This is a genomic window from Candidatus Campylobacter infans (genome assembly GCF_013416015.1).
Taxonomy (GTDB): Bacteria; Campylobacterota; Campylobacteria; order Campylobacterales; family Campylobacteraceae; genus Campylobacter; species Campylobacter infans.
Window position 1 is genome coordinate 228,846 of record NZ_CP049075.1, and the last position, 113,253, is coordinate 342,098.

The window sequence follows — 113,253 nt, forward strand, 5'->3', positions numbered from 1 at the left end:
ACGCTAAAAATTACTTATATAGGCGATGAGAATTTATTAACAACTGCTGGTTGTACATCTATCATAAAAGACACCACCGCCAATAATCAAAAGATAAAAGCGGTGATAATTAGAGGGCGCACTTGTAGCACTACAAATGGCGCAGATTGCGATGAAGAAGTAGCCCATTCATTTAGCACCACGCAAATTCCATAATCTTGTGGCTTTGGCTATTAGCTAGAGCCATAAATTTTATCTCTTTTATAATCTCATTTTATTAAGCGCGTTTTGTGTAAATTTTAAAATTTATTGTTTATTTATAAAGAGCAAATAATTTTAAAAGATATCTTTAAAATATAAAAGAAAGTTTAAAATTTAAATGCGTAAATTTTTAATGCCAATTTTAAGATTTAAAATTTTAAGGGCGGTTAAGATATTTAATTTTCAATGCCATCAAAATTTCATAGGCATTTTAAAAGTTTAAAAGCGCAATAGTTTAAAATTTTAAAATCGCAAGCATTTAAAATTTCATAAGCATTTTGAAATTTCAAAACCACAATATTTTCTAAATTTTAAAATCACAAGATTTTTACAATTTCAAAAACGCAAGCTTTAAAATTTTAATCAGTAAAATTTATAAGAATGGAGAATTAAAATTTAAATGTAAGCAAAATTAGCGCGGATTTGCGCTAGGCTACAAATCCGCTTTTATATTATAAATCCACCTTAGGATCTATTGCTTTATGATCATAAGGTTTATTTGCCTTATCTAAATCAAGCAATTTTTGACTTGGGGCGTCATTTATGTTTGAATGCTCATAATAGCGATCGCCTGCTTTATGGTTTTTGCCTGTGGCTTGGCGCGCATCGTTGGTATTTACTTTGTATTTTATATCGCCAGGATTTAGCTTTTGAATATCTTTAAAGCCTAAATCGCTAGTTTTATAATCCTTAAATCCATATTTTAGCGCAACTCCCATTAGCTTGGCTTGCCCTGTTCTAATCATATCCATAGCTTGTAGCAATATACGGCTAGCTTCGCGCGGGCTGTGAAAGCCTGTGGAGTTTTCAGCACCTATAAAGTCGCCTCTCATTTGGCCTTTTCTGTGTAATTCTAAAATTTCAGCTAATTCAGCAGAGATTTTTTTATCATCAGCCTTGCCATTAGTTTGAAATTTAGGCAATTTAGCAAGTCTTTGACGCATATCTTGGATATCATTTATTAAGCTTACCGTGGCGTATTCTACTGAGCGTAAATCAAAGGCTATTGATTTTTGAATATCGCTTATTTGGGCTTTTAAATAACTTTCGCTTTGAGTGTGGCAACTTTTACAAGCAGCATTTATATCTTTTAGCGGTGATGTAATATTATGATTTGTCATTTTGCTTGAACCTTTTCTTATATAAGGCATATGGCAATCAGCACAACTTACGCCATTTGCAGCATGAACTGAGCTTGAATACATCTCGCTTTCAGGGTGCTGGATTTTAAGCATTGGTGCTTTTGTGAGTTTATGTGACCAATCTTGCGGGAAGATTGAGCGAGTTGCTTGCTCATCATAATATTCATCAAACATTTCTATTCTAAATGGTTTTTTTGGCTCCCATTGTTTCCAAGGGAAAACTAGCTCAATGCCAGCGGTTTGTATGGTGGTGGCTTGATTTCCATCGCGCCAGCTATCAAACTCATCATAGGTTTTTTGCGTGCCGTTTGCCCATTTTTTGCTAGGATCATTTGCTATGCTTTCGCCGATTGCTTGGATTTTTGAGCCGGTTGGGCGGAAATAATACTCCACATGGCATTGTTGGCACACTAAGGTTCGCATTTGCGCTCTTGTGGCTTTTACGCCTGTAATTTCATCTTTTTCATAACCGCGCCATTTTGTAAGAGCGTTTATTAAAGCTGTGCGCGTAACACGAAGCTCCATTGTATTTGGCACATGGCAATCAGCACAGGCTACGCCCATTCTTTTGCCACCGTGTGGCCCGCTGTGTTCTGGGCTGTTTTCTTTTATGCCATCAAGTGCTGGGACATTTTTAATCATAGTCCAGTATTTAGTGCTATTAAATGAAATCCATTTTTCTTGTGCGTTATCGCCTTTTGCGGCGTTATTTTCTAGCCATTTAGTCCAGCCACTATGGCAGTTCATACAAGCAGCTGGCTGACCGCCAAACCCAGCAAATCCATGAGCATTTAAAAACTCTTTATTATTTCTTGCTGTATCCATTTGATCTACTTGAATCCAAAAATGCCCGCGCTCTTCATTAGCATCTATTGAAAACGGATATCCAGCCCAAAGAACGCTAAGTTGTGGATAGCGGATAAGCTTAGAATATGCGTGATTGCCACCAAATTCTGTTTCAAATTCTGGCTGTGTTTCTACTGCTTTATACATATCTACATATTCTGGGAAATTTTTGCCCCATACATCAAAGCGGGGATCATCATCGCTCATCATTACGATATTTTTTGATATCGCGCCTGCCATGTCAGGTTGTGCTTTTTTGCTTGAAATATCTTTATTTAGCATAAAAAAGCCGATTAAAACTATAATAGCCAAAATAGCCATTAAATTTTTTTTCATTTTTTGTCCTTTCTTAAAATTTGTAAATCTAAAAACCGCGTGTGTGGCCTACGCTTGGATGGCATTTAACACAGCTTAGTTGGGAGTTTTTGTGATTTACATCAGTGGTTGGATTTACCACAGCAGCTACCATTTTCAAATGACAGCGAACGCAATTATTTTGCACATTTACCTTGCTAATGGAAGTAGCGCTAAAATGCTGTGGCAAATCATCTAGCTTGAAGGTAAAGGCATAAGCGTGTGTTAGGCCACTTCTGGCTTTGTCTATCCATTTGCTAATAAACTCATGCGGCAAGTGGCAGTCATTACAGCTAGCACGCGGTTTGCCATTGATTTCTAAGCTGTGGCTACTTTTTTGCCAGCTAGCATAAACATCATTCATTACATGGCAGTTATTACAGGCTGAGCTATCATCGCTAAGATACGACATTGCGCGAGCGTTATGGAGAGTGTATCCTATAACAGCGAGCAAAACACAAGCAATTACTAACACCCAAGCAAAGGTGGAATTATTTGTTTTACCTTGCACTTTATCCTCCTTTCTAAAAGTTAAGTTGCGAGCAGATTTTAAATAAATTATTAGCTAAAAGTCAATAAAAACAATATAAAAAGTATAAAATTTTTTAATATCTGCTTTGATATTTAAAAAGTATTTATTTTTAGTTTTAAAATTTATCTGTGATACAAGATAAAATATTATTAACTTAAAAAACTAATAAATTTTAAAACTTCGCTATAATTTCACAAAAACACAAAGAGTCATAATGATTAAAATCGCTAGCAATTTTTTAGAGCGCGCCATAAATGAACTTAAAAATACAAATTTTAAATCAAAAAATCCCCTAATAATCCAAGCAGAGCAAATTTCAATCCCAAAAGACGAAATAAACGAACTCTTAGCCCAAGCAAGAGAGTATTTTGTAAGCCCATTAAGCAAGACTCCATTTTGCATAAAAAGAGGCGATAAAGTGCTAATAGAGCGTAATTTACGCGTTTTGCGCGATGAAAGCACTTATTTTGTGCTTAAAGCCTTAAATAGTTTTGAAAGCAGCAAAGATGGCGGAATTTTAGCTTTTATATCAAATAACGGCTTTATTGATAACGCAACTGCTAGGGCGTTTAGATTTTGGCTAATGCAAAACTTAGATGAAATTTACATTTTAAACTTGCATGGCAACACGAGAAAACGCGAATACGATGCCAAAGGCGCAGTAGATGAAAATCCATTTTCTTTGATGAATGGCGCAAGCATTAGCGTGTTTGTGAAAAAATCACCACAAAAAAGTTTAGAAAAGCTAGCAGATGTTTATTGCTGCGATATCTTAGGCAGTAGAGCTAGAAAATTAGAGTTTTTACAAAAGGCTAGCCTAAAAAGTGAAAATTTTATAAAAATTAATCCGCACGAGCCATATTTTTTCTTTAATAACGACAGCAAACAAAACGAAAATTATTGTAAATTTTATGGCATAGCTGATATTTTTGATATCCACGGCAGCGGGATTCAAAGTGGCAATGATAGCCTTTTAGTGGCTATGGACGAGCTAGGTTTAAAAGCAAAAATCAGCGCGCATTATGGCTCATTTAATCCAAAAAGCGTTCAAAAGATTATGTATAGACCTTATGATTTACGCTATGTTTATTATGATAATAAAATACAGCGCCCAAGAACAACTTTAATGCGACATTTGCTAGGCCGTAATAATCTAGCCTTGCATGTAAGTCGCCAAGCAAAATTAAGCGGGGCGTGGGATTTTTGCTTTGTTAGTGAAATTTTAACTCAAAGGTGCTTGCTAGGTGGCGGAAATACCGGCGCTGGCATTATTTGGCCACTTTATGTGTATGATCAAAATGGCAATGCTAGCTCAAATATTGGCTTATTTTTTTTAGAAAAATTAAGCAAAATTTGTGGGCGCGAAATCAGCCCAAAAGATGCGTTTTGCTACATTTATGCTACGCTAAATCATAAAATTTATCGCACTAAATACGAAAACGAATTAAAGCTAGATTTTGCCAGAGTGCCTTTGCCAAAAGATGATAAATGCTTTGAAAAGCTTTGCGATTTAGGCTCTAAACTAATAGATACTCAACTTTTAAAAAATTTAAAGGCGGTAAATTTTGAATACAAAAGAGAAAAAAATGATGAAATTTCATCTAATCCGCTTTATGCAAAGGGCGGAATTTTTATAAATTCTAGCTTATTTTATCCTTGTAAAATTGATGTTTGGCAGTGGAGCATTGGCGGTGGTAGCGTGCTTGTTAGATATTTAAAAGCTAGAAAAGGCTTAAAATTGGATAAAGAATATTTTGGGATTTTAATAAGCCTAGCTAGTAGAAGTTTGGAGCTTACCGGGCAAATTAGTGCTGTGAGCTTTGCGGAATTTTAAAATTTATTATCAATAAACTTAAAAAATCCTTTATAGCCTTTATTTGTGCGTTATTTAGCGTAAAATATTCGCTTGCATCGCGCTCATAAATGGTATCAAAAACGGCAGTAAATGGAGCCAAATCGCTTTTTAGCACCAAAGAATTATTTACGCCTCTTTGCTCAGCACAAAAACAAGGCCCCATAAAGCAAATGCTTGGGACATTCATAGTGTCTGCGATGTAGTAATTACCAGTATCTGAGCTTATGTAAGCTTGCATTTTGCCTATGTAAAAGGCTAGTTCGTTTAGTGGGATTTTATTGATTAAACAAACTAGCTCCAAGCCTGATGTGTTGATGTTTTGTAGGTATTTTAGCTCATCACCTACACCAAAAATATAAATCTTTACCTCATTAAATTCTTTTAAAATTTTAAAAATTTGCTCCCAGCTTTGCTTGCTGATTGTTTTTATTTTATTGCCTGCACTTAAAGAAATGCCGATTTTAAAGGCTTTTTCATCAAGGTTTAGCAAATTTTGTGGGATTAAAACTGGCTTTTGTAAGCATTTTTTATAGGGCAAATTTACAGAGCTTATGAAAAAATCCTTGCTGTTTTTGGCTAAATTCTGAGCTTGATTTATGCATTGTTTAAAATTTGTAAGATCTGCGTTAAACATTTTTAAATAAGTAAGCAAGCTTAGATCGTTTTTAGTGTGATTTATAAGCTTAATGCCACGACTTAAAAGCACAAAAGCTGAGCTATTTTTATAATGGCTGATTGAAAAAACTTCGCTTGCAAAAGCGCATTTAGCCAAAAATAAATTATAATTATTTGGCATTAAAACATAGATTTTTTGATAATTGTTTTTATAAATTTTAAAAGCAAGCAAGAATTTTTTAAGACCTTTTTTATAGTCATTTATCAAAAATACGCGCTCTATTCGTTCATCATTTGCGCTAAAAGCTAGATTTATTTTATCAAGCACGATATCAAAGGGCGCGTTTTTACTAGCAAGATCAAAAACCACGCTAGAATTAGCATAATCGCCGATCTTAGCTGTTTGTATCAGCAAAATTTTATGTGATTTTTTGCGAAAAATAGATAAAATCGCAAGAACTAGATAAAGTAAATAATAATAAAAAACATACATCACAAGCCTTTTGGCATATTGTAGCAAATTAGGATAAAAATGAAACTTAGCATAATTTTACTTAGATTTTTAATGCGAAAAAAGCGTGTCATAAAAGGGCTTGCGCCACAAAATTTAAATCATATTTGCGTGTTTTCAAATACCGCAATAGGCGATACTTTATTTAACACGCCAGTATTTAGGGAGCTAAAAAAAGCCTACCCAAAAAGCAAAATCACAGCGATTTTAAACCCTAAAAACGCCAGCTTATTTGCCACAAATCCAAATATAGATGAAATTTTATTATACGATGGGCGTTGGCGCGGGTTTTTTAAAATTTTAAAAGAGCTAAAAAAAAGAAAATGCCAAGTGGCTTTACTTTTGCATTCAAATGAGCCACAAGCTACGCCACTGGCGGTATTTGCTGGGATTGAATACATCTATAAATTCCCAAATGATAAAAATGAGTTTAATTTTTGGCATTCAAACGCGCCTATGGGGCTTGAAAAGCTACAATATGTGGTGCTTAATAGATTAAGGGTGCTTGAATTTTTGGGGGTTTATACTAAAAACTCGCGCTTGGAGCTTTTTTTACAAAATAACGATAAAAAAGATGCTTTGCTTTGGTTACAATCCCTAAAAAACGAGCTTTGCTTTAAACATGGCGCTTTTTTTATAGGTTTTAATTTAGGCGCTAGTAATCTTTCTAGGCAGTGGTTTATTTTTAGATGGGTTGAGCTTGCTTTGATGCTTTTAAAGCACGAAAATATCGTTATTATCTTAACTGGCGCGCCAAATGAAAAAAAGCTTGCTTTAAATTTTAAACAAGAGCTTTTGGCAAAATTAGAGCAAAAAGAGCTTATAAAACGCGTTTGCGATGCTAGCGGGGAGTTTAGCTTAAATGGGGCTGCTAGGCTAATAGGCGGGCTTGATTTATTCATCAGCGCAGATACTGGCCCATTTCACATAGCAGTGGCATTAAAAACGCCAAGCATTACGCTGTTTGCGGTGGCTGAGCCATTAGCTTCTATGCCAAATTATGATGAAAATTTGCATTTTTTTATCAAAAAGCCACGCACTTGCGCGCCTTGTGTTGGCAAAAATTGCAAATACCAAAAATGTATGCTACAAATAAACGCGCAAGAAGTGTATGAGCTTTGTAAAAAATGGCTTTGAAATTTATTTTGGTTTAATTATATTTGCTAATGTCTTTGCTTTAACCTATTATATATTAAAGCGCAAAGGGCGCGCTAATATGAGGTTTAATTTAAAATTAAACTTAGAGCGCATATTTAATTATTGTATTTTGAAAAATCAAATTTAAGCAAATTTTAAAATCAAGTCAAAAAACTTGCTTTAAATTTCAAAATTTAGGTTTAAATTAATCTTTTAAAGCGCATTTAGCTTTAAGCCCTGCGCTAAAAATTAGTCCTTAGAATATGAAATAAGCGTTATTTGCCACCAAATCTAAGCAGGGCAGCACCCCATGTAAAGCCGCCGCCAAAAGCATCAAGCAAGCATAAATTGCCTTGTTTTAATCTGCCTTGTTCGTAGGCGTCATTCATTGCCATAGGGATACTAGCTGCGCTTGTGTTGCCGTATTTTTCTACTGTTGTAAAGCATTGCTCATCGCTTAACCCAAGGCGTTCTTGAACTGCTGTGATGATGCGTAAATTTGCTTGATGAGGTATGAATAAATCAATATCCTCAGCTTGTAGATTGTTTTTTTCTATTATATTAGAAGCTTCGTCCATTAGCGTATTTACCGCTATTTTAAAGACTTCATTACCCATCATTTTTACATAATTTTGTTTATTTTGTATATTTTCATCAGTGGCTGGGTAACGCCCAGCAAAACCAGGCGTAATCAATAAATCGCCCTTAAAGCCATCGCTGCCGACATTTACATCTATTATGGTGTTGTTATCCTCAGCTACGCTTACTACGCCAGCGCCAGCACCATCGCCAAAAAGCACGCAAGTAGAGCGATCGCTCCAATCAATTATGCTACTTAGTTTTTCGGCTCCAATGATTAAAACATTGCGTTTTGTGCCACTTTCTATCAGGGATTTTGCGATATTAAGCGCGTATAAAAAGCCAGAGCAAGCCGCTTGTATATCAAAGCTCATAATACCGGTTATTTCAAGGTTTTTGCTTATTATGTTTGCGGTTGATGGCATACAAAAATAATCAGGCGAAATAGTCGCACAAATAATAGCATCGATATCTTTTGTGCTTAGATTTGCGCGCTCTATGGCTAATTTCGCCGCCTTTGTTGCCATATCGCTTGTGTATTCGTTATCTTTGGCTATGTGGCGGGTTTTGATACCGGTGCGCTTTATTATCCAATCGTTATTTGTTTCTACCATTTTTTCTAAGTCAAAATTGCTTAGAATTTTTTCAGGGATATAAGATGCGATTGATTTTAGTGTTGCTTTTTTCATTGATTTTCTTGAAAATTTAATTTGGCGTATTCTTCAAGGCTGTTTTCTATGACAGCGTTTATATTGGAATTTGAAAATTTTATTGCTTGAAAAATCGCATTTTTAATAGCTTTTGGGCTAGATTTGCCGTGGCTTATTATGGTGCATTTTTTCACACCTAAAAGCGGAGCGCCGCCGTATTCATCGTAGTCAATATCAGCCTTTAAACGCTTAAATGCTCGCTTTAAAAATACAGCTGCGATAGTAGCAAGAGCGGATTCTTTGATATTTCTTTTAATTATCTTGCCTATGCTTGAAGCTAAGCCCTCACTGGTTTTTAATAAAATATTACCGACAAAACCATCACAAACTATCACATCTACGCTTGCATCAAAGATTTGATTGCCTTCTACATTGCCTATAAAATTTGGCGTGCTTTTTAGCATTGAAAATGTAGCTTTTACAGCTTCGTTGCCTTTACAATCTTCTTCGCCATTGCTTAGAAGTCCTATTCTTGGCTTGTTTATATGTAAAATTTCTTTTGCATAAGCCTCGCCCATAATCGCAAACTCAAATAAATGCTCAGCCTTACAATCTACATTTGCGCCCACATCTAAAACTAAGGTCAATTTACCCCGTTTAGTAGTAGGCATAAGCGTAGCAATAGGCGGACGAGATACACCATTAAGGCGTCCAATGCGTAAGGTAGCAAGACTCATTGTAGCTCCGCTATGTCCTGCTGATACTAGCGCATCGGCTTTATTTTCGCGCACTAATTCTGTGGCTATATATATTGAGCTTTGCTTGCGTTTTAGTGCCTCTGTGGCTTGCTCTGCCATATCAAAAACATCGCTTGCTGGCTCAAAGCTTATATTTTTTAACGCTTTTTTTGGTATTAGTGGGCGAATTTTATCTTCATCACCTACTAAAATAGCGTGAAATTCAGCTTGTTTTAAGGCTTGTAAAACGCCATTTACTATTGGTTCGGGGCCAAAATCCCCGCCCATAGCATCTATTGCTATGCGTGGCATTGTTATTTATATTGTCCAGTGGTTGGATTTATGCGGTGTGGCATTTTCCAAGTGCCGTCTTTATCTTTTACAGGCATTGGTAAAATTACCTTATAATGTGTTCTGCGCTTTGCAGCACGCGTGTGGCTAACTCTTCTTTTTGGAACTTCCATTTTATTCTCCTTTGTTGTTTTTGCAATTTTTACAATAAAAGTAATCGCTTTTAAAGCTTTGTATTTCGCTATTTGCTAGCTCGCTAAGATCTATGAAACCATCAAAAAACTCCACAGCATCGCTTAGCTCGCCTAGCTCATCTTTAAAAGCACCATCGCTTAAAATAAGCTCTAAATTTTCATTAACATTTATATTTATATCATCACCGCAAGAATCGCATTTATGGGCTAATATGCCATTTAAGTTTGCTTTAAAAAGCACAATATTATCGCTTTTGCGTTTTAAGTTGCCTTTTAGTATCAAGCCCTCATAAGCAAGCTCGCAATACTGCTCTTTTGTGGTGATTTTAGTAAATGCGATTTTCAGCAAAGCTCCCTTTTAGCAAAGAAAAAGGCTATTTCGATTTTAGCATTTTCTAGGCTATCGCTACCATGAACGGCATTTGCATCTATGCTATCAGCAAAATCAGCGCGGATTGTGCCTTTATCGGCCTTTTTAGGATCAGTAGCGCCCATTAGCTCTCTATTTTTAGCTACGGCATTAGCACCTTCAAGCACCATTACTACAACAGGGCCGCTAGTCATAAACTCTACTAAATCACCATAAAAAGGGCGATCTTTATGAACTTCATAAAATTTCTTAGCATCATCTGTGCTTAATTGTAATTTTTTAGCTGCTCTTACGCATAGGCCGTTATCTTCAAATCGGCTAATAATCTTGCCTATAACGCCTTTTTTCACGGCATCTGGCTTAATGATAGAAAGCGTTTGCTCCATTTTCTTGTCCTTAGAAAAATTTAAGGGGCGGATTATATCCAAGCAAAAGTTAAAGTTTTATAAAATTTAAAATTTTTAACTCGCTACTTAAATTATTAAAATTTTATATTTGTTTGTAACATTTGCCAAAGGGCAAATTTTAATTCATTTATATTTTCTTTTGTAGGGCTTGAAATGGCGATAATAAAGCGTGGAGCGTTATTTAAAGGCTCTGTAAAATCGCTTGTTAAAAATAAATTATTTTTTTGTGTTGTTAAAATTTGCTTGAAAGGCTTAGAAAAATCATTAAAGCTTGAAATTAGCGCGTTTTTTTCGCAAGTATCAGAGCGCGTTAGTGCTATGGCGTATTCTTTTGAGGCTAAAATAGGCGAGAATGCGTTTATTTCATCTCTTAAAGCATTAAATTGTTCTAATATATTTAAATCTTCGCGCGCTAAATCAAGCATAAAAAGTAAAATTTTAGTGCGTTCAATATGCTTTAAAAACTCGATCCCAAGGCCTTTTCCACTACTTGCGCCACGAATTATGCCCGGGATATCAGCCATTACAAAACCACTAAACTCATCTACGCTAACTTGGCCTAATTTTGGTGTAAGTGTTGTAAATTCATAATTTGCAATTTGTGGCCTAGCGTTTGAAATGCAAGAAATTAGCGTGCTTTTACCGACATTTGGAAAGCCCACTAAACCCACATCAGCTATTAATTTTAGCTCTAATCTAATTACTAAGCTTTGGCCTAGAAGGCCTGGCTGGGCGTAGCTTGGGGCTTGATTGATTGAGTTTTTAAAGTGAAAATTTCCAAGTCCGCCTTTACCGCCTTTTAGTAAAATTTTGCGCTCTTTATCTTTTGTTAAATCAAGTAAAACCTCGCCATTTTCATCATCGATTACAGCGGTGCCTGGCGGGACGATTAAGATTAAATCTTGGCCATTTTTGCCGTGTTTTTTGCGTCCGCTACCATCAAAACCATCTTGGGCTTTTAAAAGCCTTTTGCCTTTATAATTTTCTAGGGTGTGAGTATTGAGTGAGCATTCAAAATACACGCTCCCGCCATCTCCGCCATCTCCGCCATCAGGACCTCCAAGCTCTACAAATTTTTCTCTTCTAAAACTTTTTGAGCCAGCCCCGCCTTTGCCTGAGCGAATTTCAAATTTCACGCTATCTACAAACATTTTACACCTTTGATTTTTGCTGATTATAGCAAAGATAATTAAACAAGCTTAGAATTTTGCTTAATATAAATTTTAAATATTTAAAATAAAAACATTAAATAATCACGAATAAAAGCTTTTTATTTAGTTAATTTTAAATAAGCTCATAAAAAATATATTAAATTTTTCTTAATTAAGAAAAAATTTATAGAGATTTTATTATTATTCGCCACAAATTTTAAATAGGAGGTTGAAATGGATGTCGCAAATACTTTATTTATAATGCTTTGCGCACTTTTGGTTTTGCTAATGACTCCGTCTTTGGCGATGTTTTACTCTGGTTTAGTTCAAGCTAAAAATGCACTAAATACTATAATGAATTGTTTTATAGTTTTTGGTTTAGTTTCTTTTGCTTGGATATTTTTTGGCTTTTCTTTGGCTTATGGTGGCGATTATTTTGGCATTATAGGCGATTTTTCGGCTGTGTTTTTAAATGATGTAAAAGGCGTAAATGCTAACGGCGTGCCACAAATTTTATATGTGATTTATCAAATGATGTTTGCGTTGATTGCTAGTGCGATTATTACAGGTTCGTTAGTTGGGCGCATTAAACTTGGTGTTTTGGCACTATTTTTAGTGTTTTGGAGCATTTTTGTTTATGATAGTTTAGCTCATATGATTTGGGATGAGCGCGGATTTTTATTAATGCGTGGCGGGCTTGATTTTGCTGGTGGCGGAGTGGTGCATATTAGCGCAGGCACAGCTGGTTTGATCGGTGTTTTGATGGTTGGTGCTAGAAAAGAAATGCCAAGTAGTAACGAGCAAGCCCACTCTATACCTTATGCTTTTTTGGGCGGAATTTTGCTTTTTATTGGCTGGTTAGGTTTTAACGCAGGCAGTGCTGGCAAGGTAGATGAAATAGCAGTTAATGCCTTTGTAGTTACGATTATTGCGGCATCAAGCGGTTATATAGCTTGGATTTGTTTAGAAATTTTAAATAAGCAAAAACCTAGTATTTTAGGATCGCTTAGTGGTTTGGTGGCTGGTTTAGTTGGGATTACGCCAGGATGCGGGTATGTAAGCATAGGATCTAGCATTATAATCGGTGCTAGCACAGCTATAATTTGCTTTTGGGGTTTAATTATAATTAAATATAAACTTAAACTAGATGATTCTTTGGACGCTTTTTCATTACATGGCTTTGGAGGTATGTGGGGAGCGTTGTGCGTTGGACTTTTTGCTAGTAAAAGTGTCAATCCAAATATAGAGTTTGAGGGCTTATTTATAGACTATAATTTTCATTTATTGATCGAGCAAATACTTGGAGTGCTTGTTTGTTTTGGTATTTCAGCTATTATTAGTTATATAATTTTTAAGATAATTTCATTTTTTACGCCACTTCGCGTAGATAGCGAGCATGAAAGCATCGGGCTTGATGCAAGTTTGCATGGAGAAAGTGCTTATCAAAAATAAATTAAATTAAAATAAGCGTGCGCGTTAAATTTTATAAGTTATCGCGCTACGCAAACATTCAAATTTTCATTCTAAAATTTACAATAATTCAATATAATTTTGGCTTTTATAAGGATAATGAATGTTTAAAAAAATCAAATATGATAGTGGTAAAAGAGAAATTTATTTTGGTAAAAAGAAAATTTTTCAATACATAAACCAAAATAAATTTGTGGAATTTGTTGAGAAGTTATCAAATAATTTAATCCATACTTATTCATCGACCCTTGATGTCAATAAAATTAGTTATGATTTAAGAAATGGCGGCGCTGGGTTTTATGCTTTTGATTTTTTGCTAAAACGCGCTAATATCGCTTTTAAATACCATAAAATTTTTTATGATTTATATTTGCGTGGTCAAAATAACGAAAAGCTAATTTTCATTGATGGCGGTTGCCATAATGGCGTTTTTAGCGATATCGCCCTAGCGTGCGGGGCTGTTAGTTATGCTTTTGAGCCAAATATTTATTTATGTGCGTTTTTAAACAATCTTTATAAAGATAATCCTAATTTTATTTTAGCCCAGCAAGCCATTTCAAATAAAAATGAAAAAACGATTTTTTATAATTTAGCTGATGATATCGTTTCGCAAGGGGCTAGCATCGTTAAATCTAATGCGCGCGCGAATTTACAAAAGCAAGGCTATGAAGTAGATATGATTGATTTTTGTGAAGTTACAAAAGAATTATTACAACGCCATGGTAAGATAAATTTTATAAAACTTGATATTGAAGGGGCTGAATTTGATGTGCTTGATGCTTTTATAGAGCAAAATTTATGCGAAAAAATTGAATACATTATGGTTGAAACGCATGAGCGACTTTTTGATAATCCTAATGAAAAACTAAACGCCCTAAAAGCTAAAATTTCTAAAAATAACATTTCAAATATATATTTGGATTGGATTTAAGCCGAATTTAAAGTTAGAATTTTAATTTTTTTAATGATTATTTATAAATTTTAATACAAATAATTTTGAAGCACCCAGGGCTTTGAAGCCCTAGTGGTAAATTATTTTGCATAAACAGATACTTTTTTGCGCGTTTTGTCTTTGCGTTCAAATTTTACAAAACCATCAATCAACGCAAAAATCGTGTGATCTTTGCCTATGCCTACATTATTGCCAGCGTGAGTTGCGGTGCCTCTTTGGCGGATTATTATGTTGCCTGCGCGCACGAATTCGCCACCAAATTTTTTCACACCTAACCTGCGTCCTATCGAATCTCGGTTATTTTGGGTTGAACCTTGACCTTTTTTGTGTGCCATTTTCTACTCCTTATGCTTTTATGCTAGCGACTTTTACGCGAGTGTATTGACGGCGGAAGCCTCTTTTGCGTTTTGAGTCTTTGCGTCTGCGCTTTTTGAAAATCACTATTTTTCTATCTTTACCAGATGTGATAACTTCTAAAACTACCTTCGCACCCTCTACAAATGGCGCACCTACCTTCATTTGACCGTCATTTACGGCTAGAACTTCACTTAGTTCTATTTGGCTTTTTGGCTCAGCTTGGAAATAATCAAGGTTTAAATAATCGCCTTGGCTTACTTTGTATTGCTTTGAGCCGTGTTTGATGATAGCATACATCAAAAATCCTTTTATTTTGGTAGCTCAAAAAGCATTTTATCTTACGATATATTCGCAAAAATAAAAATTTAGGGGCTGTTTTGAGTTTTGAGCGGGTGATTATAGCTTTTTATGCTGAAAATTAGCTTATTTCGTATCCGTTGTTGTCTAGTTCGCATATAAGCACTTTATAGGCATTAAACTCATTTTCTAAGGCTTTGCTAATTCTTGGCGCATCTTCTTTAAAGCAAAGATTAAAAAATGTAGAGCCAGAACCTGAAAGTGTGCTTAAAAGTGCGCCGTTTTCATAGGCGATTTTACGAGCTATAAAAAGCTGTGGCAAGGCTTGCATGCGGCGTTCTTCGTGCATTGCATCGCGACTTGCAATGCGTAAATTTTTATAATCTTTGCTAAAAAAACAAGCACTTAGCACGCCAGTGTGGCTTAGATTATTCACACATTCAGCCACGCTGTAATTTATTGGCAGCAAAGAGCGTGATTTTTTCGTGCTTATGGCAGTATCGGGGATTAGCAAAACTGCTCGTAAGTTTTCATCTAAATGCGCTTTTTTGCTAAAAACTTTGCCATCTTCGATTATGCTAGCATTAAAGCCGCCAAATACGCATGGAGCGATATTATCAGGGTGCGATTCGTATTTTAGCGCGGTATCTAGCACCTTTTGTTTGCTTGGGGCAAAGCCAGCCATTTTGTATGCGCTAGCTATTGCGCCTACGATAACAGCTGAGCTTGAACCTAATCCGCGTGAAAGAGGTATGTTGTTTTCAAAATCAAAATGAAATTTTTTCTTATCATTGTTTAGGGTGCTGTAAATTTCATTAAAAATATTTACAAAGGTATTGTTTGTTTTAATCCAAGTATTTTGGGCGCCTTCGCCACGAACGCTAATTTGGGTAAATTTTTGAGTTTTTATTTTGGTTGTGTTGTGAAGTTTTATAGCAAGCCCCAAGCTATCAAAGCCAGGGCCTAGATTTGCGCTAGTTGCTGGTGCGAGTATTGTCATTTTTTATCCTAATTTTTGCTGAGATTATATCGCTAAAAATGTAAATTTTAAAATTTTAAAATTTTATAGTCTTATTTGCGCGAGCAACCTCCATCTTTGCAGGCTTTTTCATATAATTGATTAGCTTTTTTCTCGTCTTTTATCACGCCTTTTCCATTTTTATAGAGCGCGCCTAGATTGTAGCAACTGTGGGCATCGCCACTATCGCAAGCTTTTTGATATAATTGCTTAGCTTTTTTGTAATCTTGTTTTAGGCCTTGTGCGTTTTCGTATAAAACGCCTAAATTATAGCATCCGCTAGCTATATTGCTAGCACAAGATTTATTGAATAATTGGCTGGCTTTTGTGAAATTTCGTTTTACGCTCTTGCCGTTTTTATATAATACACCTAGATTATTACAAGCATAGGCATCGCCACTATCGCAAGCCTTGGTAAAAAGCTCGCTGGTTTTAGCGAAATTTTGTTTTACGCCTTGGCCGTTTTGATATAAAATCGCAAGATTATAGCAAGCATCACTTTTATTTTGATCGCAGGCTTGTTTGTAGAGCTGGCTTGCTTTTTTATAATCTTTTTTTACGCCTTGTGCGTTTTCGTATAAAACGCCTAGATTATAGCATCCATCGGCATTTTTGCCATCGCAGGCTTGTTTGTAGAGCTGGCTTGCTTTTTTATAATCTTTTTTTACGCCTTGTGCGTTTTCGTATAAAACGCCTAGATTATTGCAGCTTTTGCTATCGCCACTATTGCATTTTTTTTGCCATAATTTGCTAGCGTCTTGGTAATTGCCTTTATTGTAAGCATAATCGCCCTCGTTAAAAGAAGCAGCCCAAATCGCAGTGCTTAAAACTAATAAATTCAAAATAATTTTTTTCATTTTTGCCCTTTAAAATTAAAATTTTAAAATTTCATCAAAGCCCTAAACCGGCTCTATGCAATAAACCGGCTCAGCTTGTGCGCTTAGGCTTAAATCATTTAAGCTTTGTGGCAAAACAAAGCTTGTAGGCTCTGCTTTTTTAAGCGTGATTTTGCCGTTTTCTTGCACGAAACAAAAGTTTTTATTTGCTCGAATTGCTCCACCAGCATTTAGCGCAAACCCGCTAACGCCAAAAAGTTCGCAATCTTTTGCTATGGCGTAGCTTTTTAAGATCACAAAAGCCACTTTTAATCCCATAAATGAACCTGGTGTGTTTGCGTAAATAATTTTTTGGATATGATATTTTTGATTAAAATCACAAAGAGCTAAGATTAAAGCCTCGCTTGCTTGCTCATCAAAACTTTTGCTTTCTATAAGCGAGCCGTTTTCATACACGCCAACTAGTAAAGGCGCACCTAAGGCAATTACTAGCAAATCTATTTTTTTCATTTTTTTAAGCAAAGGCTTTTTCTAGCTCTTTTTCATTGCCAGCATTTACGCTTACTATTTCGTAATTTTGGCTACTTTTTAAAATTTCAAGTGTAAGTTTGTGATTTAGTTCGTGGCTGCCAGCGATGGCTTCGTAATTGCCTAAAACGCGCGCTCCAAAGACATTTAAATCACCTATGGCATCAAGAATTTTATGGCGCACAAATTCATCACTAAAACGCAAGCCATCAGGGTTTAGCACGCGGTTAGCGTCTATTACTATGGCATTATCTAAGCTTCCACCAAGTGCCAAGCCAGCAGCGTTTAGCTTTTTAACATCTTCTAAAAAGCCAAAAGTTCGCGCGCGCGCAATTTCTTCTAAATAATTTTGTTTGCTAAAAATAAAGCTATATTTTTGCTGTGCTATTACAGGATTTTTAAAATCTATAAAAAAATGAAATTTTGGCTCTAAGCTAGGGCGTAAAGCTACCATTTTAGCGCCATCTTCAACTACTATATCGCGCTTAATTATTAAAACTTTTTTGCTCTCATCAAGTAATTTTATGCCAGCATCTTTTAGCATCATACAAAAGCTTATTGCGCTACCATCCATGATTGGCACTTCATTTGCATCTACGCTAATTTTTATATTATCTATGCCAAGCCCGCTAATTGCGCTCATTAAATGCTCTATGGTTGATATATAAACCCCGCTAGCCAAATCGCCTAAAACCGTTGCCATTTGGGTGTTGCCAATGCTTGCAGGTTCGGCTTTAAAGCTAGCATTTATATCGCTTCTGTAAAAGTTAATGCCACTATTTGCTGGCGCTGGCTCTAAGGTTAGCTTGATTGGCTGGCCTTTATGCAATCCTATGCCGATATTTTCTACTTTTTTTGCTATTGTTGTTTGCTTCATAATTTAGCCTGTTTTATTTATGAAATTTTAAAAGTTTGCGATTTTAGCCATAAATAGTAACAAATCGGTAAATTTTAAAATTTAGCAATTTTACTTTTTGATGGTGTCGATTATTTTTTTAGCGTCATTTAAAACATCATAAACGCTTTCTTTCATCCATTTTTTATCCATCCATTCTTCTGGGCGCACTTGTATGCCTTGAACTATCATACTAAAATGCAAATGATCGCCAAGCGCAAGCCCGGTAGCGCCCGTAGTAGCGATAACATCGCCGGCTTTTACTTTGCTATTTACATCCACATTTAGCGTGCTACAATGCCCATAAAGTGAATAAAGCCCAAACCCGTGATAAATTATTAAATTTTGTCCGTAAATGCCGTTTTCTTCTGCAAAAACAACCACGCCATCATTGCTTGCGGTTATTTTAGCACCAGCTGTACTAGCTAAATCAAGCCCTAAATGCCAGCTCTGGCTTAGCTCGCTACCATCTAGCATAAAATATCTATGATCGCCAAAACTTGCCACAGCCGCAGCATTTTTGAGCGGATAAAATGGTTTTATTTTAAAATTTTCTAAGCTTTCTTCGCTGATATTTGAGCTAATTTGTTCGATTTTATCTTCATTGGCTCCACGCAAGATTTCATTTACAAATTTAAATTTTTCTATGGAGTCCATATTATCGGCGTTTTGTGCATACATTTGTGCTAGTTCGGTTATTTTTCCATTTATAAAATTATCTCTTAGAGCTATTTTGCTTTCTTTGTATTTTCTATCTTGTAAAAAGTAGCGTATGTTTGTTTTGGCGGTATTTCCAGCTAAATCTGTGGCTATTATTTTAGCGTTAAAATCTTGTTCTTTGCTTGGCCAAGCTAGCATTATGGCGTAATATCCATCTTTATAAAATTTAACCGGTTTAAAGCGTTTGCCATAATTCGTTTCTACAAAAAACTCTTTTAGCTGGCTATCGTCATGTAGCCTAAACACAGCAACTCCGGCTCCGCCTTTTATGATTTTATAGCTTTGATTGATTATAGAAATGCTTGGCATTTTTGTATCTATGATGATTTTTGCGCTAAGCTCGCTTGTGTTTGCGCTAAAAAAATTCGCATAGCTAATATCGGTGGCGTTTAATTTCAATGTAAATTCATCGCCATTTTTGTATTTTAAATTTTGTGGCATTTTTAATTCAAATTTTAATTCTTTTTGTCCTTGCTCGTAATTGATTTTTAAATTAGCTTGTGCGTTTTCATTAGCTATGCTACCGCTTACGCTTGCTAGCCCGCTATCATCGATTATTTGTATGTTTAATGGGTTTTTTGGATTCCAATATATTGTGTTATTTGAAGCATTTAGAATTGAAATTTTAGGCGGATTTTTTTCAAATGCGCTACTATTAGGGATTAAAATTGCCCCGCCAATACAAATAATAATAAATAAAATAATGCTAAAATGCTTTGCTGTCATAATTTATCCTAATAAAATTTTAAAAGGCGCGATTGTAGCAAATTATTTTAAATAAGCTATAAATTGTGTTTATTCATTTTGTTTGTTATGAAATATACGCTAAAAAGCACAACAAAACTAATACCTAGCATAATAGCTGAGTAAATATGCGCACTAGAATAATCCATAAGCTCGACATAATCATATATAGCAATGCTTGCGACCTTGGTTTGATTGCTAATTGATCCACCTATCATCAACACCACGCCAAACTCTCCCAAAGTATGCGCAAAGCTGATTATTACGGCATTTAAGATATTTGGCTTGATATTTGGCAAGGCGACTTTTAAAAGCGTGCAAATCCTGCCATGTCCTAGGCTATAACTCGCTTCAATAATGCTTTTTGGCAAGGCGCGAAAGCCAGCAATTAAAGGCTGAGCCATAAAAGGCAAAGAATAAATACAACTAGCAATAATTAGCCCAGTAAAATTAAAAACCAAACGCAAATCAAAATTTCTCTCAAAAAATTCGCCCAAAAAAGAATAAGGCGATAAAAACACCAGCAAATAAAATCCTAGCACGCTTGGCGGCAACACAAGCGGCAGCGCGATTATGGCCTCAAATATCGCCTTTGCGCGAAATTGCGCGCGCGCCATAAAATACGCTAAGTGGACGCAAAAAACAAATAAAATTATTGTAGAGATTAAAGCTAATTTTAAAGAAAGAAAAAAGGGCGTAAAACTCATATTTATCCTTAATTTTTTGTGGATTATTAAAATTTGCCAGTTAAAACTAGAAATTTTAAATAGCTTGATTAAAATTTAATCAAATTTTAAAATTTGTGCGATGATTTACGCGATGATAAATTTTAAAATTTACAGCTTTTTTATATTTGCTTTAAAGGCCTTGACGCTTATTATTACTTCATCTGAGGCTTTTAATCCTTTGGCTTCTTGTGGGCTTAGTGCGATTTGGCCGAGCCTATTAGCGATTTCAACCACGGCAATAATAACAGCGCCCTCATCTTTTAATTCTAAAATTTTGCCAATCACATTAAGCTTTTGTGAGCCTTTATTTGGCATAAAAATTTCACTTGGTGAGCCATTTTGTGTGATTTTGCCATTTGATACGATTAGCACGCGTTTTGCTAGCTTATAAACCTCGCTTAAATCATGGCTTACCATTATAATTGTAGGTTTTAAGTTTTGATGAATTTTAAGCAAATAATCTTGCAAGCGTGATTTTAGCCCATAATCAAGTGCGCTAAATGGCTCATCAAGCAATAACAATTCAGGTCGCCGCATAAGCGCGCGCACGAGAGCTACGCGCTGCTTTTGCCCGCCACTTAGTTCATTTGGCAAGGCGTTTTTATGCCCGTTTAAATCGCACAAATCCAGCAAAAACTCGGCATAATTTTTATCATTTTTAGCATAAAGTAAATTTTTTAGCACGCTCATATTTGAAAACAAAGCATAATCTTGAAATAAAAAGCCGATATTTCGTTTTTGCGGAGCTAAAAAAATTTCTTTTGTATTTAGTATGGGAGCTTTATCAAATGATGAAATATCCGCATTTTTAAGTTTTTTGTGATTAAAATAAATTACTTCGCCTTTTTTGCTAGCTCCAAAATCAGCCTTTTCAAAGCCAGCAAGCAAGCGCAAAATAGTGCTTTTGCCAGCTCCACTTGCGCCAAAAAGCGCTACAAACTCGCCCTTATCCACGCTAAAACTAGCATCCACGCAAAAATCATTAAATTTTTTATAAGCACAAAAACTTAGCATAAAATTTCATCAATAAAAAGTGAGGTATAGCCGATATATGCGTATAATTCATCGTTTGGAGCGATTTGTTGTGCGCTTTGGCTATCAAGCAAGGCTTGAAAACAAAAATTTTGGCACTCTAAGCTTTGTAAATTACACACGCTGATTATTTTGGCACATTCTTTACTAAGTAGGCGAACTTTTAATTTATTCGCGCTAAGTAGCGGCATTAAATCCTTACAAAGCATTACATCAGCGCTTTTAAAGCCTAAAATCACCTTGCTTTTGATTTTTAGCTCTTTTGGATTTTGTAAGTTTATACACGATAATGTTAAGCAATCACTAGCAAAGCTAATAAAATTCGTGCTTTTGTAAGTTTTAATATCCAAAACCTCAGCCTCAAAGCGCATAAAAATCCTTAAATTTTGATATTTAATTTTATAAAATTTTAGCAAAACCCATATGAATTACGCATTTAGCGTGGTTTATGAAAGTTTTGCATTGTGCTAGTAATTTGCTTTAAGACACAATTTTCTAGCACACACGCATAAAAAGATTAAAATTTTAAATTAAAATTTATTAAAATTCATAGCCGTATTTTGCAAAAATCGCCTTAGCATCTTGGCTTAAAATAAAATCATAAAATTCCTTGGCAAGTTTGGAATTTTCGCCTTTTTTAGTAATTACCATAGCTTGGGCGATCGGTTCATAAAGCGTGCTATCAATAAAAATATAATCCTTGCCTTCTTTAAATTTGCGCATTTTTTCATCATAAAGTGCGCTACCTGCTACAAAACCAATATCAGCCGCGCTTATTGTTTGGCTTAATGCTTCGCCTATTGAGCCGGCGTAGATAATTTTGGATTTTATTTCATCATAAATTTTAGCATTTTGCATGGCTTGCATACTTGCTGTGCCATAAGGTGCTGTTTTTGGGTTTGCAATTACTATTGTTTTGATTTTGGCATTTTTTAAGCTTTGTAAGCCCTTGCTTAAATCCACGCCACGCGCGCTAAATAAGGCTACCTTGCCTTTTGCATACACAGCCACTTCGCCCACGCCAAAGCCATCATTGCTTAAAGATTTAGCAAAATCCACATTTGCGGCCATAAACAATTCAAAAGGTGCGCCATTTTTGATTTGCGCTACTAATTTACCGCTTGATGCTAGCGTGATTTCTACGCTGTCATTTGGATGGGTTTTGGCAAATGCTTTTTTTAGTTCATTTGCGACTACTGCGACATTTGCAGCCGCTGCTACTTTAAGCTCTGCTCCAAAAGCACAAAGTGCTAAAAGCAAAATTGCAAATATTTTTTTCATTATTTATCCTTTTTAAGCACGATTATATCGTTAGGATTAACTAAAAATAAGACTTCATCGCCATTTTTAAGATCTAGGTTTTTTACTGAATCATTTGTGATGATAGCACAAAGCTCATAATCTCCAATTTTAGCGATTATTTCGCTATTTACAGCACCTATTTTTATCTCGCTAATTTTTACTTTTAGCTGATTTGGTACAGAAATTTTAAGCTGGGCGTATTTTGCCACTATTACATTAGGGGCTTTAAAAATGAATATAGCATCATCTCCAACTTCTAATTCAAAATTTTGTTGGCTTTTTAGCGTAATTTGCGCACACAGCGTGCTACCATCGCCTAAATTAGCGATTATTTCGCTATTTACAGCACCTTCTTTAATCTTAGCTATTTTTACTTCTAGCTGATTTCTAGCACTTATTTGCATAGTTTATCCTTTAAAAAAAAGTGTGCGATTTTAGCGATTTTATTTTATAAATGCAAAAAAATTATTAATTTATATTTATTTGCCTATTATAATATCATTGGCATTAATGATTACGCCTATTTCATCATTTACGCTTAATCTTAAATCCATTGTAGAATCATTTGGTATAATAGCCACTATTTGTTCTTGATTAGATAAAGAAGCGATTATTTCGCTATTTACTGCTCCAAGAGTGGCTGAGATTACTTTTGCTTTTAAAATATTTGGCATTAAAGAATTTTCTAATTTATCTTTGCTGATTATTACGCTAGGGGCTTTAAAGATGAAATATACGCTATCTCCAAGCTTTAAATCCATATTTTGCTGGCTTTTTAGCGTTATTGTAGCTTTTAATTCATCGCCATTTTCTAAACGCCCGATAACCTCGCAATTTACGGCACCTTGAATGATTTTTGTGATTGTAACTTGTAATTGATTTCTAGCACTTAATGTAAAACAAAATTTTGATATAAATTCTAAATTTATATTTATATTAGAAATTTTATCTAAAAAGCTTTGTTGTAAATTTTGTATGAGTTCGTAATTTTTTATTATTTTAAGAGCTTTTTGGCTTAATTTAGTGCCACTATTTTTTTTGCATATTACTAATTCTTGTTTAAAATTTAGTGCGTTTAGATAATCCCATGCGCTTTTATACGAGATATTTAAAATTTTTGCCGCTTCTTTTATGCTGCCTGTTTTTGCTATGGCTTTTAATAGGGCAATTTGTTTTTTATCTAGGTAAATTTCATTATCTAAATAAATTTTTAAATCAGCGCTTATTTTCATAATTTTACCTTTATATAAAATAATAATTTATTCTATCATAAAATTTTTCTTTTTTTATAAAATTTAAAGTTTAATTTTTATAAAATCTTTGCTTTTATCATTAAATAATATAGAGATTTTTAATAATGAAAATTTTATTTATTTTGTTGGTGCCTTTTATTTTTTTAAATGCTGTTAGCTTGCCAGAAATACCAGCTGTGGTAAATAGCGGGGTTTCGCTTGCAACTCAAAATATTTTAGATGACGAAATAGACGAGTTTGATGGTGAGTTTGCTCCCTTAGTGCCCGATCCTTTAAGCGGATATAATCGCTTTATGACAAATGTAAATGATGCGCTTTATAGATTGATTTTTAAGCATATTTTTGTAAGCTATGATGCTTTAATGCCCAATATTGCTCAAACTGGCATAGAAAATTTTTTTACAAATCTAAAATTTCCCGTGCGTTTTGTAAATAATATATTCCAAGCAAAATTTTCATACGCTAGCGATGAAATAAAGGCTTTTGTGCTTAATACCACCATTGGACTGGGCGGATTTATCGATATAGCCGGCAAAAAAGGCATTAAAATCCATAAAGAAGATTTTGGGCAAACCTTAGGACACTGGGGCGTGGGTTCTGGTTTTCATATAGTTTGGCCATTGGTTGGTCATAGTAATTTGCGCGATTCTATCGGGCTTGGCGTGGATTATTTTTTCACGCCTAGTGCTTATGGGGATAAAATTTGGGCTAAAAAACCTATGCACGATGGTTTTATTAGTTTTAGCTTAAATAGTTTGGCTGTTGTAAATAAAAGCGCAAAAGATCCATATTTATATGAAAATCTCACAAAAGGCGTGCTTGATTTGTATCCATTTTTGCGAGATGCTTATGAGCAAAGAAGAAGAGCGCAAATTAAAGAATAGCTTAAAATTTTAAATTAAGAGGGCAGGTTTTGGATAGTATTTTGTTTTTTCAGCAAATGATAAATGGTTTTTCGTTAGGTTCGATGTATGCGCTAATTGCGATTGGCTACACCATGGTTTATGGTGTGCTTAGGTTGATAAATTTTGCTCACGGCGATATAATGATGATAGGCGCGTATTCTGCACTTTTTGCGATGACTTCTATGAATTTGCCCTTTGTTTATGCTTTAATTTTTGCTGTGGTGGTTAGTTTAATCCTTGGTATTAGCATTGATAAGCTAGCATACAAGCCACTTCGCTTAGCTCCGCGCATTTCTTTGTTGATTACTGCTATTGGTGTGAGTTTTTTATTAGAAAATCTTTTTCAGGTATTTTTTGGCGGGACACCTAGACCTTTTTTAGTGCCACAATTTTTAGAGCAAGTAGTAAGTTTTGGCTCAGTTAGCGTAACGATGGGCGCGATTTTAGTGCCTATTATTACTTTGGTTTTGCTTTGTGTTGTGCTTTTTATACTTTATCGCACAAAATACGGCATAGCCATACGCGCGCTGGCTTTTGATATCTCTACCGTGCATTTAATGGGCATTGATGCAAATCTTATAATAGCCTTTGTTTTTGCTCTAGGTTCATCTCTTGCTGCTGTTGGTGGCGTGTTTTATGCGGTTAGTTATCCTAGTATAGATCCGCTAATGGGCGTGTTAATTGGGCTTAAAGCCTTTGGCGCGGCTGTGCTTGGCGGGATTGGCTCAGTAGCTGGGGCTGTGCTTGGTGGTTTTATTATAGGATTTAGCGAGGTTGTGGCAGTGGCGTTTTGGCCACAAATGGCAGGTTTTAAAGATGCCTTTGCCTTTATATTTTTGATCTTGGTTTTAATCTTTAAGCCTACTGGAATTTTAGGCTATAACTATGAAAAAAGTAGGTTTTAAAATGAATCATTTAGGATTACAAATACCAAAATTACGATATTTAATATTTTTTAGTATTGCTCTTATTTTTATGATAGTAAGTGCTACGATGTTTAATGAATATGGGCTAAGAATTGTAAATAATATTGCTATTTTTATTATTTTGGCTATTAGTTATAATTTAATAAATGGCGTTACTGGGCAATTTAGCTTAGAGCCAAATGGTTTTGTGGCCTTAGGCGCTTATGTTGCAGCGCTTTTATTGCTTGATAGTGATGCTAAGCTTTATCAATTTGAAGCCGAGGAACCAGCTGGTATAATTTTAACCTTACACACAAGTTCGTTTATTTTTACTATGCTAATTAGTGGTTTGTGCGCTAGTTTGTTGGCTTTAATTTTAGCTATGCCTGTGTTTCGTGTAAGGGGTGATTATTTAGCTATTGTTACGCTTGGTTTTGGTTTTATTATTCAATTGCTTGCGGTAAATTTTCCTGCTTTTACAAATGGCTCTCTTGGGTTAAATGATATAGTAATTTATAATGCTGATGAGAGTATATCGCGCTATACAAATATTTTTTATAGTGGTTCGGTGGCTATTATTTCGGTGATTGTGATTTTAAATGTGGTATATTCGCGTTTTGGACGAGCTATGAAGGCTATAAGAGATGATGAAGATGCTGCTTGGGCTATGGGGATAAATACCTTTTGGATTAAAACGCTAGCTTTTTGTATTTCGGCTTTTTTTGAGGGTATTGGTGGCGCGCTTTTAGTTGGCTTTTTAGGCACTATTAGCCCTGATCAATTTACATTTTTCTTTACCTTTCAATTACTTATTATAATAGTATTAGGTGGGCTTGGAAGCACGAGCGGGGCAATACTAGGGACGATTTTAGTAATTGGCGGTATGGAGTGGCTTAGATTTTTAGATGAGCCGATGAATATTTTTGGCTATGAAACCAAGGCCTTGCCTGGACTTAGAATGGTGGTATTTTCGCTTATTTTAATACTTTTAATGCTCTTTGCAAGGCGTGGCATTATGGGACAGCGCGAACTTACTGAAATTTTTAAGCTACGCAAAGGGGGCAAAAATGCTTCTTGAATTAAGTGAAATTTCTAAGCATTTTGGTGGCATACAAGCTATAAGCCCTACTACTTTTAGCGTGCAAAAGGGCGAAATTTTCGGTCTTATTGGCCCAAATGGCGCAGGTAAAACTACTATGTTTAATATCATTACCGGAGCTTATGCCCCAAGTGCTGGCAGGGTGCGTTTTGATGGCGGGGATATTACTAAAATTAATGGCAATAAGCGCATATATCTTGGCATTGCGCGCACTTTTCAAAATATTCGTCTTTTTAGCTCTATGAGTGTGTTAGAAAATGTCTTAATCGGTATGAATGGTAGCTTTAAATATAGCTTTTTAGAGGCTGCATTTCATATAGGGCGCTACCACAAGGCTGAGCGAGAAGCTAGGCAAAAAGCGCTTGAATTGCTAGATGAATTAGGACTTAGCGCCTACGCAAATGAAAGCGCTACTTCATTAAGCTATGGAGCACAGCGTAAGGTAGAGATTGCAAGAGCTCTTGCTAGCCAGCCAAAACTTTTAATGCTTGATGAGCCAGCAGCTGGTATGAATCCAGCAGAAAGCGATGAATTAGCCACGCTTATGTTAAGATTAAAGCAAGAGCGAGGTTTGACCATACTCTTAATAGAACATGATATGAAATTTGTAAATAGATTATGCGAGCGCGTGCTGGTGCTAGATTATGGCAAGGTGATATTTGAAGGCACGCCAAGCGATGCTATAACGCATGAGGATGTGGTGGCTGCGTATTTGGGGGATTTTGAATGTTAGAGGTGAAAAATTTACTGGTGTATTATGGATTAAATGAGGCCGTTCATGGCGTAAATTTTAATCTAAAAGCAGGGCAAATAATTAGTTTAATAGGCTCAAATGGCGCAGGTAAGACCAGCACGCTAAATGCGATAATTGGCATGGTAAAGAAAAAGGGTGAAGTTTTTTATAATGGCAAAAATATAATTAAAGCAAAAACTCATAATATCGTGCGCTCAGGGCTTGCGCTGGTGCCTGAGGGTAGGCGCGTTTTTATAAATTTAAGCGTAGAAGAAAATATTAAAATCGGCGCATTTAATAATATGAGCGCATTTGATGAATTATTAGAAAAAATGTATAAGCTTTTTCCGCGTTTAGAGCATAAGCGCAAGGCCTTAGCTGGCACGCTTAGTGGTGGTGAGGCACAAATGCTAGCAATAGCAAGAGCCTTAATGAGCCAACCAAAACTTTTAATGCTTGATGAACCTAGCTTAGGGCTTGCGCCAAAGGTAGTGGGCGAAGTATTTAGTGCATTAAAAGAGCTAAATGAAAGCGGGTTGAGTATTTTATTAGTAGAACAAAACGCATTTTTAGCCTTAAAAAGTAGCAATTATACTTATGTGCTTGAAAACGGGCATATAAGTTTAGAGGGCAAAAGTAGCGAGCTTATCGGCGATGATGAGATCAGGCGCAAATACTTAGGGGCTTAGCGTGAAAAAAATTGTAATAAAAGTCGGCTCGCATGTCCTTAGTGATGATGGTAAAATCAGCCTTGCGCGTGTAGATAGCTTGTGTGATTTGCTTTATTTGTTAATGCAAAAATACGAGGTGATTTTGGTTAGCTCAGGGGCTATTGCTTGCGGGCAAGCACAAATCAACTTAGAGCGCGATAGTGTGCTAAATAAGCAAATTTTAGCGGCCATAGGACAAGCACATTTGATGCAAGTTTATACATCATCACTTAGTAGATATGGCAAATTTTGCGCCCAGCTTTTATTAAATGCTAGCGATTTTGATAGTAGAAAACGCACAAATTATGCTAAAAATGTGGTCTTAGGCTTGCTTAAATTAGGCGTTTTGCCTATTATAAATGAAAATGACGCCACGGCAACTGCTGAGATTGTTTATGGCGATAATGACCGCCTTTCAGCTGCTGCGGCCTTGCATTTTGGGGCGGATATGCTTGTGATGCTAAGCGATATAGATGGCTATTATGACGCGGATCCGCGCACAAATAAAAATGCTAAAATCCGCAAAATCGTGAGCGCGTTAGATGATGATGAAATTAGCACTCACACAAACAAAAGTGGCTCAAAGCACGGCACCGGCGGCATTGCTACTAAGCTAATAGCAGCTAAAATGCTACTTGATGAAAATAAAAGCGCCTTTTTAGCAAGCGGTTTTGATTTAAGTGTGGTAAAAGATTTTTTATTAAATGATAAACAAAATGGCGGGACGCTGTTTAGAGCGTGATTTGGTATTAAAATTTTAATGTAGAAATTTTAAAATTTTAAGCCAAAACTTAAAATTTTAAAATTTATCTTTAAATTTTAAATAATGAAATTTTAAAAGCAGAAATTTTATGAAAACAATAATTTTTATGGGCACGCCAGATTATGCTAGCAAGGTCTTAGAGGCATTTTTAAAGGCTAGCGATTTTAAGGTTTTGGCAATTTTTACCCAACCAGATAAGCCCCAAGGTCGCAAAAATATAATCACGCCCCCAAGCGTTAAAAAAAGAGCATTAGAGCTTGATTTTGCTGGGGAAATTTTTCAGCCTTTAAGCCTAAAAGAGCAGGGCATTAGCGAGCAAATATCTGCTTTAAAGCCTGATTTTATCGTAGTTGCAGCTTATGGGCAGATTTTGCCAAAAAGCATTTTAGAACTTGCGCCTTGTATTAATTTGCATGCTTCAATCTTGCCAAAATATCGCGGTGCTAGCCCGATTTCGCAAATGATTTTAGAAGGACAAAAGCTAAATGGAATAAGTGCTATGAAAATGAGCCAAGGGCTTGATGATGGCGATATGCTCGGCTTTTACCTTATGGATATTACAAATAAAAGCGCGCAAGATCTTTTTGAACAATTTTCAAATATGGCAGCAAAGCTAGCACTTAAAATTTTAAGAGAATACGAAAATATCGCGCCTTTAAAGCAGTTTAACGCCTTAGCTAGTAAGTGTAAAAAAATCCGCAAAGATGATGGCTTAATTAGCCTAGATATGCCAGCACAGGCGATTTGGCGCAAATTTTTAGCTTATAAACCTTGGCCTGGTGTTTATTTGGCTAATGGCTTAAAGCTTTTAGATATTAGCATAAGTTTAAGCAAAAATAACGCTAAAATCGGCACCATTACTAATATCAGCGCAGATAGTTTTAGCGTGGCTTTAAGTGATGGCGAGTTAATTATTAAAAGCTTACAAGAAGCAAGCAAAAAGCCACTTGATGCAAAAGAATATATAAATGGAAAAAGGTTAAAATTTGGAGATAGTTTTTGTTGAAAGCATTAAATCTACGCAACTTGCGTTGATTGAAGGCATAAGAGAGGGCAAGATTAAAGCGCCTTTTGCGATTTTAGCTCAATTTCAAAGTGCTGGGGTTGGCAGCCGCGATAATGCTTGGCAAGGACAAAAAGATAATTTTTATTTAAGTTTTGCCCTAAACGCAAATGAGCTAGCAAGCGATTTGCCTATAAGTTCGGCAAGCATTTATTTTGCTTATTTAATGTGCGAGCATTTAAATTCTCTTGGCTCAAAAGCCTGGTTAAAATGGCCTAATGATTTATATTTAGGGCAAGAAAAATTAGGTGGCATAATCACTACAAAATTAAAAGGCACCTTTGTGTGTGGAATAGGAATAAATCTAATAAACGCACCGCAAAATTGCGCCGTTTTAGATATTCAAATAAGCGCAAAAACCCTAGCGCAAGGTTTTTTAAAAAGTTTAGAAAATTTGCGCTCATGGAAAGAGATTTTAAGCAAATACTCGCTACAATTTAGCCTTTGTAAAAATTTTAGCGTTCATATTGATGGCAAAGAGCTTTCTATGGCGCGCGCAGAACTACAAAATGATGGTTCAATTATAATAGACAATAAAAAGGTATTTTCAGCAAGATGAGTGAGATAATAACTATCGCAAACCAAAAAGGTGGTGTCGGCAAGACCACAACCGCTGTAAATTTGGCCGCTAGCTTGGCAGTGGCTCAAAAGCGCGTGCTTTTAGTCGATATCGATCCGCAAGCAAACGCTACAACAGGGCTTGGTTTTAGCAGGCGGGATTATGAGTTTAATATTTATCATGTATTAACCGGCGGTAAAAAATTAAGTGAAATTATCCTTAAAACTGCTATCTACACACTTGATTTAGCACCTTCAAATATCGGCCTTGTCGGTATTGAGCAAGAATTTAGCCAAAGAGAGCAAGACTACAAAACAATTTTAAGAGAAAAAATCAGTGAAATAATTGAAAATTATGATTATATTATCATCGATAGCCCGCCAACCCTTGGGAGCTTGACGGTAAATGCTCTAAGTGCTAGCGATTCTGTGATAATTCCTATTCAATGCGAGTTTTACGCACTCGAAGGCTTAGCACAAATTTTAAATACCATAAAAATAGTAAAAGAAACCATCAATAAAAAGCTAAAAATCAAAGGCTTTTTGCCAACTATGTATAATGCGCAAAATAACCTTTCAAAAGAAACGGTTTTGGATTTGAAAAAGCATTTTGAAAATAAATTATTTAGAAATGATGATGGATTTATCATAATCCCGCGAAATGTAAAGCTTGCTGAAAGCCCTAGTTTTGGTAAGCCGGTGATTTTGTATGATATAAAATCGACAGGCTCTATCGCCTATCAAAATTTAGCATATTCAATAATGAGTTAAAATGGCAAAAAAATCACAATTAGGCAAAGGTTTAGATGCACTTTTAGGCGATGCGGCGTTTGATTATGATAGAGAATATAGCAATGATAAAGTTACGCTAATACCAATATCAGCTATTGCGCCAAATCCTTGCCAACCGCGCAAAGATTTTGATGAAAATAGTTTAAATGAATTAGCTGGATCCTTACAAACTCACGGACTTATCCAGCCTATTATAGTGGTTGAGCGAGATGATGGTTATTTGCTAGTAGCTGGCGAGCGAAGATTAAGAGCTGCAAAACAACTGGGCTGGGAAGAAATAAAAGCAGTAGTAGCCAAAATCGATAAGAAAAATTTGCGCGAATTAGCACTAATAGAAAACATTCAGCGCGCAGATTTAAATCCAATAGAACTAGCAAATTCTTATAAAGAACTCATCAAAGAACACGGCATCACACAAGAAGAACTTGCAAATTTAGTTAAAAAAAGCAGAACACAAATCACAAACACAATGCGCTTATTAAACCTAGATGAACGCACAAAAGAGCTAATAAGTAGCGGTAAAATTTCGCAAGGTCATGCAAAAATTATAGCCGGACTTGATAAACAAGATGAAAAAACAATAGTCGCTAGCGTTTTAGGACAAAAATTAAGCGTGAGAGAAACAGAAAATTTAGCCAAGAAATTAAAAGATAAAAGCGGGATTTCAAATGAGCTTCAAACAGCGGTAAAAAGGCTAAAAGATAGGCTTTGTGATCTAGGTTTTGAGAGTAAAAATTCTGGTAAAAAATTAAGCATAAATTTTGAAAATGTAAGCGAAGTTAAAATTTTACTTGATAAATTAAGAAAAGTTTAGTTTTAAATATAGTAGAATGCGCCAATTTTTTTCTAAATTTTAATGGTTGTAAAATATAAATCAAATAGAAAGGCTCTAAATGCTTGAAGTTAATCCTTATTTATTATCGCTTACGGTAGTGATTTTCTTAGGACTTATTTTCGTGCTAAATAATATACTATATAAGCCTATTTTAGGTTTTGTAGATGAAAGAAACGCACATATAGCCAAAGAAGAAAGCGAGGTAGCAAAATATGGCGCAGACATCAAAAAATACGATGAAGAAGCCGCTAGTATTTTAGCAGATGCCAGAGCGCAAATGCTAGCAATCAAAAAAGAAGCCGCTACTAAGGCCAACGAAGCCGCTAAGGCTTGTATAGAAGCTAGAAAAAGCGAATTAGAAAATGATTATAAAGAATTTGAGCTTGCTTTAAGAAAAGAGCAAGAAGCACTAAAAAACGAGCTTAGTGCGAATTTGCCTTCAATTAGAGAAAGTTTAAAAAATACTCTTTCAAAACTATAAGGACAAAAAATGCAAAAATTATTTTTATTGATTTTACCTGCGTTTTTGCTAGCTGCCGGTGCTAAAAGTGAGCCTGATTATGATATTTTAGCAAGAACGATAAATTTTTTACTTTTTGCTGGAATTTTGTATTATTTGATAGCAAATCCTATTAAAAACGCCTATAAAGCGCGCATAGAAGGCATAGATAAAAATCTAAGTCAAGCCCGCAAAAAAATAGAAGAAGCCAGAGCAAAAGAAGAGTTTGCTAAATCAAAAGTAGCAAAAGCCAAAGAAGATGCCACTAGATTGATAGAAACAGCGCGCATAGAGGCTAGACAACTAACCACTAAAATAGAGCGAGATACCCAAGCTAGTTTGATTTCAATGTATGATAGTTATGAAGAACAAAAAGAATTTACGCGCCGTGCCAGCACTAGAAAAATAGTAAGCGATGTGCTTGAAGAAGCATTTAGTGATACTAGCATCAAAATTAGCGAGCAAGGCTTGGTTGATTTAATTAAGAAAAAGGTAAGCTGATGAATGAAGTAATAGCCAAAAAATATGTAAAAGCCTTGCTTGAAAGCTTAGAATTAAATGAGCTAAATGAGATAAATGAAGCTCTTGGCAAGATTGATTCGGCCTTTGGGATAGAAAAATTTATAGATATATTGATTTTGCCTAGCTTAAATGCTAAGGCTAAGGCTGATTTTGTTTTTTCATTAACCGATAGCACAAATGAAAAATTAAAAAATTTCTTATACACCTTAGCGACTGCTAAAAGATTAGAGATTTTGCCACATATTTATAGAGAATTTTCATATCAAAAATCCTTAAAAGATAATGCATTTAAGGGCGTAATTTATAGCTCTTTTGAACTTAGTCAAGCTAATAAAAAAGAATTAGAAGATAAATTTTCAAAAAAATTAAATGCAAATATAAATTTTGATAGCAAAAAAACCAATTACGATGGTATCAAAATAGAATTAAGTGATTTAGGCTTTGAAGCGAGCTTTTCTATGAGCTTGTTTAAAGCAAAATTGAGTGAATATATATTAAAAGCAATTCAATAAGGAGAGAGCGTGAGCGCAAAATTAAAAGCAGATGAGATTAGTAGCATAATCAAAGAACGCATACAAAGCTATGATCTAAGTATAAATGTAGAAGAAACCGGCAAGGTTATCTCAGTAGCAGATGGAGTCGCTAGAGTTTATGGTCTAAAAAATGTAATGGCTAGCGAGATGGTGGAGTTTGAAAACGGCGAAAAAGGCCTAGCACAAAACCTTGAAGAATCAAGCGTTGGCGTGGTTATTTTAGGCAAGGCCGATAAAATAGTAGAAGGCACTAGTGTAAAACGCCTGGGCAAGTTACTTCGTGTGCCTGTTGGCGATGCCTTGATTGGTCGCGTGGTAAATTCCCTTGGTGAGCCACTTGATGCAAAAGGGCCTATCGATGCTACCGAAAGCCGTTTTATTGAAGAAAAAGCAAAAGGCATTATGGCTAGAAAAAGCGTGCATGAACCGCTTCAAACTGGCATAAAAGCCATTGACGCACTTGTGCCAATTGGTAGAGGACAAAGGGAGTTAATCATCGGCGATCGCCAAACTGGCAAAACTACCGTAGCAGTTGATACCATCATAAACCAAAAAGGCCAAGATGTTATTTGTATATATGTGGCTATCGGCCAAAAGCAATCAACCGTAGCCCAAGTAGTTAAAAAATTAGAAGAATATGGCGCTATGGATTATACTATCGTAGTAGCAGCAAATGCTAGCGATCCAGCAGCGCTTCAATACCTAGCACCTTATGCTGGCGTTACAATGGGCGAGTATTTTAGAGATAATTCACGCCACGCTTTAATTATTTATGATGATTTAAGCAAACACGCTGTGGCTTACCGTGAAATGAGCTTGATTTTACGCCGTCCTCCAGGTCGTGAGGCTTATCCTGGTGATGTTTTCTATTTGCATTCAAGATTGCTTGAGAGAGCTAGTAAGCTAAATGATAAACTAGGCGCAGGTAGCTTAACGGCATTGCCTATTATAGAAACACAAGCAGGCGATGTTTCAGCGTATATCCCTACAAATGTTATTTCTATTACAGATGGACAAATTTTCTTAGAAACTGATTTATTCAATTCAGGTGTGCGCCCAGCGATCAATGTGGGACTTTCAGTTAGCCGTGTTGGAGGCTCAGCTCAAATAAAAGCCATAAAAAAAGTAGCAGGCACCTTACGCTTAGAATTAGCGCAATACCGCGAGCTTCAAGCGTTTTCACAATTTGCTAGCGACCTTGACGAAAGCAGCCGCAAGCAATTAGAGCGCGGTCAAAGAATGGTTGAGGTTTTAAAACAACCACCTTATAATCCATTGCCAGTAGAAAATCAAGTGGTCTTAATTTATGCTGGTTCAAATGGCTATTTAGATGATATACCAGCTAGTGCAGTGGCTAAATTTGAGGCTGAACTTTATCCATATTTAGAGGCTAAATACCCTGATGTGTTTGAACAAATTAGAAGTAAAAAATCTGTTGAAAAAGACACACAAGATAAGCTTGATAAAGCTCTTAGCGAGTTTAAGGCTACTTTTAGTGCTGAATAAGGCAAAAAAATGGCTAATCTAAAAGATATAAAAAGAAAGATTAAGAGCGTTCAAAATACGCAAAAAACTACAAGCGCAATGAAGCTTGTATCGGTTGCTAAGCTTAAAAAAGCCGAAGAAGCCGCTAAGCGTTCAAGGCTGTATGCTCAAAAAATCAAAGAAGTTTTAAGTGAAATTTCTTATAAAATAAATAAATATGGTTTTGCTATTAAAAACCCTAGATATTATGATATAAAAGCCCCTGTTAGCAAGGTTGATATTGTATTTGTTACTGCTGATAAGGGATTGTGCGGTGGTTTTAATATGGCCACTATCCGCGCCGTGCGCGATATGATCGAAGAATACAAAGCCCAAAAAATAAAAGTCCGCTTGCGTGCTGTCGGTAAAAAGGGTATAGAATATTTTAGCTTTCAAGGTGTTGATATTTTAGAAAGTTACAAGGGCGTAAGTTCAGCACCAACGCCACAAAAGGCTACTGAGGTTATAAGTGAGGCTATTAAAGATTTTGAAGCTGGCGTTACCGATAAAATAGTGCTAATCCACAATGGCTATAAAAATATGATTTCACAAGAAGTTAGAATAAATGATATTTTGCCAGTAGAGTTACCAAAATTTAGCGCACAAGAAGAGGATTTTGATTCTTTAATGGAGGTCGAACCAAATGACGAGCACGACACCATCATAGGCGCCTTGGTGAATAGATATTTAGAATACGGTATGTATTTTTCATTGATTGATAGCCTAGCAGCTGAGCATTGCGCTAGAATGCAAGCGATGGATAATGCAAGCAATAACGCAAAAGCTAGGGTCAAGCAGCTTGATTTAGCTTATAACAAAGCTCGCCAAAGCTCAATCACCACAGAGCTAATAGAAATTATTAGCGGTGTAGAAGCGATGAAGTAAAATTTTAAAATTTAAAGCAGAAATTTTAAAATTTGTATAAAAAAGATTAAGAAGTAAATTTTATAGGAGTTACGATGAAGGGATTTATTAGCCAAATCACTGGTCCGGTAGTTGATGTGGATTTTCAAGATTACCTGCCAAAGATTAACGAAGCTATCGAAGTTAATTTTAACTTTGAAGGGCAAGCGCGCAAGCTAGTTTTAGAAACAGCAGCGCATTTAGGGGATAATCGCGTGCGCACAATAGCCATGGATATGACAGATGGTTTGGTGCGTGGAAACGAAGCTACTGCTCTTGGCAGTCCTATTACTGTGCCAGTAGGTGAAGAGGTGCTTGGGCGCATTTTTAATGTTACGGGCGATGTGATAGACGAGGGCGAAGAAGGAAATTTTAAAAATCGTTGGAGCATACACCGCGAAGCACCTAGTTTTGATGAGCAAAGCACAAAAAGCGAAGTTTTTGAAACTGGCATTAAAGTAGTAGATTTGCTAGCCCCTTATGCAAAAGGCGGTAAGGTAGGATTATTTGGCGGTGCAGGCGTTGGCAAGACGGTTATTATTATGGAGCTAATTCATAATGTTGCGCACGCTCATAGCGGGTATTCTGTATTTGCTGGTGTTGGAGAGCGCACAAGAGAGGGTAATGACCTTTATAATGAAATGAAAGAATCTGGCGTTTTAGATAAAGTTGCCCTATGCTATGGCCAAATGAATGAACCACCAGGCGCAAGAAACCGCGTAGCTTTAAGCGGACTTACAATGGCTGAGTATTTTCGTGATGAAATGGGACTAGATGTTCTTATGTTTATTGATAACATTTTTAGATTTTCTCAATCAGGCTCTGAAATGTCAGCGCTTCTTGGTCGCATACCATCAGCTGTTGGTTACCAGCCTACGCTAGCTACTGAAATGGGCAAACTCCAAGAGCGCATAACATCTACTAAAAAAGGCTCTATTACTTCTGTTCAAGCTGTTTATGTACCAGCTGATGACTTGACAGACCCTGCGCCTGCTACTGTATTTGCCCACCTTGATGCTACTACTGTTTTAAGCCGTGCGATAGCTGAAAAAGGCATTTATCCTGCTGTTGATCCACTTGGTTCTACTTCGCGCGTGCTTGATCCACAAATTATAGGCGAAGAGCATTACAAAGTAGCTCGTGGCGTTCAATCCGTGCTACAAAAATACAAAGATTTACAAGATATAATCGCTATTTTAGGTATGGACGAATTAAGCGAAGAAGATAAACAAATCGTTGATCGCGCTAGAAAAATTGAGCGTTTCTTATCTCAGCCATTTTTCGTAGCTGAGGTATTTACAGGCAGCCCTGGTAAATATGTAAGCTTAGATGAAACAATAAACGGCTTTAAGGCAATCTTAGATGGTAAATACGATCATTTGCCAGAAAACGCCTTTTATATGGTAGGCAATATAGAAGAGGTTGTGGCAAAGGCCGAAAAATTAAAGGCATAAGCGATGAAAAGCATACACTTAGAAATAGTAACACCTGTGGGGATGATATTTTCAAATGATGTGCTAAGCGTTGTATTGCCTGGTAGCGAAGGCGAATTTGGCGTGCTACCAGGGCATGCTTCATTAGTTACGCTATTAGGTGCTGGTGTTATAGATATACAAAATCAAGATGATAGCCATGATATGGTGGCTGTGGATTCTGGTTATGTTGAAGTAAGCGAAAATAAAGTAGAGGTGTTAGCTGAGGGCGCTGAGCTAATAAGTGGTGCTGATGATAGTGCTATTGCTAAATCGCTTGAAAAGGCAAAAGCCTTAATAAGCAAAATGGGTTATGATGATAACTTATTAAAAGTTACCATGACTAAATTAGAATCAGGCGCGCATAAATAATGTTGCAAAACGCATTAACCTTTTTGGCTAATTCTAGCATTATCACCTGGATAGTGTTGGCGTGGCTATCGATTTATTTTGTGATGAGTTTTACTATCTTGCTATCGCGTTATGTAGGACTTAACGCTTGGCAAGTGCGTGAAAATTCAGCCTTAGAGCGCGTTTTGATGGGCGGCAAGATAGAAAACACAAGCTCGATTTTAAAAAAATGCACCGAAGCAGTAAATAAAGAAAAATTAGAAGTTTATATAGGCTTGGCTGAGTCAAAGGCTACTAGCGGTTTGACTTTGCTTGCTATTGTGGCTTCTACTTCGCCTTTTATAGGGCTTTTTGGTACGGTAGTTAGCATACTTGAAACTTTTGCTAGACTTGATGCCTCAGCTGGTGGCATAAATGCCATAGCCTTGTCTATTTCAGAGGCATTAGTAGCTACAGGTTGTGGTATTTTTGTAGCAATTCCTGCGTATAGCTTTAATTTAATGATAAAACGAAAAGCCTTTGAAATAGTAAGCATTATCAAGCGCGAAGCCAATGTGCTATTAAGCTATAACCATGATAAATTATGATGAAAAGCCTGAATTAAATATCACGCCTCTTGTTGATATTATGCTTGTGCTTTTAGCTATTTTGATGGTTGCTATGCCAGCATTGATTTATGAAGAAAAAATTTCAGTCCCACAAGGCACGCAAAGCAAAAACAAGCAAGACAGCCCAAAAGCCCTAACCATACGAGTAGATAAGCAAAAGCGAGTGTATATAAATAATGAAAATTTTGCTTTAAATGAAAATTTGCTAGCTGATAAATTAGTTCAATTAAATAGTATTTACGCAGTAGATTCGCCAGTTTTTATAAAGGCTGATGAAGCTTTAAATTATGGCGATGTGATGAGCGTGTTAAGAAGTGTGAAAAACGCAAACTATACAAATGTGGCATTAGAAACCAAATGATAAATGTATATTTTCCTACTTTTAACGCTTTTATTATTTCGCTTGCTTTATATATCGCTCTTGGGGGGTTTATTATTTATAAAGCTGCTGATGCGATGAGTGCTACTAAGCGTTATACTGATACAAAAGATGCTTTTATGGATGTTGTTTTAATTAGCCCTGAGCGCGCAGATACCATAATGTCGCCAAAATCAAAAATAACAAATAAAGATCAAAATGAAATAAAAGAAGCAAAAATAGCAAAAAAACAAGAGCAAATAACTACAAATAAAGCCACGCAAGCAAGCAACGAGCTTGCGATAACAAAACCAGAGCCTATATCTGCCAAATCGTTATTTGATGATATAAAAATAAAACAAAACCCAGAGCCTAAAAAGGCCGTCCAAAGCAATAAAAAAAGCTTTAAGCAAAACTCAGCTGCCGTACAAACTGCCATCGATAAAATAAATGCCTTGCAAGATTCTGATAAGATTCGCACCCCAAAACACGGGCTTAAAGGCGAGTTTGATGAGTTTAATGGCGCAGTTACTAGGCTTATAGAATCGCGCTGGCAACGATATAGGACAAATACAAACGATAGAGTAGTGGTAAGATTGAGCATTGATGAAAATGGGCGTTTATTAGCTTATAATTTTATTACACGCTCTTATGATTTAGAGTTTCAAAGCAAAGCGCGAGATTTGCTTGAAAATTTAAAATTTGTTAATTTTCCTATCCCGCCAAATAGGCAAAAGCTCACATTTACGGTGGGATTAAGCGATAAATTAAATGATGAAATTTCAATAAAATCGGAGTGAAAATGAAAAAAATTTTAATTTTATTAGCTTTTGTGGCTAGTTTATTTGGCGCAGATGCTACTATTGAGGTGGTAAATCGCGGTGCGAGTTTGCCTAAGATAATGATTCAAGATGCTACTTTAAATTTTGCTAGCGATGATATAAAAGAGCGTTTTTTACGAATGATTAAGGGAGATTTAAAAGTAGGTTCAGCTTTTGAGGTAATACAAGAGTATGAAAATACCACCATGGATAGCCCCTTAACCTCTGCGCAAATTACGGCAACTTCCCCACAATTCGTGCTTAGATATGCTTTAAGTGGCGGGATTGATTATTTAAATTTGCATGTAAAATTATTGAATGTAAGCGATGGAGCTGTGCGTTTTGAGGCAAATTATAGCCAAAAAGATGTGGTTAAATGGCCTTTTATCTCCCATCGCGCCGTAGCTGATATAGCTCGCTCTCTTAATCTTTCGCCGATTGAATGGATGGATAAGAGCATTTTGATATCTCAATACACAAGTCCTGGTACTAGTCGTATAATCATAGCTGATTACACTCTAACCTACCAAAATGTAATTTTAAGTGGCGGTTTAAATATTTTTCCAAAATGGGCTAATGCCGAGCAAAGCGCATTTTATTACACTTCTTATGTAAAGGGCAAACCTACGCTATTTCGTTATGATTTAGCAAGCGGTAAAAAAATGAGCATAATTAGCTCACAAGGTATGGTTGTAGCCAGCGATGTAAGCGCTGATGGACAAAAACTACTTCTAACAATGGCACCAGAAGATCAAAGCGATATATTTTTATATGATTTAAAAACTCGCTCAAGCACTAAAATTACAAATTATAGTGGAATTGATGTGAATGGAAATTTTATAGAAAATGACACGCGCGTGGTTTTTGTAAGCGATAGAATGGGTGCGCCAAATATTTTTGCTACTGATTTAAATGCTAAAGCAGTAGAGCAGCTAGTATATCACGGCAAAAACAATAACTCAATCTCAACTTGGCAAAATTATATTGTATATTCTAGCCGTGAAAGCAACAGCGAGTTCGCTCAAAAAACCTTTAATCTTTACTTAATCTCTACTAAAAGCGATTATATCCGCCAGCTAACAGCAACTGGCATAAATACCTCACCACGCTTTTCAAGTGATGGCGGGAGCATTGTTTATATCAAGCATTCAGGCGCGCAAAGCGCCCTAGGGATAATCCGCGTAAATGAAAATAAAAGTTTTGCTTTTGCGCTTAATATAGGCAAATTACAAGCAATTGATTGGTGATTTATTTAAAATTTATAGCTTTTTATAACTGCGGCGGCTTTTAAAGTTCGCCTTTTATAAATTTTATATTCTAAAAGCATAATAAAGCAATAAATAATAAAATTTATAAAATTTAGCAAAAATTAAGCTATAAATTTTGAACTTTTTAATTGATATTAGAAAATTTTGTGATATAATCCGCGCTTATAATTTCTTTTAAAGGGTCTTACATGAAAAAATTAGCATTTGTTTCAGCTTTAATTGCTGCTTTATTTATGGCTGGTTGTAGCTCAAAATCTCCAAGCACAAGCACAACCAACACAGATGATAACTCTAACATAGAGAGCATAGATGTAGCTAGCATACTTAGTGGCATTCAAAACCAATTACAAAATGTATATTTTGATTTTGATAAATTTAGCATTCGCGCCGATCAACAAAACGCAATCACCACAAATGCCGCACTTTTTAACCAAAACAATGCTAGTGCTTTTACTATCTTAATAGAAGGTAATTGCGATGAATGGGGTTCTGATGAGTATAATTACGCTCTTGGCGTAAAACGCGCAAAAGCTGCCAAAGAAGCCTTAGTAGCCCAAGGCGTAAATGAATCTCGCATCAGCATAGCTAGCAATGGCGAAAGCAAGCCAGTATGTACCGAACGCTCAAAATCTTGCGATGCGCAAAATCGCCGTGATGAGTTTAAGGTAATGCAATAAGCAAATGAGAAGCTTAGGATTTATACAAATTTTATTAGTAGCTACACTTGCAAGTCATCTTTTTAGCGATGAAACTTCTGTGTTTGATGGGCTTGCAAGCAGTGTCGGCACTACTCAAAATGTAGAGGCACTAAATGCTGAAATCAAAGCTAGCAAAGAAAGCATAGATGGCATTCGCTCGGTAGTTGATGGTCTTAGCGCAAATAATCAAAAACTAAATATCCGCTTAAATGATTTAGAAAGCTTGCTATCAAACGACATAAACACTCAAATTTTAGAGCTTAAAAAAGCACAGCTTGAACAAAATGAAAAACTAAATAAATTAACCCAAGCCGTAACCGCACTAGCTACTGCCCTACAAAGCAAAGAAAGCCAAAAGGCTAAAAAAGCTGAGCCAAAGCTTAACAAAACTAGCCAAAACAATGAAAATTTCGCTTCTATGCCAGCAAGTGCTGTATTTGAAAGCGCCCAAAAGAATTTTGATGCTAAAAAATACGATAATGCAAAAGCGGCTTTTGAGTATTTAATACAAAAAAATTACAGACCTGCGTATTCAAATTTTATGTTAGGTGAGATTGCTTATGCAAAAAAGCTTTATAAAGAAGCGATTCCTTATTACCGCACTAGCGTTAATTTATACGACAAAGGCTCTTATATGCCACGCTTGCTTTATCATACGGCTATCAGTTGTGATAAAATAGGCGATAAACAAAGTGCTAATAAATTTTACTCTACTTTAAAAGTTGCTTATCCAGATAGCGATGAAGCTAAAAAATCTCCAATCCGTAAATAGCTTTGCGCGCGAGCAAAGCTGATATTTTAGATGTTAGTTCATATTTGTTGTAGCGTTGATAGCGATTATTTCATAAAAAAACTTCGCCAAACTTACCCAAACGAACCTTTATTGGCTTATTTTTACGACCCAAACATTCATCCATATAGTGAGTATTTATTGCGTTTTAGCGATGTTAAGCGATCGTGTAAAAAACTTGGTGTGCCATTAATTTGTGGCGAATACGATTATGAATCTTGGCTTAGTGACACAAAAGGCTTAGAAAACGAGCCAGAAAAAGGCAAGCGGTGTGAGTATTGTTTTGATTTTAGAGTAAATCAAAGTGCTAAAAAAGCCATTGAGCTTGGAGAAAGCACCATCACAACAACCTTGCTAATGAGTCCTAAAAAAAATTTTAATCAGCTTGAAAATTCGCTAAAAAGTGTAAGCGAGCGTTACGGATTAAAATATTTAGCCATAGATTTTAGAAAAGGCGGCGGCACTAGCGAGCAGTTTAATAATGCCAAAAAAGAAAAATTATACCACCAAAATTATTGTGGCTGTTTATACGCATTAAATGCGCAAAGAAATCAAAATGAAGCTTGGGAGTTAATTAGCCCACTTGGCGCTCAAACCCAGCCAGCCAGCATAAAATCGCGCCTAAAACTTTATAAAAAAGTAAGAAAATGCGAAAAATTAAAGCAAGATTACGAGTTAAACCGCGTAAAAATTTTAAATTATCGTTTAAAAAACGCTAGGCTGAGTTTTGATGGTGTGGTGATGGATAGTTATTTTTTATTTTATAGCTATATAAATAAGGGTTTTACGCGCTTTAATGCCGTAGAAAATAAAAATATTTTTTACGGGAAAGATGAGGTTTGGCTTGTTAGTTTAAAGCATTTTAATCACCTAGCAAATTTTAATTACAAAAGCGTGCGCGAGCTGATATACTCACCACCCAAGCTAAAAGCTGAGCTACATATCCGCAAAAAACTATGTGGCAAAAATAGCCTAAATCCTATAATCATTTTAGATAAAATTTTAAGCGCAAAATGCGAAATACAAATCGATAGCGTGCTTTTTCATTCAAGCGTGGAAAAATTAAAAGTAAAAAATCATAAATTTTAATTTTTCAAAAATTTTGGATTTTATAAATTTATGTGAGTAATTTTGCGCGCTAAAATATATAATTAAAATTTTTACAAAAACCCTTGACATACAAAAAAATTTTAGTTAAAATCCCAATCTTTTTTTAAACAATCCGGATTAGCTCAGCGGTAGAGTAGTCGGCTGTTAACCGATTGGTCGCTGGTTCGAATCCAGCATCCGGAGCCATTTGCTTTTACTTCAAAATTTTTAATTTAAAATTTCAAAATATTTTTTTTCTTTAATTTTAAACAATGCTTTTGAAATATTTGCTATTTTAGCTTTTTTATAAGACTAAATTTTGGCTTTTAAGCATAATTATGCCATCGCAAAAGCAAAATAGCTAAGGCTAATGAATACAACGCGCAATAAATTAGAATAGATAAAAATAAACTGAAATGGTGGAGATGTGCAGGGTCGAACTGCAGTCCAAAAATAACCTCGTAAAGCCATCTACATGCTTAGTAGAAGTAAAGCTTCATTCACGCGACCTACTTCCCAAGGCTGATGCGAGAACTAAGACAAAATTTTCGTGGTTTAGTGCGTCAGGCTAAATCCTTAGTCGCTATAAATGACCCAAAATGCCAGCCTAGCGACAAGCCAGCAAAACAGGGCTCAACTGAACTTACGCAGCTTTAGCGTAAGCAGGAGCAAAATTAGCGTTGTTTGCGTTTAATTTAATTTAGGCTTTATAAGCTATGCCAAAAGCTGCATGCGGCTAGACTCAGCTACTCTTGTCGAAGCCAAATCATCCCCAAAAAAGTTGCGAATGTTATCCAAATAAACTTAAATAAAAATAAATTTTATTCATTATCCTTAGGGTTTTTGGCTAGTTTGCTTTTAAAAATTTTGTCATAAAAAAATAAATAAAAATACCCAACCACACCGCTAGCAAGGCTGGCTAACAAAATCCCTATCTTATCAGCATAAAAAAATTCTTTGCTTTCATGGTAGGCAAGAGAATTAACAAAGAGCGACATTGTAAAGCCAATGCCCGCAAGAATGCAAACTCCATATAATTTGCCCCAAGTCGCCCCGCTTGGAAGCTTGCCTAGCTTTAAAATTTTAATGAAAACAAAGGTGAAAATAAACACGCCAACTTGCTTGCCAACAAAAAGCCCAAAGAAAATGCCCATACCTACGCTATTTACAAGCTGTGAAAGCTCCACGCCACGCAAGCCAACCCCCGCATTTACAAAGGCAAAAACCGGCAAAATAAAAAAAGTCGTAATGCCGTGTAAATCTTCATGAAGCTCATCGAGCATTCTGTTGCCATCTTTATCCACAGTAGGTATGCAAAATGCTGCCAGTACGCCAGCAATAGTCGCATGCACGCCACTATTTAGCACACTTAACCACAGCAAAAATGTAAAAAGCATATAAACTGATTTTTTGCCAACGCGCAGTTTATTAAACACCCAAAGCACCCCAAGGCAAGCTGCTGCTAACATCATAGATGCTGTATAAAGATGCTCTGTGTAAAATAGCGCGATAATGATAATCGCGCATAAATCATCAACCACAGCCAAAGTAAGCAAAAAGATTTTTAATCCGCTTGGTATGCGTGAGCCTAGCAAGGCCATAATCCCCACAGCAAAGGCAATATCAGTAGCAGTAGGTATGGCCCAGCCACGAAGCGCGAATTCATTTGAGTGGTTAAACGCCCAAAAAATCAACGCCGGCGTGATAACTCCACCAAGCGCGCCAACGGCCGGCAAGGCGATTTGGCTAGGTCTGCTAAGCTCGCCCTCGCGCACTTCTTTTTTAAGCTCTAAGCCAACCACAAAGAAAAAAATCGCCATCAATCCATCATTTACCCAAGTAATCAGCGGTTTAGCCAAATCATGCCCGCGAAATCCTATAATAAATTGCGAATGTAAAATTTCATTATAAAAATGCGATAAAATGCCGTTTTGAAAAATCAGCGCAAGAGCCGTGGCAATTAATAATATCACGCCGCCAGCTGCTTCGTGGTGTAAAAGTTTGGTTAATGCTTGCATATTTTGCCTTTTTGAAGGTAAAAAATTTTGCGATTGTAGCAAAACAACTTACAAGATAAACTTAAAATTTAAAATTTCAAGCCCAGCTTATTAAAATTTCTAGCTCTTAATCGCCAAAATAAAATGAAATTTTAAAATCCAATACATCAAAAAATAAAATGAAATTTTAAAATTTACCGTGTTAATCGCCAAAATAAAACGAAATTTTAAAATCTAGCGCATTAAAAAATAAAATAAAACGAAATTTTAAAATTTACAAAAGCATACTTGCGGCGCGCTCTATGGCCTCAGCTAGTCTATCCTGGCTAAGTGGCTTAGTCAAAAACTCATACGCGCCCGCTTGCATTACTTGCTCGTGCATGCTAATATCATTTGAAATCATAATCACCGGGATCGAGAGCATTCCGCTGTCTGCTAAATTTCTAATAAGCTCAAAGCCATTCATAAGCGGCATATGCACGCAAGAGACGATCAAAGATATGCCATAATCTTCATATAAAATTTTCAAGCCCGCAATGCCATTTGGCATAGCAAGCACTTCTTTTACGCCTGGAATTTTACTAAGCATAATGGTTTCAAGCTTTTTAGCGGCAGCGTTTGGTTCTAAAAGCAAAATGCGAAGGTCTTTCATTAAAATCTTTTACCTATACTAAACTCAAATTTACTAGTATCATCGCCATCTTTACTATCAAGTGGCTTAGCAAAAATCACTTGCAATGGCCCTAAAATCGTAACCCATTCAATGCCTACGCCCATAGAAGTTCTGTGAATTTCGCTGATTTTATCCTGACCTATTGTGCCAAAATCCGCAAAAACTAGCCCACGCATTTTAATGCGGTTGATTATAGGAAAGCTAAGCTCCAAGGAATTGCTAAATGCCATTTTACCGCCTGTTTTGATGTCCTCACAGCCAAAAACGATCAAGCCGTGGCTATCGATAGGATTGCAAATGCGTTTTTTAGGGCTTAATGAATGCGCATCAAACCCACGAACCGAGCCTAATCCGCCCAAAAATAATTTTTCATTTATTGGTAGCTTGCTCGCATCGCTATTCCACAAATAGCTAAAAGTAGCCTTATAGCGTAAAATTAAATCCACTCCAAGATAATCCTCTAAGCCCTCATAAATGCTAAAATCATTCGTGCTTTTTACAAATTTTTCATCTCCGCCAAGCCCTGCGATTTCAAGTGCCGAGCTAGCAATAAAGCCTGATCTTGGCAGATAAAAATCATCTGTATTATTCCACGAAATGCTAGGCGTAATGGCGCTTTTCCAATGCTTGCCATTTAAATAGCCAGCATCTTTATAAAAGGCATCAAGGCCTGAAATTTTATTGCGTTGGACATGATAATTTATAAAAACATTTGTATAACGGCCTATTTGGCGCCCAGCCGATGCTGACAATCCATAAGCATTTTGGGTGTATTCATCCCATTTGTATTCATAGCCATAAACCGAGCCACCAAGGCTATAAGGCGAGTCATTCACGCGCGGATTAGTTAAGCTAATGCGCCCATTTAATTTATCATCGCTTTTATCCACGCTTACTGCGCCTTGATAGCCTGAGCCAAAAAGATTATTTTCGCTAACCCCAGCGCTTAATAACAGCCCATCACCCGTGCTATATCCTATGCCTCCGCTGATTGAGCCGGTATTTGTTTCTTTTACAATTACTTCTAAATCCACCTCATCATTGCTTACTTGCTTTTCTATGATATCAACATCTTCAAAATATCCCGTGCGTTTTAGCGCGTTTTTGCTATCTTTTAGATCGCTTCTACTATATAAATTGCCCTCTGTCAAATACAGCTCACGGCGAATTACGCGATCTAGCGTGTCGGTATTGCCCGAGATTATTACATTGCGGATATAAACCTTTTCATTTAATAAAATTTGATAATTTATATCCACTTTTTTGCTTAATTCATTTGGCGTGGTTTTTGGATATACTCTAACATAAGCATAGCCTTTATCAGCTATTAAATCACTTATTTTTTCTTGATCGCGCCTTAGCCAAAGAGTGTTGAAAGTATCGCCGGTTTGAAGTTTTAAGGTTTTTAGGATTTTTTGGGCGTTTATATCAAGCTCACTAGGCAAATCCAAGCTAATTTCGCCCACTTTATAACGCTCGCCCTCTTGGATATAATAGCTTAAATCCGCAGTATAGCTATCAAAATAAGTATTTAAATAAGCCCGCGATACATTCGCGTCTAAAAACCCGCGTTTTAGGTATTGTTCGCGGATTTTATCGCTATCTTGTGGCAAGGAAAAAATTTTAACCGCCCCATCATTAAAGCCCCACATCCAGCCTAAAAGCTCTTTTTGTTTATTATCCACAAAAGGCTCTATATCGCTATAATCTAAAACATTAGCCCCTATTAAATTTACTTTTTTTATAGTGATATTTTCGCCACGATTTACCTTAAAGCTAACTTGAACGCTATTTTCATCATTTAAGCTGATCACATCATCGCCCACGATAGTATCAAAAAAGCCCTTTGCTTCATAAAACTGCCTTACGCGCATCTTAGCTAGATTTATAGCGCGCTCATCATACATTTGCCCTTTTTTAATGCCGATTATATTTATTATGGCTTTTTCATCATTTGTTACCACGCCTTTTATATCAATGCGCGCAATTACGGGCTTTTCTTTAAGATGGACTATCACATCGCCGTTATTTTCCTCAATAAAAATATCTTTAAAATAACCTTGCGCAAATAAAGCTTTTATGGCCTTATTTGAGCTTTCATCAGTTAAAACGGCGCCTTTTTTAAGCCCGCTAATCTCACTAGCACTTAGCTCGCTAAGATGAACCATACCTTTATAAGTTACGCTATTTATCGTTACAGCTTGTAAGAATGAAAGCATTAAAAAGCTTATTATGCCCGCTAAAAAGCCTAATTTTTTCATCATTTAACTTTCAAAATAAAATAAAATCGCCGATTTTAGCACATTTTTTTTTAACTATGCTTTAAAATTTGCTATAATCTCCGCTTTTATTTTTTCTTAAAAGCTTGGAATTTAGGGCTTTTTGGCATAAGGGCATAAATATGGTAAAAGTCGGCATTATTGGTTTAGGGTTAATTGGTGGCTCTTTGGGGCTTGCTTTACAGGATTTAAAATTAGTAAAAAAAGTCTTAGGCTATGATTTAAGCTCTCAAAACGCAAAAGACGCGCTAAAACTTGGCTTAGTTGATGAAATAGCAGAGTTTGAAACCATTAAAAAAACCTGCGATATTATTTTTATAGCCATACCAGTTGAAGCGATTATATCGGTATTATCAAAACTTAGCGATATACCTAAAAGCACGACTATTATTGATTTTGGCTCAGCCAAAGAAAAAATCCTAAACTCTTGCCCTAAAATGATTTTAGATAATTTTATTCCAGCTCACCCTATGGCAGGCACTGAAAACTCAGGCCCAAAAGCCGCCTTTAAAACCTTGCTAAATGGCGCAATAGTCGTAATTTGCGATGATAAAAAAGCCGATGAAACCCATGTAAAGCGCGCTGTTGAGCTTTTATCACATCTTGGTATGAAAATCATCTTTATGAGCGCAAAAGACCACGATCACCATGTCGGCTTTATCTCGCATTTACCGCACGCCATTAGCTTTTCATTAGTTAATGCCACGCTAAAAGAAGAAGATAGGCGCAATATTTTATTGCTCTCAGGTGGCAGTTTTACTGGTATGGCGCGCATTTCAAAAAGCAACGAAGATATGTGGTGCGATATTTTTAGGCAAAATAAAAATAACCTACTCAGCGCGATGCAAGCATTTAAGCGCGAATTTTCTCATTGCGAAGAGCTAGTTAAAAACGAAAAATGGGACGAGCTAAAAGAATGGATCAAAAACGCAAGGCAAATAAGAGAAATTTTATAAAATTTACGCGCATTTAGCGGATAGATTTTGAAATTTTGCACCACGCCACGCCTTGCGCCCGCTTAAACTCTCTCGCGCTAGGCTTTTATTTGTTAATTTAAATTTTGCTATAATTTCGCGCAAATTTTAAAGGATAGAAAATGCAAAGAGCTTTAAACTATGAAAAATACTTTAATATGACAAAAGAGCAATTAAGAGCCTCTCTTGCGCGGGCTACGCAAAAAGAAAAAAGCAAAATGGCGGAGTTTTTTATCGATATTTTAGGCGTTGATAAAAGTTTGAATGATAAAAGTTTAAATGGCGAAATTTTAAATAATAAAAGCTTAAATAATAACAGCTTAAATGGTGAAATTTTAAATGATGATGATAAAATTTATACGCTTGATGAAGCACCCGCAATTAAAAGAGCGGACGCACTTTTTGCTAAATTGCCAAAAAAAGAGCAAGAGCGAATAAAAGCAGAAGTAAGAGCGCAAATGGGCTTGAAATAATGCAAATAGTTATTAAAAACTCAGCAGATAAATATTTAAGCAAATTAGAAAATATCGAGCCATCGGCATACTTTAAAATCCGCACATTTTTAAGAGAACTAAGCCAAGTCAAAAACCCTTTTACCCTGCCAAATGCCAAAAAATTAAACGCTTATAAAGACCGCTGGCGCTGGCGTATCGATAAATACCGCATAATCGGCATTAAAGGCAAAAATGAGCAAAACCAAGATGTTGTAATTATTATTATTGAGATAGACAAAAGAAGTAAAGATTATAAGAATTTAGAAAAATAATTAAAATTCACACGCAAAAATTCGCCCAAATTTTAAAATCGCGCAAAATTTTTTAATTTTATTTTAAATTCTGGGCGCGAAAGTTGCGCTAAAAATTCACCCGCACCAATTTTTCAATCCAAAATCAAGCCAAATATCCCCAAACAAGCGCAAAATTAAACTTCATTTTAATGTTGAATAAGTATAATTTTGCCTATGAAAAAACAAGAACGCTTAATCATCAAAAATTTTGGACCCATTGTTGAGGCAAAGATTGATATAAAGCCATTTATGGTATTTATCGGCGAAAGCGGCAGCGGCAAAAGCGTGATTTTAAAGCTATTGTCGCTTTTTCGGTGGATATATAAAAAAAATATTTTAAGAGATATAGCAAAAAACGCAAGCATTAAAAAAGAGCTGTATAGATTTCGCATAGATAAAATGCTTAGAGAATCAGGGCTGAGTGATTTTTGCCTTAAAGGTAGCCAAGCGCATTATTATATCGGCGATTTTTATATCTCCATCATCTATAACGACAAGCTAATTTTAAAAATTTCACCACAAAACACAAACAACAAAACCCTTGAAAAAATTTCTTTTATCACCGATGATCGATTTGCTATCCCAATGCTGGCAAATAACCAAATCCGCAGAGGGGCGATTCCTTATCATTTAGAAAAAACTTTTGATGATTTTTGGGAATCTTTTAACCATTTACAAACCAACAAAAAAGTAAAAGTAAGCATTTTTGACCTTGAATTATCGCTAGAAAAATACGGCATAGAAAATCGCCTTTATATAAATCTTAAAAATTCCAAAACACAACTACATAACGCCTCATCAGGCATAAAGTCCGCTTCTATAATAGAGCTTATATCCACCTATTTTGTCGCAAACAAAGAATACACGCAAAACAAATATGCCGATTTTATTGTAGATATTTTTTCAAAATCTCAAAATAGAAATCCAAATGAATTTTTAAAAAATTTTGAAAATATCACATTTGATAAAGAGCGATATAGTTTATTTATAGAAGAACCCGAACTTAGCTTGTTCCCTAATGCACAAAAAAAATTAGTAGAATATCTTGTAAATTTATGTTTTTATTTAAATACCAAAAAAACCATCCAAATAGCCTTTTCTACGCACAGCCCTTATATGCTTAGCTCGCTAAATTGCCTTTTGTTAGCGCACGAAATCGCTAGTAAAAATCCTAAACTAAAAGAGCAAATAACAAACATAATCCCAAACAAATTTTGGCTTGACATAAACAAATTCAACGCCTTTAAGGTAGAAAATGGCGAAGTTTTTAGCATTATAGACAAACAAACAAATTTAATTTTAGCTGAAAGTATAGATGAAGTTTCAGAAGAAATCGGCGAAACCTTTGACAAACTTTTGGAGCTAGAAAATACTAATGAATCCAAATAAAGAATTAGTTTGCCAAGAAAGCGGCAAAATTTTTAGGCTTTATACAAACGGCATAGAATTTTCTAAAATCAAGCTTGATAACGGGCAAAATAACGAGCGCAAAAAGTGCGATTATCTAATCATCAAAAGCACAAACGACATTCAAATTTTTATAGAGCTAAAAGGCAACAAAATCGCAACAGCCTATCGGCAAATACTTGCAAGCTATGATGATGTAAATCGCGCCAAAAATTTACAAGTCAAATCCTACGCAGCCATAGTTTGCCAAAGATTTCCACAAAAAGACACCACTATCCAAAACTTACACAAAAAAGCAAATAAAATTTTTGTAGAAATTTTTATCAAAAATAAAGAAATTCAAACACAATATAATTCAACCAACAACACCATAGAAAAAACAAACTAATAATTTCATCAGCACAGCAAGCTATGATTTAGCCACATTCTAAATAGCTCACAAATTTTTAAATTTGATTTTAAATTCTCGGCTTAAATCTGCTCCAAAAATTCGCCCGCCAAAATCTGCTAAAAAGCCAAATTTTAAACTTTTTAATAAAAATGTGATACAATTTTGTATTGATTGCGATTGTAAATTTACGCATAAATAGGCTTATTGACGATTTAAAGGATTTGTAATGTTACAAAATTTTGCCCTTATTGTTGTGGCGTTTGGCTTTTTTTTAATAGCTGCATTAGCAGTTAAAAATGTTATTGATAGCACGAAAATCGACAAACAAGTAAAAAGTGCTTAACTTGGCTTTTGTTTTTGATTAGCAGTTAAAAGCTTGTTTATTTCGTTTTCAAAAATACTTCCCAAATCCGTTTTTCTACCATAGCGCAAAATCTGCGCCAAATTTTAAAATTTTGCGCGCGCCACCCGCGCCCGCCAAGAATTCGCGCACCACGCCCCGCGCCACGCTCCGCGCGCCCCGCGTTCTGCGCGCAAGCCACGCCAAAATCCGCTAAGAGTTTAAAGCACCAAAACGCAAAAAACCAAATTTTAAAACGCGCCAAATTTTAAATTTTAATCCACACGCGCCAAATTCACGCAACCCACGCTTGCCACGCAAAAATCCGTCAAAAAGCCAAATTTTAAAATTTTGCGCCCAAGAATTCCGCGCGCAAAAATCCGTGCCAAATTTTAAAATTTCAAAACCCACACCAAATTTTAAAAACGCCCAAAATTTTAAACTTTTAGCCCTTATAAGCATCTTTTCTAGCCACTACTCTTAGCACCAAGATTATTAACTCATCATCTTTTTTTGTGTATATCGCCCTAAAAGAGCCAATTCTAAGCCTATAAAGTCCGGCGTAAGCGCCTTTTAAAGCCTTTATCTTTGTGGTTTTTAAAAGCTCTTGTTCGTATTTGTAGTTAAAATTCCTAGCAAACTCGCTTAAAATTTCCATTATTATGGTGCTATTTTTTTTGCCTATATTAGCAAAATCCTTTTTAACTCTGCTATCAAATGCTAATTTATAGCTCATTTATGAACTTTTTCATTTCGTCTTGTTTGATGATTTGTGGATTTTTTAGCCTGCTTTTTGCTATTTTCAAATCAAGCGTGTCAAAATAAAGCTCCAAAGCCCTTGCTATAATCTTGCTTTTTGGCATATTAAGATCTTTTGAAAGTGTGTCTAATTCGTTTTTTAAAGCGTTTTGTATGGTAAAGCTTATTTTTGCTGAATTTTGCATTTTTGTCCTTTGTAAAAACTGCGAAAGTATATAAAAATCAGCGTAAAAGTCAATACTTTATGCTGATTTATTTTAAATTCTCGGCTCAAATTTGCGCCAAAATCCGCCAAAAAGCTAAAAATAATTTTTAGATGTTTTTTGTTGTTTTGTTTGAAATTAAATCATTAAACCAAGCGATATTTTTTTGTAAATCTAACACTCCGTTTGTTATTTTGGCGATTATTTCGTAGTTTTGAGTGTTGTCATACACCAAAATTTCATTACACAATGGCACAACTTTTAAAAGATTTTGCATACTTTCATAATAACGCTTATCGATTAGATGTGGTTTTGTGTCGTGTCCGCCTTTGGCTACTCTTATTTTTACGCGCTCTTTTGCTGTTTGTGGGCTATCAAGTCCTACAAAGCGCAAATTTATTTTATAATTATTTACTTTTAGCTCATTAAATAGGTTTAATATTGATTTTCCACAAAGCGTGGTTTCTTGGTTGAAATCAAGCCTATCTCTTAAATGAACTCTACGCATTTTTATAGCAATTTTTGAAGCGCGAACTTGGGTTTTTGTATCTTTATGATCCCCGATACTTTGAGCGATTTCATCTACATTTATGCGATAACCTAAATTTATCCCTTGCTCTTGTGCTAAAAAATATAAGGTTGTTTTTCCTGCGCCATTTACGCCTGCAAAGATAGTAGCTGTTGGCTGATTTGCCATAATGTATTCCTTGTTTGTAGCTTTTAAATAATTATAACAAAATCTATAAAAAAAATGAAAAAATGAAAGATGAAAAATGAAAGGGGCTTGCTAGCTAAAAGCTAGCAAGCAGATTAAGCCATAAAGGCTAAAAGATTAGGCAAATGTTATTGCACCTGATGATACATTATCGTTGTTATCGATAGTATTATCTACTACAGCTAGAAGTTTAACTTCTGCGCCACTATTAGTAGCACCGCTACTAGCGTTCCAAGAAAGAGAACCTGAAGTTGTAGCACTTACTGAGAATAGATAAGCATTGCCATCGCCAGAGTTAAGTGCGAAAATAGCTTTACCGCTATTTGATATGCTAATGCTTGATATAGAAGAGTTAGCATCATTAATAGCCTTAATTAGTGCCTTGCCAAGGTCGCCCTCTGTGAAGTCGATATTATTAACTGTATTCTTAAGGAAATATGCTTTACTTGAACCGCTAATAGTTGTGGTACTACTAACTTCTGAGAATGAACCAGATATGCTACTACCAGATGTAAACGCTCCGCTGAAATTTAGTATATCACCAGAAGCTAAGCCGGTTATAGTAGTATGTGGATCGTTACCATTTCCTGCTGCGCTTTTTAGTTGAATAGTTTCAGTTAAACCACCAGTTTTGTTTAATTTCACAGTATCACCAGCATTTACATTATCTACTGTAAATCCTCCAAGTTTGTTTGTACCAGCCTTAAAGTTAGATAGATTAATGTCTGTGTTCTTACCTGTATCGATAGTTAAAGTGCCTGAACCACCACTGGTAGTGTCAATTGTAAGATTTAGGTTATCTTTTATGCTATCATAGCTGATTTTCGCACCTGAGCTAGCAGTAGTAGCACCTGAAAGTTGTAATACTTCAATGCCAGAGATTTTAGTAATTTTTGTAAAATCTATTGCGCTAGCACTTGCGTCTAAGGTTAAGGTATCTTTGCCGTCTCCACCATTGATTGTTACTGGAATATTTGCGCCTGATTTTAGTGTGATAGTATCATCACCAGCACCAAGGTTGATTGTAGTTACTGTTACATTGCTTTCAACTTCGATATTATCATTACCAGCACCTGCATCTATTGTAGCTACATTTGCGCCTGATTTTAGGACAATGTTGTCACCGCCATCGCCAGCGTCTATGGTGCCTACTGTGCCACTTATATCGATATTGTCTGCGCCCTCGCCTGTGCTTAGGGTAGCTACATTTGCGCCAGAGCTTATAATAACTCCATCTGCGCCTTTGCCTGTGCTAACATCTTTAATTTTACCTTTTGTTATAGTGATAGTATCGTTGCTATCAGTGCCAGTAACTGTAACGGTAGTAGCATCTACGGCTGATTCATCTTGGCTAGCATTGCCAAGTTTAGTATCATCTAGGGTTAGGCTACCGCTTTTGAAATTTGTAATGTTTAGTTTATGGCCTGCTGAGCCAGCAGCGATTTTTAGATTGCTTAGGTTAATAGTTTCGCTAGTAGCTGTGCCTTTGCCTTTTATTTCTAGCTCGGTAATGTCATATTCACCAGTGCCTTCATTCCAAGCGTTTAGCTTTTCGCTACCTAGGGTGATTTGTTTATTAGTAATATCGTTAGATTGGATTTTACCTCTACCTGTGATTGTGTTAATGTTATCTAGTTTTGTATTGCTTAGATCTACTACGCCATTTTCAAGTTTTAGGGTGTTAGTGCCACCGCCACCATTTAGGTTTTTGATAACTGCGCCAGCTGTGATAGCTATGATATCATCGCCATCGCCTGCATCTAGATCTTTTACTCTTGCGCCTGCTGCTACTGAGATAGTATCAGCACCTGCACCAGCATTTAGAGTATCTACTTCACCAGCTGTTACAGAAATTTTATCATCGCCTTCGCCAGCTTCTAGGGTTTTTACTTTACCGCTTACGCTGATGGTGTCGTTACCTGTGCCGGTTGTTAATCTAGTTACTTCGCCACTTACATTAACATTGTCATCGCCTGCGCCTGCTGTTAGGGCATTTACTTTACCAGCTACGGTAACTGTGTTTGCGCCGTTGTTTAGGTTTAGAGTATTTACGCTTGCAGCTGAGGCGATAGTAACTTTATCGTTACCTTCGTTAGAATCTAGGCTAGTTACTTTACCGCTCTCAAGAGTGATAACATCATTGCCAGCTGTGCCGGTGATGGTAACTTTTGTGGCGTCTGTGTTTGCAGCGTCATCAGAGTTGCCAAGAGAATCGTTGTTTAGTTTGATAGAAGAGTTTTTAACATTTGTAATGTTTAGCTCGTGGCCTGTTGATTCTTCTGCTACTGCAACTTTTGTAAGGTCGATAGCACCTGATGCTTTATCTGCTGCTACTTCTAGTTTAGCTGCATCGTATGTGCCTGTGCTTTCGCCAGCTGCGTCTAGTCTTTCTGTGCCAAGATTAAGAGCTATGCCGTTTAGTTGAGATGCTTTTAATTTGCCCTCGCCACTAATAGCGCTGATGTTAGTTAGAGTTGTTTTAGTTAGATCTACTTTGCCATCTGTTAGTTTTAGAGAGTTAGTGCCTGCGCCACCATCAATAGTAGCGTTTGCTACATTTGCTTTGCTGCTTACTGAAATAGTGTCATCGCCATTGCCAGCGTTTAGTTTGCTAACTTTTGCGCCATCGCCTAGGGTGATGATGTCGTTGCCATTACCAGCGTTTAGAGTACTGATTGTGCTTTTTGTAACGGTGATTTTGTCATCGCCATTGCCAGCGTCTAGGGTAGTTACTTTCGCATTTGATGCGATGATTGTGTCGTTACCGTTGCCAGCTTTTAGGGTATCTACATTGTTATTTACATTGATAGTATCATCGCCATCGCCTGTGTCTAGGGTAGTCATTGCGCTATCTACTGTGAAAGTATCGTTGCTTTTACCTTTTATAACTACCTCAGCAGCACCTGCAAGGTCTTTTGTGTTTAGGGTGCTTTCTTTGATTCTTGAATCTCTTAGGTTTAGGTTGATAGCGTATAGGTTAGAGATTGAGCCGATGTCAGAGCCTGTTAGGGTGCCATTTTCAGCTGTGCCTTTAACTGTAAGATTTAAAGTATCGTTGTAGGTTGTGCTACCTTCGATATTTACGCCACCTTCTTCTGCGCCTAGTTTGATTGTAGCGTTGTAAGTTTGAGCGTATTCATCGCTACCTTTTGTAGGCTCTTGTGCGCCTGGTTTTACGGTAGTTTTTTTGCCATTTACATATTGGCCTATGAAGCTATTTATATCTTCTTGGATATCATCGATAGATGTTTCAGCATCTACAACTGACATCATGCTTTTTAGTTTAGCTTCTGATGCTACGCCAGCTGTGAAAGTTTTGATTTTGGTTGAGATTTGCTCTGCAACTGCTAGTTTGTTTTGTAGAGTATACATATCTTCTGTGGTGCTAAGAGCAGCAGATGAGAATTGCATTACTAAATCGCCAAAGCTTGTGCCAGCTGTTAATGCATCGCTCCAAAATTTGATGCCCTCTTCATCACCTTCTCTGCCTAGTAGATTCATGTATAGATTTTCAACGAAAGTGGTATTGTTTTTGTTAAAATCTGTATTATTGCGTGTCGCGGCTATTAAATTTACTAAACTAGCAACATTAGGAGCTGCTACACTAGCCCATGCAACCGCATCTCCCTCTGCTGGGCGGCCGATAACAGCAAGGTAAGCTTGCTGAACTTGTTGATTTGTTAAAGCCATTTAAGACTCCTTTCATTAATGAAAAATGTCTCACAAAATCTAACGATACTTAAAGGGTGTGAGCTGCCTAAATTTAAAATTAAAGTTTAAAAAAAAGGCTGTGATAAGTAAAGCTAACTCTGTGAATGCGATTCTTACGAATACGGCGCAAATTATAAGGGGCAAGTGCTTAGAAAATACTTAAAGTAATAAAAATTTTTTTTAAATTGTTAATGGGGTTTAAAATTTGGAGGTTGTTTGGTGGTGATTTTAGCAAAATTTTAATCAAATGTGCGAAAAATTATAATGTTTGTGTGGTTTTGGTGTGGGGTGCGGGGTTTGGTTTGGTTGGTTATTAGCTGGCACACTAAGCGCGCTTAGCTTTTGAGCTTGCGGGGGCGGGGTTTGGTTTGGTTGGTTTGGTTTGGTTGGTTTGGTTTGGTTGGTTTGGTTGGTTGCGAAAATTTAAGCAAATTTTAAAATTTTGGCTATAATTTTGCGCAAATTTTAAAGGATACAAAATGCAAAGAGCTTTAAACTATGAAAAATACTTTAATATGACAAAAGAGCAATTAAGAGCCTCTCTTGCGCGGGCTACGCAAAAAGAAAAAAGCAAAATGGCGGAGTTTTTTATTGATATTTTGGGCGTTGATAAAAGTTTGAATGATGATGATAAAATTTATATGCTTGATGAAGCACCGATTATAAAAGAATTAGATATGGAATTTGCTAAGTTGCCAAAGCAAGAGCAAGAAAAGCTAAAAGCAGAAGTTAAAGCGCAAATGGGCTTGAAATAATGAAAATAGCCATCAAAAATTCGGTTTTAAAAACGCTAGAAAACATCAAACAATCGAATTTACACACAGCCATTAAAATACGCCTTTTTTTAGACGACCTAAGCCAAGTCAAAAACCCTTTCACCCTGCCAAATGCCAAAAAATTAAACGCTTATAAAGACCGCTGGCGATGGCGCATAGATAATTACCGCATAATCGGCATTAAAAGTAAAAATGAGCAACACCAAGATGTTGTAATTATTATTATTGAGATAGACAAAAGAAGTAGGGTGTATAAGAATTTAGAAAAATAAGCGCATAAAATTTTAAAATTTGAGCTTGGTAGTAGCTATTGGCGCAAAATCAGCGCGGGCGAATTTTAAAATGTGGGCTGGGTAGTATATCAGGGCAAATTAACGCTGGCAAAATAAATAAATTTTAGCTACATTTAAAGAATTTATCGGTTTTTTGTTTTGGCTCTTTTATGGTATCGCCACATTCTAGCATAACTTCTACTGCTCCACGAAATGCGCTTTTTACATCCGCAATGGCTTCGGCTTTGCTCTCACCATCGCCCATAATATAAGGAAAATCCTTATAACTTGCAAAATATCCGCCACCTTCATCAGCTGAGAGTTTGCGCACTATGATTTCGTAGGGTAAATTCATATAGTAATCTAAATCTTTCATTTTTCATCCTTTAATGCTTTTAGTGCTATTTTTACATAGATTTCTTTTATCGGTCTGTGTCGTGGGATTGTTATCAAATCTTTTTTGCTCTTTCTAAATTGATAATGTGATGAGCCTTTATTATGCGTTGTGTAACCTGCGCTTTCTAATAATTTTATTATTGTTTCTATTTTTACATTTTTGGGATTATTTTCTAAATCTTTAATAAGTTTTTCATATTTACTCATAATATTGCTTTTTTTATTTTTTGTGTTATGTTATAAGATAATTTTTAAAAAGTCAATAATATTTTGGATTTAAAATCAGGGCTGGGTAGTATATCAGGGCAAATTAACGCGGGCAAAATCAGCATAAACAAATTTTAGTTACATTTAAAGAATTTATCGGTTTTTTGTTTTGGCTCTTTTATAGTTTTACCCTCTGCCAAATCTACTTCAACAACAAACGCAAAGGCCTTTTTTACATCTGCGATTGCTTCGGCTTCGCTCTTGCCATCGCCCATAATATAAGGAAAATCCTTATAACTTGCAAAATATCCGCCACCTTCATCAGCTGAGAGTTTGCGCACTATGATTTCATAGGGTAAATTCATATAATAATCTAAATCTTTAATGAGTTTTTCATATTTACTCATAATATTGCTTTTTTTATTTTTTGTGTTATGTTATAAGATAATTTTTAAAAAGTCAATAATATTTTGGATTTAAAATCAGGGCTGGGTAGTAGCTATCAGGCAAAATTAACGCTGGCAAAATAAATAAATTTTAAATCAGCATAAAGCCATCAAATGCCAAATAAAGCCCATAAAATGCTATAAATACGCTTATGGCGATGCTGGCTGTGCTTTTAAACTTAGCATTTAATGCGCTAGCAAAAGAGCTAAAAAGCACGAGCGCAGGCAGGGTGCAAAGCCCAAAAATCAGCATAATTAGCAAGCTTTCAAAGGCTGAGCCACTAGAAAAACTCAGGGCTAAAAAATAATACACAATCCCACAAGGTATTAAGCCATTTAAAAAACCAAGTAAAGCAATATATAAAGGCTGAAATCGCGCATTAAGCGTGCGAAATTTAGCACCTATGCCTAAAATAAAGCGTGAAACTCGGGCATTTTCTATAAAGGCCAAAAGCTTACCACGCACAAGCAATCCAATGCCAAAAAGCACCATAAAAAGCCCTGCTACAAATAAAACAAAGCCTTTTGCGCTAGGGCTTAAAATAACAGCTTGGCCAAAAAGCCCAAAACAAAGCCCAAGCAAGCAGTAAGCAAAAATGCGCGCCGTGTGGTAAAGTGCGATAAAAAGGGCTTTGTGGCGGGTTTTGGCTAAATTGCTACTTAGCATAAGAGCAAAGCCTCCGCACATTCCAACGCAATGTGAAAAGCTTGAAATAATCGCTACAAAAATAACATTTAATAAAAGTGCCGTATCCATAAGGGCGCAATTTTAGCAAAAATATGCGAAATTTGGGGTGATTTTGCCACAAAATAAAATAAAGCTTAATTTGCTAAAATGCCGATTGTTTTTGAAATTTTTTGGAGAAAAAATTAAAATTTATATTTAAATTTTAAAGCATAAAAATTAAAATTTTGCCATTAATGCTTTTAAATTTTAAAGCGAAAAAATTAAAATTTTGGATTTAAGATGAAAAATTTATTTAATAACGACCTAAACCAAGCTGAGCTTTTTAAACAGCCAGCAAATAATGAAAATTTCGATGAAATAGAGCGCGCGCTAAACTCAAAACGCGAGCAAAAAGTGCTTACAATTTCTTTTGTTTTTTGTATAGTTTTGGCGATTTTGGGCTTGATTTTTGGTGTGCGGACGCATTCATCGGCTATTATTTTTGATGCTTTGGTGTCGCTTATAAACTCTGTGCTAACGCTGTTTTCAGCGGTAACGGCGCGCCTAGTGTATAAGCAAGGCAATGATAATTTTCAATTTGGCTTTGGCGGGCTTGAAAATATGATAAATATATTAAAGGCCTTGGTTTTGATAGGGATTTGCGTTTATGGCTTTTTTACCGGGCTTGGGGCTTTGGTAAATGGCGGGAGAGAAACCGAGCAAGGCGATGCGTTTTTGTTTAATGTGCTGTGCTTTATCGTGGCTCTTGGCTTGTTTTTTTATGAGCGATATTGGGCTAGGCGGCTTGGCTCTGGGCTGATTGGGGTCGATAGCTTGGAGTGGTTTAGCGATATTTTATTGTATTTGGGCGCTGGGGTGGCTTTTGGGCTTAGTGTGTGGTTTAATCCATCGTGGGCGCATTTGGTAGATCCTGCGCTACTTTGCGTGCTTTCAAGCTTGATAATCATTGCGCCTATTTGGGTGCTAATCAAAAACGCGGCTCAATTATTATTATACGCGCCACAAGAATTTTGCGATGATGTAGAAAATATAATGCAAGCAATATGCGATAAATACGGCTTTATAGATTATAGAAGGCGCGTTGGCTCGCAGGGGAGATTTTATTTTTTGGTGCTTGATTTGCTAATACCAGCGGCAAATGATTTGCGCGTAAGCGAGCTAGACACTCTGCGCGATGAAATAAAAATGGCGATTGAAAATAAAATAAAAGATGAAAAAGAGCTAAATATTATAATTAGCTTTACGCATGAGAGAAAATGGGCAAGGGTTGATTAGGCGGAGTTTGGCGGGCGCGGGTTTGGCGCGCGAATTTTGGCGGGCTAATTTTAAAATTTGGTTTTTAGTTTTTTTGGGCTTTTAAGCTCTTAGTGAATTTTGGCGCGCGAATTCTTGGCAAACGCGGAATTTTTGGCGCGTGGTTTAATTTTGTCGCGTGGCGCGAGAATTCGCGCCCAGAATTTAAAATAAAATTAAAAAATTTTGCGCGATTTTAAAATTTGGGCAAATTTTTGCGGGTAAATTTTAATTATTTTTCTAAATTTTAATTATTTTTCTAAATTTTAATTATTTTTCTAAATTCTTATAATCTTTACTTCTTTTGTCTATCTCAATAATAATAATTACAACATCTTGGTTTTGCTCATTTTTGCTTTTAATGCCGATTATGCGGTAATTATCTATGCGCCAGCGCCAGCGGTCTTTATAAGCGTTTAATTTTTTGGCATTTGGCAGAGTGAAAGGGTTTTTAATTTGGCTTAGTTCTCTTAAAAATGTGCGGATTTGAGCACATACTATTTTATTCTCTTTTTCAATTTTTTCTAGCGTTTTTATGGCGGAATTTCTAAGCTCTACTTGCATTATTTTAAACCCATTTGCGCTCTTACTTCTGCTTTTATTCGCTCTTGCTCTTTTTTTGGCAAGCTTGCAAAAAACGCGTCTGCTCTTTGTATTACAGGCACTTCATCAAGTGGGTAAGATTTTTCATCATCATCTAAAATTTCGCCATTTAAACTTTTATCATTTAAAATTTCATCATCGCTCAAAACTTCATTAAAAAACTCCGCCATTTTGCTTTTTTCTTTTTGTGTAGCCCGCGCAAGCGATGCTCTTAATTGCTCTTTTGTCATATTAAAGTATTTTTCATAGTTTAAAGCTCTTTGCATTTTCTATCCTTTATTTTTTAAAATTTTAGCCTAGATTGATTTGTGGCAATTTAGCGCGCTAATGATGGCGCGCAAAATGTTTTTAATTTGGCATTTCATAAACGATTTTGCCGCGCTTAATGGTAAGAACCGCCGCGCCTTTTAGCGTTTTATTAAAAAGCGGGGAGTTTTGGGATTTGCTTTTATTTAGGCGCGCATCGTAGGTGTAGGTGATGTGCGGGTCGATGATGGCTATATCTGCTAGCTTGCCGGCTTTGATCTGCCCGCGGTCGTTTAGGCCTAAGAGCTTGGCTGGGTTTAAGCAACATAGCCTTGCCATATCATTTAGGCTGATTACTCCATCATCTACTAGCCCCAAAGTAAGCGGAATAAGGGTTTGTAGCCCTAAAATCCCAAAAGGTGCTTTGTCAAATTCTTGGTTTTTTTCATCAAGGCTGTGTGGGGCGTGATCTGTGGCTATAACATCGATAATGCCGTTTTTTAGGCCATCGCGCATAGCTTGGACATCTTCTTTTGTGCGAAGTGGCGGACTCATTTTGTAGTTTGTATCATAGCCGTTTAGCTCGCTCTCATCAAAGCAAAAATGATGTGGCGTAACCTCGCAAGTGATGTTTATACCATCGTTTTTGGCGCGCTGGACTAATCTTAGGCTATAAGCTGAGCTAATGTGGGCTGTGTGGATATGCCCGCGCGTAAGCTTAGCTAAGAGTATATCGCGCGCGATCATTATTTCTTCTTGCTCGCGTGGCATTCCTTTTAGGCCTAGTTTCATACTTGTTTGGCCCTCATTCATCACGCCACCACAACACAGTGAGCAGTCTTGGCTGTGATTGATGATAAAAGAGCCAAAAAATGCGCTATATTCGAGCGCGGCGCGCATTACCTCAGAGTTAGAAACAGGCAAGCCATCATCGCTAAAAGCCACGCAACCAGCTTCAAGCATTTTGCCCATATCTACGAGCTTGTCCCCCTCGCTAGCTTTTGTGATGGCAGATATTGGTAGTAAGTCAATTAGAGCGCATTCTTTTGCTTTTTGGATTATGTATTTGGCAATTAGTGGATTGTCATTTACTGGCTTGGTGTTTGCCATACAAGCAGCGGTGGTAACTCCGCCAGCTACTGCCGCGGCTGAGCCTGTGAAAATATCGTCTTTATACTCTTGGCCGGGATCTCTAAAATGAACATGCATATCAATCAAGCCAGCAAAAATAAGCTTGTTTGTAGCGTCTATTACGCGGTCGGCTTGGCTTTGTGCTTGTTTTAGCCTTGTTTGGTCGCTTATAATTTCGCTTATAATATCGCCATCTAGCAAAAGTGCTGCGTTGATGGTGCTGTCGCTATTTATGATGGTGCCGTTTTGGATTAAAATTTTCATATTTGCCCTTTTGAGTTTTGCTTGCGTTTTTGTTTTAGTTTTGCTTGCTTAAAGGCGTGATGTTAGCATAAAATAGCTAAATTCCAGGCAAAATTTGGGACAAAACTTTAAGCCATAATCTATCTAGCTAGATAATCAATAGCTAAATTAGTTATTGTAAAATATTATGGTATAATAGCCGTATATTTTATACATAAATCAAAGGAATATAAATGACACTAACAGGCAAGCAAAAAGTTACCTTTTCGATTGACACTGAAATAATAGAAATATTAAAAGAGTTACAAGTAACATATTCTTTTAAATCAATGTCGGCAGTAATCGATGAAGCCGTAAAAAGCTACAAAAAGCAAAAGAAGCTTGAAAAATGGAAAAAAGGTTATGAAATAGCCCAAAATGACAACGCTATCTTATCACAAGAGCTAGAGTTAGCTGATAGTGGAGATTTAGGCTACTATGATAAATAAAATCTTACAAGGCGAAATTTGGCTTGTGGATTTTGAGCCAAAAATCGGTAGCGAGATAGCAAAGCTCCGTCCAGCAGTAGTTATAAATAGCGACTGTGGCAAAAATTACGATATAAAAATTTTACTTCCTATTACGACTTACCAGGATAAATTTAAAGACATTCCGTTTTTTTATAAGCTGGAAAATTACGAGGAATTAGGGCTTGATAGTGTTTCGGCGGTAAATTGTTTTCAAATTAAATCTTTTTCAAGCCAGAGGTTCAAACGCAAGCTTGGCAAGATAGACGAGCAAACGATATTTGAAATTCATCAGACATTTGCAGAGGTGTTAAATCCATTTTATGTATTAAAAATGCAATAAAATTGCGAAAGCGTGTCAGCAGATGTTGAAAATTTTAAAGAATAATTTAATAATTTTTTTAAATAATTATGATTAAAGTTGTTAAATATGTATAATGCCCCGCTTAAACTTTGGCGAGTGAGAACGGGGTTTTTTTGGGCGGGTTTGGTTATTAAAGCGGTGGGTTATTAAAATTTGGCGCTAAATTTTAAAATTTTAGTTTTGGTGAGTGGTTGGGTTGCTTGGATTTTGAAATTTTAAGTTGGCGTGGGGTTTTTGGTGTTTTTGGTGGCAAATTTTAAAATTTTAAGCTTTTGGCGGGCGGGTTTATAATCAAAAAGCTATCAGGCGCGCTAGTTAGTGTTTGCGGGCGGGTTTGGTTATTAAAGCGGTGGATTATTAAAAATTAGCACTAAATTTTAAAATTTGGGCTAAAAACTCCGTCTTTATGCTACAATTTTGGCTTGGGTAGATGTCCGAGCGGTTGAAGGAGCACGCCTGGAACGCGTGTAAGGTGCAAGCCTTCGTGGGTTCAAATCCCACTCTACCCGCCAGATCTTACAAATTTAGAGCCTTTTTCATTAGATTTGGTTTAACAAAACTCAATAAAACTTGCTTAATTCTAAAAATGCTTTACGCTAGAAAAATTGGCTTGATTTTGAAATTTTATGTTTGAAGTGGTGACCCCTACGAGATTCGAACTCGTGTTACCGCCGTGAAAGGGCGATGTCCTAACCGTTAGACGAAGGGGCCAGAGCAAAAAAGAGTGTGATTATACAGCTAAAAATCTTAAATAAAGCTAAATTAAGCCAAAAAATTTTATACTTTCGCCTTTAAAAAGCGTTTTAGCTTGATTTTAGCGTGCTAAAATATTTTAGCGCGTTTAATTTTCGCGTCTTGCTAAAATATTTTAAGCTAATCACGGCGTGCTAAATTTTAACGCTTAAACCAAAGTGCGCTAAATTTTAATGCTTAAATCACGGCGCGCCAAAAAATGGGTAAGTTAATGTTTTTAAAGATTATTTCGTGCTTGTGGCTTGTTGCGTGCGGTGTTTTGTTTGTGGGTTGTGCTACAAAAACCCCACAACATAACGCCCTAACAAGCTTACAAATTTTAATTAAATCTCCGCTTTTACGCATAAATGATGCAGGCTTTGCTAATATCGGTAAAAATGGCATTTCATTAGAAATTTACAACCTAGCTCAGCCAATTTTAAAGCTAAATCTTAAAGAAAAAATCTGCATAAATAATATATGTTATGAAAGGCTAAATTTTAATAAAAAATTTTTTGGCAGTGCGTATTATGAGCGGTTAATTGATGATATAATCAGCTTTGCGCCTATTTTTCAAGCCAAAAATAAAAGCCAAAATAATTGTGGTGGATTTAGCCAAAATTTTAAAAATATCCGCTATGAGGTTTGCGAAAATAAAAGCACATTTATTTTGGAAAATGTAAAAATCGTGCTAAAAAAAATATAATTTTATCTTGCATCAGCCAAAACTAGCCCAAAAAGCACGCGGACGCCGGCTTTTTTTAGGCAAGTGTGCGCATCTTGCATGCTTAGAGAGCTTGTGATGATATCATCGACTAAAATCACAGGCGCATTTATTTGCTTTAAGAGTTTGAAATTTCGCGGATTTTTGCGCCTAAACTCCAAGCTTTTTCCCGCATATTTTACTTTATTTTGCGCTTTTAGGGCGTTGAAAATTGGCTGGATTTGTTTGGTTTTTAAAGCGCGCGCAAGGATAGCTGTGTGCGAATAGCCGGTATTTACATTATCATCAAGGGCGATGGCGTTAATGATTGGCGTGGTGGCCTGGTTAAAATTTGCTAGTTCTGCGTTTAAAATTTCAAAGTTAGAGCACAAAAGCCTAGCAAATGGCGTAAAACTCAGCATTGCAAGGCGTTTATAAAGTGCGCTACCGTGCATTTTGTGTTTGGCTAGAATTAAGGGCTTGATTTCATCGTAATGATAAAAATAATAAACCTTTAAATCGCCTGCCATTCGGCTTTGTAGGCTAATTTCGCCTAAGATTTTAGAGCAGTTTTTGCATATTAGATTAAAGCTAAACGCCCCACACTGCAAACATCGCATTAGAGGTTATTTGCGATTTCTTTGGCACTTCTTGCTAGCATATCAAGTAATAATTCTTTGATGAAAGGTTCAAGAGAACTCATCGCAGGCATTAAGGCAAAATCGCTCATAGGTTGGGTGAGTTTTAAGGTGGTGGTGGAATTTTGCCCTTTTTTGATAATGATTTCTAGGGCGAAATTCCCGCGCATATTGTTTTGGCCGATGCTGTCGATATTTGCGTAAAATTCGCGTATTTTAATTTCTACATTCGCGCTTGCTTCATCTTTGCTTGCTTTGACGCTTATTTGATTTTGGCTTAATTTTCGCACTAAGGCTGCTCTTAGCCACGATGCTAGTGGCTCGCTTGGGCTAACCTTGGCATTTACGCTTAGATCGCTATTTTTTACTGAGCCTATGATATTTGGCTTGCTTCTTAGATCATAAACGCTTAAAGTGATGAAATGCTTGGCATCGCTAATTGGCACACTAAAAGAAATCCTAGGCATTTCAAGCACTCCACTGCCATTAAAACAAGCTCCAAAAAACAAGGCAAATATTAAAGCAAAAAGGCTAAATTTTTTCATTTGTATCCTTAAAATAAGCGAATGTATTTTTAAATAACCGCATCTGGGCGAAATTTTGAAATTTCGCCTTAATTTAATTAAAATTTTAAAATTTCATTGTGCCGTTTTTGGCTAGTGCTTCGTGAAAACTAAAAGCTTCGCTTAGAATGTGCGGGGTTTGCGCATTAGAGCAAGCCTTGCAAGCACGCTCAAAATAATCTTTTAACTGCGCTCTATAATCAGGGTGGGCAATTTGTATTATTTTAAGTGCGCGATCTTTTGGGCATAGTCCGCGGACATCGGCCACGCCGTATTCGGAGATGAAAATTTGTGTGTCGTGTTCTGTGTGGTCTATGTGGCTAGCAAATGGCACGATAGCTGAGATTGCGCCGTCTTTTGCCACGCTTTTTACAAAAAATACGGTTAAGCTAGCATTACGCGCAAAATCACCGCTGCCGCCTATGCCATTCATCATTTTTACGCCTGAGGCGTGAGTTGAATTGACATTGCCATAAATATCAACTTCAAGTGCTGTATTCATCGCGATTAGTCCTAATCTGCGCGCGATTTCTGGGTGATTTGAAATTTCTTGTGGGCGCAAGATAATTTTATCTTTGTATTTATCTATGCCATCGTAAAATCTTTTTAGGCCTGTTGGGCTAGGGCTTAGGCTTGAGCCTGAAACCACGCTTACCTTGCCAGCGTCTATTAAATCAAACATACCATCTTGGATAACCTCAGTATAAACGCTAAGATCGCTAAAATGAGAATTTACTAAGCCATTTATTAGGGCATTTGCCACATTGCCAACGCCAGATTGCAAAGGTAAAAGATTAGCTGGCAAGCGACCTAATTTCACCTCGTTTTTCAAAAATTCCACTAAATTTTTACCCATATTTATAGAGGCTTCATCAAGCGGGCTAAACTCGCGCGTAACATCAGGCAAATCGCAAGGCACGATGGCTACGATTTTAGCAGGATCAACTGGTATAAAAGGCGTGCCTAAGCGGTCGCTAGCTTTTGTAAGCGGTATTGGTTTGCGGTGTGGGGCATTTGGTAATTCAAAAATATCGGCCATACCAGCAAGTTCTAGTGGCTGAGAGATGTTTATTTCTACAATTACCTTTTTTGCTGTGCTCACAAAAACAGGTGAATTGCCGATGGCTGTGGTTGGATAAATGCCGTCTTTTGTGATTTTGCAAGCTTCGATTACTGCTACATCTGGGCCGTTTTTGCCAGCGTAAAATCCTGCGCGGACTTGCTGGGCTACATGGCTTAGGTGAATATCAGCAAATTTTACCGCGCCTTTATTGATGGCTGAGCGAATGGCATTGCCGGTTTGGTATGGAATTCTCATATTCATACCGCCTGCTTCTACGATTTCTTCATCGATTTGTGAGCCAGTGCTTGCTCCGCCCCAAACATCAATTTTAAATGGAGTTTTTAGCATTCTTTGGGCTAGTTCGTGCATTGTGATTTTTGGATAGCCACTTGGAGTAAAACCGCTAATGCCCACAGCATCACCATCTTTAAAAAATTCAGCCGCTTTTTTGGCATCGCAAACCTTGCTAAGAAGGCTTTTATCTTCAATTCTTGCTAAAAACTCAGCATTATTGATATCTACCATAATTGTTCTCCTTTGTGTTTAGATTATGCGAAATTTTATCATTTTTTTTGTATATGATTATTAAATAAAAAGAGCTTTTAAAAATTTTCAGCAAATTTTAAGTTAAATTTTAAAATTTAAACTAGCCAAAATTTAAATATTTTAGCTAAAATCCGCGCTCAAAAAAGGATAAAAATGAGCGATTATAAAAGCAAAGATAAGCCAAATCCAGCGCTTAATGAAAATAAAACCATCGAAGTAATACAAAATATTTTAAGCCAAAATGATACGCGAGCAAATGCGCTTAGGGCTAGTTTTAATGAGCGCGGAATTTTAGCGCTTAATTTAATGAGTAGCCCGGGCGCTGGCAAAACGACTTTATTAGAAAGCACGATAAAAGCGTGTAAAAATAAGAGTTTGAAAATCGGCGTGGTAGAAGGCGATTTAGAAACTAATCGCGATGCCGACAGAATAATAAAAGCTGGTGCTTGCGCTCATCAAATAACAACCGGGCAAAGCTGCCATTTAGATGCTTTTATGGTGGGGCTTGGCTTAGAGCATTTGCCTTTAAATGATTTGAATGTGGTTTTTATAGAAAATGTAGGAAATTTGGTGTGTCCGGCTAGCTATGATGTGGGCGCACATTTAAATATCGTGCTTTTGAGCGTGCCAGAAGGTAGCGATAAGGTAGCAAAATATCCTGTGATGTTTAGGCGCGCGGATTTGGTGCTAGTTACTAAATACTCGCTTTTAGAGCATTTTGATTTTAGCATTGATGAGGTAAAAGATCAGCTTGCTAGGCTTAATCCGCAGGCTAAAATTTTAGCACTTGATGCTAAAAATGGAGAAAATTTTAATGCTTGGATGGATTTTTTGTTTGAAAATTTTAAAAAAATAGCACAAAAAGGGCTTTAAATGTGTCTTAGCATACCTTCAAAAGTTTTAAGTATAGATGAAAATAATTTTGCCATAGTCGAAACCTTAGGCATTAAGCGCGGTGTTAGTTTGGATTTAATAAGCCAAAAGGTCGAAGTGGGCGATTATGTGCTAATTCATGTGGGCTTTGCGATGGAAAAAATCGACACACAAAGCGCCTTAGAGAGCTTAAAAATATACCAGCAAATAGTAGATGATATGAAAAGTGGCAAAATCCCTTGTGATGATGGCGATATGGGGCTAGAAGAGATGCAAAAAAATGAAATTTAGCAATATAGAGCTTTTTGCAGGTGGCGAAAATGCTAGAATTCAATCTTTCCTAGATGAATGGCAGTTTTGTGGCTCTATGGCAAAACAATACAAGCAAATCGGCAATGCTGTGCTTGTAAATCTCGCAATAGACAAAGAAATCATCGCCTTAGAGCTACAAAGACAAAGAGATATGATGAGTTAAAAGCGCTTGATAAAGATATTTCAAGTGCTTTATATAAATTAGCCTTTAACACATATGAGGGTTTTTAATGGATTTGATAAACGATTTTAGGGATAAGGATAAAATTTTAGCCCTTGCGAGTTTGATTAAAAATGAAAGCAAAAAGCTAGAAAAACCGCTAAATGTAATGGAGATTTGTGGCGGGCATACACATAGTATTATGAAATTTGGCCTGCCGCAGTTATGCTCTGAGATGATAAATTTTATCCACGGCCCTGGCTGTCCTGTGTGCGTGCTGCCACGAGAACGCATTGATGAGGCTATAAAGCTAGCAGATGATGAAAATACGATATTTTGCACGCTTGCTGATATGATGAGAGTTAGAGGCTCGTATCAAAGCCTAATGGATTTGCGCGCCAAAGGGCGCGATATTAGAGCGCTTTATTCTCCACTTGATGCTCTTAAAATCGCCTTAGAAAATCCCGCAAAACGCGTGATATTTTTTGCCATAGGTTTTGAAACTACAACGCCTATGAGCGCGGTGCTAATTAAAAAAAGCTTAGAAAAGGGCATTAAAAATTTATTTTTTCACATAAATCATGTGATGGTGCCACAAGTAATTAGAGTTATAATGAGCGATAAAAGCTGTAAAATCAAGGCGTTTTTAGCCCCTAGCCATGTAAGCGTGATAGTAGGCAGTGATGAATATAGCGCGCTTGCAAATGAGTTTAAGACGCCTTTTGCAATTTGTGGTTTTGAGCCGCTTGATGTGCTTGATAGCATTTTAAATTTAATCCATCAAAGCCTACACAATCGCCATGAGGTTTATAATGAATATAAAAGAGTGGTTAAGCAAAAAGGCAATGAACTAGCTAAAAGCATTGTAAGAGAGTATTTTGAGCCTTGCGATTTTACTTGGAGGGGGCTTGGGGTAATTGCTAAAAGTGGAATGGATTTAAAGAGCGAGTTTGATGAAATAAACGCTAAAAAACGCTTTGATTGTAGGGTGGAGAGTTTGGGTGAGAATAAAGCGTGTATTTGTGCGCAAATTTTAAAAGGCTTGGCAAAACCTTATGATTGTAAGGTTTTTGCTAAAACTTGCACTCCACAAAATCCGCTTGGCTCTTGTATGGTAAGTGGCGAAGGAGCTTGTGCGGCTTATTATAAATACGCGATTAAATAAAGGCAAAAAATGAATATTTTAATTACAGGCGGGGCTGGCTATATCGGCTCTTTTGTGTTAAGGGCATTTTTAGAGCAAAAAAAGCACGATATTTGCGTGGTGGATAATCTTTCTAGCGGTTCTTTAAAAACGCTTGAAATTTTAAAAAATTTAGGCGATTTTAGCTTTTTTAAGTGCGATTTAAGCGATGAAAATGAGTTAGAAAAAATTTTTAAATCAAAACAATTTGAGGCGATTTTGCATTTTGCTGCTTTTATCGAAGTAGCCCAAAGTATGATAGAGCCGTTAAAATACTACACAAATAACACGACAAACACCTTAAAGCTTATAAATCTAGCTAGCAAATATGGCGTAAAATATTTTATTTTTAGCTCCACGGCTGCTGTTTATGGAGAGCCTAAATCTGCTTTAATTAGCGAGGATAGCGAGCTTTGCCCGCTAAATCCTTATGGTCGCTCTAAGATGATGAGTGAGCAAATTTTAAAAGATTATGCTATGGTAAATGAAAATTTTAAATACGCGATTTTGCGCTATTTTAATGTGGCTGGTGCTAGCTTTGATGGTTTGATAGGGCAAAATTACCCAAATGCCACGCATTTGATAAAAGTTGTTTGCCAAAGTATCACTAAAAAGCGTGAAAATATGAGCATTTTTGGCGATGATTATGATACAAAAGATGGGACTTGTATTAGAGATTACATACACGCGCAGGATTTAGCAAGTGCGCATTTATCGGCCTTGGATTATCTTATAAAAGAGCAAAAAAGCCAAATTTTTAATGTAGGTTATGGTAAGGGATATAGCGTGCGCGAAGTAATTGAAGCTGCTAAGCGCGTAAGCAAAGAAAGCTTTAAAATTTTAAACGCGCCAAGGCGAGCTGGCGACCCTGCAAGCCTAATAGCAAATGCAAATAAATTAAAAGAATTAACAAACTGGCGCCCAAAATACGACAATCTTGATGAGATTATTAAAAGCGCGCTAGAATGGGAGAAAAAGCTATGAAAATTGCGATGATTGGTAGCGGGTATGTTGGTTTAGTAAGCGGTGCTTGCCTAGCTAAAATGGGTAATGATGTAATTTGCGTGGATATAGATGAAAACAAAATAAAAGCCCTAAATAACGCACAAATTCCAATCTACGAGCCAGGACTTAGCGAGATAATCCAGCAGTGCTTTAAAAACGGCACATTAAAATTTAGCACAAACTTAAAAAACGCACTAGATCTTAGCGATATTTGCTTTATAGCTGTTGGCACGCCTATGGGAGCTAATGGAGAAGCAGATTTAGGCTATGTGCTTGAAGTGGCTAAAAGCATAGGCCAGCTAATGACAAAAAGGCTAATTATAGTAGATAAAAGCACAGTGCCAGTTGGCACGGCTGATAAAGTAAGCCAGATTATAGCAGACAAGCTAGCTAAGCGTGGGTTGGATTTGGAGTTTGATGTGGTTAGTAATCCTGAGTTTTTAAAAGAAGGTGCTGCCATAGAGGATTTTTTAAAGCCTGATCGCGTGGTAATTGGCGCAAGTAGTGAGTATGCTTTTGGGATTATGGCTGAGCTTTATGCGCCCTTTATGAAAAGCCACGATAGGCTAATTAAAATGGATGTGCGCTCAGCTGAAATGACAAAATACGCCGCAAACTCAATGCTTGCTACTAAAATAAGCTTTATCAATGAAATGGCAAATATTTGCGAGCTTGTAGGCGCTGATATAAATGCTGTAAGAAAAGGCATAGGTAGCGATTCGCGCATAGGGTATAGTTTTATTTATCCAGGATGTGGCTATGGCGGGAGTTGCTTTCCAAAAGATGTGGAGGCTTTGATTTTTAGCGCGCAAAATCACGGCTTTGATCCGCTTATTTTAAAAGCAGTTCAAAAGCGCAATGAACGCCAAAAAATGGTTTTGGTTGAAAAAATTTTAAATTATTTTGGGCTAAATTTTAATTTAGATGAATGCTTAAATGATGAAAAGCTCACGCCTAATCTTTTAAAAGGCCGTAAAATCGCTATTTGGGGGCTTACTTTTAAGCCAAATACTGATGATATGAGGCAAGCTAGCTCTTTAATATGCGTGCGTAAATTAAGCCAGTGCGGGGCAAGCTTAAATGTTTATGATCCAAAAGGCTTTAAAGAGGCTAAGATTTATTTTAAAGATTTGGCTTTAAATTATGCTCTTAGCAAATATGATACGCTTGATGGCTGTGATTGCTTGGTGCTTTTGACTGAATGGAGCGAGTTTAGAAGCCCAGATTTTATGGAGATTAAAAAACGCCTTAAAAATCCTGTGATTTTTGATGGACGCAATCAATATAACGCAAAAACTCTAAAAGAACTTGGCTTTAAATATTATCAAATCGGTGTTAGAGCCTAAGATGGCATTAAATTTATTTGCATCTGTGGCATTTTTTGTCTTACAATTTGGGATAAATTTTTTTCTAACGCCTTTTATTTTAGGCTCTATTGGGAGCGAGGCTTATGGATTTTTGATCCTTATAGGCTCGCTTATTTCATACTCTTATATTCTCACAGCTCTTAGCAATGCGATGGCTGGGCATTTTATAGCTAGTAATTACCATAAAAACGATATTTTAAGCGCGTCAAGCTTTTATACATCAGCACTAATTGCAAATATATTTTTTAGCTTTTTGATAGCTTTGTTTGGGGTATTTTTTATAATTTATTTAGTAAATTTTATTCACATTAGCCCTTGGCTTGTCTTGGATGTTAAAATTTGCTTTTGCTTGTATGCTTTAAATGTGATTTTAGGCTTATATAATGGGATTTTGGGCATCCACGCTTTTAGTAAAAATAAAATGTATTTGCTTTCATTTCGTCAAGCTTTTTCAAGCTTGATTAGCGCATTTTTTATGTTGATTTTATATTATTTTTATAAGCCTTTAATCTCTTATGCTCCGCTAAGTGCGCTATTTGCTAGCGTTTTGATTTTATTTAGTTCTTTATTGCTTGCTAAAAAACTAAACACAAAAATAAAATTTCAATTTAATCTTTTTTGCTTTGATAAACTTAAAATTTTATGTAAAGCTGGCGCATTTTCAAGCCTTACTTTATTAGCACAGAGTATTTTAAATAGCGTGGAGTTGCTGTTTTGTAATATCTTTTTAAATGCTGCTTCTATGGGGCTTGGAGCTGTTTTAAAGACTGTGGTTATTTTTATTGTTTCATTTATTGGGGCGGTGGCGCATTCGTATATGGCGCGTTTTATAGAGCTTTATTCTAAAAATAATATTAAGGCTTTGCTAGCTGAGCTTGCTTTTAGTTCTAAAATTTTATGTTTTATTTGTGCTGTACCTATTGCCGTTTTTATGGTGTTTTGTAAGGATTTTTACACTCTTTGGCTGCCTTTTAATAAAAGCGAGGTTTTGCTTATTTCAAATCTTACGCTAATTAGCCTAATTCCTGCTAGCTTGCTAGCTTGTATGCAATTACTAATAAATCTAAGCCCAGCTTTAAATAAGCAAAAAAACTCAAGCCTTGCTATGGTAATTCTTAGCTTAATTACGGCGATTGCGTTATTTGTGGCGTTAAAATTTTTTAATGCTGGTTTAATGGAGATGTTTATAATCTCAGCCTTGCTTTATAGCCTTAAAATCATCGTTTTTGATATTGTCAATGCTGCTGTTATTTTGGGGGTTAAAATTTCTAGTTTTGTTTATTTGTTTTTAAGAAATTTTGGGGTTTTTGCCTTAATTTTAACGATTTTAGCCTTGTTAAAGACGCAAATTTTAAATATCAACTCTTGGCTAAGCTTGATATTTTTTTGTGCTTTATTTTTGCTTTTTGCTTATTTGATGGCGTATTTTTTATTATTTAATAGCTATGAAAAAACTTTATTTAAAAACAAAATTAAGGGGCATGTAAGGCTTTAAAATCTATTATATTATTTAATAAATTTATTGTATAATATAATTTATTCTTACAAATATCATAATTAGAAAGCATTTAAAAGAAACGGAGATTAGATGAGTAAATTAGACAAAACAAAAACAATATTAGATGAGCTTAGAACTTGGCGTAATTATGCGATGACTTTTTTAATCGCTCTAATTGCGTTTAACTTTACTCAAAATAATAAAATCAATACTTGGTTATTATATTTACTAGCTTATCAGCCATTCTTGTGCTTAGCATCTTTATTATTTTTTTACAAATTAAAACAAACAAAACAATTAAAGAATTAGAGGAGCTTTAAATGGAAATTTTAACTATTTGCGTAATCTTATTTAGCTTTTTTTCTTTTTTTACCGCATTTTACATAGCACTACAAAACAAATAAGCTAGATTAATCTTTCTTTTGCTAGGTTACCTGCCATCTTGCTAATTTGCCACCTTTTTTGCTCTTAGAATTAAAGTAAAAAGTAGGCAAAGTTCTTGGCGTTAGTATTTAAACTCTTAGAAATTGGGATAAAAAGGGGTGTTTTAAGTGAAAATTTGTTTTGTGATTTCTAATTTGCGTGGTGGTGGGGCTGAGCGCGTCATAAGTGTGCTTAGCTCGCATTTTGCTGATTTTTATGATACTAGCTTAGTATATTTTGAGCAAGAAAAACCATTTTATGAGCTAAATCCAAAGATAAATTTAATTTCATTAAAAACGCCAAAAAATAGAATTTTAAAAATTTTATATAAAATTTTCAAAATCCGTAAAATTAGCGCAAAGCACGATATAATCATCTCTTTTATGGATACCACAAATATTTTAGTTTTATTTTCTTGTGTATTTTTAGGCAAAAAAATATTTATTAGCGAGCATTCTAGTTATGATGCAATAGGCTTTAAATTAGGGCTTTTAAGGCGGATTTTTTATCCATTTAGCAATGGTCTTAGCGTTTTAAGTAAGCAAGATTTTGAATATTTTACTTTTGTGAAAAATAAGGCCATAATCTATAATCCTTTTGCTTTTTATAAAGAATTTAGCGAGCAAGAAACTTTTAATAAAGAAAATTTGATTATTTTTGTTGGAAGGTTAGAAGATATCAAAGGCTGTGATATTTTTTTAAATGCTTTAAAAATCGCTGATTTAAAGGATTTTAGAGTTGAAATTTTAGGCGATGGGAGCAAAAAAAATGAGCTTGAAAGCCTAGCTAAAAACTTAAATATAAATGTAAAATTTCTTGGCTCCATAAAAGAAATTCAAAACTTTTACAAACGCGCTAAAATCATAGTTTCAAGCTCTAAAAGCGAGGGCTTGTCTAATGTTTTGATTGAAAGCATTTTTTATAAATGCCTTAGGGTCGCAACGCCTACAAATGGGGCAAAAGAGCTAATAAATGATGGCGTTGATGGCTTTTTGAGCAAGGATTTTAGCCCAAATGAGCTAGCAAAAAGCATTCAAAAAGCTATAAATTGTGATGAAAAAATAAGCCAAAATGCTTATAAAAATATCGCAAATTTTAAATTAGAAAACATTTATCAAAAATGGCTTGATTTAATTAAAAAAGGCTAGAAATGAAAAAAATGGCTCTTTTTATTTACTCAATGGGTGCTGGTGGGGCTGAGCGCGTGGTAAGCAATCTTTTAGCGCATTTAGCACAAAATTTTCAAGTGCATTTAATCTTAATGAATGAAAATATTTTTTATGAAATTCCAAAAGGCGTAAAAATACATTATTTAGAACGCTCTAACCCTTATGAAAACGGCATTTTAAAGCTTTTAAAACTGCCATTTTTAGCACTTAAATATAAAAAATTATGCTTTGATTTAAAAATAGATTTGCATTTTGTTTGGATGAATAGGCCTTGTTATATTGCGAGTTTGGCGCGAATTTTTGGGCAAAAAGCAAGGCTTATTATAAATGAATGCTCCACGCCAAGCGTGCTTTATCAAAACAAAGGCCTAAAAAATCAAATAAATAAAATTTTGATAAAAAAACTTTATCCTATGGCTGATTTTATCTACACAAATAGCAGCGGGGCTTTTTATGATTTAAAAGATAATTTTTTAATAGATGCTAATAAAATGAAAATCTTGCCAAATGCCATAAATTACGCGCTAATTAAAGAAAAAATGAATGAAAAAATAAGCTTAAATGAGCCTTTTATTTTAAGCGTTGGCAGGCTTGATGAGGGCAAAAATCACGCCCTTTTAATCAATGCTTACGCAAGATTAAAAAGGCAGGATAAAAACGCCCCAAAGCTAGTAATAATCGGCGATGGAGAATTAAAAAATATTTTAAACGAACAAATAAATAAGCTTAATTTACAAAAAGATGTGCTTTTGATTGGATTTAGAAAAAATCCTTATGCTTATATGGCAAAATGCGAAATCTTTGTGTTTGTAAGCCGTTTTGAGGGCTTTTCAAATGTGTTGATTGAGGCATTAGCGTGTAGAAAATGCGTAATTTCTAGTGAGCATAAAAGCGGAGCAAAAGAGCTTTTAGGGGATAATGAATTTGGCATTTTAGTGCCTGTTGATGATGAAATAGCCACATTTAAGGCTATGAAAATGGTTTTAAATGATGAAAATTTACGCAAAAATTATGAAAGCAAAGCAAGCCACCGCATACAAGAATTTGAGGCTAAAAACATAGCAAAAGGGCTAATAGACGAGCTTAATGCCTTTTTATAACAAGGCTTAATTAAAATTTATCCTAACAGGCTTTAAAATTTTAAATATTCAAGCTTTTATCAAAATATCATCAAAAAAAGTAGAATTAAAAAAGTTATTTATTTGTAAAATATTCAAATTAGCTTGGTTATAATGCTTGATTTTTGAAACTCAAAAAGGGGCAATAATGATAATAAACGCCTTTTTATCAATGGCCGGGGCGGCTTTTTGGTTTTTGGTTTTTGCTGTGGCTTGCGGGGCGGCGACTTTTATTGAAAGTGCTTATGATACGCCAACGGCTTGGGCTATGGTGTATGGGACGGCGTGGTTTGGAGTAATTCAGTTAATTTTAGGGCTAAACTTAATTTACAATCTTAAAGAATATAGATTTTTTACTCTTAAAAAACTTCCTATCTGTGCTTTTCATTTTGGTTTTTTGTTTATTTTAGTTGGCGCTGGGATTACGCGGTATTTGGGCGTAGAGGGCTTGATGCATATAAGAAATGGTGCTAGCGTTAGTGAGTTTGGCACGGCACAAAGCTTTGTGCAATTGCGCGCTATTAGCGATGGTATGAGCTATTTAAAAGCAAGGCCTATTTATGTTTCCAAGCTTAGCGGTAATGATTTTAAAATAGATTTAGATGTAAATGGCAAAAAAGCTAGCTTAAAATATGAAAAATTTGTCCCAAATGCCATTTATGAATGGCAAGAAAATAATGCAACAAATGCTATGCCTTTGCTTGAAATTATGTTTTCAAACGATAAAAACGCGCGCAAAATAGCCCTTAGCAGTGGCGATAAAATCGATCTTGGTGGCATAGAGTTTAGCTTTGATAAAGACCAAAACCAAAGTAAAAAACAAAATTACATAAACATCAGCTTAGAAAATGGCAAATTTTATCTTAGTAGCGATCAAAATTTAAGCTATATGAAAATGGCTGATATGTCAAATGGCACATTAGAAAACAACGCAAAGCACGAGCTTAACGACACCAGGCTATTTACGCTAAGGCACGCTGATGAGAGTTTAAATTTTGCTTTTTCTAAAATGTTAAAGGGCGCAAAGCAAGAGCTAGTTAGTGCTAGCCACGGCCAAATGGGGCAAAATGCTTTTCTTAGCACGCTTAGCTTTAATGATAAAAGCAAGCAAGTAGCGATTTTTGAAAATTCTATGCCAAGTATGGCAAGCATTGATGGGGTAAATTTTGAACTTTCTTTAAATCCTATAAAAATAGAATTACCATTTAGCATAAAGCTTGATAAATTCGAGCTTTTACGCTATGCTGGGTCAAACTCGCCTATGAGTTATAGCTCTTTTGTCAAAATCCAAGATGAAAAAACCGGAGATTATGATTACCACATTTATATGAACCATGTTTTAGATCATGGTGGATATAGATTTTTTCAAAGTAGCTATGATCAAGATGAACAAGGCACTATTTTATCAGTTAATCGCGATCCTGGCAAATGGCCGACATATCTTGGCTACGCGCTTTTAGGGATTGGCTTTTTCTTTAATATCTTAAATCCGCATTCGCGTTTTTCTAAATTATCAAAAAGCATAAGAGAGCAAAACCAAAACCCTAAGCAAAATAAAAATGAAATTTCAAAATCCCCAAAAAGCGCGCCTAAAATCCTTGCGCTTTTTGCTCTTATTGTGGCCATATTTTCGCCAAATACCCTAAAAGCTAGCGATGTAGCAATAAACAGCCAGCACGCTAAAATCGCTAGCACTTTAATAATCCAAAGCTTTGATGGGCGTATGAAGCCTTTTGATACTTTAAGCTATGAGCTTTTAAATAAATTATACAGAAGCACTAGCATTGATGGCATGAACGCAAATGAAGCGATTTTATCGATGACTTTATTGCCTAGTAAATGGCGCGCTACGCCTATAATTAAAATAAGCGATGATGAGATAAAGCGTTTATTAAATATCCCACAATCCCAAAATTACGCTAGCTTTAATGACTTTTTTAGCCTTAGCAATAAAGGCAGCGATTATAAGCTTTTAGCACTAAGCCAAGAGGCTAATCGCAAGCCACTAAGTGCGCGCACACGGCTAGATAAAGAAATTATTAAAATTGATGAAAAAATAAATATTTTGTATATGATTTTTGCTGGGGAGTTTTTACGCATAATTCCAGCACAAAACGACCCAAGCAACACCTGGCATTCGCCCACATCAGCTCTTAGCACGCTAAGTGGCGATGAACAAAAACAAATTTTAATCTTATTACAAGATTATTTTAGCAAGGCCACACAAGCAATTAGCGATAACAACTGGCAAGAAGCAAACCAAGCCTTAGAAAATTTAAAAGCCTATCAAGTAAAATACGGCGCAAATATTATGCCAAATCAAGCACACATAAAAGCTGAGCTACTTTTTAATGAATTGCAAATTTTTTCTAAGCTTACTGGCGTTTATTTGTTAGCTGGGCTAGCGTTATTAGCGGTGGTGTTTATTCGCTTGGCAAGCAAATGGCGTTTAAATATTATTTTTAAAATAGTTTATGGCATAAATATTTTAGCCTTTATCTTACATACAGCAGGGCTTGTGCTTAGGTGGTATATTAGCGGGCATGCGCCGTGGAGCGATGCTTATGAGAGTTTGGTTTATATAGCGTGGGCGCTTGCGCTTTCTGGGATTTTGTTTTCTAGGCGTTCTGCTATTTCATTAGCACTTAGTACTATTTTGGCTGGGTGTGTGCTTTTTGTGGCTCATCTTAGCTGGATTGATCCACAAATTACAAATTTAATGCCAGTTTTACGCTCGTATTGGCTGACAATCCATGTAAGCGTAATCACAGCAAGCTATGGATTTTTAGGGCTTTGTAGCTTGCTTGGGATTTTTACTCTTTTACTTTTTAGCTTACAAAATCGCTATAAAGAAAATATTCAATTTAGTCAAAATATCTTAGAAGCTACGCGCATAAATGAAATGGCGATGATTTTAGGGCTTGGCTTGCTCACAGTTGGTAATTTTTTAGGCGGTGTTTGGGCTAATGAAAGCTGGGGGCGTTATTGGGGCTGGGATAGTAAAGAAACTTGGGCTTTAATTAGCATTTTGGTTTATGCGGCTGTGTTGCATATGCGTTTTATAAAGGCGCTAAACTCACAATACGCTTTTGCTGTTGCGTCAATGTTTGCTTATTGGAGCATTATTTTTACATATTTTGGGGTAAATTTTTATCTTAGCGGGCTTCATAGCTATGCAGCTGGTGATGTGGTTCAAATTCCAACCTTTGTTTATATTAGCGTAATTGCTATGATAGCTCTTGCCTTGCTAGCTTTGCGCGGTAAAGTTTATTCAAAAAAATTATAATTTTACTTAAATAAAATTTAGCTCTTTAAATTAGGGCTAAATTTTAAAATTTGGAGTTTAAAATTTAAAAGTTTTAGCATTTTTAAATGTATGCGCGCTATAATTGCGCGCAAATTTCAAAAAAAGGAAAACAATGGCGATCACTGTTTATTACGACAAAGACTGCGATCTTGGCATCATAAAATCTAAAAAAGTTGCGATGATAGGTTTTGGCTCACAAGGTCATGCGCACGCTGAGAATTTACGCGATAGTGGCGTTGAGGTAGTAGTTGGTTTAAGAAAAGGTGGCACAAGCTGGGGCAAGGCTGAGGCTAAGGGCTTTAAGGTAATGGAGGTTAGCGAGGCGACAAAATACGCTGATGTTATAATGATTTTGACCCCAGATGAATTACAAGCTGATATTTTTAAGGCTGAAATTGAGCCAAATTTACAAGAGGGCAAGGCTATTGCTTTTGGGCATGGTTTTAATATACATTTTGGGCAAATCGTGCCACCAAAAGGCATTGATTGTATTATGATAGCTCCAAAAGCACCAGGGCATACTGTAAGAAGCGAGTTTGTAAATGGCGGAGGCATACCTGATCTAATCGCCATCGCCCAAGATGCAAGTGGCAAGGCAAAAGACATAGCCCTAAGTTATGCAAGCGCGATAGGCGGAGGCAGAAGCGGGATAATTGAAACCACATTTAAAGCAGAAACCGAAACTGATTTATTTGGCGAGCAAGCTGTGCTTTGTGGTGGGCTTTGCGCGCTTATAAATGCTGGTTTTGAAACGCTAGTAGAAGCTGGCTATGAGCCTGAAATGGCGTATTTTGAATGCCAGCACGAGATGAAGCTGATTGTGGATTTAATCTTTCAAGGCGGTATGGCTGATATGAGATATTCTATTTCAAATACGGCTGAGTTTGGGGATTATGTAAGTGGCAATCGCGTAGTAAATGAAAGCTCAAAAGCTGCAATGAAGCAAATTTTAAAAGAAATTCAAGATGGCACTTTTGCTAAAAATTTTATCTTAGAGCGCAAGGCTGGCTATGTGCAAATGAACGCACAGCGCAATATCACAGCTAATTCCTTGCTAAGCAAAACCGGCCAAAAACTTCGTGCGATGATGCCGTGGATTGCAAAAGGCAAAATTATCGATAAAGATAAAAACTAAGTTAAAATTTTGAAAAAATCATCAAAAATAGCCACAGCCAAAAAAAAGCCTGTGGCTAAAAAAACCATTAAAAAACAAACAAAACCAGCTAGAAATTTTACAAAAACATCTGCTGTGATTTCTTTTGTTATTTTTGTGCTAATGGCTGTGCTTTGGCTTGGTATAGTCTATTATATGCTAAGTAATAAAACTTCATCCAAGCAAGCTCCCATAATAGCAAAAAGCAATATCACCAAAGAAAATATTCAAAAAACCAATCAAAGCACTCAAAATTTAGTGCGCGATACTAGATTAGATGAGGCCCTAGAAAAACTAAGCCAACAAGCAAAAACCCAAACACAAAATTTACAAATCAATACAAAAATCAAGGCCAAAAGCGCAAAATTAGCCATTATAATGGACGATATTTCACTAAAATCGCAAGTTGATGAAATAAAATCCCTAAAAATAAAAATTACCCCATCGATTTTTCCGCCCTTTAAATCCAGAGAGCACACAAATCTTTTAGCTGATGAGTTTAAAACCTATATGGTTCATTTGCCGCTAGCTGCTTATAACTACAAAGACACCACAGGCGCGCTAAGCCAAAACGCCACGCCCGCACAAATTAAAAAGAAAATCACAGAAATTAAAAAACAATTTAAAAACCTACAATACATCAACAATCACACCGGCTCAGCCTTTACTCAAAATTACAAAGCCACTAAAATTTTATTAAAAGAACTAAAAGCACAAGGCATAAAATTTGTAGATAGCAAGACAACCCCAAACTCAGCCGTGCCAAAAGCAAGTCAAGAATTAGGGCTAAGCTATGTTTATCGCGATGTCTTTTTAGATAACGAACAAAACGAAAAAAGCATTTTACGCCAATTACAACTAGCCATCAAAATAGCCAAAAAAGAAGGCCACGCCATAGCGATTTGCCATCCATACCCAGCTACTTTTAAGGCCTTAAAAAAAGCACAAGATAATATATTAAAAGATATTGAAATTGTATATTTGGATGAAATTTATGGACTTTATAACTAATATTCCGCCTTGCTTAAAGCGCATTAAAAATCCGCCAAAAAAGCTATATTTTAAGGGCGATTTATCGCTTTTAGAGCGTCCAAAAGTAGCCATTGTAGGCTCGCGCGCTTGCTCAAAATACACACAAAATTTAATCCTTAGCCTAGCTAGTGCTTTAAAAAATGCTGGCGTTTGTGTGGTAAGCGGAGCAGCTATCGGCGCTGATATTTACGCCCATCAAGGCGCTTATCCGCTCACAATAGCTGTATTTGGCAATGGTTTAGATGAAATTTATCCAAAGCAAAACGCCAAAATGATAAATGAAATTTACACGCGTTGCCTAGCTCTTAGCGAATACGAGCCAAGCCAAAAAGCCCACAGCGCGTTTTTCTTACAAAGAAATCGCATTGTAGTAGGGCTTAGCGATGCTGTCGTAGTAGCCCAAGCTGATATAAAATCTGGCTCAATGAGTAGTGCGATGTATGCTAAAAATGCTGGCATTGGGCTTTATGGATTTGGGCAAAGAATGGGCGAGAGCGATGGGACTAATCTTTTAATAAGCAAAGGGCAAATGAGCTTAATTGCTGATATAGACGAGTTTGTGAGCAAATTTTCATCTACGGATTTCCCCGTTAATAAAGAGCAAAATAAAGATGAATTATTAGAATTTATTAAACAAAATCCTAGCTTTAATGCTTCTTATGCGCGTTTTGGGGATAAAATTTTTGAATACGAAGTAGAGGGCAAAATCGCAATAGATGGCGCTTTTGTAAGGGCGTTATGATAGTTGGGCTTGATATTGGCTTAAAGCGCATAGGCGTGGCTATTTGTGTAAATGGCGTGATTTTACCAAGCACACCTTTAATGCGCCAAAACCGCAAGCAAGCAGCTAGGGATTTAGATGCAATGCTAAAAGAAAAAAATGTAAGCAAAGTGATAGTAGGAATCCCAAAAGATGGCTCTTGCCAAGATGAAATGACTAGGCGCATAAAGCATTTTATGAATCTTTTAGATACTAAGATAGAAATTATTTTTGTTGATGAGAGTTTTTCTAGCGTTCAAGCTAGCCACAAAACACAAGAAAAAGCCATCAAAAGCCATAAAAATGGGCATTTAGACAGCCTTGCAGCTTGTGAGATATTAAGGCGGTATGTAGAGGGCGCAAATGAGCTTTAAAGACGATTTAGCAAGTATTTTAGGCGCAAATTTTAATGAAGTTTGGCAAAGTTTTTTTAGCCAAAAACAGGTAGGCTTTTTCATAAGTGCGCTAGGTTTAGAGCAAAAAGAGCGGATTTTTACTGAGTTTAAAGAGCTAAATTTAAAAGAAATTTTGCCAAATTTTTATCTTTGCGATGGCACAAAAAAACCTATTTTAAGCGCGTCAAGCTCTTTTAATGAAGGGCTAATTTACATACAAAATCCAAGCTCATATTTAAGCGCGCTAAATCTAAATGCGAGCTTAGATGATGAAATATGCGATATGTGCGCAAGTCCTGGCGGCAAAAGCATCGCGCTTTGTGCTTTGTTTGCTTTAAATTTTAAAAATTATGAAAAAAACGCATTAAAATTTGCTTGTATTGAAGCTAACAAAGATAGATTTTTTAGCCTTAAAAAAAATCTTTTAAAATATTCCCTAACAAATATCAAAACCTTTAATAAAGACGCAAGAAGCATATCGCGCACTTGTAAAGAGCGTTTTACTCGCATTATTTTAGATGCGCCTTGCTCGTCTTATTCGCATTTTAGTGAAAATTTTAAAGAAAAATCCATTAAAGAAATAAAGGCTCTATCTAAATTGCAAAAAGAGCTTTTAAATGCAGGACTATGCGCGCTTAAATGCGGTGGCGAGCTAGTTTATAGCACTTGTACTTTTTATCCCCAAGAAAACGAGCAAGTAATCCAAAACGCGCTTAATTCAAAATTTAAAATACAAATTTTAAAGCTTGATTTTTTACCACAAAACGCAAGGCAAAATGACTTTGGCGCGCTAATTTTGCCAAATGAAATTTACGATGGATTTTTTATAACGCGCATTAAAAAATTAGCCTAAATTTTAAAAATCAAAAAGCGGATTTTCACCTCTTATGCCACAAATTTCATAGCCCTTAGCGCTTAAAACTCGCCCCTTTGCTGTGCGCTGAATATAGCCATTACTTAGCAAAAACGGCTCTAAAACATCTTCAATCGTATGCTCATCTTCGCTAAGCGCAGCTGCTATCGTGCCTAGCCCAAGTGCTTTGCCGCCGCTATTTGCAAGCAAAGCCAAATATCTTAAATCCATCTCATCAAGCCCTAAATCGCTCACCCCTAATGCTTTTAGTGAGCTTTGTGCGCGCTTTTTATTTATGTGATTTTCGCCTGCCACATCGGCATAATCGCGAATGCGCCGAAGCAATCTAAGTGCGATGCGTGGCGTACCGCGACTTCGTTTGGCTATTTCAAGCCCTGCTTCATCATCGCAAATTTTATTTAATTTAATAGCAGCAGCGCTTATGATTTTGGCAAGTTCATCATTTGTGTAAAATTGCAACCTAAAAGCAAGCCCAAAGCGATCCCTAAGTGGCGCGCTGATATTACCTGCGCGCGTAGTAGCTCCAACTAGCGTAAAATGCGCTATATCTACTTTTATTGTTTGTGCTGCTGGGCCTTGACCAATTATTATATCAAGGCGAAAATCCTCCATTGCTGAGTATAAAATTTCTTCAATCGCAGGACTTAGGCGGTGAATTTCATCTATAAAAAGCACATCGCCTTCTTCAAGGTTTGTTAAAATAGCTGCTAAATCGCCTGATTTTTCAATCATCGGCGCAGCACTTACTTTGATATTTGCGCCCATTGAATGCGCGATTATATGCGCTAGGGTCGTTTTGCCAAGTCCTGGCGGCCCATAAAAAAGCGTGTGATCTAGGCATTCTGCGCGCTTTTTAGCAGCTTGTAGGCTAATGGCTAAATTGCTTTTAATTTTTTCTTGCCCGATATATTCATCAAAACTAAGCGGTCGCAAGCTTTGTTCGGCATTGTCTTCAAGGTTTAGTTTTTGAATTTCAACTATTCTATCCATTCATTCTCTTTTTAAAACGGCTTAAAATTTCAAGTTTAAAATTTGCTATAAAAGCTCGGCTACTAGCTCTACCCAGTTTTGGCATCTTAGTTTAGAGTTTGCCACATTTAAAGAATTGTTTAATTGCATTTTACACGCTGAGCATTCGGTGCTTACGATATTTGCGCCTGTGTTTATTAGCGTGTTTGCGCGTTTTAAGCCAACTTGCTTGCTTAAATGATAATTTTGGCTTTGCATCGTTACTCCGCCAAAACCACAACAACTTACATTATCGCCTGTTTCAACTACCTTAAATGCGGCATTTAAAAGCACGCGCGGTTCTTTAAAAACCCCTTGCATTTTTCTTGCGTGGCAAGGATCGTGGTAGGTGATGCTTAGCAAGCTTTTATTTTTTTCTAAAATGCTTGCTAGGTCTGTAAATTTTACAAAATACTCACTAGCTAAATATATTTTTTTTACTACATTTTTGGCTCTATTTTGCCAAAGCTCATCATCTTCAAATAACCTTACATAATCAACCTTAATCATCGCCGAGCAAGTGCCCTCAGCTATGATTATAGCCTCACAGCTTTGTAAAATTTTCTCAAAATATTCTATGTTTTTTTTAGCATTATATTTAGTCGTGGCAAAATCGCCCGTAAAATAAGCAGGCGCGCCACAACATGCTTGCTCTTTCATCAAATGCGCATTTATATTTAATTTTTTTAAAATTTTTAATAATCCATCGCCGATAGCGGTATAAGCGTAGTTTGCCATACAACCAATAAAAATCCCCACACTGCGATTTGAGCCATTATCTATAAACTCGCTATGAGAGTTTAAAAAGCTTTTTTTGCTCGCACTTGGCAATAAACGCTCTTTTTTTATCATCGGCAAAGAAAATCTTGGGCGCATATTTGGATTTTTATTATTTAATTTAAAATTTGTATTTAAAAGATTAGAATTTTTTGCCTCATTTTCAAGGTTTGGCAGAGCATTTTCAAGCTTAAAGCCACAGCTTTGAAAAACATAACCCATTTTAGCGACAAAATCCATAACCTTTCTATGCCTAAGCAAATAAAAAAAGACTTTTTTATACCAGGTAATGCCGTATTTTTGGGCTAAATCAAAGCGAATATTTTCTATCATTTCATCAGTAGCTAGCGAGCTAGGGCAAACATCAACGCAATTTGTGCATAAAAAACAGCTCTCAAATATGCGCTTGGCGTTTTTATCAAGGCTTAGCTCGCCATTTTTATACGCCCCGATTAAATCCAAAAATCCGCGCGGGCTTAGTGCTTCATCGCCACTAATGCCAAAAATAGTACAAGTTGGTTTGCATTTACCGCATTTTACGCAAGCATCGCTAATGGCTGAAAAATTAAATTTTGATAAATTTTGCATTTTAAATCCAAATTTTTGGGCAATTTTAGCATAAATTATTCGTTTTTACTAAGTTTTAAGGCGCATCACAAGGCAAAAAATTATTTTGTTGTGGCGTCTATTACTAGGTGTTGGGGGATTTTTATTATTTGTGGATTAAGCGGGCGAAAGGCTTCGTTGTCGTATTCTAGGTCTTTTTGATAGCCATTTAGCTGATCAGCAATTAATAAAAGCCAATCAATTAGCTCCGTGCTTGCGATATTGTGATCGCCGTGTTCTTCCATAGTATCGCCTATAATGCTCATACAAAGCCTAGTTACACGCTCTACATCATCTAATTTTAAAAATTTCGCGGCCGAATGGACATTTGAGAAAATTCTAAAAAGTTCTTGGAGATTCATAGGGAAATTTTGTTCATTATTTAAGCCGATTATTAATGGCTCTAAGGCTGTGGTCATTACATTAAAATGGGTCATAAATTCATTTATAATATCAAGGTCATAATCTATTTCAAGCTGTTCTAAAATACCCATTTTTTATCCTTGCAAAAATTTAAAGGCGCATTTTAGCAAATTTTTGATAAAAGCTAACAAAATAAAAGAAAATTTCATCTTAGCTTGCTATACTTTCGCAAAAATTTCAAGGTCAAAAATGGATAAAATAACGATAAATACTTTATTTGCCAAAAAAGCTAATGAAAAAATCGTAATGCTAACAGCTTATGATGCGCTTTTTGCTAGGCTTTTTGATGATATTGTGGATATGATTTTAGTCGGCGATAGCTTAAATATGAGCTTTGGCGGTAATGACGAAACGATTAGTTTAAGCCTTGAAGCTATGATTTATCACGCTTGTGCTGTAAAAAAGGCGGTAAAACACGCTTATTTGGTGGTTGATATGCCTTTTGGGAGTTGTGTGAGTGTGGATTTGGCGCTTAAAAATGCTATTAAGGTTTATCAAAAAACTGGTTGTGATGCCATTAAAATCGAAGGTGGAGCAGAGTTTGCGCCAATAATTACAGCCTTAAATAACGCAGGCATTAGCGTAATGAGCCATATAGGGCTAAAACCTCAGTATTCACGGCAAATGGGCGGTTTTAAGGTTCAAGGTATCAATAACGCACAAGCCTTGCTCGATGATGCAAAAATCCTAGAAGATGCTGGTGCAAAAATGCTTTTGGTTGAAGGAACTATCGCCCAAGTAGCCACTCAAATCACGCAAAACTCAAATCTGCCAGTAATTGGCATAGGATCAGGCGCAAACACCGATGGGCAAGTGCTTGTGTGGAGCGATATGCTAGGCTTTTTTGAAAATTTTAAACCAAAATTTGTAAAGCAATTTTTAAATGGGGCAGATTTAGTGCGCCAAAGTGTAAATGAATACGCAAAACAGGTGCGTAGCGGAGAGTTCCCATCAAGCCAACACGAATATAAATTTCAAGGATAACAATGCAAATAAATGTCCCAAACTCACAAATAATCGACATTCGCCTAGCAAGCGAATGGCATGAAACAGGCATTATAGAAGGCTCTAAGCTAATTACTTATGAAATGGCTAGTGGCAAGATAAATCCGCTTTTTGTAATGAAAGTAGCACAAAATTTCTCAAAAGATGACAAAATCGTGCTTATTTGCCACTCTGGCATAAGATCGCGCGCGGCTGTTGATTTATTAAGGGCGAATGGCTTTAAAGATGTATCAGATGTGCCAGGCGGGATTTATAATTACACTAGACTTGGTGCTAAATTAATAAAATACGATGGCTAAGGCTTTTAAGCTAATAAAGGATTAAAATGCCAGCTACTTACACGCTAATTGGCATAAATTTTATAATTTATTTTTTGCATTATTATGTGTTTTATGCGCCGGAATTTTCGCTAATTTTTGGCTTAAATGCTTTGTTTTTTAATGGCGCGTGGTGGCAAGTGCTTAGCACGATGTTTTTGCATGGCTCTTTGGTGCATTTGCTTATGAATATGGCGGTGCTTTTTCAATTTGGTGCTTTGATTGAGCGTGGCATTGGCGCGCTTAGATTTTGCCTTTTATATATATTTGGTGGGGTTTTTACTAGTTTATTAAGTCTTAGTTATTTGTTTTTTAATGATGTAAATATGGTTGGCGCAAGTGGCGCAATATCCGTGCTTTTAGGCTTTTTGGCATTTTATGATAGAGCTAGTGCTAAGGGTTTGTTTATTGCTTTAATGCTTATGAGTTTTGCTCCGCTTTTGCTTGGGGCAAATGTGGCGTGGTATGCCCATTTATTCGGCTTTGGCGTGGGTTTTGGTGCTGGATTTTTAAGGAAAAGATATGGAGTTTTTTAATTTAATATGGCTTTGTGAAAATGAGGGAAATTTTAAACGCAAGCAAGAAATATTTAATGAACTCTATCAAGCTTTTAAAAATGGCGATTTTGATGAATATATCAGCTTTTTAAATACCACCAGCACAGAAAATATCAAAAAATTTCAAAATAAACTCAACCAAAATGAGCTAACAAAGCCAAGCTATGCTGGGTTTTGCGAGGTTTATAGCTTGCAAGATTTACCAAGAATAAAAGCCGATAAAAAAGCACTTTTACTTCATTCAATCGCGCATATTGAATACAGCGCAATTGACATTGCACTTGATAGCGCGTGCGCTTTTGCGGGGCTGCCAAGAGAGTATTATGCAAACTGGCTTGAAGTAGCAGATGATGAAATGCGCCATTTTGGCTGGCTTTGTGCTATGCTAGAAAAATACGGGCTAAAATACGGCGATTTACCCGTGCATAATGGTTTATTTGTAGCCACAAAGCGCACTAGGCATTCTTTACTTGATAAAATGGCGATTTTACCGCGTCATATGGAAGCAAACGGGCTAGATTCTAATTTAAATTTAAGAGAAAAAATGAGCGCAAATGATGAATTAAAGCCTATTTTAGAGCGTATCGCAAGCGAAGAAATTACTCATGTAATAAAAGGCGATAAATGGTTTAAATACGCTTGTATAAAAGATGGCATAAATCCTGCAAAATGGCTAGATATCGTGCTTAGCTACTATCCAAAAGCCTTTAATAATTCGCGCAGGATAGATGAATCTTCGCGCCTACAATGTGGTTTTAGTAGCGCAGAGCTAGCAAATATCAAAGCCTTAGGGCAACAATCCAAGCAAAACAGCGCGCAAACTTAACATTTTAAGGACAAAAAATGAAAAAACTTTATCTAATCCGCCACGCAAAAAGCCTAAAAGACGGCATTACGCCAGATTTCGTGCGCCCTTTAACCAAGCGTGGCAAAAACGATGCCAAAGCCATGGCTTTAAAATTAAAAAATCTTAACCACAAGCCCGATTTAATCATCTCTTCATCAGCCAAACGCACCAGCAAAACAGCTAAAATAATCGCGCGCTATTTAGAATACAAAGGCACTATAAAATATACCAAAAAGCTGTATTCTTGCGAAATTGATGCTTATATGAATGAAATTTATGCGATTAAAGATAAATATAAAAGCGTTTTTATCGTAGGCCACAATGATGAACTAAGCGAGCTTTGCGAGTATTTGAGCGGGCTTAGCTTAGAGCCTTTGCCAACTTGTGGGATATACGCACTTAAATTTAAGCTTAAAAAATTTTCTAAAATCAAGCCAAATAGCGCAAAAATAATGTTTTTTGAACGCCCAAAAATTTTTAAAGCAATCTTAAATAAATTTTAAGTTTAATCCGCACTATTTTTGTTTGCTTTGATTTAAAATTTTGTATGTATTAAAATTTAGCATTAAATTTGGCTAAATTTTTACTAAAACTACTTAAAATTTAATAAAATAGCGCCCATTTAATTTTCATAATAAGAGAAACGATGAAACGCAATCTATCCTTGCTCTGCGATTTTTACGAATTTACGATGAGTTGCGGCTACCTAAAAAGCGGTTTTGGCGACAAAATCTGTCATTTTGATGTCTTTTTTCGTCAAATGCCAGATGGCGGCGGGTTCGTCATCGCGGCGGGTTTGGAACAAATCATCGACTTTGTGAAAAATTTGCATTTTGATGAAAGCGATATTGAATTTTTTCGCTCAAAAGGGCTTTTTGACGAGGCGTTTTTGAGCTTTCTTAAACATTTTAAATTCACAGGCGACATTTGGGCGGTGCGTGAGGGCGAGATTATCTTCGCAAATGAGCCTATTTTGAGCGTTCGCGCAAAGGCAAGCGAGGCGCAACTGCTTGAAACCTTTGTTTTGCTCTCTTTAAATCATCAAAGCCTTATCGCTACCAAAGCCGCGCGAGTGGCGTTTGCAGCGCAAAACAAGCCTATTTTGGAGTTTGGCTCACGCAGGGCGCAGGGCATTGACGCGGCACTTAAAGGCGCAAGAGCCGCATTTATCGGCGGTGTGGCGGGTTCGGCGTGCGCTTTGGCGGACAAAATTTATGGCATAAATTCAAGCGGAACTATGGCGCACTCGTGGGTGCAAATGTTTGATGATGAGTTTTGCGCCTTTAAGCGGTATTGCGAAATTTACCCGCACAACGCCGTTTTGCTCGTGGATACCTACAACGCAAAACGCGGCGTGGCAAACGCTATAAAGGCTTTTAAAGAAGTGCTTGTGCCGCGTGGTATCGAAAAATTCGGCATTAGGCTTGACTCTGGCAACCTGTGTGAGCTGTCAAAATACGCTAGAAACGAGCTTGACAAAGCGGGCTTAAAGCATTGTCAAATCATCGCTAGCGGGGCTTTGGACGAGTTTGAGATAGCAAGGCTTTTGCAAGATGGCGCAAAAATCGATATTTTCGGCGTTGGCGAACGCCTAATCACCGCTAAAAGCTCACCCGTGCTAGGCTGCGTGTATAAACTTGTCGCTGTGGAGGAAAACGGCGTGCTAGTGCCTAAAATCAAAATCAGCGAAAGCGCGGACAAAATCTCAAACCCCCATCACAAAAGGCTTTACCGCTTTTTTGACGAGCAGGGCAAGGCAGTTTATGATGAGCTTTATTTAGCTGATGAAAGCCCAAATTGTGGCAAAAACAGCGCAAATTTACAGCAAAAGCCTTGTCAGGAAGTAGGTGCAACCCGCAAAGGGCAAAAATGTAGCGAACTGCTCGTGCCTATCTTTGCAAAAGGGCAGCTTGTGTATGAAGCCCCAAGCCTTTTGCAAACTAGGGATTATGCTAGGGCGCAGTTAGAAAGGTTTGATGAGGGCATAAAGAGTCTAAAAAGCCCAAAAAACTACGAGTTGCGCTTGTCGGCAAATTTACAAAGGCTCAAAAAAGATTTGCTTGAAAAAGCGGTGCGCTGAGCTAAGGCAATTTTAAGCTAAATTAAAATTTAAACAGCAAGCACAAATGCGATAAAAGCGTGCTTTTAAATGGATTAAACGCCAAATTTTAATCAAATCGCGCAAAAATGCGCCATAAATAAAATTTTAAAAATATTAAAATTTACGCTTTAAATTTTAATAAAAACACCAAAATTAAACGCCAAATTTTAATAAAAGCTTAAAAATTAAACCCTAAATTTTAATAAAATCGAGCAAAAATGCGCCAAGCCAAAACGCTAAAATCAGCGATATCTTAATTTTTCTCTTAGGCTTTGGCGGATTTTTGGCGAAGCTGGCTTAATCCTAAATCCAAAAGCTAAGATCACAGCCACGCGCATAAGCTCTGTATTGACGCCCAAAACGGCATTTAAGGGCCTTTTCATCGTAACCTTCAATCGCGCAAGTATCAATCCCCAAAATAGCTGCTTGCATCATCATATTTTGCGCTGCTAAAAAGCATTGCGCCTTTGCCCAGCCATAAATATCTCTTTCATCTTTAAAACGCTCAAAAAAGCCTTCATAAGCCTTTAAATACGCCTTTCTAGCGTTTTCGTCTTTGTTTGTTTTTCTAGCAAAACTAGCGCGCACATACTCGCTATTTGGGTGTAAATCAGCGATTTTGGCATAAATTACTACAAGTTCGCTAGCACTTGTGATTTGGATTTGATCCCAGCAAGCCTTGCGGATTTGCTCGCGCAATGGAGCATCGCGCACTACTTCAAACTCCCAAGGCTCTAAGCCCATAGAGCTTGGCGCAAGCACGCCAGCATTTAAAATATCGATAAAATCGCTTTCTTCGATGATTTTGTATTCATCAAAAACCTTACAAGCGTGCCTAAAAGTTAATGCTTCTTTAAAATCCATAATTTATCCTTAAAATTTTAATTTCTTCTAGCAAAATCTTCATAATCAAATATGCGTTTTAGTTCGTATTCGCCGTTATCTTTACACCATACAAGAGCAGGCAGACAAACCCCGTTAAAGGTGGTGTTTTTTACCACGCTATAATGTATTTGATCTTCAAAAATCACCTTATCGCCGATTTTTAAAGGCTCTTTAATGTAAAAATCAGGCTCGCCCGCTTCAAGTCCTACTACATCGCCAGCCAAGCAAGTAGCCCCGCCAAAACGGCATTTATGCGCGTTTTTTTGCTCGTTTTTATTTAAAATTTCACCGCGCAAGGCTGGCCTATATGGCATTAGCGCAGTATCTGGCATATGGCACTGAGCTGATGCGTCTATGATGTATGTGGGGATTTCATTATCTACTACATCTAGCACGCTTGCTAGCAAATATCCGCATTGCCAGCCCACAGCCTCGCCAGGCTCTAAATACACGCTAAAATCGCTACTATATTCATTTATAAGAGAGATTAAAAGCTCTTTATCATAGCCTTGTTTGCTTATGTGATGTCCGCCACCAAAATTTAGCCATTTGATATTTTTGCGCTCTATTAAGGCACTAAAATTTGCTTTAAAGGCGTTAAGAACTAGCTCTAAGGCCTTTGAGTTTTGCTCGCATAAGGCGTGAAAATGTAAGCCATCAAGCAAATCTAAATCATCATTTGTGGCATTTTGTAGCATTTTAGCACTTACGCCAAGCCTTGAATATCTAGCGCAAGGATTATACGCATCACACGGGCTAGCTGAGCTTTGCGGATTTAAGCGCAAACCAATGCTTACGCCGGCATTTTTAGCCTTTTTGCCAAAGGCGCGTAATTGATTTAGTGAATTAAATATTATATGATCGCTAAGTGCGATGATTTCATCAATTTGGCTATCTTTAAAGGCTGGTGAGTAAGTATGGACACTTTTAAAGCCAAAACTTCGCGCATATTTTGCTTCATTTAAACCGCTACAAGTTGCGCCAGCAAGGGCATTAGCGCAATTTAACATAGCAGGACTAAAAGCAAAGCCTTTTAGCGCGCATAGCACCTTTGCTCCGCTTTTTATAGAAATTTCATTTAAAATTTTAAGATTGTTGTTTAGTTTGCTTTCTTCGCAAATATAAGCAGGGGTTGGAATTTGATTAAATTTCATTGTTAGCACTTTTTAAAATTTGGCCAAAATGCTATCTAAAATGAACTAAAATCTTGCTAAAATCTTGCCAGCAATAGCTTAAAATATTTGTGCTACATTTTGGCAAAAGGCAAGTTATGCAAGGTTTTATTTTACGCACTCAGCCAGTAAGAGATGAGGATTTATTAGTAAGTATTTTAACTCAAAATGAGCTTGTGCTGGCTTATCGTTTTTATGGGGCGCGCCACGCTAGCATTACACAAGGCTATAAGATTGATTTTGAATTAGCGCAAAAAGCGGGCTTTTTACCGCATTTAAAAGGCACGCTACATCTTGGCTATAAATGGCTTTATGAGCGCGAACGCTTGGCTGTTTGGCAGATTTTTATGCGTTTGATGTATGCGCATTTAAAAGACGCTAGCCAGCTTGAAAGCTTTTATTTTGAAATTTGCCAGGATTGTTGCGAGAAATTAAATCGCCAAAATCCCAAACGCGTGGTGCTTGAAGCTTATATTAGGATATTGGAATTTGAAGGAAGGCTTGGGAGTGATTTGCTTTGCTTTTTATGCTCAAAGGCTTGTGATGACGAGCTTTGCTTGGTGCGTGGGTTTTTGTGCGCTCATAAATTATGCCATCAAGGCACTAGCTTTAAAAAAGCTGATATTAGTGAGCTTTTTGCTAGTAAAACTAGCGCGCATTTAAGCGATGAAATAGTAAGCAAGCTTTATTATATAATGCTTGAAGGCTTTTAGTTTATTTATTAACTTTTTTTTAACTTTTTTGACTTATAATCGCCGCGCATTTTATCATAAAGGATTTAAAATGAGAAAACTTTTATTCTCTGTTGTTGTTGCGGCCACGCTTTTAAATGCTGGCATTTACGAGGTAGATCCAAGCTCACAAGTGGGTTTTGAGATTAAGCATTTAAAGCTTACTAAGGTTGAGGGTAGCTTTAAGCAATTTAGTGGCACGGTTGATTATGAAAATGGAGCCTTAAACGCGCTTGATGGCTCTGTGGAGATAAGCTCAGTAGATACAGGCATTCAAAAGCGCGATGATCATCTAAAAGCAAATGATATTTTTGATCAAGCAAAATTCCCGCAAATGAGCTTTAAAATGACGAGTTTTGCAAATGGCAAAATGAACGGAGATTTAAGTATTAAAGGCGTTAGCAAGCCTGTTGTTTTTGATGCTAGTATTCAAGAAAATGGCAAAGATTTGACAATTATCGCCACTGGCACGATTAAAAGAAGCGATTTTGGCGTGGTTTGGGAATCTAATCTACAAGATAGTATGGTAGGCGATGAGCTAACAATAAAGCTAAATTTATTAGCAAAATCTAAATAATTAAAAGCTAGCTAGTCTTTGCTAGCTAGCTTTTAGCAAATTTTAACTTATGCTATTTGCGATTTCCCCGGCTTTTTGAAGTAATTTTGTTTTTTGGCTTTGGCTAGGATTGCCATAAATTAACTCATTCATAATTTGCATAAAATCAAAACTTTTAAATAATCTCTCATCATCTTTTAGCTGTTTTTGAAGCTTTTTTGAAAGAGCGCTAAAATCATCGTTTTTGATATTTTTAAAATTTTCATTTAAGCTCTCATCTAGCATTTGTTTAAAATTTGCGCCTTGGTTTAGCTTGGCTTTTGCATTTTGCGCCCTTAGTTGGTTTAGCGTGTTTTGAACTTGCATTTTTAACCCTTTTTAGCTTAATGCTTTAAAGCCAGCAAATTTCATTCCTTTTGGCTATGAAATTTCATTTACGGCTTGAACTACGAGAAATTCATTATACTCGCTGCCGTTATCGCGCGTGTAAATTTCTTTATCTATGCTAGTTATTTTTAAGCCAGCTTGCTTGAATATTTCATCAATTAAAGCCTCATCATAAAAAGAAAAAAGCAAATCTTTATGGGATGCTCTCGTGGCTTTGTAGAGATTTTGAGCAATTTGAATGCTTTGGGTTTTTAAGCCATCATTTACGCTTATAAAATTTACACAAATTTTCCCATTTTTATTTAAAATTGATTTAAACTCTTTAAGCAAGTTTTGTGCAATTTGTGGAGTATAAAGAAATAAAATGCCCCAAGACACGATGGCATCTACTTTTGTAGTAAGTAATAACTGCTTTAAGGTTTTATTTTTATTGTTTAAAAGTATAAGCTCTGCTTTGGCTTTTGTTGCGTTTTCATTGAATCTTTCAAAAGATTTTTTTAGTGGCAGTTCGTTTATATCTACGCCAATAATTGTTTTAATCCCAGCGCGCAAAAACACATCTAAATGCCTGCCAGTCCCACAGCCAAAATCCAGCGCGCTAGTAAATTTATTTTTAAAAATAAAGCGCGTAACATTTTCGTTTGGATAAATTAAATCACCTTGCATCACAAAATCTTGCCAAAGTGCAAAGCTTTCGTGGTAATCTTTAATATCGTTCAAGCGAACCTCCTTAAAATTTTAAAATTTATGTAAAATTACAATTTAAACTCATTCATTAAAATTTGTGCATTTTCTAAGCATTCTTAGCTAGTATCAGCTACCATAATCGCATAATCTCGCCACATAATGCTAGCTCTATTTGTAACCTTGGCTAAATTACGATTTATATTGCATTCGTATTTTATTATGCCAAGTTCATTTTTTAAGGCATTAAAATTTGGGATTTTCACCTCGCCCTCGCAGTCAAAATACCTAATAATTGCGTGCTTAAAAAAGCGTGGCTCAAAATCAAAAGGCTTTTTTAAGCTTAGATTTATCCATTCTTTTATCATATTTATGCCTGTGGTGATTTGGACAAAGGTGCTTGATAGATAATGCCCGCTCGGGCGTGGCGAAATTTCTATTATAAAAGGCTCGCTATTTGGCGTGATGATTATATCAGCGTTTAATAAAGAATTTTTAAGCTTTAAGTTTGTGGCTATTGCTTGAAGGCTTTGGCTAATTTGTTTTATTTCTTTTGCGCTGATATTGCCTATGCTTTGGCGATACGGCAAGGGCGTAAGAAGTTTTTGCCTTAATAAAATATGCTTATAGCGACCATCAATCACCACGCCATCAAGCCCGTATTCTACGCCCTCAACTAGCGTTTGAGCTAAAAAATCGTTATTTTTAAGATCTTTATCGCAAAGAAAATTTTCTAATTCGCTTAAATTTTTTACTGCGATTACATCTTTGCTACCACTGCCAAAACGAGGCTTGATGATTAAAGGAAATTTAAGCTTATTTAAATCTAAATCATCACTAAGTAAAAAACAATCTACTTTTTTCAAAATTGTTTCTCTTTTACGATGATTTTGGGATAGCACCCCCCCAAGAATTTATGAAATTTTAATTTATCTGTGCAAATATCTGTGGCTATGAAACTAGCACCTTCAAGATTAAAATGCTCTATTAAAGCAGCTGTCGTAACTAAGCACCTACCAAGCGGCACTGGCAAGATTAAATCAGGCGTTAAATTATGCTCATAAAGCCTGTTTATGATTTTTTGCGGGTTTTTGATATCCATTACAAAACTAATATCAGCTTCTTTTAAGCCTGGCGCATTTTTATTTTCGTCAAATGCAACTACCCTTAGTCCTAAGCTTTTAGCCTGGCTAATAGCAAAAATGCTCTCACTACTTGCGCCTATTAATACAGCAATTTTCATCAATTCTCCCATTAAACTACTGATATTTAAATTATTCTTTGCCGACTAAGTTTGCTACATTGACAAATAAATTAGGATGTTCTTTTTTGATTTTATCAAGCAATTTATCTAAATCTGGCTCTTTTTTAAAGTGTTCGCTGTTTAATTCATCGATTGCTACGCGCCACACATCGCCAAAATCTAATGGCATATGTTGCCAAATGCTACGCTCTAAACGAAGCTCAAAGTTTTCTTTTTGCTCGTTTTTAAGCATTTTAAAAACCACATCTAAAATTTCTGCTGGCATAAAAACAAAAGGCTCTTCATCTTTAATGCAAAACCACGGGACATTAAAATTTGCTTCTTGGTTTAAAATTTTTAATTTTAATTCATTTGGACTGGTTTGTTTGATATCAAAATTGATTTGCTCATCAAGCCCTAATGTGCTTTTGAGATTTTCTAGTATTTTTAAAGTTTGTTCTAGCTTTTTGCTAGTTACTAGCTCGGTTTTGAGCGCCTTTTTTCTTGGTCTTTTTGGAGCGCTTTGGCTTTTTTGGCTTTTGATTGTTGCTGGTTTTGTTGAAATTTCTTGTTTTGTTTTAGTCATTTTTATTCCTATCGCACCATACCATTATTGCTTTTTGGGCGTGTAAGCGGTTGTGAGCTTGGGCAAAAATCTCGCTAGCGTGTTTTTCAAAAATTTCTTCGCTTACTTCATATCCACGATATGCTGGCAAGCAGTGTAAAAATATGGCATTTTTGCCAAGTGCCATAATCTCATCATCTACGCAAAAACCTGCAAAATCTTTTATGCGTTTTTGTTTTTGATCTTCTTGTCCCATTGAAATCCAAGTATCTGTGGTGATTACATTAGCATCTTTTGCGGCTATTTTTGGATCGTTTAAAAGCTCGATTTTTGCTCGGCTTGTTTTAGCATTTTCAAGGGCGATTTTTAAAATTTGCTCTTTTGGTTCGTAAGATTTTGGCGTGGCGATATTAAGAGTAAAGCCGATTTTAGATGCTGCCATCAGCCAAGAATGGCTCATATTATTACCATCGCCTATGTAGGCTACTTTCATTTTAGCTAAATTTAGCCCAAGTTCTTTTAAGGTTAGTAAATCCGCCATTAACTGAACCGGATGAAAATCATCGCTAAGGCCGTTAATTACAGGCACGCCACTATATTTAGCCAGCTCTTCTAAATCGCTTTGCTTATACACGCGCGCCATTATCATATCAACCATACCGCCAAGCACGCGCGCAGTATCTTTAACCGGCTCCCCGCGTCCTAATTGAATATCTTTTGAGCTTAAAAATAATCCCTTGCCACCAAGCTGATGAATGCCAACCTCAAAGCTAACCCTTGTGCGCGTGGAGCTTTTTTCAAAAATCATAGCAAGGGTTTGCTCGCGTAAATACGGCGTGTAAATTTTGTTTAGGGTATCTTTTTTAATCTGGCTTGCAAGATCTAAAATATTTAAAATTTCATCTTTGCTTAAATCATTTAGTGTTAAAAAATGTCGCATTTTAATCCTTTTATTAAAATTTCAAGCATTATTTAAAATTTGCGCCATTTCTTTGGCGTGATAAGTAATTATCATATCAGCGCCAGCGCGTTTAATGCCCAAAAGCGTTTCTACCATCACGCGCTCATAATCAATAACTCCAAGTTTTGCCCCAGCTTTTAAAAGCGCGTATTCTCCGCTCACATTATACGCACATATCGGTAAAAGCGTGTTTTGTTTTAGTTTGCTGATAATATCTAAATAAGCAAGGGCTGGTTTTACCATCAAAATATCAGCACCTTGTGCTTCATCTTCAAGGCTTTCGCGCAAGGCTTCGCGGGCATTTGCTGGATCCATTTGGTAGGATTTTCTATCGCCAAAATTAGGCGCTGAGCCAGCTGCATCTCTAAATGGCCCATAATACGCGCTTGCAAATTTTGTAGAATACGCCATTAGTGGCAAATTTTTAAAAGCATTTTCATCAAGTGCTTTTCTTAAAGTAGCGATTATTCCGTCCATCATTCCACTTGGTGCTATTATATCTGCGCCTGAGTTTGCGTGTATTAGGGCTTGCTTGGCAGAAATTTCAAGCGTGGCGTCATTATCAACTGCGCCATTTGGGTTTAAAATCCCGCAATGCCCGTGATCTGTGTATTCACAAAAGCATAAATCAGTAATTAGCACAAAATCATTTGCGAAATTTTGCTTTATCGCTCTTAGCGTGCGCGCGATTATGCCGTCATTTGAGAGCGCGTCTGAGCCGATTGAATCTTTTAGTGCTGGCACTCCAAAAAGCAAAATGCTTTTAATGCCTAGTTTTTTTAAAATTTCACATTCTTTTAAAATTTCATCTATGCTAAATCTAAAAACGCCCGGCATACTTGCTATTTCATCTTTTACCCCTTCATTTTCAACTACAAAAAGTGGGTAAATTAAATCACTAAGTTTAAGTGAAGTTTCGCGCAACATATCGCGCATAAGGGGATTTTGCCTGGTTCGTCTAAGTCTTGCAAACATTTTTGTCCTTTGTCGCTAAAAAATTGCGCATTATAGCTAATTTTTAATCTTTTTAAACTTTATGCTGGCGCGATTTAAAATTTTAAATTTATTAAAATTTAGCCAAAATTACGCAATTTTGGCTACAATCTCGCCTTAAATCCAAATTTTAATGTAAAGGGCAAAAATGGCTAAATTATTTGGCACAGATGGCGTGCGCGCTCTTGCTGGTGCGGGGCTTAATGCACAGCTTGCGATGCGCCTTGCGATGGCTGCTGGGATATATTTTCGCAAAAACTCACTAACAAATAATATTTTAGTTGGCAAAGACACACGCAAAAGTGGCTATATGATTGAAACTGCCATAGTCGCAGGGCTTACGGCAGTAGGCTATAATGTGCGCCAAATTGGTCCTATGCCAACGCCAGCTGTGGCATTTTTGACAGAAGATATGCGCTGTGATGGCGGTATAATGATAAGCGCAAGCCACAATCCTTTTTTTGATAATGGTATAAAATTTTTTGATGCAAATGGCGATAAATTAAACGAACAAGCCGAAGAAGAAATAGAAAAAATTTATTATAACGATGAACAAATAGCCGCCGCGCAAGCCACAGGATTAAACATAGGCGCAGCCAAACGCATAGATGATGTAATAGGGCGATATATCGTTCATATTAAAGATTGCTTTCCGCGCCATCTTACGCTAAAAGGGCTAAGGGTGGTTTTAGATGTAAGCAATGGTGCTGCTTATAAGGTGGCACCTACGATATTTAGCGAGCTTGGTGCTGAGCTAATCGTGCTAAATGATGAACCAAATGGCGCTAATATAAATGAAAATTGTGGAGCCTTGCACCCTGAAAATTTAGCCAAAAAAGTAAAATATTTGCGCGCTGATATAGGCTTTGGCTTTGATGGGGATGCTGATAGGCTTGTAGTAGTTGATGAGCTAGGGCAAGTAGTTCATGGGGACGCTTTGCTTGGGATTTTGGCTTGGTTTTTACAAAGCGAGGGGCGTTTAAGTGGCAATAGCATAGTAGCTACTGTGATGAGTAATGCGGCATTAGAGGATTTTTTAAAGCCACTTGGTATAGGGCTTGGGCGTTGTGGCGTTGGCGATAAATTCGTGCTAGAAAAAATGCGCGAACTTGGGTGTAATTTTGGTGGCGAACAAAGCGGGCATATTGTATTTAGCGATTTTGCTAAAACTGGCGATGGTTTAGTTAGTGCCTTACAAGTTGGAGCTTGCTTGTTAAAACAAAAGCAAAAAGCTAGCCAATTATTTGGCAAAATCAAGCCATATCCACAAATTTTACTCAATATAAATGTGATAAAAAAACCACCGCTTGATGAAATAAAAGGCTTAAAAGAGCTTGAAAACTCACTAAAAGAGCGGGGTATTCGCTTTTTATTTCGCTATTCGGGGACTGAGAATTTATTAAGATTATTGCTTGAAGGGCGCGATGAAAGCTTAGTGGAGGCAAAAATGAAAGAAGTAGAAAAGTTTTTCTCCTTGGCACTCAAATAAGCCTAGATCTAGCCTTGCTAAATCATAAATCCTTTATATGCTTTTTTAATTCATTAAATAAACGCTTGCCACCTTCTACATTAAGATGGTGGTTATCGCCATATAATGGCTTAACTCCATCAAAAGCGTAGCAAAATTTCTCATCACAAAGCGCATTTACAGGATCAATCACATTTATTTTTGGAAATTCTTTTGCTAGGGAATTTATTATTTGTTTATAAATTTTTACGCTTTGCTCGTAATATTCGCGCGTGATTTTACAGCTTTCATAGCGCGAAAATAAGCCAAAAGACCTACCAATACAACTACTTGGGAAAAACGGCAAGGTCGGCACATCAATCACAAAATACACAGGATAATTTTGCTGGCTTAAAAATGCAAAAATTTCACGCATTTTGCTTTCATAAAGGGCTGGATTTTTAAGCCTGCTATCGTTCATGTAATTAAAAATAAACAATTCTTTAATATTGATTTTATTCAATAATTCATATTCTTTATCTACGATTATTTTACAAGTTGGAAACATTTCATACTCGCGCATTAAAGCCGGGCAATCGCCTATGCCAAGCATTAGATTATGCCCGCTTTCTTTGCTAGCTGAGATATTAAAAAATGCATCACGCGCGTGAGAATCGCCAAGAATTAGCGTGTATTCTTTGCCTAGATCGCTTTTATTTGTGTAGATAAAAGCTAGTGGATCTGTGTTTAATAATTCTTTAAATATAACTGCGTTTTGCTCGTATTCTTTTAGCTCTTTTGGCCACGCAAAAGGCAAGGTATTTATAAAGCTTCTTTGGCTTACTATTTTGCCTTTATCTTTTTGGATGGCCTTACCGCCAAAGCCAGCTGCTAGCATAATAGCCAGTAAAATACCAGCAAAAACATAACTTTTTTGCGCCCTTGCATAAAGCTCTATAAATCTATAAACTAAAAAAGCCAAAAATACACAAATAATTAAAACTAAAACCCCACGCCAAGCACTAATATCAATGCCTAAAATATGGCAAAAACTAATAATTGCGTAATGATTTAAATATAAAGGAAAGCTAATAAGTCCTAAAAAAACCAAAGGTGAATTCGCAAAAACTCTGCTTTGCTTTTCTCTATTTAAGCTAATTATTAAAGCACAACTTGCTAAGCTTATAAGCAAGGTTTTAAAGGCATTATATTCTGTATTATTTATGCTTGCTAAAATTGCTATAACAAAAAAAGCATAAATAAATTTTTTATAAATATGCAAATAAGCTCTTAATTTTTTATGCTCTTTTGCTAGCACAAAGGCCAAAGAGCCAAATGCTAGCTCATAAGATCTTGAAAGCAAATGATAAAATTTATTTATCTCCAAAAAAAACGGCAAGATAAAAAGCAAAGCACAAATCAAACTTAAACTTATTGAAATTTTAATATTAAAATTATTTTTAGCATAAAATAAAATTATCAAAATAAAAGGCCAAAAAATATAAAATTGCTCTTCAATAGCAAGCGACCAAAAATGTAAAAGTGGCTTTAAGCTCGCATCTTTATCCCAGTAACCAACCTCGCCAATTAAGCGAAAATTTTCATAAAACAAAGCTGAGCTTTTTATATGCTTGCCTAGATTTAGCAATTCATCATTAAACATAAACAAATACCCCGCGCTAAAAACAGCTAGCAGCGTGATGATAACAGCAGGGAAAATGCGCCTAATTCTATTGCGGTAAAATTCCTTTAAACTAAAAGCATTGCGTGATATTTTTTGATAAATTATTTGAGTTATTAAAAAGCCTGAAAGCACGAAAAAAATATCCACGCCAACATAACCAAAGCTAAAAACTTCATGCCAAATATGAAAAATCACCACCAATAAAACAGCCACGCCCCTAAGCCCATCAATGCTAGGATTATAAGCAAGAGAGTGATTTACCAAAGGGAGTGATTTAAATAAATTTTTAAAAGACATCTTAAACCTTATTCAAAATCTTTTATATATTTTTTAATTTCATTAAATAATTTTTTTTCGCCAAGCGGGGTTAGGTGATTAGTATCGCCATAAAGTGGCTTGCCGTTTTCAAAAATTACACATTTTTTATCATCGCAAAATACCGGCGTTGGGTCGATTATGGTTATTTTTGGATATTTTGCGGAGATTTTTTTGACCATTTTTTTATAAATTTTTGTTTGCTCATCGTAAAGATCGCGCGCTAAAAAGCAGGTTGGTTTAATTTTAATATTATTTAAATACCGCTGCACGCAAGTTATAGGCTCAAAGGTTAGGTTTGGTGTATCGATTATAAAATAAACGGCATAATTTTTATTGTTTAAAATTTTAAATAAATCATCTAGGTATTGCTCGTAAATTTTATAATTTTTTGTCTGACCTAGTATCGTGGCGTCATTAGCTAAGGCTGTGATAAAAAGCCTTTTTATATTTGGGCTGGATAAAAGTTTGCTTTCAAAATCCCTTATAAATGCCCTGCATTTTCTATAATCTGTGTTTTCATCAAAAGAAAAAGGGCAAGTAGAAGCAGCTGAAATTATGCTTTTAAATTTTTTGTCATTTTTTAAAATTTCAATACCTAAAAAATACGCGTGAGAATCGCCCATAATAAGATTTAAGTTTTCATTTAAATCGGCGGTGTTTGCTTTGATTAGGGACATTCTTTGCTCGTTTGTGGCTGAATTGCGGTTTATGTTGAATTTCTCAAATAATGTTTTTGTGTGTATATCATCATGTTTTAGCGGATCTGCTAGCGCAAATAATTCAAAATTTAAAACCTGAGCAAAATCTCTTTTAGAATTTAGCCCTAATTTATCCTTTTGAATGGCTATGCCAAGCAATCCTGTAAAAATCATCGCCACTAATAAAATTAAGGCAAAAACATAACTTTTTTGCGCCCTTGCATAAAGCTCTATAAATCTATAAACTAAAAAAGCCAAAAATACACAAATAATTAAAACTAAAACCCCACGCCAAGCACTAATATCAATGCCTAAAATATGGCAAAAACTAATAATTGCGTAATGATTTAAATATAAAGGAAAGCTAATAAGTCCTAAAAAAACCAAAGGTGAATTCGCAAAAACTCTGCTTTGCTTTTCTCTATTTAAGCTAATTATTAAAGCACAACTTGCTAAGCTTATAAGCAAGGTTTTAAAGGCATTATATTCTGTATTATTTATGCTTGCTAAAATTGCTATAACAAAAAAAGCATAAATAAATTTTTTATAAATATGCAAATAAGCTCTTAATTTTTTATGCTCTTTTGCTAGCACAAAGGCCAAAGAGCCAAATGCTAGCTCATAAGATCTTGAAAGCAAATGATAAAATTTATTTATCTCCAAAAAAAACGGCAAGATAAAAAGCAAAGCACAAATCAAACTTAAACTTATTGAAATTTTAATATTAAAATTATTTTTAGCATAAAATAAAATTATCAAAATAAAAGGCCAAAAAATATAAAATTGCTCTTCAATAGCAAGCGACCAAAAATGTAAAAGTGGCTTTAAGCTCGCATCTTTATCCCAGTAACCAACCTCGCCAATTAAGCGAAAATTTTCATAAAACAAAGCTGAGCTTTTTATATGCTTGCCTAGATTATTGTATTCGCTTATAAGCATAAAAAAATTGCCAACAATCATAGCAGCTAGCAAGGTTAAAATCACAGCAGGGAAAATGCGCCTAATTCTATTGCGGTAAAATTCCTTTAAACTAAAAGCATTGCGTGATATTTTTTGATAAATTATTTGAGTTATTAAAAAGCCTGAAAGCACGAAAAAAATATCCACGCCAACATAACCAAAGCTAAAAACTTCATGCCAAATATGAAAAATCACCACCAATAAAACAGCCACGCCCCTAAGCCCATCAATGCTAGGATTATAAGCAAGAGAGTGATTTACCAAAGGGAGTGATTTAAATAAATTGTTAAGTGGCATAAGCTTTCTTTAATTATTATTTTGGTTCATACAATTAACAAAAATAAAGCTTTGCTCAGGTGGGAGCGCGTTAAAAACGGCATTTGCCAAGGCTCTAATCTCCCAAAGGGCTGAGGCTGAGCTTCTAAGATTTAAGAAATTTTGTAAAGATCTAGCATTTATGCTCCAAGTAAGCTCGGTTTTATAGCTTTCTGGTAGGCAAAATTTTGCTATATCCATAGCCACGCCCTCATTTAAAATTTTACGCAAATTTTCAAGGGCTAAAATGCTTGCGTTATCTACCATTTCGTTATTTGTAAGCACTAAATATTTACTAGCATAAGAAAAATCGCCCACTTTAAACTCACTCTCATTTCTTAGCTCTTTTAGCGTATAGCGCGTGGATTTTACGCTATAACTTGCCATTCTATGTCTGGCTAACTCTTGTAAGCACGCACGGCTAATGCCCTTAATATAAAAATTATAAAATAAATGCTCTAAGGTGCTAGAATGGCGCATTTTATTGCCCACGCGATCGATTAAATCGCAGTCTTTTGCTCCGCCATTATCGCCTTTATCAAAACTTTGATAGCAGGTGCGAATGGCGTTTGCGCCGATGATTAGCGGAGTGTAATGTAATAATTCTACTTGCATTTTGGCTCTTTAAATGTTAAATTAAAGCTAAGATTGTAGCAAAAAATCAGCATTTAAGTTTAATTTATGCTTAAAAACTTTTATTTTTTACGCAAAAATTGTATAATCGCGCCTTTTTGTATTAAAATTTTAAGTTAAATGGATAAAAAATGAATAAAATTTTAACCCCGCAAAATAGGCAAATTTTTTTCTTTATTGTTTTGGCTTACGCATTTAGCGTGCTTTGCAGGTTAGATTGGGTTTGGTGGGCTAGCGGTTTTGATGAGTTTATTTATAATGGCAAAATTATAATTAACACAAACGATGGCTATGCCTTTGGCGAGGGCGCGCGCGATATGCTAGCGGGTTTTCACCAAGAAGGCGATTTGAGCTATTATGGCGCGCCACTTTCTACGCTTGCTTATTTGATTGTAAAATTTACTCCATTTAGCTTAGAGGGCGTTATGCTTTATCTTAGCGCTGTGCTTAGTTCGCTGATTGTGATACCTTTGATTTTAATTGCTAAAACCCTTGGCGCACCAAGGGCTGGGCTGTGCGCGGCGCTTCTTGCTAGTATAGCTCATAGTTATTATAACCGCACGATGGTTGGGTATTTTGATACGGATATGCTAAATATCGTGCTTGCTTGTTTTATTATTTGGGGTTTAGTTCGCTTAAATGCTTATAAAGACACCATCAGCGCGCTAATAGTTAGCCTTTCTATGCTAATTTATTTTTGGTGGTATTCATCTAGCTTTACGCTAAATGTAGCCTTGATAGCTATGTTTTTGCTTTATACGCTTATATGGCATAAGAAAGAAAAGATATATTATTTAACTATGATTTTAATGCTTCTGGCTATTACAAGCATTGCCATTTGGTTTAAAATTTTATTATTTGCGCTAATTTTATTTTTATACAAAAGCAAATTTTATCAACTCTCAAATAAACAAAACGCCATAATAATCGCCCTTGGCGCGGTGATTTTTGCCATTTTCGCACTTAATGGCGGACTTAATCCTATTTGGTTTCAATTAAAATTTTATTTACTCCGTAGCACGCCAGAAAAAGACACTTTAAATTTTATATTTTTTAATGTAAATCAAACCATCTCAGAATCAAGCATTATACCTTTTGGTTTATTTAGCGAGCGTATTTCTAGCGCGCTTGGCGTGTTTGTTTTGTCTTTTGTTGGCTATATTTTGGCTATTTTTAGGCATAAGATTTTATTGCTAAGCTTGCCTATGTGCGCGCTTGGTTTTTTGGCTCTTTTTAGCGGGCTTAGATTTACTATTTATGCTGTGCCTTTTATGGCTTTTGGGTTTGGCTTTTTGCTTGAAATTTTAGGCTCTATGCTAAATGAACGCATAAAGCAAAAAAGCCTTTTTTTACTTATTTTTATTTTTATTTCATTTATACCGATTTTGTATTTACAAAGCCAATTTGGTTTAAATATTGAGTTTTGGTTGTGTTTTTGTTTATTTTTATTAGCCTTAGTTTTTATGATTTTTAATTTTAGCAAGGATTTGGGCGCGCAGTTGATGTTTGTGGGCTGTATTTTTGCGCTTGCACCATCGCTTGTGCATATTTATTCTTATAAGGCTCAAAGCGTGTTTTTCAAAAATGAAGTAAGCGTGCTTGATAGCCTTAAATCCATTGCTGATCGCGAAGATTACGCGCTTGCGTGGTGGGATTATGGCTATCCAATAAGATTTTATAGCGATGTTAAAACCTTAATCGATGGCGGCAAGCATTTAGGATCTGATAATTTTGCCGTATCTTTTGCTCTAATTAAGCCACAAAGACCCTCAGCAAATATCGCCCGCTTAGAAGTAGAATACACGCAAAAGAATTTACATGAAAACTTCGGCCTAAATCTCGCAAAAATTATGAAAGACTATAATGCTAGCGATGTAAATGAGTTTTTGCTAAGTTTAAATGATGAGAACTTTGCTCTGCCTAAAAAAACGCGCGATATTTTTTATGTTTTGCCAGATAGAATGCATTATATAATCCCTACTATTTCGCGTTTTAGCCAGATTGATTTAAAAACTGGCAAATCTTATGCAAATAGCCTTTTTATGGTTCATCAAAACGCTAGCCAAAGCAAGCGCGGCATCGAACTTGAAGGCGGTATGTATTTGGATAAAACGCTAAGCCAGCTCAACATAAACGGCAAAAATTTGCCCGTAAATACTTTTATAAACACAGAATATAAAGATGGTAAATTGAGCGTTGAGTATTCTAAATTTGATGAAAGAGGGCTGATTTTTGTGATTTATATGAGCGATTATGGGCGCATTTTAGTAATGGATAAAACGATGTTTGAGAGCACTTTCATTCAGCTTTTTGTTTTAGAAAATTACGATAAAAAATCTTTTTGAACCAGTGATTTTAAAACCAGAAATTAAAAATTACAAATTAAAGGTTTAAGTTTGGTGATTTTTTTAAAATTTATTTTTAAAAAATTACTTTTATTTTGAACTTAAAATTATTTTGAACTTAAAATTTTGGTGTGGTTTTAAAATTTTATTATTTTTTTGCGCGGATTTTTTTTATTAAATTAAAATTTCACACTGATTTTGGCTTTTAAATTTATGATTTTTTTTTATTTTGTAGTTTAAATTCTGCACGGGTTTTAAAAAAAAATTATTAATTATTTTTGCGGTTTTTTTGCGCGGTTATTTTTTAAAAATTTTTACACGCATTTTTTAAATCTTATTTTTTTAAAAATTTGCTTTTTAGTATTTTTAAAAATTTTAATCAAATCAATTAAATTCATAAATTTAAATCAATAAGGAGATTTTTATGTTCCTAAACAAAAATATCATTTTATTGCTTTTAGGGCAAGGTTTTAGTGGCGCTGTTGTCTCTTTGCTAACTTTTAGTAGTGGATTAGCTGGAAAGTGGCTGCTTGATGGTATTTTGTATGCTAAGGCTTGTCTGCATTGTTATAATAGCAGTTTTGCCTCGCTTCCTATCTCTGCTACGCTTTGTGGAGCATTTATAGCTGTATTTTTTTCATCAAATTTAATGCAAAAATTTGGTAGAAAAAAGGTCTTTTTATATGCTTCTTTGATTGGTTGTTTGGGCGCTGGTTTTGCTATGTTTTCACTAGTGTCTGGGCTATTTTATCTATTTTGTTTTGCGACTTTTTTGCTCGGATTTTTTACTGCGCTTAATCAATTTTATAGATTTTTAGCTAATGAAGCTCTAAATTTAGCTACGCAAAATGACAAAAACAGAGCTACAGCCTTTGTCGTAGCAGGTGGGATAATGGGTGGTATTTTAGGACCAAATTTAGCAAACATCGGCACTTTGATATTTGATACGCCTTTTGTTGGCTCATTTTTATTTGCGCTTTTGCTTTGTGCTATAAATTTTGCTATTACTCTGCCATTAACGCTTACTTCACCAAATACTAAAAAACCATCTCAAAAAGTTCCTTTACTAACTTGCTTAAAAGAGCCAAATTTCATTCTTGCTACGCTAGCTTGCGCTTTTGGATTTGCATTTATGACGCTCATTATGAACGCAGCACCACTTGCGATGAGTGAATATAAATTTAGCTATGACGAAGCTAAAAGTGTGCTTGTGTGGCACTTCATAGCTATGTATGCACCAAGCTTATTTTTAGCGTTTTTTATGAAAAATTTAAGTCCGTTTAGGCTTATTTTACTTGGGATTTTGTTTTATTTGATTGCTGTTTTGGTAGCACTTTTTAGCGTGAGTTTTTGGGGATTTTGGGTGAGTTTAGTGCTTGTTGGTATCGGCTGGGCTTTTAGTTTTAATGGCGGAACATTTATGCTAAATGCCATAAACTCAGAGTATAAACTACGCTTACAAGGTCTAAATGCTATTAGCATTTTTGGAGCAAATTTGTTAGCAAGTTCTAGCGTAGGATTTGTGCTAGCAAGTGGTGGTTGGGAAGTGCTAAATTTGATTTCTTTTGGATTTATAGTGATATTTTTATCTATTATTTTCGGACTTAAAAAGATATGAGTTAAATTAAAGTAAATAGTTGGTATAATCTCCTTTATGATAGAACCAAGTAGTATAGAAAATTTAAAAGCCATAATAGATATAAGCGATGTCATAAGTAGCTACATACCGCTGAAAAAATCAGGTGGAAACTTTGTGTGCGTATGTCCATTTCACAACGATAAAAATCCAAAGCAAGCGTGGCATCGAACTTGAAGGCGGTATGTATTTGGATAAAACGCTAAGCCAGCTCAACATAAACGGCAAAAATTTGCCCGTAAATACTTTTATAAACACAGAATATAAAGATGGTAAATTGAGCGTTGAGTATTCTAAATTTGATGAAAGAGGGCTGATTTTTGTGATTTATATGAGCGATTATGGGCGCATTTTAGTAATGGATAAAACGATGTTTGAGAGCACTTTCATTCAGCTTTTTGTTTTAGAAAATTACGATAAAAATCTTTTTGAACCAGTGATTTTAAAACCAGAAATTAAAATTTACAAATTAAAGGTTTAAGTTTGGTGATTTTTTTAAAAATTTATTTTAAAAAATTACTTTTATTTTGAACTTAAAATTATTTTGAACTTAAAAATTTTGGTGTGGTTTTTAAAATTTTATTATTTTTTTGCGCGGATTTTTTTATTAAATTTAAAATTTCACACTGATTTTGGCTTTTAAATTTATGATTTTTTTTTATTTTGTAGTTTAAATTCTGCACGGGTTTTTAAAAAAAAATTATTAATTATTTTTGCGGGTTTTTTTTGCGCGGTTATTTTTTAAAAATTTTTACACGCATTTTTTAAATCTTATTTTTTTAAAAATTTGCTTTTAGTATTTTAAAATTTTAATTATTTTTTGACTATTTTAAAGTCTGCGATGATTTTAAAATTGTAAAATTTCGTGTTTATTTTAAATTTTAAATTTATGATTTTGTGCTTTTGATTTAATGCTTTGTCGCGTGCTTTTTTTGTTTTTTGCGCTCGCCCGCGTGTTTTTAACCACGCAAGCCAAACTAAACGCACCCGCTCGCCACATTCTTAGCCACGCACACTGCGTTTTTTTTGCGTTCGTCCGTACTAACTATGCCACACTCTTAGCTACGCGCTTTTATGCTCCACGCTAAACCGCCAAGCCAAATGCGCCTGTCTGCGCCTTGCCACACTATCAGCTACGCGCCACGCGCTAAATCCGCCCCGCTTTTTGCGCACTCGCTCTCAATTCACTATACCCACAAGCCAAGCCACCCAAGCCCGCCACGCGCTAAATCCATTTGCCCGCCACGCATTTTTTATTTTTATTATTTCAAATTCCGCACTGGTTTTGAAAAGATTTTTGAAATTTTAAAATTAAAAGATTTTTTGAAAATTAGAATTTTAAAGAACAAAAATAAAAACCCCGCTAAATTTTAGAAATTTAGCGGGGTGAAAAATTTAGTTTAATTTACCCAAATTTCTATATTAGAAATTAACATTTGAGCTACCTACATTGATTGTGCAAGGTAAAGTAGCCACTGACGCACCGTTTGCAACTCCGCACATATTCTTAATACCAGATAGCTTAGTTAGATTAGTGCACGCGTTGTCATTATTAGTAGATTCTTTCTCGATTTTA

At 35.9% G+C, this 113,253-nt stretch carries 121 protein-coding genes, 3 tRNA genes, 1 other RNA gene and 3 pseudogenes (2 of these 128 running past the window's edge); 71 read left to right on the forward strand and 57 right to left on the reverse strand.

Annotated elements, in window-relative coordinates:
* On the forward strand, positions 1-195 hold the final stretch of the coding sequence (locus CINF_RS01170; protein WP_179975437.1) for a hypothetical protein. The gene continues 282 nt to the left of window position 1, outside the view; the window shows 195 of its 477 coding nt (coding positions 283-477); its start codon lies off the left edge, out of view; its stop codon occupies positions 193-195.
* Between the two features lie 497 nt (positions 196-692).
* On the opposite strand, the gene CINF_RS01175 is transcribed toward CINF_RS01170, so the two are convergent.
* Entirely contained in the window at positions 693-2,564 is a 1,872-nt protein-coding gene (locus CINF_RS01175) for an ammonia-forming cytochrome c nitrite reductase subunit c552 (RefSeq protein ID WP_179975438.1), read from the reverse strand.
* A gap of 28 nt (positions 2,565-2,592) precedes the next feature.
* Complete coding sequence (nrfH, locus tag CINF_RS01180) at positions 2,593-3,093, reverse strand: cytochrome c nitrite reductase small subunit (protein ID WP_179975439.1); 501 nt, start codon at positions 3,091-3,093, stop codon at positions 2,593-2,595.
* A 235-nt stretch (positions 3,094-3,328) separates the two neighbouring features.
* Between nrfH and CINF_RS01185 the strand changes: the two genes are divergently transcribed.
* Positions 3,329-4,948 (forward strand): type ISP restriction/modification enzyme, encoded by a 1,620-nt coding sequence (locus CINF_RS01185; RefSeq protein ID WP_179975440.1) that lies wholly within the window; start codon positions 3,329-3,331, stop codon positions 4,946-4,948.
* Here the strand turns inward: CINF_RS01185 and CINF_RS01190 are convergent.
* Complete coding sequence (locus tag CINF_RS01190) at positions 4,920-6,077, reverse strand: glycosyltransferase family 9 protein (RefSeq protein WP_179975441.1); 1,158 nt, start codon at positions 6,075-6,077, stop codon at positions 4,920-4,922. The genes CINF_RS01185 and CINF_RS01190 overlap by 29 nt on opposite strands.
* A gap of 39 nt (positions 6,078-6,116) precedes the next feature.
* Here CINF_RS01190 and CINF_RS01195 point away from each other — a divergent pair, with 39 nt between their 5' ends.
* Entirely contained in the window at positions 6,117-7,232 is a 1,116-nt protein-coding gene (locus CINF_RS01195; protein ID WP_179975442.1) for a glycosyltransferase family 9 protein, read from the forward strand.
* Between the two features lie 275 nt (positions 7,233-7,507).
* Here the strand turns inward: CINF_RS01195 and CINF_RS01200 are convergent, their stop codons facing one another.
* The 6 genes from CINF_RS01200 to obgE all read right to left on the reverse strand — a co-directional run bounded on the left by CINF_RS01200 (position 7,508) and on the right by obgE (position 11,611).
* On the reverse strand, positions 7,508-8,500 hold the full coding sequence (locus tag CINF_RS01200; RefSeq protein ID WP_178696930.1) for a beta-ketoacyl-ACP synthase III: 993 nt from the start codon (positions 8,498-8,500) through the stop codon (positions 7,508-7,510).
* On the reverse strand, positions 8,497-9,510 hold the full coding sequence (plsX, locus tag CINF_RS01205) for a phosphate acyltransferase PlsX (RefSeq protein WP_179975443.1): 1,014 nt from the start codon (positions 9,508-9,510) through the stop codon (positions 8,497-8,499). The genes CINF_RS01200 and plsX overlap by 4 nt, the downstream gene beginning before the upstream one ends.
* A 2-nt stretch (positions 9,511-9,512) precedes the next feature.
* Positions 9,513-9,662, reverse strand: a complete 150-nt coding sequence (gene rpmF, locus CINF_RS01210; RefSeq protein ID WP_179975444.1) for a 50S ribosomal protein L32 — start codon at positions 9,660-9,662, stop codon at positions 9,513-9,515.
* A 1-nt stretch (position 9,663) separates the two neighbouring features.
* Entirely contained in the window at positions 9,664-10,032 is a 369-nt protein-coding gene (locus CINF_RS01215; protein WP_240156138.1) for a hypothetical protein, read from the reverse strand.
* Positions 10,026-10,439, reverse strand: coding sequence for a nucleoside-diphosphate kinase (ndk, locus tag CINF_RS01220; protein ID WP_178696932.1), 414 nt, complete (start codon positions 10,437-10,439; stop codon positions 10,026-10,028). The genes CINF_RS01215 and ndk overlap by 7 nt, the downstream gene beginning before the upstream one ends.
* Before the next feature lie 95 nt (positions 10,440-10,534).
* Positions 10,535-11,611, reverse strand: coding sequence for a GTPase ObgE (gene obgE, locus CINF_RS01225; protein ID WP_179975445.1), 1,077 nt, complete (start codon positions 11,609-11,611; stop codon positions 10,535-10,537).
* Positions 11,612-11,845: 234 nt separating this feature from the next.
* Here obgE and CINF_RS01230 point away from each other — a divergent pair, with 234 nt between their 5' ends.
* Positions 11,846-13,063, forward strand: coding sequence for an ammonium transporter (locus CINF_RS01230; protein WP_179975446.1), 1,218 nt, complete (start codon positions 11,846-11,848; stop codon positions 13,061-13,063).
* A gap of 121 nt (positions 13,064-13,184) precedes the next feature.
* Positions 13,185-14,012 (forward strand): FkbM family methyltransferase, encoded by an 828-nt coding sequence (locus CINF_RS01235; protein ID WP_179975447.1) that lies wholly within the window; start codon positions 13,185-13,187, stop codon positions 14,010-14,012.
* A 101-nt stretch (positions 14,013-14,113) separates the two neighbouring features.
* Here CINF_RS01235 and rpmA read toward each other — a convergent pair whose 3' ends face one another.
* From rpmA to CINF_RS01300, 13 genes are all read right to left on the reverse strand, one after another.
* Positions 14,114-14,368 carry a 50S ribosomal protein L27 gene (rpmA, locus tag CINF_RS01240; protein ID WP_178696936.1) on the reverse strand — a complete coding sequence of 85 codons (255 nt, stop codon included), beginning with the start codon at positions 14,366-14,368 and terminating at the stop codon, positions 14,114-14,116.
* A 10-nt stretch (positions 14,369-14,378) separates the two neighbouring features.
* Positions 14,379-14,687, reverse strand: a complete 309-nt coding sequence (gene rplU, locus CINF_RS01245; RefSeq protein WP_178696937.1) for a 50S ribosomal protein L21 — start codon at positions 14,685-14,687, stop codon at positions 14,379-14,381.
* A 121-nt stretch (positions 14,688-14,808) separates the two neighbouring features.
* A complete protein-coding gene (thrB, locus tag CINF_RS01250; protein ID WP_179975448.1) occupies positions 14,809-15,687 on the reverse strand; it encodes a homoserine kinase in 879 nt (292 codons plus the stop codon).
* 71 nt (positions 15,688-15,758) lie between these two features.
* A complete protein-coding gene (locus CINF_RS01255) occupies positions 15,759-16,562 on the reverse strand; it encodes a tetratricopeptide repeat protein (RefSeq protein ID WP_179975449.1) in 804 nt (267 codons plus the stop codon).
* A 42-nt stretch (positions 16,563-16,604) separates the two neighbouring features.
* A complete protein-coding gene (locus CINF_RS01260; RefSeq protein WP_240156139.1) occupies positions 16,605-17,051 on the reverse strand; it encodes a glycoprotease in 447 nt (148 codons plus the stop codon).
* Between the two features lie 4 nt (positions 17,052-17,055).
* Positions 17,056-17,946, reverse strand: coding sequence for a UDP-3-O-acyl-N-acetylglucosamine deacetylase (gene lpxC, locus CINF_RS01265; protein WP_179975450.1), 891 nt, complete (start codon positions 17,944-17,946; stop codon positions 17,056-17,058).
* A gap of 90 nt (positions 17,947-18,036) precedes the next feature.
* Positions 18,037-19,410 carry a peptidoglycan metallopeptidase Pgp6 gene (pgp6, locus tag CINF_RS01270; RefSeq protein WP_179975451.1) on the reverse strand — a complete coding sequence of 458 codons (1,374 nt, stop codon included), beginning with the start codon at positions 19,408-19,410 and terminating at the stop codon, positions 18,037-18,039.
* A 56-nt stretch (positions 19,411-19,466) separates the two neighbouring features.
* On the reverse strand, positions 19,467-20,135 hold the full coding sequence (gene modB / locus CINF_RS01275) for a molybdate ABC transporter permease subunit (protein WP_179975452.1): 669 nt from the start codon (positions 20,133-20,135) through the stop codon (positions 19,467-19,469).
* Between the two features lie 129 nt (positions 20,136-20,264).
* The gene (locus CINF_RS01280; RefSeq protein ID WP_179975453.1) at positions 20,265-21,170 is read right to left on the reverse strand and encodes an ABC transporter ATP-binding protein; all 906 of its coding nucleotides are present in this window, start codon (positions 21,168-21,170) and stop codon (positions 20,265-20,267) included.
* Positions 21,164-21,559, reverse strand: coding sequence for a hypothetical protein (locus CINF_RS01285; protein ID WP_178696944.1), 396 nt, complete (start codon positions 21,557-21,559; stop codon positions 21,164-21,166). Before CINF_RS01285 ends, CINF_RS01280 begins: the two co-directional genes overlap by 7 nt.
* 169 nt (positions 21,560-21,728) lie before the next feature.
* Positions 21,729-22,469, reverse strand: coding sequence for a molybdate ABC transporter substrate-binding protein (gene modA, locus CINF_RS01290; RefSeq protein WP_179975454.1), 741 nt, complete (start codon positions 22,467-22,469; stop codon positions 21,729-21,731).
* Positions 22,469-22,894 (reverse strand): TOBE domain-containing protein, encoded by a 426-nt coding sequence (locus CINF_RS01295; protein WP_179975455.1) that lies wholly within the window; start codon positions 22,892-22,894, stop codon positions 22,469-22,471. The genes modA and CINF_RS01295 overlap by 1 nt, the downstream gene beginning before the upstream one ends.
* Positions 22,895-22,969: 75 nt before the next feature.
* Positions 22,970-23,722 carry a TOBE domain-containing protein gene (locus tag CINF_RS01300; protein ID WP_179975456.1) on the reverse strand — a complete coding sequence of 251 codons (753 nt, stop codon included), beginning with the start codon at positions 23,720-23,722 and terminating at the stop codon, positions 22,970-22,972.
* Positions 23,723-23,847: 125 nt separating this feature from the next.
* Between CINF_RS01300 and CINF_RS01305 the strand changes: the two genes are divergently transcribed.
* From CINF_RS01305 to CINF_RS01425, 25 genes are all read left to right on the forward strand, one after another.
* A complete protein-coding gene (locus CINF_RS01305; protein ID WP_179975457.1) occupies positions 23,848-24,627 on the forward strand; it encodes an MlaA family lipoprotein in 780 nt (259 codons plus the stop codon).
* 29 nt (positions 24,628-24,656) lie between these two features.
* Complete coding sequence (locus tag CINF_RS01310; protein WP_179975458.1) at positions 24,657-25,553, forward strand: branched-chain amino acid ABC transporter permease; 897 nt, start codon at positions 24,657-24,659, stop codon at positions 25,551-25,553.
* 1 nt (position 25,554) lies between these two features.
* Positions 25,555-26,631, forward strand: coding sequence for a branched-chain amino acid ABC transporter permease (locus CINF_RS01315; RefSeq protein ID WP_179975459.1), 1,077 nt, complete (start codon positions 25,555-25,557; stop codon positions 26,629-26,631).
* Positions 26,621-27,385 carry an ABC transporter ATP-binding protein gene (locus CINF_RS01320; RefSeq protein ID WP_179975460.1) on the forward strand — a complete coding sequence of 255 codons (765 nt, stop codon included), beginning with the start codon at positions 26,621-26,623 and terminating at the stop codon, positions 27,383-27,385. Before CINF_RS01315 ends, CINF_RS01320 begins: the two co-directional genes overlap by 11 nt.
* Positions 27,379-28,074 (forward strand): ABC transporter ATP-binding protein, encoded by a 696-nt coding sequence (locus tag CINF_RS01325; protein ID WP_179975461.1) that lies wholly within the window; start codon positions 27,379-27,381, stop codon positions 28,072-28,074. Before CINF_RS01320 ends, CINF_RS01325 begins: the two co-directional genes overlap by 7 nt.
* Position 28,075: 1 nt before the next feature.
* A complete protein-coding gene (gene proB, locus CINF_RS01330) occupies positions 28,076-28,837 on the forward strand; it encodes a glutamate 5-kinase (RefSeq protein ID WP_178696952.1) in 762 nt (253 codons plus the stop codon).
* Positions 28,838-28,946: 109 nt separating this feature from the next.
* Positions 28,947-29,864: a methionyl-tRNA formyltransferase gene (gene fmt / locus CINF_RS01335; RefSeq protein WP_179975462.1), complete on the forward strand. Its 918-nt coding sequence runs from the start codon at positions 28,947-28,949 to the stop codon at positions 29,862-29,864.
* Positions 29,845-30,480: a biotin--[acetyl-CoA-carboxylase] ligase gene (locus CINF_RS01340; protein WP_179975463.1), complete on the forward strand. Its 636-nt coding sequence runs from the start codon at positions 29,845-29,847 to the stop codon at positions 30,478-30,480. The genes fmt and CINF_RS01340 overlap by 20 nt, the downstream gene beginning before the upstream one ends.
* Positions 30,477-31,250: a ParA family protein gene (locus tag CINF_RS01345; RefSeq protein ID WP_178696955.1), complete on the forward strand. Its 774-nt coding sequence runs from the start codon at positions 30,477-30,479 to the stop codon at positions 31,248-31,250. The genes CINF_RS01340 and CINF_RS01345 overlap by 4 nt, the downstream gene beginning before the upstream one ends.
* A 1-nt stretch (position 31,251) precedes the next feature.
* On the forward strand, positions 31,252-32,085 hold the full coding sequence (locus tag CINF_RS01350; protein ID WP_178696956.1) for a ParB/RepB/Spo0J family partition protein: 834 nt from the start codon (positions 31,252-31,254) through the stop codon (positions 32,083-32,085).
* A 79-nt stretch (positions 32,086-32,164) separates the two neighbouring features.
* The gene (locus CINF_RS01355; protein ID WP_179975464.1) at positions 32,165-32,587 is read left to right on the forward strand and encodes a F0F1 ATP synthase subunit B family protein; all 423 of its coding nucleotides are present in this window, start codon (positions 32,165-32,167) and stop codon (positions 32,585-32,587) included.
* A 9-nt stretch (positions 32,588-32,596) separates the two neighbouring features.
* Positions 32,597-33,106 (forward strand): F0F1 ATP synthase subunit B family protein, encoded by a 510-nt coding sequence (locus CINF_RS01360; RefSeq protein WP_178696958.1) that lies wholly within the window; start codon positions 32,597-32,599, stop codon positions 33,104-33,106.
* Entirely contained in the window at positions 33,106-33,639 is a 534-nt protein-coding gene (locus tag CINF_RS01365; protein WP_179975465.1) for a F0F1 ATP synthase subunit delta, read from the forward strand. The genes CINF_RS01360 and CINF_RS01365 overlap by 1 nt, the downstream gene beginning before the upstream one ends.
* Before the next feature lie 9 nt (positions 33,640-33,648).
* The gene (gene atpA / locus CINF_RS01370) at positions 33,649-35,166 is read left to right on the forward strand and encodes a F0F1 ATP synthase subunit alpha (protein ID WP_178696960.1); all 1,518 of its coding nucleotides are present in this window, start codon (positions 33,649-33,651) and stop codon (positions 35,164-35,166) included.
* Between the two features lie 9 nt (positions 35,167-35,175).
* Complete coding sequence (atpG, locus tag CINF_RS01375; protein ID WP_179975466.1) at positions 35,176-36,069, forward strand: ATP synthase F1 subunit gamma; 894 nt, start codon at positions 35,176-35,178, stop codon at positions 36,067-36,069.
* Positions 36,070-36,143: 74 nt separating this feature from the next.
* The gene (gene atpD / locus CINF_RS01380) at positions 36,144-37,541 is read left to right on the forward strand and encodes a F0F1 ATP synthase subunit beta (RefSeq protein WP_178696962.1); all 1,398 of its coding nucleotides are present in this window, start codon (positions 36,144-36,146) and stop codon (positions 37,539-37,541) included.
* Positions 37,542-37,544: 3 nt separating this feature from the next.
* On the forward strand, positions 37,545-37,931 hold the full coding sequence (atpC, locus tag CINF_RS01385) for an ATP synthase F1 subunit epsilon (RefSeq protein WP_179975467.1): 387 nt from the start codon (positions 37,545-37,547) through the stop codon (positions 37,929-37,931).
* Positions 37,931-38,497, forward strand: a complete 567-nt coding sequence (locus tag CINF_RS01390; RefSeq protein WP_179975468.1) for a MotA/TolQ/ExbB proton channel family protein — start codon at positions 37,931-37,933, stop codon at positions 38,495-38,497. The genes atpC and CINF_RS01390 overlap by 1 nt, the downstream gene beginning before the upstream one ends.
* The gene (locus tag CINF_RS01395) at positions 38,484-38,879 is read left to right on the forward strand and encodes an ExbD/TolR family protein (RefSeq protein ID WP_179975469.1); all 396 of its coding nucleotides are present in this window, start codon (positions 38,484-38,486) and stop codon (positions 38,877-38,879) included. The genes CINF_RS01390 and CINF_RS01395 overlap by 14 nt, the downstream gene beginning before the upstream one ends.
* The gene (locus CINF_RS01400; RefSeq protein ID WP_179975470.1) at positions 38,876-39,676 is read left to right on the forward strand and encodes a TonB C-terminal domain-containing protein; all 801 of its coding nucleotides are present in this window, start codon (positions 38,876-38,878) and stop codon (positions 39,674-39,676) included. The genes CINF_RS01395 and CINF_RS01400 overlap by 4 nt, the downstream gene beginning before the upstream one ends.
* 2 nt (positions 39,677-39,678) lie before the next feature.
* Positions 39,679-40,944, forward strand: coding sequence for a Tol-Pal system protein TolB (gene tolB, locus CINF_RS01405; protein WP_179975471.1), 1,266 nt, complete (start codon positions 39,679-39,681; stop codon positions 40,942-40,944).
* Between the two features lie 209 nt (positions 40,945-41,153).
* Positions 41,154-41,642, forward strand: coding sequence for an OmpA family protein (locus CINF_RS01410; protein ID WP_179975472.1), 489 nt, complete (start codon positions 41,154-41,156; stop codon positions 41,640-41,642).
* A 4-nt stretch (positions 41,643-41,646) separates the two neighbouring features.
* Entirely contained in the window at positions 41,647-42,435 is a 789-nt protein-coding gene (locus CINF_RS01415) for a tol-pal system YbgF family protein (protein WP_179975473.1), read from the forward strand.
* 30 nt (positions 42,436-42,465) lie between these two features.
* Positions 42,466-43,542: an epoxyqueuosine reductase QueH gene (locus CINF_RS01420; protein ID WP_179975474.1), complete on the forward strand. Its 1,077-nt coding sequence runs from the start codon at positions 42,466-42,468 to the stop codon at positions 43,540-43,542.
* Between the two features lie 132 nt (positions 43,543-43,674).
* A tRNA-Asn gene (locus tag CINF_RS01425) sits at positions 43,675-43,749 on the forward strand.
* Between the two features lie 210 nt (positions 43,750-43,959).
* On the opposite strand, the gene ssrA is transcribed toward CINF_RS01425, so the two are convergent.
* The 4 genes from ssrA to bamA form a co-directional block, all read right to left on the reverse strand.
* Positions 43,960-44,316, reverse strand: a transfer-messenger RNA (tmRNA) gene (gene ssrA / locus CINF_RS01430).
* Positions 44,317-44,363: 47 nt separating this feature from the next.
* Positions 44,364-45,560, reverse strand: a complete 1,197-nt coding sequence (gene nhaA / locus CINF_RS01435; RefSeq protein WP_179975475.1) for a Na+/H+ antiporter NhaA — start codon at positions 45,558-45,560, stop codon at positions 44,364-44,366.
* 253 nt (positions 45,561-45,813) lie between these two features.
* Entirely contained in the window at positions 45,814-46,191 is a 378-nt protein-coding gene (locus CINF_RS01440) for a response regulator (protein WP_178696972.1), read from the reverse strand.
* Complete coding sequence (gene bamA / locus CINF_RS01445; RefSeq protein ID WP_179975476.1) at positions 46,191-48,473, reverse strand: outer membrane protein assembly factor BamA; 2,283 nt, start codon at positions 48,471-48,473, stop codon at positions 46,191-46,193. The genes CINF_RS01440 and bamA overlap by 1 nt, the downstream gene beginning before the upstream one ends.
* A gap of 134 nt (positions 48,474-48,607) precedes the next feature.
* Here bamA and CINF_RS01450 point away from each other — a divergent pair, with 134 nt between their 5' ends.
* The 5 genes from CINF_RS01450 (at position 48,608) to CINF_RS01470 (ending at position 52,047) form a co-directional block, all read left to right on the forward strand.
* Positions 48,608-49,447 carry a prephenate dehydrogenase gene (locus CINF_RS01450; protein ID WP_275690517.1) on the forward strand — a complete coding sequence of 280 codons (840 nt, stop codon included), beginning with the start codon at positions 48,608-48,610 and terminating at the stop codon, positions 49,445-49,447.
* Between the two features lie 140 nt (positions 49,448-49,587).
* Positions 49,588-49,938: a hypothetical protein gene (locus tag CINF_RS01455; RefSeq protein ID WP_179975477.1), complete on the forward strand. Its 351-nt coding sequence runs from the start codon at positions 49,588-49,590 to the stop codon at positions 49,936-49,938.
* Positions 49,938-50,231: a type II toxin-antitoxin system RelE family toxin gene (locus CINF_RS01460; RefSeq protein ID WP_179975478.1), complete on the forward strand. Its 294-nt coding sequence runs from the start codon at positions 49,938-49,940 to the stop codon at positions 50,229-50,231. Before CINF_RS01455 ends, CINF_RS01460 begins: the two co-directional genes overlap by 1 nt.
* A 195-nt stretch (positions 50,232-50,426) precedes the next feature.
* On the forward strand, positions 50,427-51,641 hold the full coding sequence (locus tag CINF_RS01465) for an AAA family ATPase (protein WP_179975479.1): 1,215 nt from the start codon (positions 50,427-50,429) through the stop codon (positions 51,639-51,641).
* Positions 51,628-52,047 (forward strand): hypothetical protein, encoded by a 420-nt coding sequence (locus tag CINF_RS01470; RefSeq protein WP_179975480.1) that lies wholly within the window; start codon positions 51,628-51,630, stop codon positions 52,045-52,047. Before CINF_RS01465 ends, CINF_RS01470 begins: the two co-directional genes overlap by 14 nt.
* Positions 52,048-52,835: 788 nt before the next feature.
* Here the strand turns inward: CINF_RS01470 and CINF_RS01475 are convergent.
* From CINF_RS01475 to CINF_RS01490, 4 genes are all read right to left on the reverse strand, one after another.
* Complete coding sequence (locus CINF_RS01475) at positions 52,836-53,126, reverse strand: type II toxin-antitoxin system RelE family toxin (RefSeq protein ID WP_178697050.1); 291 nt, start codon at positions 53,124-53,126, stop codon at positions 52,836-52,838.
* Entirely contained in the window at positions 53,116-53,334 is a 219-nt protein-coding gene (locus CINF_RS01480; protein WP_178697049.1) for a ribbon-helix-helix domain-containing protein, read from the reverse strand. Before CINF_RS01480 ends, CINF_RS01475 begins: the two co-directional genes overlap by 11 nt.
* Positions 53,335-53,461: 127 nt before the next feature.
* On the reverse strand, positions 53,462-54,127 hold the full coding sequence (locus CINF_RS01485; protein WP_338025062.1) for an ATPase: 666 nt from the start codon (positions 54,125-54,127) through the stop codon (positions 53,462-53,464).
* Positions 54,128-54,184: 57 nt separating this feature from the next.
* A complete protein-coding gene (locus CINF_RS01490) occupies positions 54,185-57,757 on the reverse strand; it encodes a DUF4214 domain-containing protein (RefSeq protein WP_179975482.1) in 3,573 nt (1,190 codons plus the stop codon).
* 500 nt (positions 57,758-58,257) lie between these two features.
* Between CINF_RS01490 and CINF_RS01495 the strand changes: the two genes are divergently transcribed.
* Positions 58,258-58,533, forward strand: a complete 276-nt coding sequence (locus CINF_RS01495) for a hypothetical protein (RefSeq protein ID WP_179975483.1) — start codon at positions 58,258-58,260, stop codon at positions 58,531-58,533.
* Positions 58,533-58,826 (forward strand): hypothetical protein, encoded by a 294-nt coding sequence (locus CINF_RS01500; RefSeq protein ID WP_179975484.1) that lies wholly within the window; start codon positions 58,533-58,535, stop codon positions 58,824-58,826. The genes CINF_RS01495 and CINF_RS01500 overlap by 1 nt, the downstream gene beginning before the upstream one ends.
* 160 nt (positions 58,827-58,986) lie before the next feature.
* Here CINF_RS01500 and CINF_RS01505 read toward each other — a convergent pair.
* From CINF_RS01505 to CINF_RS01520, 4 genes and pseudogenes are all read right to left on the reverse strand, one after another.
* Positions 58,987-59,202, reverse strand: a pseudogene (locus CINF_RS01505) (type II toxin-antitoxin system HicB family antitoxin); the annotation flags it as partial.
* Positions 59,199-59,429: a type II toxin-antitoxin system HicA family toxin gene (locus CINF_RS01510; RefSeq protein ID WP_179975485.1), complete on the reverse strand. Its 231-nt coding sequence runs from the start codon at positions 59,427-59,429 to the stop codon at positions 59,199-59,201. The gene CINF_RS01510 and the pseudogene CINF_RS01505, both read right to left, overlap by 4 nt.
* Before the next feature lie 170 nt (positions 59,430-59,599).
* Positions 59,600-59,815: pseudogene (locus CINF_RS01515) on the reverse strand (type II toxin-antitoxin system HicB family antitoxin); the annotation flags it as partial.
* 151 nt (positions 59,816-59,966) lie between these two features.
* Positions 59,967-60,632, reverse strand: a complete 666-nt coding sequence (locus tag CINF_RS01520) for a sulfite exporter TauE/SafE family protein (protein WP_179975487.1) — start codon at positions 60,630-60,632, stop codon at positions 59,967-59,969.
* 210 nt (positions 60,633-60,842) lie between these two features.
* Here CINF_RS01520 and CINF_RS01525 point away from each other — a divergent pair, with 210 nt between their 5' ends.
* Entirely contained in the window at positions 60,843-61,838 is a 996-nt protein-coding gene (locus CINF_RS01525) for a cation diffusion facilitator family transporter (RefSeq protein ID WP_179975488.1), read from the forward strand.
* 288 nt (positions 61,839-62,126) lie between these two features.
* On the opposite strand, the gene CINF_RS01530 is transcribed toward CINF_RS01525, so the two are convergent.
* The 3 genes from CINF_RS01530 to CINF_RS01540 all read right to left on the reverse strand — a co-directional run bounded on the left by CINF_RS01530 (position 62,127) and on the right by CINF_RS01540 (position 64,100).
* Entirely contained in the window at positions 62,127-62,420 is a 294-nt protein-coding gene (locus CINF_RS01530; RefSeq protein ID WP_179975489.1) for a type II toxin-antitoxin system RelE family toxin, read from the reverse strand.
* The gene (locus tag CINF_RS01535) at positions 62,420-62,725 is read right to left on the reverse strand and encodes a hypothetical protein (protein ID WP_179975490.1); all 306 of its coding nucleotides are present in this window, start codon (positions 62,723-62,725) and stop codon (positions 62,420-62,422) included. The genes CINF_RS01530 and CINF_RS01535 overlap by 1 nt, the downstream gene beginning before the upstream one ends.
* 82 nt (positions 62,726-62,807) lie before the next feature.
* Positions 62,808-64,100, reverse strand: coding sequence for a dihydroorotase (locus tag CINF_RS01540; RefSeq protein ID WP_179975491.1), 1,293 nt, complete (start codon positions 64,098-64,100; stop codon positions 62,808-62,810).
* A 212-nt stretch (positions 64,101-64,312) separates the two neighbouring features.
* On the opposite strand from CINF_RS01540, the gene CINF_RS01545 reads away from it, so the two are divergent.
* The 3 genes from CINF_RS01545 (at position 64,313) to CINF_RS01555 (ending at position 65,461) form a co-directional block, all read left to right on the forward strand.
* Entirely contained in the window at positions 64,313-64,567 is a 255-nt protein-coding gene (locus CINF_RS01545) for a hypothetical protein (RefSeq protein ID WP_179975492.1), read from the forward strand.
* Complete coding sequence (locus tag CINF_RS01550) at positions 64,557-64,928, forward strand: type II toxin-antitoxin system PemK/MazF family toxin (protein WP_179975493.1); 372 nt, start codon at positions 64,557-64,559, stop codon at positions 64,926-64,928. The genes CINF_RS01545 and CINF_RS01550 overlap by 11 nt, the downstream gene beginning before the upstream one ends.
* A 445-nt stretch (positions 64,929-65,373) precedes the next feature.
* Positions 65,374-65,461 (forward strand) — tRNA-Ser (locus tag CINF_RS01555).
* Between the two features lie 124 nt (positions 65,462-65,585).
* Here CINF_RS01555 and CINF_RS01560 read toward each other — a convergent pair.
* Positions 65,586-65,660 (reverse strand) — tRNA-Glu (locus CINF_RS01560).
* A 253-nt stretch (positions 65,661-65,913) separates the two neighbouring features.
* On the opposite strand from CINF_RS01560, the gene CINF_RS01565 reads away from it, so the two are divergent.
* The gene (locus tag CINF_RS01565) at positions 65,914-66,387 is read left to right on the forward strand and encodes a hypothetical protein (protein ID WP_179975494.1); all 474 of its coding nucleotides are present in this window, start codon (positions 65,914-65,916) and stop codon (positions 66,385-66,387) included.
* Between the two features lie 2 nt (positions 66,388-66,389).
* Here CINF_RS01565 and CINF_RS01570 read toward each other — a convergent pair whose 3' ends face one another.
* The 3 genes from CINF_RS01570 to CINF_RS01580 all read right to left on the reverse strand — a co-directional run bounded on the left by CINF_RS01570 (position 66,390) and on the right by CINF_RS01580 (position 69,173).
* Positions 66,390-67,004 (reverse strand): ComF family protein, encoded by a 615-nt coding sequence (locus CINF_RS01570; protein WP_179975495.1) that lies wholly within the window; start codon positions 67,002-67,004, stop codon positions 66,390-66,392.
* Positions 67,004-67,567, reverse strand: a complete 564-nt coding sequence (locus CINF_RS01575) for a YajG family lipoprotein (protein WP_178697068.1) — start codon at positions 67,565-67,567, stop codon at positions 67,004-67,006. Before CINF_RS01575 ends, CINF_RS01570 begins: the two co-directional genes overlap by 1 nt.
* Positions 67,568-67,652: 85 nt before the next feature.
* Complete coding sequence (locus CINF_RS01580; RefSeq protein WP_178697069.1) at positions 67,653-69,173, reverse strand: succinate CoA transferase; 1,521 nt, start codon at positions 69,171-69,173, stop codon at positions 67,653-67,655.
* 174 nt (positions 69,174-69,347) lie between these two features.
* Here CINF_RS01580 and hypB point away from each other — a divergent pair, with 174 nt between their 5' ends.
* The 16 genes from hypB (at position 69,348) to CINF_RS01660 (ending at position 85,802) form a co-directional block, all read left to right on the forward strand.
* The gene (hypB, locus tag CINF_RS01585; RefSeq protein WP_179975496.1) at positions 69,348-70,067 is read left to right on the forward strand and encodes a hydrogenase nickel incorporation protein HypB; all 720 of its coding nucleotides are present in this window, start codon (positions 69,348-69,350) and stop codon (positions 70,065-70,067) included.
* Entirely contained in the window at positions 70,068-70,358 is a 291-nt protein-coding gene (locus CINF_RS01590; RefSeq protein ID WP_179975497.1) for a HypC/HybG/HupF family hydrogenase formation chaperone, read from the forward strand.
* Positions 70,348-70,542 (forward strand): DNA cytosine methyltransferase, encoded by a 195-nt coding sequence (locus CINF_RS01595; protein WP_205195803.1) that lies wholly within the window; start codon positions 70,348-70,350, stop codon positions 70,540-70,542. Before CINF_RS01590 ends, CINF_RS01595 begins: the two co-directional genes overlap by 11 nt.
* A 67-nt stretch (positions 70,543-70,609) precedes the next feature.
* Positions 70,610-71,704, forward strand: coding sequence for a hydrogenase formation protein HypD (hypD, locus tag CINF_RS01600; protein WP_179975498.1), 1,095 nt, complete (start codon positions 70,610-70,612; stop codon positions 71,702-71,704).
* A gap of 9 nt (positions 71,705-71,713) precedes the next feature.
* On the forward strand, positions 71,714-72,706 hold the full coding sequence (gene galE / locus CINF_RS01605; RefSeq protein ID WP_179975499.1) for a UDP-glucose 4-epimerase GalE: 993 nt from the start codon (positions 71,714-71,716) through the stop codon (positions 72,704-72,706).
* A complete protein-coding gene (locus CINF_RS01610) occupies positions 72,703-74,073 on the forward strand; it encodes a UDP-glucose dehydrogenase family protein (RefSeq protein WP_179975917.1) in 1,371 nt (456 codons plus the stop codon). Before galE ends, CINF_RS01610 begins: the two co-directional genes overlap by 4 nt.
* Position 74,074: 1 nt before the next feature.
* Complete coding sequence (locus CINF_RS01615) at positions 74,075-75,589, forward strand: MATE family efflux transporter (protein WP_179975500.1); 1,515 nt, start codon at positions 74,075-74,077, stop codon at positions 75,587-75,589.
* 93 nt (positions 75,590-75,682) lie between these two features.
* Positions 75,683-75,901 carry a hypothetical protein gene (locus CINF_RS01620; protein ID WP_179975501.1) on the forward strand — a complete coding sequence of 73 codons (219 nt, stop codon included), beginning with the start codon at positions 75,683-75,685 and terminating at the stop codon, positions 75,899-75,901.
* Positions 75,902-76,143: 242 nt separating this feature from the next.
* Positions 76,144-77,163, forward strand: a complete 1,020-nt coding sequence (locus CINF_RS01625) for a glycosyltransferase (protein WP_179975502.1) — start codon at positions 76,144-76,146, stop codon at positions 77,161-77,163.
* A gap of 2 nt (positions 77,164-77,165) precedes the next feature.
* The gene (gene pglJ, locus CINF_RS01630) at positions 77,166-78,284 is read left to right on the forward strand and encodes an N-acetylgalactosamine-N,N'-diacetylbacillosaminyl-diphospho-undecaprenol 4-alpha-N-acetylgalactosaminyltransferase (RefSeq protein ID WP_179975503.1); all 1,119 of its coding nucleotides are present in this window, start codon (positions 77,166-77,168) and stop codon (positions 78,282-78,284) included.
* A 166-nt stretch (positions 78,285-78,450) separates the two neighbouring features.
* A complete protein-coding gene (locus CINF_RS01635) occupies positions 78,451-81,588 on the forward strand; it encodes a cytochrome c biogenesis protein (protein ID WP_179975504.1) in 3,138 nt (1,045 codons plus the stop codon).
* A 133-nt stretch (positions 81,589-81,721) separates the two neighbouring features.
* The gene (ilvC, locus tag CINF_RS01640; protein ID WP_178697078.1) at positions 81,722-82,744 is read left to right on the forward strand and encodes a ketol-acid reductoisomerase; all 1,023 of its coding nucleotides are present in this window, start codon (positions 81,722-81,724) and stop codon (positions 82,742-82,744) included.
* Positions 82,745-82,753: 9 nt separating this feature from the next.
* Positions 82,754-83,773, forward strand: coding sequence for a divergent polysaccharide deacetylase family protein (locus CINF_RS01645; protein WP_179975505.1), 1,020 nt, complete (start codon positions 82,754-82,756; stop codon positions 83,771-83,773).
* Positions 83,757-84,536: a DNA-processing protein DprA gene (gene dprA / locus CINF_RS01650; protein WP_178697080.1), complete on the forward strand. Its 780-nt coding sequence runs from the start codon at positions 83,757-83,759 to the stop codon at positions 84,534-84,536. Before CINF_RS01645 ends, dprA begins: the two co-directional genes overlap by 17 nt.
* Entirely contained in the window at positions 84,533-84,928 is a 396-nt protein-coding gene (gene ruvX, locus CINF_RS01655; RefSeq protein ID WP_179975506.1) for a Holliday junction resolvase RuvX, read from the forward strand. The genes dprA and ruvX overlap by 4 nt, the downstream gene beginning before the upstream one ends.
* Positions 84,918-85,802 (forward strand): RsmB/NOP family class I SAM-dependent RNA methyltransferase, encoded by an 885-nt coding sequence (locus tag CINF_RS01660; protein ID WP_179975507.1) that lies wholly within the window; start codon positions 84,918-84,920, stop codon positions 85,800-85,802. Before ruvX ends, CINF_RS01660 begins: the two co-directional genes overlap by 11 nt.
* A 3-nt stretch (positions 85,803-85,805) precedes the next feature.
* Here the strand turns inward: CINF_RS01660 and ruvB are convergent, their stop codons facing one another.
* The 3 genes from ruvB to CINF_RS01675 all read right to left on the reverse strand — a co-directional run bounded on the left by ruvB (position 85,806) and on the right by CINF_RS01675 (position 88,708).
* Complete coding sequence (ruvB, locus tag CINF_RS01665) at positions 85,806-86,813, reverse strand: Holliday junction branch migration DNA helicase RuvB (protein WP_179975508.1); 1,008 nt, start codon at positions 86,811-86,813, stop codon at positions 85,806-85,808.
* A gap of 45 nt (positions 86,814-86,858) precedes the next feature.
* Positions 86,859-88,196 (reverse strand): (Fe-S)-binding protein, encoded by a 1,338-nt coding sequence (locus tag CINF_RS01670; protein ID WP_179975509.1) that lies wholly within the window; start codon positions 88,194-88,196, stop codon positions 86,859-86,861.
* A gap of 80 nt (positions 88,197-88,276) precedes the next feature.
* Complete coding sequence (locus CINF_RS01675; RefSeq protein WP_178697085.1) at positions 88,277-88,708, reverse strand: phosphorelay protein; 432 nt, start codon at positions 88,706-88,708, stop codon at positions 88,277-88,279.
* Between the two features lie 118 nt (positions 88,709-88,826).
* Here CINF_RS01675 and panB point away from each other — a divergent pair, with 118 nt between their 5' ends.
* The 6 genes from panB to CINF_RS01705 all read left to right on the forward strand — a co-directional run bounded on the left by panB (position 88,827) and on the right by CINF_RS01705 (position 93,443).
* Positions 88,827-89,621 (forward strand): 3-methyl-2-oxobutanoate hydroxymethyltransferase, encoded by a 795-nt coding sequence (gene panB, locus CINF_RS01680; RefSeq protein ID WP_179975510.1) that lies wholly within the window; start codon positions 88,827-88,829, stop codon positions 89,619-89,621.
* Positions 89,622-89,623: 2 nt separating this feature from the next.
* Positions 89,624-89,941 carry a rhodanese-like domain-containing protein gene (locus CINF_RS01685; RefSeq protein WP_179975511.1) on the forward strand — a complete coding sequence of 106 codons (318 nt, stop codon included), beginning with the start codon at positions 89,624-89,626 and terminating at the stop codon, positions 89,939-89,941.
* A gap of 26 nt (positions 89,942-89,967) precedes the next feature.
* Complete coding sequence (locus tag CINF_RS01690) at positions 89,968-90,495, forward strand: rhomboid family intramembrane serine protease (protein ID WP_179975512.1); 528 nt, start codon at positions 89,968-89,970, stop codon at positions 90,493-90,495.
* Positions 90,482-91,342: a ferritin-like domain-containing protein gene (locus CINF_RS01695; protein ID WP_179975513.1), complete on the forward strand. Its 861-nt coding sequence runs from the start codon at positions 90,482-90,484 to the stop codon at positions 91,340-91,342. The genes CINF_RS01690 and CINF_RS01695 overlap by 14 nt, the downstream gene beginning before the upstream one ends.
* A gap of 17 nt (positions 91,343-91,359) precedes the next feature.
* Positions 91,360-91,866, forward strand: coding sequence for a SixA phosphatase family protein (locus tag CINF_RS01700; protein ID WP_179975514.1), 507 nt, complete (start codon positions 91,360-91,362; stop codon positions 91,864-91,866).
* A 143-nt stretch (positions 91,867-92,009) separates the two neighbouring features.
* On the forward strand, positions 92,010-93,443 hold the full coding sequence (locus CINF_RS01705) for a nicotinate phosphoribosyltransferase (protein ID WP_179975515.1): 1,434 nt from the start codon (positions 92,010-92,012) through the stop codon (positions 93,441-93,443).
* 324 nt (positions 93,444-93,767) lie between these two features.
* On the opposite strand, the gene CINF_RS01710 is transcribed toward CINF_RS01705, so the two are convergent.
* Positions 93,768-94,328 carry a nitroreductase family protein gene (locus CINF_RS01710; protein WP_240156141.1) on the reverse strand — a complete coding sequence of 187 codons (561 nt, stop codon included), beginning with the start codon at positions 94,326-94,328 and terminating at the stop codon, positions 93,768-93,770.
* A 17-nt stretch (positions 94,329-94,345) separates the two neighbouring features.
* Positions 94,346-95,503 (reverse strand): carboxynorspermidine decarboxylase, encoded by a 1,158-nt coding sequence (gene nspC / locus CINF_RS01715; RefSeq protein ID WP_179975516.1) that lies wholly within the window; start codon positions 95,501-95,503, stop codon positions 94,346-94,348.
* Positions 95,504-95,619: 116 nt separating this feature from the next.
* Here nspC and recO point away from each other — a divergent pair, with 116 nt between their 5' ends.
* On the forward strand, positions 95,620-96,234 hold the full coding sequence (gene recO / locus CINF_RS01720; RefSeq protein ID WP_179975517.1) for a recombination protein RecO: 615 nt from the start codon (positions 95,620-95,622) through the stop codon (positions 96,232-96,234).
* Between the two features lie 70 nt (positions 96,235-96,304).
* Positions 96,305-96,829, forward strand: coding sequence for a YceI family protein (locus CINF_RS01725; protein ID WP_178697095.1), 525 nt, complete (start codon positions 96,305-96,307; stop codon positions 96,827-96,829).
* Positions 96,830-96,871: 42 nt separating this feature from the next.
* Here the strand turns inward: CINF_RS01725 and CINF_RS01730 are convergent, their stop codons facing one another.
* The 7 genes from CINF_RS01730 to hemB all read right to left on the reverse strand — a co-directional run bounded on the left by CINF_RS01730 (position 96,872) and on the right by hemB (position 101,623).
* Positions 96,872-97,174 (reverse strand): hypothetical protein, encoded by a 303-nt coding sequence (locus tag CINF_RS01730; RefSeq protein WP_179975518.1) that lies wholly within the window; start codon positions 97,172-97,174, stop codon positions 96,872-96,874.
* Positions 97,175-97,228: 54 nt separating this feature from the next.
* Positions 97,229-97,915 carry a class I SAM-dependent methyltransferase gene (locus CINF_RS01735; RefSeq protein ID WP_179975519.1) on the reverse strand — a complete coding sequence of 229 codons (687 nt, stop codon included), beginning with the start codon at positions 97,913-97,915 and terminating at the stop codon, positions 97,229-97,231.
* Between the two features lie 83 nt (positions 97,916-97,998).
* Complete coding sequence (locus tag CINF_RS01740) at positions 97,999-98,745, reverse strand: ATP-grasp domain-containing protein (protein WP_179975520.1); 747 nt, start codon at positions 98,743-98,745, stop codon at positions 97,999-98,001.
* Complete coding sequence (locus CINF_RS01745; protein WP_179975521.1) at positions 98,742-99,122, reverse strand: hypothetical protein; 381 nt, start codon at positions 99,120-99,122, stop codon at positions 98,742-98,744. Before CINF_RS01745 ends, CINF_RS01740 begins: the two co-directional genes overlap by 4 nt.
* Before the next feature lie 31 nt (positions 99,123-99,153).
* Positions 99,154-99,708, reverse strand: a complete 555-nt coding sequence (locus CINF_RS01750; RefSeq protein WP_179975522.1) for a DUF2603 domain-containing protein — start codon at positions 99,706-99,708, stop codon at positions 99,154-99,156.
* Positions 99,701-100,627, reverse strand: a complete 927-nt coding sequence (gene argF, locus CINF_RS01755; protein WP_179975523.1) for an ornithine carbamoyltransferase — start codon at positions 100,625-100,627, stop codon at positions 99,701-99,703. Before argF ends, CINF_RS01750 begins: the two co-directional genes overlap by 8 nt.
* Positions 100,628-100,648: 21 nt before the next feature.
* A complete protein-coding gene (hemB, locus tag CINF_RS01760; RefSeq protein ID WP_179975524.1) occupies positions 100,649-101,623 on the reverse strand; it encodes a porphobilinogen synthase in 975 nt (324 codons plus the stop codon).
* A 166-nt stretch (positions 101,624-101,789) separates the two neighbouring features.
* Between hemB and glmM the strand changes: the two genes are divergently transcribed.
* On the forward strand, positions 101,790-103,130 hold the full coding sequence (gene glmM / locus CINF_RS01765; protein WP_179975525.1) for a phosphoglucosamine mutase: 1,341 nt from the start codon (positions 101,790-101,792) through the stop codon (positions 103,128-103,130).
* Between the two features lie 22 nt (positions 103,131-103,152).
* Here glmM and CINF_RS01770 read toward each other — a convergent pair whose 3' ends face one another.
* The 3 genes from CINF_RS01770 to thyX are packed head-to-tail and all read right to left on the reverse strand — an operon-like array spanning position 103,153 to position 107,678.
* Entirely contained in the window at positions 103,153-105,069 is a 1,917-nt protein-coding gene (locus tag CINF_RS01770; protein WP_179975526.1) for an acyltransferase family protein, read from the reverse strand.
* 8 nt (positions 105,070-105,077) lie between these two features.
* A complete protein-coding gene (locus CINF_RS01775) occupies positions 105,078-107,045 on the reverse strand; it encodes an acyltransferase family protein (protein ID WP_179975527.1) in 1,968 nt (655 codons plus the stop codon).
* A 9-nt stretch (positions 107,046-107,054) separates the two neighbouring features.
* Positions 107,055-107,678, reverse strand: a complete 624-nt coding sequence (gene thyX, locus CINF_RS01780; RefSeq protein ID WP_178697318.1) for an FAD-dependent thymidylate synthase — start codon at positions 107,676-107,678, stop codon at positions 107,055-107,057.
* Positions 107,679-107,827: 149 nt separating this feature from the next.
* Between thyX and CINF_RS01785 the strand changes: the two genes are divergently transcribed.
* The 4 genes and pseudogenes from CINF_RS01785 (at position 107,828) to CINF_RS01800 (ending at position 112,158) form a co-directional block, all read left to right on the forward strand.
* Positions 107,828-110,041, forward strand: coding sequence for an STT3 domain-containing protein (locus CINF_RS01785; protein ID WP_240156142.1), 2,214 nt, complete (start codon positions 107,828-107,830; stop codon positions 110,039-110,041).
* Positions 110,042-110,465: 424 nt separating this feature from the next.
* Entirely contained in the window at positions 110,466-111,659 is a 1,194-nt protein-coding gene (locus CINF_RS01790; RefSeq protein ID WP_179975528.1) for an MFS transporter, read from the forward strand.
* A 36-nt stretch (positions 111,660-111,695) separates the two neighbouring features.
* A pseudogene (locus tag CINF_RS01795) lies at positions 111,696-111,830 on the forward strand (CHC2 zinc finger domain-containing protein); the annotation flags it as partial.
* A gap of 31 nt (positions 111,831-111,861) precedes the next feature.
* Positions 111,862-112,158, forward strand: a complete 297-nt coding sequence (locus CINF_RS01800) for a hypothetical protein (protein WP_338025063.1) — start codon at positions 111,862-111,864, stop codon at positions 112,156-112,158.
* 941 nt (positions 112,159-113,099) lie between these two features.
* On the opposite strand, the gene CINF_RS01805 is transcribed toward CINF_RS01800, so the two are convergent.
* A protein-coding gene (locus CINF_RS01805; RefSeq protein ID WP_179975530.1) for a type II secretion system protein crosses the window boundary here: on the reverse strand, positions 113,100-113,253 show its 3' portion. Its footprint extends 347 nt past the window's final position; only the last 154 of its 501 coding nucleotides appear in the window; the start codon falls outside the window, past its right edge — the gene reads right to left on this strand; its stop codon occupies positions 113,100-113,102.

Excerpts from the sequence above, each read along its gene's own strand:
- CINF_RS01175 (WP_179975438.1), bottom strand. The coding sequence starts at position 2,564 with ATGAAAAAAAATTTAATGGCTATTTTGGCTATTATAGTTTTAATCGGC.
- CINF_RS01185 (WP_179975440.1), top strand. The coding sequence starts at position 3,329 with ATGATTAAAATCGCTAGCAATTTTTTAGAGCGCGCCATAAATGAACTT.
- CINF_RS01190 (WP_179975441.1), bottom strand. The coding sequence starts at position 6,077 with ATGTATGTTTTTTATTATTATTTACTTTATCTAGTTCTTGCGATTTTA.
- CINF_RS01195 (WP_179975442.1), top strand. The coding sequence starts at position 6,117 with ATGAAACTTAGCATAATTTTACTTAGATTTTTAATGCGAAAAAAGCGT.
- CINF_RS01200 (WP_178696930.1), bottom strand. The coding sequence starts at position 8,500 with ATGAAAAAAGCAACACTAAAATCAATCGCATCTTATATCCCTGAAAAA.
- plsX (WP_179975443.1), bottom strand. The coding sequence starts at position 9,510 with ATGCCACGCATAGCAATAGATGCTATGGGCGGGGATTTTGGCCCCGAA.
- rpmF (WP_179975444.1), bottom strand. The coding sequence starts at position 9,662 with ATGGAAGTTCCAAAAAGAAGAGTTAGCCACACGCGTGCTGCAAAGCGC.
- ndk (WP_178696932.1), bottom strand. The coding sequence starts at position 10,439 with ATGGAGCAAACGCTTTCTATCATTAAGCCAGATGCCGTGAAAAAAGGC.
- obgE (WP_179975445.1), bottom strand. The coding sequence starts at position 11,611 with ATGTTTGTAGATAGCGTGAAATTTGAAATTCGCTCAGGCAAAGGCGGG.
- CINF_RS01230 (WP_179975446.1), top strand. The coding sequence starts at position 11,846 with ATGGATGTCGCAAATACTTTATTTATAATGCTTTGCGCACTTTTGGTT.
- CINF_RS01235 (WP_179975447.1), top strand. The coding sequence starts at position 13,185 with ATGTTTAAAAAAATCAAATATGATAGTGGTAAAAGAGAAATTTATTTT.
- rpmA (WP_178696936.1), bottom strand. The coding sequence starts at position 14,368 with ATGGCACACAAAAAAGGTCAAGGTTCAACCCAAAATAACCGAGATTCG.
- rplU (WP_178696937.1), bottom strand. The coding sequence starts at position 14,687 with ATGTATGCTATCATCAAACACGGCTCAAAGCAATACAAAGTAAGCCAA.
- thrB (WP_179975448.1), bottom strand. The coding sequence starts at position 15,687 with ATGACAATACTCGCACCAGCAACTAGCGCAAATCTAGGCCCTGGCTTT.
- CINF_RS01255 (WP_179975449.1), bottom strand. The coding sequence starts at position 16,562 with ATGAAAAAAATTATTTTGAATTTATTAGTTTTAAGCACTGCGATTTGG.
- CINF_RS01260 (WP_240156139.1), bottom strand. The coding sequence starts at position 17,051 with ATGAAAAAAATAGATTTGCTAGTAATTGCCTTAGGTGCGCCTTTACTA.
- lpxC (WP_179975450.1), bottom strand. The coding sequence starts at position 17,946 with ATGAAGCAAACAACAATAGCAAAAAAAGTAGAAAATATCGGCATAGGA.
- pgp6 (WP_179975451.1), bottom strand. The coding sequence starts at position 19,410 with ATGACAGCAAAGCATTTTAGCATTATTTTATTTATTATTATTTGTATT.
- modB (WP_179975452.1), bottom strand. The coding sequence starts at position 20,135 with ATGAGTTTTACGCCCTTTTTTCTTTCTTTAAAATTAGCTTTAATCTCT.
- CINF_RS01280 (WP_179975453.1), bottom strand. The coding sequence starts at position 21,170 with ATGCTAAGTTTTTGTGCTTATAAAAAATTTAATGATTTTTGCGTGGAT.
- CINF_RS01285 (WP_178696944.1), bottom strand. The coding sequence starts at position 21,559 with ATGCGCTTTGAGGCTGAGGTTTTGGATATTAAAACTTACAAAAGCACG.
- modA (WP_179975454.1), bottom strand. The coding sequence starts at position 22,469 with ATGAAAAAAATATTTGCAATTTTGCTTTTAGCACTTTGTGCTTTTGGA.
- CINF_RS01295 (WP_179975455.1), bottom strand. The coding sequence starts at position 22,894 with ATGCAAATAAGTGCTAGAAATCAGCTAGAAGTAAAAATAGCTAAGATT.
- CINF_RS01300 (WP_179975456.1), bottom strand. The coding sequence starts at position 23,722 with ATGAAAATAAGCGCTGATTTAAAAATTTATTTAGATAATGAAATTTAC.
- CINF_RS01305 (WP_179975457.1), top strand. The coding sequence starts at position 23,848 with ATGAAAATTTTATTTATTTTGTTGGTGCCTTTTATTTTTTTAAATGCT.
- CINF_RS01315 (WP_179975459.1), top strand. The coding sequence starts at position 25,555 with ATGAATCATTTAGGATTACAAATACCAAAATTACGATATTTAATATTT.
- CINF_RS01320 (WP_179975460.1), top strand. The coding sequence starts at position 26,621 with ATGCTTCTTGAATTAAGTGAAATTTCTAAGCATTTTGGTGGCATACAA.
- CINF_RS01325 (WP_179975461.1), top strand. The coding sequence starts at position 27,379 with ATGTTAGAGGTGAAAAATTTACTGGTGTATTATGGATTAAATGAGGCC.
- fmt (WP_179975462.1), top strand. The coding sequence starts at position 28,947 with ATGAAAACAATAATTTTTATGGGCACGCCAGATTATGCTAGCAAGGTC.
- CINF_RS01345 (WP_178696955.1), top strand. The coding sequence starts at position 30,477 with ATGAGTGAGATAATAACTATCGCAAACCAAAAAGGTGGTGTCGGCAAG.
- CINF_RS01350 (WP_178696956.1), top strand. The coding sequence starts at position 31,252 with ATGGCAAAAAAATCACAATTAGGCAAAGGTTTAGATGCACTTTTAGGC.
- CINF_RS01355 (WP_179975464.1), top strand. The coding sequence starts at position 32,165 with ATGCTTGAAGTTAATCCTTATTTATTATCGCTTACGGTAGTGATTTTC.
- CINF_RS01360 (WP_178696958.1), top strand. The coding sequence starts at position 32,597 with ATGCAAAAATTATTTTTATTGATTTTACCTGCGTTTTTGCTAGCTGCC.
- CINF_RS01365 (WP_179975465.1), top strand. The coding sequence starts at position 33,106 with ATGAATGAAGTAATAGCCAAAAAATATGTAAAAGCCTTGCTTGAAAGC.
- atpG (WP_179975466.1), top strand. The coding sequence starts at position 35,176 with ATGGCTAATCTAAAAGATATAAAAAGAAAGATTAAGAGCGTTCAAAAT.
- atpD (WP_178696962.1), top strand. The coding sequence starts at position 36,144 with ATGAAGGGATTTATTAGCCAAATCACTGGTCCGGTAGTTGATGTGGAT.
- atpC (WP_179975467.1), top strand. The coding sequence starts at position 37,545 with ATGAAAAGCATACACTTAGAAATAGTAACACCTGTGGGGATGATATTT.
- CINF_RS01390 (WP_179975468.1), top strand. The coding sequence starts at position 37,931 with ATGTTGCAAAACGCATTAACCTTTTTGGCTAATTCTAGCATTATCACC.
- CINF_RS01395 (WP_179975469.1), top strand. The coding sequence starts at position 38,484 with ATGATAAATTATGATGAAAAGCCTGAATTAAATATCACGCCTCTTGTT.
- CINF_RS01400 (WP_179975470.1), top strand. The coding sequence starts at position 38,876 with ATGATAAATGTATATTTTCCTACTTTTAACGCTTTTATTATTTCGCTT.
- tolB (WP_179975471.1), top strand. The coding sequence starts at position 39,679 with ATGAAAAAAATTTTAATTTTATTAGCTTTTGTGGCTAGTTTATTTGGC.
- CINF_RS01410 (WP_179975472.1), top strand. The coding sequence starts at position 41,154 with ATGAAAAAATTAGCATTTGTTTCAGCTTTAATTGCTGCTTTATTTATG.
- CINF_RS01415 (WP_179975473.1), top strand. The coding sequence starts at position 41,647 with ATGAGAAGCTTAGGATTTATACAAATTTTATTAGTAGCTACACTTGCA.
- CINF_RS01420 (WP_179975474.1), top strand. The coding sequence starts at position 42,466 with ATGTTAGTTCATATTTGTTGTAGCGTTGATAGCGATTATTTCATAAAA.
- nhaA (WP_179975475.1), bottom strand. The coding sequence starts at position 45,560 with ATGCAAGCATTAACCAAACTTTTACACCACGAAGCAGCTGGCGGCGTG.
- CINF_RS01440 (WP_178696972.1), bottom strand. The coding sequence starts at position 46,191 with ATGAAAGACCTTCGCATTTTGCTTTTAGAACCAAACGCTGCCGCTAAA.
- bamA (WP_179975476.1), bottom strand. The coding sequence starts at position 48,473 with ATGAAAAAATTAGGCTTTTTAGCGGGCATAATAAGCTTTTTAATGCTT.
- CINF_RS01455 (WP_179975477.1), top strand. The coding sequence starts at position 49,588 with ATGCAAAGAGCTTTAAACTATGAAAAATACTTTAATATGACAAAAGAG.
- CINF_RS01460 (WP_179975478.1), top strand. The coding sequence starts at position 49,938 with ATGCAAATAGTTATTAAAAACTCAGCAGATAAATATTTAAGCAAATTA.
- CINF_RS01465 (WP_179975479.1), top strand. The coding sequence starts at position 50,427 with ATGAAAAAACAAGAACGCTTAATCATCAAAAATTTTGGACCCATTGTT.
- CINF_RS01470 (WP_179975480.1), top strand. The coding sequence starts at position 51,628 with ATGAATCCAAATAAAGAATTAGTTTGCCAAGAAAGCGGCAAAATTTTT.
- CINF_RS01475 (WP_178697050.1), bottom strand. The coding sequence starts at position 53,126 with ATGAGCTATAAATTAGCATTTGATAGCAGAGTTAAAAAGGATTTTGCT.
- CINF_RS01480 (WP_178697049.1), bottom strand. The coding sequence starts at position 53,334 with ATGCAAAATTCAGCAAAAATAAGCTTTACCATACAAAACGCTTTAAAA.
- CINF_RS01490 (WP_179975482.1), bottom strand. The coding sequence starts at position 57,757 with ATGGCTTTAACAAATCAACAAGTTCAGCAAGCTTACCTTGCTGTTATC.
- CINF_RS01495 (WP_179975483.1), top strand. The coding sequence starts at position 58,258 with ATGCAAAGAGCTTTAAACTATGAAAAATACTTTAATATGACAAAAGAG.
- CINF_RS01500 (WP_179975484.1), top strand. The coding sequence starts at position 58,533 with ATGAAAATAGCCATCAAAAATTCGGTTTTAAAAACGCTAGAAAACATC.
- CINF_RS01510 (WP_179975485.1), bottom strand. The coding sequence starts at position 59,429 with ATGAGTAAATATGAAAAACTTATTAAAGATTTAGAAAATAATCCCAAA.
- CINF_RS01520 (WP_179975487.1), bottom strand. The coding sequence starts at position 60,632 with ATGGATACGGCACTTTTATTAAATGTTATTTTTGTAGCGATTATTTCA.
- CINF_RS01525 (WP_179975488.1), top strand. The coding sequence starts at position 60,843 with ATGAAAAATTTATTTAATAACGACCTAAACCAAGCTGAGCTTTTTAAA.
- CINF_RS01530 (WP_179975489.1), bottom strand. The coding sequence starts at position 62,420 with ATGCAAGTAGAGCTTAGAAATTCCGCCATAAAAACGCTAGAAAAAATT.
- CINF_RS01535 (WP_179975490.1), bottom strand. The coding sequence starts at position 62,725 with ATGCAAAGAGCTTTAAACTATGAAAAATACTTTAATATGACAAAAGAG.
- CINF_RS01540 (WP_179975491.1), bottom strand. The coding sequence starts at position 64,100 with ATGAAAATTTTAATCCAAAACGGCACCATCATAAATAGCGACAGCACC.
- CINF_RS01545 (WP_179975492.1), top strand. The coding sequence starts at position 64,313 with ATGACACTAACAGGCAAGCAAAAAGTTACCTTTTCGATTGACACTGAA.
- CINF_RS01550 (WP_179975493.1), top strand. The coding sequence starts at position 64,557 with ATGATAAATAAAATCTTACAAGGCGAAATTTGGCTTGTGGATTTTGAG.
- CINF_RS01565 (WP_179975494.1), top strand. The coding sequence starts at position 65,914 with ATGTTTTTAAAGATTATTTCGTGCTTGTGGCTTGTTGCGTGCGGTGTT.
- CINF_RS01570 (WP_179975495.1), bottom strand. The coding sequence starts at position 67,004 with ATGCGATGTTTGCAGTGTGGGGCGTTTAGCTTTAATCTAATATGCAAA.
- CINF_RS01575 (WP_178697068.1), bottom strand. The coding sequence starts at position 67,567 with ATGAAAAAATTTAGCCTTTTTGCTTTAATATTTGCCTTGTTTTTTGGA.
- CINF_RS01580 (WP_178697069.1), bottom strand. The coding sequence starts at position 69,173 with ATGGTAGATATCAATAATGCTGAGTTTTTAGCAAGAATTGAAGATAAA.
- hypB (WP_179975496.1), top strand. The coding sequence starts at position 69,348 with ATGAGCGATTATAAAAGCAAAGATAAGCCAAATCCAGCGCTTAATGAA.
- CINF_RS01590 (WP_179975497.1), top strand. The coding sequence starts at position 70,068 with ATGTGTCTTAGCATACCTTCAAAAGTTTTAAGTATAGATGAAAATAAT.
- CINF_RS01595 (WP_205195803.1), top strand. The coding sequence starts at position 70,348 with ATGAAATTTAGCAATATAGAGCTTTTTGCAGGTGGCGAAAATGCTAGA.
- hypD (WP_179975498.1), top strand. The coding sequence starts at position 70,610 with ATGGATTTGATAAACGATTTTAGGGATAAGGATAAAATTTTAGCCCTT.
- galE (WP_179975499.1), top strand. The coding sequence starts at position 71,714 with ATGAATATTTTAATTACAGGCGGGGCTGGCTATATCGGCTCTTTTGTG.
- CINF_RS01610 (WP_179975917.1), top strand. The coding sequence starts at position 72,703 with ATGAAAATTGCGATGATTGGTAGCGGGTATGTTGGTTTAGTAAGCGGT.
- CINF_RS01615 (WP_179975500.1), top strand. The coding sequence starts at position 74,075 with ATGGCATTAAATTTATTTGCATCTGTGGCATTTTTTGTCTTACAATTT.
- CINF_RS01620 (WP_179975501.1), top strand. The coding sequence starts at position 75,683 with ATGAGTAAATTAGACAAAACAAAAACAATATTAGATGAGCTTAGAACT.
- pglJ (WP_179975503.1), top strand. The coding sequence starts at position 77,166 with ATGAAAAAAATGGCTCTTTTTATTTACTCAATGGGTGCTGGTGGGGCT.
- CINF_RS01635 (WP_179975504.1), top strand. The coding sequence starts at position 78,451 with ATGATAATAAACGCCTTTTTATCAATGGCCGGGGCGGCTTTTTGGTTT.
- ilvC (WP_178697078.1), top strand. The coding sequence starts at position 81,722 with ATGGCGATCACTGTTTATTACGACAAAGACTGCGATCTTGGCATCATA.
- dprA (WP_178697080.1), top strand. The coding sequence starts at position 83,757 with ATGGACTTTATAACTAATATTCCGCCTTGCTTAAAGCGCATTAAAAAT.
- ruvX (WP_179975506.1), top strand. The coding sequence starts at position 84,533 with ATGATAGTTGGGCTTGATATTGGCTTAAAGCGCATAGGCGTGGCTATT.
- CINF_RS01660 (WP_179975507.1), top strand. The coding sequence starts at position 84,918 with ATGAGCTTTAAAGACGATTTAGCAAGTATTTTAGGCGCAAATTTTAAT.
- ruvB (WP_179975508.1), bottom strand. The coding sequence starts at position 86,813 with ATGGATAGAATAGTTGAAATTCAAAAACTAAACCTTGAAGACAATGCC.
- CINF_RS01670 (WP_179975509.1), bottom strand. The coding sequence starts at position 88,196 with ATGCAAAATTTATCAAAATTTAATTTTTCAGCCATTAGCGATGCTTGC.
- CINF_RS01675 (WP_178697085.1), bottom strand. The coding sequence starts at position 88,708 with ATGGGTATTTTAGAACAGCTTGAAATAGATTATGACCTTGATATTATA.
- panB (WP_179975510.1), top strand. The coding sequence starts at position 88,827 with ATGGATAAAATAACGATAAATACTTTATTTGCCAAAAAAGCTAATGAA.
- CINF_RS01685 (WP_179975511.1), top strand. The coding sequence starts at position 89,624 with ATGCAAATAAATGTCCCAAACTCACAAATAATCGACATTCGCCTAGCA.
- CINF_RS01690 (WP_179975512.1), top strand. The coding sequence starts at position 89,968 with ATGCCAGCTACTTACACGCTAATTGGCATAAATTTTATAATTTATTTT.
- CINF_RS01695 (WP_179975513.1), top strand. The coding sequence starts at position 90,482 with ATGGAGTTTTTTAATTTAATATGGCTTTGTGAAAATGAGGGAAATTTT.
- CINF_RS01700 (WP_179975514.1), top strand. The coding sequence starts at position 91,360 with ATGAAAAAACTTTATCTAATCCGCCACGCAAAAAGCCTAAAAGACGGC.
- CINF_RS01705 (WP_179975515.1), top strand. The coding sequence starts at position 92,010 with ATGAAACGCAATCTATCCTTGCTCTGCGATTTTTACGAATTTACGATG.
- CINF_RS01710 (WP_240156141.1), bottom strand. The coding sequence starts at position 94,328 with ATGGATTTTAAAGAAGCATTAACTTTTAGGCACGCTTGTAAGGTTTTT.
- nspC (WP_179975516.1), bottom strand. The coding sequence starts at position 95,503 with ATGAAATTTAATCAAATTCCAACCCCTGCTTATATTTGCGAAGAAAGC.
- recO (WP_179975517.1), top strand. The coding sequence starts at position 95,620 with ATGCAAGGTTTTATTTTACGCACTCAGCCAGTAAGAGATGAGGATTTA.
- CINF_RS01725 (WP_178697095.1), top strand. The coding sequence starts at position 96,305 with ATGAGAAAACTTTTATTCTCTGTTGTTGTTGCGGCCACGCTTTTAAAT.
- CINF_RS01730 (WP_179975518.1), bottom strand. The coding sequence starts at position 97,174 with ATGCAAGTTCAAAACACGCTAAACCAACTAAGGGCGCAAAATGCAAAA.
- CINF_RS01745 (WP_179975521.1), bottom strand. The coding sequence starts at position 99,122 with ATGAAAATTGCTGTATTAATAGGCGCAAGTAGTGAGAGCATTTTTGCT.
- CINF_RS01750 (WP_179975522.1), bottom strand. The coding sequence starts at position 99,708 with ATGACTAAAACAAAACAAGAAATTTCAACAAAACCAGCAACAATCAAA.
- argF (WP_179975523.1), bottom strand. The coding sequence starts at position 100,627 with ATGCGACATTTTTTAACACTAAATGATTTAAGCAAAGATGAAATTTTA.
- hemB (WP_179975524.1), bottom strand. The coding sequence starts at position 101,623 with ATGTTTGCAAGACTTAGACGAACCAGGCAAAATCCCCTTATGCGCGAT.
- glmM (WP_179975525.1), top strand. The coding sequence starts at position 101,790 with ATGGCTAAATTATTTGGCACAGATGGCGTGCGCGCTCTTGCTGGTGCG.
- CINF_RS01770 (WP_179975526.1), bottom strand. The coding sequence starts at position 105,069 with ATGTCTTTTAAAAATTTATTTAAATCACTCCCTTTGGTAAATCACTCT.
- CINF_RS01775 (WP_179975527.1), bottom strand. The coding sequence starts at position 107,045 with ATGCCACTTAACAATTTATTTAAATCACTCCCTTTGGTAAATCACTCT.
- thyX (WP_178697318.1), bottom strand. The coding sequence starts at position 107,678 with ATGCAAGTAGAATTATTACATTACACTCCGCTAATCATCGGCGCAAAC.
- CINF_RS01785 (WP_240156142.1), top strand. The coding sequence starts at position 107,828 with ATGAATAAAATTTTAACCCCGCAAAATAGGCAAATTTTTTTCTTTATT.
- CINF_RS01790 (WP_179975528.1), top strand. The coding sequence starts at position 110,466 with ATGTTCCTAAACAAAAATATCATTTTATTGCTTTTAGGGCAAGGTTTT.
- CINF_RS01800 (WP_338025063.1), top strand. The coding sequence starts at position 111,862 with ATGTATTTGGATAAAACGCTAAGCCAGCTCAACATAAACGGCAAAAAT.